A 115,343-nucleotide genomic window follows, 5' to 3' on the forward strand; every position below is an offset into this window, starting at 1 on the left:
CACCGCGCGCGCTGCAAAGCATGTGGGAAACCTGGCAGGAGATGCACGAGCCTGGGACGCGCCGTTCGCTGCGCGAGTGGCTGCATGACAGCCAGATGGATCTGCACGATATTCACGTTGGTTACTCTTCCGGCACCTTTAGCCTGCAAGAGCGCGCGTGGGCAGAGCAGCTCTACCTGAACATGTGCCATGAAGTGCAGAAGCAGCTCGATCCGAGCAACCGCGCGCACCGTCCGATTATCGATGAACTGCAGGAGCGTATGGCGGACAAGATGTACGTCAACTTCTCCCTGTTCCAGTCGATGCCGGATGCGTGGGGTATCGATCAACTCTTCCCGGTGCTGCCGCTGGAAGGGTTGAATCATGCGCCGGAGCGCCGCGCGGTGCTGCTGGATATTACCTGTGATTCCGATGGTGCTATCGATCACTATGTCGATGGCGACGGCATTGCCACAACGATGCCGATGCCGGAGTACGATCCGGAGAACCCGCCGATGCTGGGCTTCTTTATGGTCGGCGCCTATCAGGAGATCCTCGGCAACATGCACAACCTGTTCGGCGATACCGAAGCGGTTGACGTGTTTGTCTTCCCGGATGGCAGCGTGGAAGTGGAGCTTTCTGACGAAGGCGATACCGTGGCCGATATGCTGGAGTACGTGCAGCTCGATCCGGGCAAGCTGTTAACCCAGTTCCGCGATCAGGTTAAAGAGACCGGGCTGGACGATGCGCTGCAGCAGCAGTTCCTCGAAGAGTTCGAAGCGGGTCTTTACGGCTATACCTATCTGGAAGATGAGTAACCTCATCTCACTGCGTAAGCCGCAATGAAATTAATCCCCCTCCCGGCCCTGGCCCGGAGGGGATTTTTTTATCTGCGCTGACGGCGTAATAAAAAGGAGGCGAGCGCCTCCTTTATTCATTACTTGATGCCGTCTGCGGCCATACGGTCGCGAATGTGCTGGGCACGGGCTGCTGAGGCCGGGTGATCGTCAAACATTGAGCTTTGACGGCCCTGGTCCATCTTCGCCAGTTTTTCGAAGCTGGTGGCTAAACCAACCGGGTTGATGCCGCGCTTGCGCAGCAGATCGTAAGAGTAGTCATCCGCTTCCGACTCCTGACGCTGGGAGAACTGTGAATTGACCAGTTTTTCCCCGAGCGCGCCAAGCTGCGACTGGGACAGGCTACCAACCACGCCGCCCGCCGAGGCTGCCGCTGCGCGCACCGCATTGGTACCGAGCGCGACCTGCATCCCTTTCTTCACGTGGCCGAGCGCAACGTGGCCCATTTCGTGGCCAACTACCGCTTCGACTTCATTGTCGGTCATCATATCCATCAGGCCGCTGTAAACGCGGATGCAGCCATTCGCCATCGCAAAGGCGTTAACGTCTTTAGTGACATACACCTTGTAGTTCACCGGCTGGCCGTTGATGTTGTCGCCAAGGGCGGCGGCAATTTTGTTCACACGCTGGCTGTATTCGCTGCTTGCTGGTGCGATGGTCGCTTTACTGTCCATCTGCTTACAGGCGTCGTCACTCAGGGCAATAACCTGCGCATCGCTCAGGGTGTAAGCCTGAAAGGCTTCTGCGCCGGAGCTGAGAAAACCGTTTGAATCCATGTTCTGACAACCGGCAAGCAGGGTGGTCATTCCCAGAGCAAGGAGGGCTGGGCGAATTTTCATTTATTATCTTCCGCAATGATTGAGTCGTTTTTGCTCCGCCGTTCTTCTACACGAGAGGGCGGTGAGCGCCAGTATAAAGAAGAGAGTGTTGGACGGGCGAGGAGATTGCGCAACTTGCGAGCGGCTTCCAGAGATTTCTGAAGCGCAAAAGGATGCTCCATGTACATGATTAACCGCTTGGGTTACATTGTTGGCACTTTTTTCCGGCGTAGCCCAAAACGCGCTGTCGTCAAGTCGTTACGGGATTAGCCCTTAACAGTCCGATCTGGAGTCAAAATGTCCTCACGTAAAGAGCTTGCCAATGCTATTCGTGCGCTGAGCATGGACGCGGTACAGAAAGCCAAATCCGGTCACCCGGGAGCCCCGATGGGCATGGCAGACATCGCCGAAGTGTTATGGCGTGATTTCCTGAACCATAACCCGACGAATCCTGCATGGGCTGACCGCGACCGCTTTGTGCTGTCCAATGGTCACGGCTCGATGCTGATCTACAGCCTGCTGCACCTCACCGGCTACGATCTGCCGATTACCGAACTGCAGAACTTCCGCCAGCTGCACTCCAAAACTCCGGGTCACCCGGAAGTGGGTTACACCGCTGGCGTTGAAACCACCACCGGCCCGCTGGGGCAGGGGATTGCAAACGCAGTCGGTATGGCGATTGCCGAGAAGACGCTGGCCGCGCAGTTCAACCGTCCGGGTCATGACATTGTTGACCACTTCACCTACGCCTTTATGGGCGACGGCTGCATGATGGAAGGCATCTCCCACGAAGCCTGCTCGCTGGCCGGTACGTTGAAGCTGGGTAAACTGGTTGCGTTCTATGACGACAACGGCATCTCTATCGATGGCCACGTTGAAGGCTGGTTCACCGACGATACCGCAAAACGCTTTGAAGCCTACGGCTGGCACGTTGTTCGCGGCGTAGACGGCCACGACGCTGATGCCATCAAACGCGCCGTTGAAGTAGCACGCAGCGTCACCGACAAACCGTCGCTGCTGATGTGCAAAACCATTATCGGTTTCGGCTCGCCGAACAAAGCCGGTACCCACGACTCCCACGGCGCGCCGCTGGGCGACGCGGAAGTGGCGCTGACCCGCGAACAGCTGGGCTGGAAACACGCTCCGTTTGAGATCCCGTCTGAGATTTACGCGCAGTGGGATGCGAAAGAAGTGGGTCAGGCGAAAGAGTCTGCGTGGAACGAGAAGTTCGCCGCTTACGCGAAAGCGTTCCCGGAGCTGGCCGCTGAGTTCACTCGTCGTATGAAAGGCGATATGCCGGAAGATTTCGCGGCGAAAGCCAACGAGTTCATTGCCAAACTGCAAGCGAACCCGGCGAAAATCGCCAGCCGTAAAGCTTCCCAAAACGCTATCGAAGCGTTTGGCCCGCTGCTGCCGGAGTTCCTCGGCGGTTCCGCTGACCTCGCGCCTTCCAACCTGACCCTGTGGTCCGGCTCGAAAGCGATCAATGAAGATGCCGCAGGCAACTACATTCACTACGGCGTGCGCGAGTTCGGTATGACCGCGATTGCCAACGGTATCTCTCTGCACGGCGGTTTCGTGCCGTACACCTCCACCTTCCTGATGTTCGTCGAGTATGCGCGTAACGCGGTACGTATGGCGGCGCTGATGAAGCAGCGTCAGGTGCTGGTTTACACCCACGACTCCATCGGTCTGGGTGAAGATGGCCCGACGCACCAGCCGGTTGAGCAGGTCGCTTCCCTGCGCCTGACGCCGAACGTCAGCACATGGCGTCCGTGTGACCAGGTAGAGTCTGCGGTTGCGTGGAAATATGGCGTTGAGCGTCACGACGGCCCGACGGCGCTGATCCTTTCTCGCCAGAACCTGGCGCAGCAGGAGCGTACCGAGCAGCAGCTGGCTGATATCGCTCGCGGCGGTTACGTGCTGAAAGATTGTGATGGTCAGCCGCAACTGATCTTCATCGCCACCGGTTCTGAAGTGGAACTGGCCGTTGCTGCATGGGAACGTCTGACGGCTGAAGGCGTGAAAGCGCGCGTGGTCTCCATGCCGTCTACCGACACCTTCGACAAGCAGGATGCTGCTTACCGTGAATCGGTGCTGCCGAAAGCGGTCAGCGCGCGCGTGGCGGTGGAAGCCGGTATCGCCGACTTCTGGTGCAAATACACCGGCCTGAACGGCGCGGTTGTTGGCATGACCACCTTCGGTGAGTCTGCGCCGGCAGAGCTGCTGTTCGAAGAGTTTGGCTTCACCGTGGATAACGTGGTCGCCAAAGCGAAAGAGCTGCTGTAATCCTCATTACCCGGTAGCGTTTCGCTTACCGGGCCTGCACTATCCCGTGCCGGAGCAGGCGTCATCGCCCTCCGGCACGTCTACGTTATGCCCCCGCCACGCTCTCCTTTTTTTACTGAACGCTCTTAAAGCACCCATGATCTATGTGTAAAAAATATACTGGATATCTATCCAGTAAGTTGTATACTATTTCCTCACCTTAACTGATGTGAGTTTGAGTAAGGAGTGAACATGCTGATCTCTGGTGAACATCTCAATTCGCAGGCTGCCGCGTCGACCATCAGCAGCCGCGAAATCGCGAAGCTGACGGGCGTAACCCATGCCGAAGTCAAACGGATGGTTAAAAGCCTGGAAACTGCGCAACGTCTTTCCCAGCCGGTAAGTGCCAATGCTTACGAGCGCGAGGGCGAAATGCGGCAGGAGTTTTTGCTCAATAAGCGCGACTCACTGTTGACGGTTTCACGCCTTTCTCCGGCTTTTACCGCCGAAATGCTCGATCGCTGGCAAGAGCGCGAAAAAACCGTCGGCCTGCCGGATTTTACCAATCCTGCCGCAGCGGCACGCGCCTGGGCGGAGCAGTATGAAAAACGCCAGCGTGCGGAAGCGCAGCTTGCCATTACCGCGCCTAAAGCGGAGTTTTTCGACCAGTATGTGCGGGTTGAAGAGTCGCTCGGTTTCCGCCAGCTGTGCAAAATGCTGCGCGTGAAAGAGCCGCAGTTCCGCCGCTTTTTGCTGGAGCGCAATATCATGCAGCGGGTTAACGGCGCGCTGATGCCGCCGCAGTACCATATCGATGCGGGTTACTTCACCGTGCATGGCGGCGTGGGCGAAAACAGCCACAGCTGGTCGCAGGCGCGCTTCACCGCGAAGGGCGTCAAATGGGTGGCCGATCTGTGGGCGAAAGAGCTCTCTTCGCAGCCGGTTGAGATGCCGCGTGCGGATCGCACCGAACCGCAGGTGCCTGAGCGCAGCTGGTTTTAAGCCGCGTTTAGCGCACGGCGTTTTATCGCAGTAGTGGGGGAGTGAAACGGGTTCAGAGTAGCCCTCATCAGCCCGATCGATTTAATGGTTCACAACACACTCTCCCGTCTGATAAACCAGCATGGACGCTTTTCTCTCCCCTTGGTTCGCTTTTCTGGCTCTCAGCTAAACCCTGCCTTTTCCCGTCAATTATTCCAGCAAAAATGTGATGCAAGTCAGATTACTGGCGAATCCGTCTGGACAATCATTCCTTTTATTCCAGCTTTCGCTTATTCTAGCTGAAGCGTTTCAGTCGGCTAAATGTTCGACAAATAAGCAAACAGACGCAGTTCAGGCAGGCGAGGATTCCCCTCTGGTGGCGACTGGATTACTCTGTCATCCACTTCAGGCGGGCTGGCCTTGCAGGAGAGTTATGAGCCTACGCATAGCGATTAACGGTTTCGGTCGCATCGGGCGCAACGTGGTTCGGGCACTATACGAATCAGGGCGTCGCGCCGAGATCACCGTGGTGGCAATCAATGAACTGGCGGACGCCGCGGGGATCGCGCATCTGCTGAAGTACGACACCAGCCACGGGCGTTTTTCCTGGGATGTGCGCCAGGAGCGGGAGCAGCTATTTATTGGCGACGATGCCATTCGCATCCTGCACGAAAGCGAGATTTCAGCGCTGCCGTGGCGCGAGCTGGGCGTTGATATCGTGCTTGATTGCACCGGCGTTTATGGCAGCCGTGAAGATGGCGAAGCCCACCTGGCGGCAGGCGCGAAAAAAGTGCTCTTCTCTCATCCCGGCAGCAGCGATCTCGACGCAACCATCGTCTTTGGCGTGAACCACATGACGCTGCGTCCGGAAGATCACCTTGTCTCCAACGCCTCCTGCACCACGAACTGTATTATTCCGGTGATCAAACTGCTCGACGAGGCTTACGGCATTGAGTGGGGAACGGTAACGACAATCCACTCGGCGATGCACGATCAGCAGGTGATTGACGCCTATCATGCCGATCTGCGCCGTACACGCGCAGCCAGCCAGTCAATCATCCCGGTCGATACCAAACTGGCGGCGGGCATCTCGCGCATTTTCCCGCAGTTTAATGACAAATTCGAAGCGATTGCGGTGCGCGTACCGACCATTAACGTCACCGCGATTGATTTAAGCGTAACGGTGAAAAAGCCGGTAAAAGCGAGTGAAGTCAACCAGTTGCTGCAAAAAGCAGCGCAGGGAACATTTCATGGTATAGTTGACTATACGGAATTACCGTTGGTCTCAATTGATTTTAACCACGATCCGCACAGCGCCATTGTCGATGGCACGCAAACCCGGGTCAGTGGTTCGCACCTGATTAAAACCCTTGTGTGGTGCGACAACGAATGGGGCTTTGCTAACCGTATGCTCGACACAACGTTAGCGATAGCTGCAGTGAGTTTCAGGTAAGGCACGCGAGTGTCTACAAAACTTAAGAATCATCGAGAGGATTCACCATGTCTGTAATTAAGATGACCGATCTGGATCTGGCTGGTAAACGCGTTCTAATCCGTGCGGATTTGAACGTACCGGTTAAAGAAGGGAAAGTGACCAGCGATGCGCGTATCCGTGCTTCTCTGCCGACCATCGAACTGGCGCTGAAACAGGGCGCGAAAGTGATGGTAACGTCTCACCTGGGTCGCCCGACCGAAGGTGAATACAACGAAGAATTCTCTCTGCTTCCGGTAGTTAACTATCTGAAAGACAAACTCTCCAACCCGGTTCGCCTGGCAAAAGATTACCTGGATGGCGTAGAAATCGCTGCCGGTGAGCTGGTCGTGCTGGAAAACGTACGCTTCAACAAAGGCGAGAAGAAAGACGACGAAACGCTGGCGAAGAAATATGCCGCTCTGTGCGACGTCTTTGTGATGGACGCCTTTGGTACTGCGCACCGCGCGCAGGCTTCTACTCACGGTGTCGGTAAATTTGCTGATGTCGCGTGCGCAGGCCCGCTGCTGGCAGAAGAGCTGGACGCGCTGGGTAAAGCGCTGAAAGAGCCGGCTCGCCCGATGGTAGCTATCGTTGGTGGCTCTAAAGTCTCTACCAAACTGACCGTGCTGGACTCCCTGTCCAAAATCGCTGACCAGCTGATCGTTGGCGGCGGTATCGCTAACACCTTCGTTGCGGCCCAGGGCCATAACGTTGGTAAATCCCTGTACGAAGCGGATCTGGTTGATGAAGCCAAACGTCTGCTGAGCACCTGCGATATCCCGGTTCCGACCGATGTGCGCGTGGCAACCGAGTTCTCCGAAACCGCTAACGCGACGCTGAAATCCGTTAATGACATCAAAGATGATGAGCAAATTCTGGATTTGGGCGACGTTTCCGCACAGAAACTGGCTGAAATCCTGAAAAACGCCAAAACTATTCTGTGGAATGGTCCGGTTGGCGTCTTTGAGTTCCCGAACTTCCGTAAGGGTACTGAAATCGTGGCGAACGCCATCGCTGACAGCGACGCGTTCTCCATCGCAGGCGGCGGCGACACGCTGGCTGCTATCGATCTGTTCGGTATCGCTGACAAGATCTCCTACATCTCCACTGGCGGCGGCGCATTCCTCGAATTCGTGGAAGGCAAAGTTCTGCCGGCAGTAGCCATGCTCGAAGAGCGCGCTAAGCAGTAAGATCAGCAGGGCGGGGTAACCCGCCTTAATTTCAGCGCGCTAAAAGGCACGCATTTTTCCAGGCCAAAGATACAGGACTACGTAACATGTCTAAAATTTTTGATTTCGTAAAACCTGGCGTGATCACCGGTGATGACGTTCAGAAAGTGTTCCAGGTAGCTAAAGAAAACAACTTCGCTCTGCCGGCAGTTAACTGCGTGGGCACTGACTCCATCAACGCCGTTCTGGAAGCCGCTGCGAAAGTTCGCGCACCGGTAATCGTTCAGTTCTCCAACGGCGGCGCGGCGTTCATCGCGGGCAAAGGCGTGAAGACTGACGTTCCTCAGGGCGCGGCCATTCTGGGTGCTATTTCTGGCGCGCATCACGTTCACCAGATGGCAGAACACTACGGTGTGCCGGTTATTCTGCACACTGACCACTGCGCGAAAAAACTGCTGCCGTGGATCGACGGCCTGCTGGACGCGGGTGAAAAACACTTCGCTGCTACCGGCAAACCGCTGTTCTCTTCTCACATGATCGACCTGTCTGAAGAGTCTCTGGAAGAGAACATCGAGATCTGCTCTAAGTACCTGGAGCGCATGTCCAAAATGGGCATGACCCTCGAGATCGAACTGGGCTGCACCGGCGGTGAAGAAGATGGCGTCGACAACAGCCATATGGATGCATCTGCTCTCTACACCCAGCCGGAAGACGTGGACTACGCTTACACCAAGCTGAACGCCATCAGCCCGCGTTTCACCATCGCGGCTTCTTTCGGTAACGTTCACGGCGTTTACAAGCCGGGTAACGTTAAACTGACCCCGACTATCCTGCGCGACTCTCAGGAGTATGTTTCTAAGAAACATAACCTGCCGCACAACAGCCTGAACTTCGTGTTCCACGGCGGTTCCGGCTCTTCTGCTCAGGAAATCAAAGACTCCGTAAGCTACGGCGTTATCAAAATGAACATCGATACCGACACCCAATGGGCAACCTGGGAAGGTATTCTGAAGTACTACAAAGATAACGAAGGCTACCTGCAGAGCCAGCTGGGCAACCCGAAAGGCGAAGACCAGCCGAACAAGAAATACTACGATCCGCGCGTATGGCTGCGTGCAGCGCAGACCAGCATGGTGACGCGTCTGGAGCAGGCATTTAAAGAGCTGAACGCAGTAGACGTTCTGTAATTTACGCCGCTCTTTTCCGAAAAGGCCCGCACTTTGCGGGCCTTTTTTATTGCGAATTCAATAAGCTGCTATTCGCCTGCAAATGTTAACTATTTGGCGAAAGCGCCTCTTTTTGTTTACCCTTTAGGGGGCTGTCCTTTTGGCAAGGGGCGTTTTTTCCGTTTTGGAACAATAGAAGGAAGCACAATATGGAAGATCTTCACGTTGTCGATAGCATCAACAACGCGGGCTCCTGGCTGGTAAATAACCAGGCGCTGCTGTTGAGCTATGCCGTAAATATCGTGGCGGCGATCGCCATCATCATCGTCGGTATGATTGTGGCGCGCGTTATTTCGAACGCCATTAACCGGGTGATGCGTGCAAGACACATTGACGCCACCGTTGCGGACTTCCTCTCCGCACTGGTTCGCTACGGTATTATCGCGTTTACCCTGATTGCCGCGCTGGGGCGCGTCGGCGTACAAACGGCGTCAGTGATCGCGGTGCTCGGTGCCGCCGGCCTGGCCATTGGTCTGGCGCTGCAAGGGTCGCTCTCCAACCTCGCGGCGGGCGTGCTGCTGGTGACCTTCCGTCCGTTCCGCTCTGGCGAGTATGTTGATCTGGGCGGCGTTGCCGGCACGGTATTGCAGGTGCAGATTTTCTCGACCACCCTGCGCACGCCGGATGGCCGCATTATCGTCATCCCGAACGGTAAAATCATCGCGGGCAACATCATTAACTTCTCCCGCGAGCCGGTGCGCCGTAACGAGCTAATTATTGGCGTGGCCTATGATTCGGATATCGATCAGGTTAAAAGCCTCATCACCGAGATTATCCAGGCCGATGACCGTATCCTCAAAGACCGTGAGATGACGGTACGCCTCAACGAACTGGGCGCGTCGTCGATCAACTTTGTGGTGCGTATCTGGAGTAAAAGTAGCGATCTGCAAAACGTCTACTGGGATGTACTGGAGACCATCAAGCGCCGTTTCGACGAGGAAGGGATCAGCTTCCCGTTCCCGCAAATGGATGTAAATTTAAAACAGGTTAAAGAACAACCTGTCGAGTAAGCACAAGGCCGACACTGTCGGCCTTTTTTATATCTGCCGTTATTAGCCCGGTTAATGGCAGATTAAAATTATCAATTTTACCTAATAATTCCTGCGCGTTATAGTCAGCTTCCTGCAATAAATCGAATGGATATTTAACGTGTTATCTTATTATTTACAAGGGCTTATGTTGGGTGCTGCGCTGATTTTGCCGCTGGGGCCGCAAAACGCGTTCGTGATGAACCAGGGGATCCGTAGGCAGTATCACATCATGACGGCGCTGCTCTGCACTCTGAGCGATGTTGCGCTGATTTGCGCTGGCGTCTTTGGCGGCAGTGCGTTACTGATGCAGTCGCCGTGGCTGCTGGCGCTGGTTACCTGGGGCGGCGTGTTTTTTCTGCTGTGGTACGGCTTTGGCGCGCTGAAAACCGCTTTTGCTCGTGATATCGAGCTGGAAAATGCGCAGGCGCTTCGCCAGGGGCGTGGGCAGATCATCGCCACCATGCTGGCCGTTACGTGGCTCAACCCCCATGTTTATCTCGATACCTTTGTGGTGCTCGGCAGCCTTGGCGGGCAGTTAGCGGAGATGCCGAAACGTTGGTTTGCCCTCGGCACCATCAGCGCCTCTTTTCTCTGGTTCTTCAGCCTTGCGCTGCTGGCCGCCTGGCTCGCGCCGCGTTTGCGCACCGCCACGGCACAGCGGGTTATCAATAGTCTGGTCGGCCTGGTGATGTGGTTTATCGCGCTGAAACTGGCGGCGGAAGGTGTGAACCATTTGCAAGGATTATTCAGTTAAGGTAAGTCCGATGGACAATCAGGCGTAAGTGGCTAAGCTTGCTGCCAGGCGTCCGTGCACGGGACGTAATTGAGTAACATGGAGGAGTACCTGTGAAACGTAAAGTGATAGCCCTGGCGGCAATGGTAGGTTTCAGCGCAATGGCGGTACAGGCCAGTGAATTGCCGGATGGCCCGCACATTGTCACAACGGGTACGGCAAGCGTGGATGCGACCCCCGATATCGCCACCCTGGCGATTGAAGTGAACGTCGCCGCGAAAGATGCGGCCTCAGCCAAGAAGCAGGCGGACGATCGCGTTGCGCAATACCTGAGCTTCCTTGAGCAAAACGGCATCGCCCGTAAAGATATCAACTCAGCGAACTTACGCACCCAGCCCGATTACGACTACCAGAACGGCAAAAGCATTCTGAAAGGCTATCGCGCTGTGCGCACCGTGGAAGTGACGTTGCGTGAGCTGGATAAGCTTAACTCACTGCTTGATGGCGCGCTGAAAGCGGGTCTGAACGAAATCCGCTCCGTTTCGCTGGGCGTTGCGCAATCTGAATCCTTCAAGGATAAAGCCCGTAAGGCGGCGATTGATGACGCGACCCGTCAGGCGCAGCAGCTGGCTGCCGGTTTCAATGCCAAACTCGGCCCGGTCTACAGCGTTCGTTACCATGTCTCTAACTATCAGCCGAGCCCGATGGTACGCATGATGAAGGCTGATGCACCAGCGGAGTCTGCGGCGCAGGAGACTTACGAACAGCCAACCATCCAGTTTGACGATCAGGTGGATGTGGTCTTCCAGATTGAGCCTAATCAGGCGCAACAGCAGCAGCAACAGCCACAATCAACGCCAGCCGCCAAGTAACGCTGGCCTCCCTCTCCTCGTTCGGGGAGAGGGTCTCTCTTAATCCTGTCGCAGTACCCGATGACCGAACGCCAGCAGCGCGTCGGTGACGTTGCGCATCATCCGGCTTTCCGGCGCAAAGCGGTGCCAGTAGAGCATGCGGCGTTGCAGCAGACCCGGCGTCAGGTCGATAAGCTCACCGCTCGCCAGCTCTTTTTCGATTTGCAGATGTGGGATCATGCAGCAGGTGGTTCCCTGGCGCGCCAGCTGCACAAAGGCTTCCGATGAGTTAACGATGTGGCAGGGGACGCTGCCGGGCGGCAGATCGAAATATTGCTGCAAAAAGGCCTGATGCATATCGTCGAGATGGTCAAACGCCACCGCAGGCGCTTTCAGCAGCGCGGAACGCGTTACGCCGTTGGGGAAGTAGCGTTCGGCAAACTCTTTCGAGCCAACAAACAGGTAATCGAGCGCACCCAGTTTATCCACCAGGCAGCTTGGCAGCGCCTGTGGCTGAATACTCACCGCGCCAACCACTTCACCGCGACGCAGACGCTCCTGGGTGCGGGTTTCATCTTCCACCTGCAAATTGAGGCGAATCGGGGAGTCGACCAGCACCGGCGCCAGCGCGGGCAGCAGCCAGGTTGCCAGGCTGTCGGCGTTAACCGCCAGCGACAGCAGCAGCGGCGTAGAGCCGGTTTGCTCGTCGCCCAGCCACTCCTCTTCCAGCAGCTCAACCTGGCGCAACAGCGCCAGCAGCTTTTGCCCCTGCTCGGTGGGACGCGGCGGTACGGTACGCACCAGCAATGGCTGCCCGAACATGTTCTCCAGTTGCTTGATACGCTGTGACACGGCGGATTGAGTAATACAGAGCTTTTGCGCAGCACGCTCAAACCCACGCTCACGAATGACTGCATCAAGTGCCTGTAGTGTTCTGTAATCCGGACGTTTCATTGCTCGGGCAATCTCCTGAAAAATAGTCTTTCGCACTATGACATAAATTTCCCGTCGTGGCAGACGAAAATGGTTGTCGCGTATTGTGACACAGGTCACAGGGACTTTTCGGCAGAGCCTATTTATAATGCGCCTGAAATTTCACACCACAGGCGAACGACCATGACGCAGGATGAACTCAAAAAAGCAGTGGGCTGGGCAGCACTTCACTATGTTGAACCCGGCACCATTGTCGGCGTAGGCACCGGCTCTACCGCGGCACACTTTATTGACGCGCTGGGTACCATGAAAGGGCAGATTGAGGGTGCGGTTTCCAGCTCGGATGCTTCCACCGAGAAGCTGAAAAGCTTAGGCATCACCGTTTTCGATCTTAACGCGGTCGATCGCCTGGGGATCTACGTCGACGGCGCGGATGAGATCAACGATCAGATGCAAATGATCAAAGGCGGCGGCGCGGCGCTGACCCGTGAGAAGATCATCGCCTCAGTGGCGGATAAGTTTATCTGTATCGCGGATGCCTCCAAGCAGGTGCCGATCCTCGGCAAATTCCCGCTGCCGGTTGAAGTGATCCCGATGGCGCGCAGCGCGGTCGCGCGGACGCTGGTAAAGCTGGGCGGTCGCCCGGAGTATCGCCAGAATGTGGTGACGGATAACGGCAACGTCATCCTCGATGTCTATGGTCTGGAAATTCTCGATCCCATCGCGATGGAGAACACCATCAACAATATTCCCGGTGTGGTCACGGTGGGTTTATTCGCGAATCGTGGGGCTGACGTAGCGCTGATTGGCACCCCGGATGGCGTCAAAACCATCGTGAAATGATCTGACCGGGAGGCAGCGGTCTCCCGGTAAAAATCTGACATCGTTAAATTCGGTGATATCTGTCACGTTTTTCCCCTTCATCTCGCATCCCTGCCGCGAGCCTCTGCTTTTCCAGCATTTTTCTCTGCCATTTCCCGCTGGATGACATTTCTTCAGAGCGGTGACGCAAACGTTCATATTGCCGCGATAGTTTTTTTTGATATGTTGGCTAACGCGGTTTTCCTCCGCACAACATCACAGTCAGACATAAAACAGGGTCGGGTAAATGGCAAAGGTATCACTGGAGAAAGACAAGATTAAATTTCTGCTCGTCGAAGGGGTGCACCAGAAAGCGGTCGAAAGCCTCCGTGCGGCGGGTTATAACAACATCGAATTCCACAAGGGCGCACTGGACAGCGAGCAGCTGAAAGAGTCCATCCGCGACGCCCACTTCATTGGCCTGCGATCCCGTACTCAACTGACTGAAGATGTCATCGCCGCAGCGGAAAAGCTGGTCGCTATCGGCTGTTTCTGCATCGGCACCAACCAGGTGAACCTGGAAGCGGCAGCCAAACGCGGTGTGCCGGTCTTTAACGCCCCCTTCTCCAACACCCGTTCCGTGGCGGAGTTAGTGATCGGCGAACTGCTGCTGCTGATGCGCGGCATTCCGGAAGCGAACGCCAAAGCGCACCGCGGTATCTGGAATAAGCTGGCGGTCGGCTCCTATGAAGCGCGCGGCAAAAAGCTCGGCATCATTGGCTACGGCCACATTGGTACCCAGCTTGGCATTCTTGCTGAATCGCTGGGGATGCACGTCTTCTTCTACGATATTGAGAACAAACTGCCGCTCGGCAACGCCACCCAGGTGCAGCATCTCTCCGATCTGCTGAATATGAGCGACGTGGTCAGCCTGCACGTGCCGGAAAACGCCTCAACGAAGAATATGATTGGCGAAGAGGAGCTGGCGCTGATGAAGCCGGGCGCACTGCTGATCAACGCCGCACGCGGCACGGTGGTTGATATTCCGGCGCTGTGCGATGCCCTGAAGCGTAAGCACCTGGCGGGCGCGGCGATTGACGTCTTCCCGACCGAACCGGCGACCAACAGCGATCCGTTCGACTCACCGCTCTGCGAGTTTGATAACGTTATCCTGACGCCGCACATCGGCGGTTCCACTCAGGAAGCGCAGGAGAACATCGGCCTTGAAGTTGCCGGTAAGCTGATTAAGTACTCTGATAACGGCTCCACGCTCTCGGCAGTAAACTTCCCGGAAGTCTCTCTGCCGCTGCACGGCGGTCGTCGTCTGCTGCATATCCATGAAAACCGCCCTGGCGTACTGACGGCGCTTAACCAGATTTTCGCCAGCCAGAACATCAACATCGCGGCACAGTATCTGCAAACTACGCCACATATGGGCTACGTTGTCGTCGATATCGAAGCGGAAGAAGAGGTTGCGCAGACCGCGCTACAGAGCATGAAAGCGATTCCGGGCACCATTCGTTCCCGTCTGCTGTTCTAAGTTGCGTTACCCGTTCCTCTCCCGTCCGGGAGGGGAACAACCTACCACTCCCACACCGTTGATGGTGTGATCACCGCAGGCAGCGGAATATCCCACTCCTCCACCGGCAACTTCTCTACGCGCTGGCAATCATGGGCATAACCGACCGGCTGCACGCCATACGCGCGCCAGTTTTGCAGCGTTCTGTCGTAGAACCCGCCGCCCATGCCGAGGCGCTGCCCCTGTTCATCAAAGGCGACTAACGGCGTGATCAGCACGTCAAGCTGGCTCAGGGGAAGCACATCACGCACGTCCAGCTTCGGCTCCTGAATTTTCAGACGATTGGTCACCAGTTCGCTGTGCGGATGGTAGTGCAAAAAGAGCAGATTACCGGGACTGAAGGGGTGTAATACGGGAAGGTAAACGCGTTTGCCGCTTCGCCAGAGCTGTTCGATCAGCGGTTGTGTATCGAGTTCGCCGTCAAAGGAGAGAAACAGGGCAACAGTGTGTGCCATGACAACAGGAGGCCAGGCCATCATGCGCAGTGCGGCTTGTTCAGCGAAATGGCGCTGCTGGGAGCTGGTGATTTCTCGTCGGCGTTGACGAATCTCTTTGCGTATTGCTTGTCGTGACGGAAGTGAATCGGGCAGTTGCGTCATGGTCGTTGTTGGTAGAAGAGGGGAATCTCCGAGATGCCGCCGCAGGCTGTAACCCTTGAACCCTTGGTTCAAGGTGAATGTGTCGTCATGATTTTAAGGCTTCTCGGACGGACCGAGCATGCTCACCAACCATGGATCGCCACACTCTGTTGGTATGAAATATCGGCTCAGGGGACTGGCCCGCTTGCAAACATCTCAGAGAATTTTTTAACTTCACTGTCAATCTACCATAGTTGACCTTGAAGTATTATTCAAACTTCGGCCCCGGTCTTTCCGTTATGCGACCCTGATCAAGTAAAGCCTGTTCAATGGTCTGCTGTAACATCTTAATACGCTGCTCCATGCTGGCGGCGTAATCACGGGTTTTTGCCTTTTCCTGAGCAAGCTCGTAGCTGATATTCAGCGCGGCGATAAACACCAACTGCTCAGTATTTGTGACTCTAGTGCGAACCTTCAGATCTTGCAACCGCTGATTCAGATCTTCCGCAGCCTGATTCAGCGCATCTATCTGCTCAGGCGGGCAGTTCACGCGGAGTGAACGGCCAAAAATTTGGATATCGACGGGTTGTGCAGACATGCCACCTTCCTGCTGTTTGACTGCGCTCTGCCTTCGCATTCGAGCCCTGGGCTGCGAAGGGGCGACACTATAAGCGACCCTGGTCAGTACTTTCAACTATTTTACGTCTATACCTTAAGTAATCCGCGTACATGCAATGGCATGTAACGTGAACCATCACGGGTATATCACCAGGGTCCAAAGTGGTAGCATACCATGAATATTTCCCCCAACGACGACGAATGCGCATGTCTATACAGAACGAAATACCTGGTTACAAGGAAGTAGGCCAGTTACTCAACCAACAAGGCGTGGGATTGCATCCTGCTGAAATGCATGGGCTGATCGCGGGGATGCTCTGCGGCGGCAACAAAGACACCTCATGGCAGCCGCTGCTGCATGATTTGACTAACGAAGGGCTGGCCTTCGGCCACGAGCTTGCCCAGGCGCTGCGTGCAATGCATGCCGCCACCAGCGATTCGCTGGAAGATGACGGCTTTCTCTTTCAGCTCTACCTGCCGGAAGGCGACGACGTTAGCGTCTTTGACCGCGCCGATGCGCTGGCAGGCTGGGTCAATCACTTCCTGCTGGGTCTTGGCGTCTCACAGCCGAAGCTCGACAAAGTGACCGGCGAAACCGGCGAAGCGATTGACGACCTGCGCAACATAGCGCAGCTGGGCTACGACGAAGACGAAGATCAGGAAGAGCTGGAGATGTCTCTGGAAGAGATTATCGAGTATGTCCGCGTCGCGGCGCTGCTCTGCCACGATACCTTCACGCGCCAGCAGCCGACCGCACCGGAAGTGCGCAAGCCCACACTACACTAATTAGCTTTTTACATGGAGGAGGTGTCATGACACAGCTTGAGTTTCTCCGTCGTCGCCAGGCTTTACTGGCGCAGATGGTTCCGGGTAGCGCGGCGTTGATCTTTGCCGCGCCGGAAGCGACCCGCAGCGCAGACAGTGAATACCCCTATCGCCAGAGCAGCGATTTCTGGTATTTCACCGGTTTCAACGAGCCGGAAGCGGTGCTGGTGCTGATCAAAAGCGATGACACCCACAACCACAGCGTGCTCTTTAACCGCGTGCGCGACAAAACCGCTGAAATCTGGTTTGGTCGCCGTCTTGGGCAGGAGGCCGCGCCGGAGAAGCTCGGCGTCGATCGCGCGCTGGCGTTCCCGGAGATTGACGAGCATCTCTATCAGCTGCTCAATGGCCTCGATGCGGTCTATCACGCGCAGGGCGAGTACGCTTATGCGGACACCATCCTCTTTGCCGCGCTCGACAAGCTGCGCAAAGGTTCGCGCCAGAATCTGAAAGCGCCCGCCACGCTGACCGACTGGCGGCCCATCGTGCATGAGATGCGCCTGTTTAAATCCGCTGAAGAGATTGAAGTGCTGCGCCGCGCGGGTGAAATTTCCGCGCTGGCCCATACCCGCGCGATGCAGGTGTGCCGCCCGGGCATGTTTGAGTATCAGCTGGAAGGCGAAATTCAGCATGAGTTCAACCGCCACGGCGCGCGCTTTCCCTCCTACAACACCATTGTTGGCGCGGGCGAAAACGGCTGCATCCTGCACTACACCGAGAACGAAAGCGAAATGCGCGCGGGCGATCTGGTGCTGATTGACGCGGGCTGCGAATACCAAGGCTATGCCGGCGATATCACCCGCACCTTCCCGGTCAGCGGCAAATTTACCCCGGCGCAGCGTGAGATTTACGACATTGTGCTCGCCTCGCTGGAACGCGCGCTTGAGCTGTTCCGCCCTGGCACCTCGATTCAGGAAGTGACCGGCGAAGTGGTGCGCATTATGGTGAGCGGTCTGGTCAAGCTCGGCATTTTGCAGGGCGATGTTGACGAGCTGATTGCGCAAAGCGCTCACCGCGCCTTCTTTATGCATGGCTTGAGCCACTGGCTGGGGCTGGATGTGCATGACGTCGGTGTTTATGGCCAGGATCGCTCCCGCGAACTTGCGCCAGGCATGGTGCTTACCGTCGAGCCGGGGCTCTACATCGCACCGGACGCCGATGTACCGGAGCAGTATCGCGGCATCGGCATTCGCATCGAAGATGACATTGTGATCACCGATAGCGGCAATGAGAACCTGACTGCCAGCGTAGTCAAAAAAGCCGATGAGATTGAAGCGCTGATGGCGAAGGCGCGCGCATGAGCGTGATCATCGTTGGCGGCGGCATGGCTGGCGCAACCCTTGCGCTGGCAATTTCACATCTGACACAGGGCAAGCTTGCCGTTCATCTGGTGGAAGCGAACGCGCCCGGCGCGCAGGATCACCCCGGTTTTGACGCGCGTGCTATCGCGCTGGCGGCAGGCACCTGCCAGCAGCTGGCGCATATCGGCGTCTGGCAGGCGCTTGCCTCCTGCGCGACGCCTATCTCAACCGTACACGTCAGCGATCGCGGCCATGCCGGTTTCGTCACGCTGACGGCGGAAGAGTACCGGCTTGATGCATTAGGCCATGTGGTTGAGCTGCATGATGTCGGGCAGCGGCTCTTTAAGCGGCTGCAAAACGCGCCGGGCGTTACGCTTCACTGCCCGGATCGCGTCGATCGCTTTACCCGCAGCCAGGAGCAGGTGACGGTGACGCTGCAAAGCGGCAAGCAACTTACCGGAGAACTGCTGGTGGCGGCAGACGGCTCGCGCTCATCGATTGCCGGGCAGCTCAATATCGACTGGCAGCAGTCGCCTTATGACCAGGCGGCGGTGATTGCCAATGTCACCACCTCCGTTGCCCATCAGGGGCGCGCGTTTGAGCGCTTTACTGAACATGGCCCGCTGGCGATGCTGCCGATGTCGCAGGGGCGCTCTTCGCTGGTGTGGTGTCACCCGCGTGAGAAACAGCAGCAGGTGGCGAGCTGGTCAGACGAACAGTTTTGCGATGAGTTGCAAAAAGCTTTCGGCTGGCGTCTTGGCCGCATCCTGCATGCCGGAAAGCGCAGCGTCTACCCGCTGGCGCTCTCTACTGCCAGCTCATCCGTCTCCCATCGCGCCGTGCTGGTGGGGAATGCCGCGCAGACGCTGCATCCCATTGCCGGGCAAGGCTTTAACCTTGGCATGCGCGATGTAATGACGCTGGCGGAAACCCTTTCGCAGGCCTTTATCGAACAAACTGATGTGGGAAGCTATCCGCTTTTGCTGCGTTATAACCAGCGTCGGCAGGCAGATAAAGCTGCCACCATCGGCGTGACGGATGGGCTGGTGCATCTCTTCGCCAACCGCTGGGCGCCGCTGGTCGTTGGGCGCAACCTCGGGTTGATGGCGATGGAACTATTTACCCCGGCGCGTGATGCGCTGGCGCAACGAACCCTCGGTTGGGTCGCCCGTTAAGGAGCTAAGAGTGCAGAGTGTTGATGTTGCGATTGTTGGCGGCGGCATGGTGGGGCTGGCATTAGCCTGCGGCCTGCAAGGGAGCGGGCTGCGCGTGGCGGTGCTGGAACAAACGGTTCCCGAGCCGCAGGCTGCGGATGCCCCTCCGGCGCTACGCGTCTCGGCGATTAACGCCGCCAGTGAAAAATTGCTGACGCATCTCGGCGTCTGGTCAAACATCGTTGCCGGGCCGGTTGGCTGCTATCACGGCATGGAAGTGTGGGAGAAAGATAGCTTCGGGCGCATCTCCTTTGACGATCTGAGCATGGGCTACAGCCATCTTGGCTACATCATTGAGAACACGCGCATTCACCAGGCGCTGTGGGATCAGGCGCAGCAGTGCAAAGATGTCACGCTGATTGCGCCAGCGGAGTTGCAGCAGGTCGCCTGGGGGGAGAACGAAGCGTTCCTGACCCTGAAAGAGGGCACCATGCTGACAGCGCGTCTGGTGGTGGGGGCTGATGGCGCTAACTCGTGGCTGCGCAACCGCGCGGACATTCCGCTTACCTACTGGGACTATCACCATCACGCGCTGGTGGCGACGATCCGCACCGCCGAGCCGCACCAGGCTGTCGCGCGCCAGGTTTTCCATAATGATGGCATCCTCGCGTTTCTGCCGCTGAACGATCCGCATCTTTGCTCGATCGTCTGGTCGTTGCCGCCGGAGCAGGCGAAGGCGATGCAGGAGAGCAGCGCTGAGGCGTTCAACCAGGCGCTGACCGTGGCTTTCGATAACCGCCTCGGTCTGTGCGAGCTTGAGAGCGAACGCCAGACTTACCCATTAACCGGGCGTTATGCGCGGCAGTTTGCCGGGCATCGTTTAGCGCTGGTTGGCGATGCGGCGCATACCATCCATCCTTTAGCTGGCCAGGGCGTTAACCTCGGCTTTATGGATGTGGCAGAGCTGATTGCTGAGCTGCGTCGTTTGAGCCGCGACGGCAAAGATATTGGTCAACATCTCTACCTGCGCCGCTACGAGCGCAGCCGTAAACATAGCGCCGCGATGATGCTGGCGAGCATGCAGGGTTTTCGCGAACTGTTTGCCGGTTCGAATCCGGCGAAAAAACTGCTGCGTGATATCGGCCTGAAACTGGCTGATACCCTTCCCGGCGTTAAACCGCAGTTATTGCGTCAGGCTTTAGGGCTTAACGATCTGCCGGAGTGGTTACGTTAACTGCGTCACACTTTCCCTTCCCGGCCCCGGGAAGGGAAGCTCTCCTCTCATTTGAAATATTCTAATTTCACCCCCATTCTCAGATTAGTTTTTCTCATGTCGTTAATTTTGGCTCACGCGCTTTTTTGCTTTTAACTGGCAGTAAATGCTAATTACCTGTCCGATAAGCGCGCATAACTAACCTCTTATCCTCGGTTTGTGGGGGCTTTTCACTATATTCCACTGCGGTTATCTCAGGGCTTTTTGGTCATAAGCTAATGTGATGACCGGTTTTTCCTTATGGTTAAGCGCACCTTTCGGTGATAAGTTCAGGCCAAAGAGAACGTTTGCGTCACCGCCTGTAACAGGGCATCAACACGCTTTTTTGCCGCCGGAAACGCGTTGCGAAAAACGTGATAGCTCAGCGTATTCGATGAGGAAAAGATGGCTCAGCAGACCCCTTTATTTGAACAACATACTCAATGCGGCGCCCGCATGGTCGACTTCCACGGCTGGATGATGCCCCTGCATTACGGCTCACAGCTTGATGAGCACCACGCAGTGCGCTCCGACGCCGGCATGTTTGATGTTTCACACATGACCATCGTTGACCTGAAAGGCAGCCGGACCCGCGAATTTCTGCGTTATCTGCTGGCAAACGATGTAGCGAAGTTAACCAAACCCGGCAAAGCGCTCTACAGCGGCATGCTTAATGCTTCGGGCGGCGTGATTGATGATTTGATCGTCTACTACTTTACCGAAGATTTCTTCCGCCTCGTTGTTAACTCCGCCACCCGCGAAAAAGACCTCTCCTGGATTTCCCAACACGCCGAACCTTATGCCATCGACATCACCGTGCGCGACGATCTCTCGCTTATCGCGGTGCAGGGTCCGCATGCGCAGGAGAAAGCCGCCAGCCTGTTTACCGACGCGCAGCGCGAAGCGGTCTCTGGCATGAAACCCTTCTTCGGCGTGGAAGCGGGCGACCTCTTTATCGCTACCACCGGGTATACCGGTGAAGCCGGGTATGAAATTGCCCTGCCGAATGAAAAAGCCGCCGACTTCTGGCAAGGCTTGCTGAATGCGGGTGTAAAACCCTGCGGGCTCGGCGCGCGCGATACGCTGCGCCTGGAAGCGGGCATGAACCTCTACGGTCAGGAGATGGATGAAGGCGTTTCGCCGCTGGCGGCCAATATGGGCTGGACCATCGCCTGGGAGCCGCAGGATCGCGACTTTATCGGACGTGATGCCCTTGAGCAGCAGCGCGAAAAAGGCACCGAGCAGCTGGTTGGCCTGGTGATGACCGAAAAAGGCGTACTGCGTAATGAACTGCCGGTGCACTTTACCGATGCGCAGGGCAATGTGCAGAAAGGGGTGATCACCAGCGGCACCTTCTCGCCGACGCTTGGCTACAGCATTGCGCTGGCCCGCGTTCCGGCAGGGATCGGCGAGACCGCCGTGGTGCAGATCCGCAACCGCGAAATGCCGGTTAAAGTCACCAAACCTGTTTTTGTGCGCGCCGGTAAAGCGGTCGCGTAACGTTATTTTTCTGGAGAGAAAACAATGAGCAATGTACCAGGCGATCTGAAATACAGCAAAGAACACGAGTGGCTGCGTAAAGAAGCGGATGGCAGCTATACCGTTGGTATCACCGAGCATGCGCAAGAGCTGCTGGGCGATATGGTGTTCGTTGACCTGCCGGAAGTCGGCACTACCGTCAGCGCTGGCGACGACTGCGCCGTGGCAGAGTCGGTAAAAGCGGCATCTGATATTTATGCGCCGATTGGCGGTGAAATCGTTGCGGTCAACGACAGCCTGAATGATTCGCCGGAGCTGGTAAACAGCGCGCCGTATGGCGAAGGCTGGATCTTCAAAATCAAGGCCAACGATGAGGCGGAAGTCGAAGCGCTGTTAGACGCAACCGGCTATAGCGCGCTGTTAGAAGACGAATAATGGTGTGCCGGATGGCGCGACGCGTCTCCGGCCAGCATCGACGTCTATCAACAGGCCGGTGAAGCGTCGCGCTTCCCGGCAAGCCAGTCCTTCGTTTTATCTATTACCGCACGTTTCAGGAACCTTCGCTCATGACTCAGACTTTAAGCCAGCTTGAACATCACGCCGCGTTTATCGGCAGGCATATTGGCCCGGACACTACGCAACAGCAGGAGATGCTGAACAGCGTCGGTGCAGAATCGCTCGACGCGCTGATCGGGCAGATCGTGCCGAAAGATATTCAGCTCGCCGCACCGCCGCAGGTGGGGGAGTCCACCACCGAATATGCCGCGCTCGCTGAACTGAAAACCCTGGCCCGCCGTAACAAGCGCTTTAAGTCTTACATTGGCATGGGTTACACCGCCGTGCAGCTACCGCCGGTGATCCTGCGTAATATGCTGGAGAACCCGGGCTGGTACACCGCTTACACCCCTTATCAGCCGGAAGTGTCGCAGGGGCGTCTCGAATCCCTGCTCAATTTCCAGCAGGTAACCCTCGATCTTACCGGCCTCGATATCGCCTCCGCTTCGCTGCTGGATGAAGCGACCGCCGCCGCTGAAGCGATGGCGATGGCAAAACGCGTCAGCAAACTGAAAGGCGCGAACCGCTTCTTCGTCGCAGCCGATGTCCATCCGCAAACGCTGGATGTGGTTCGCACCCGTGCGGAAACCTTCGGCTTTGAGGTGATTGTCGATGAGGCAGAGAAAGCTCTCGATCACCAGGATCTCTTTGGCGTGCTGCTTCAGCAGGTGGGGACCACCGGCGAAGTGCACAACTACAGCGCGCTGATTGCCGAGTTAAAATCGCGCAAAATCGTGGTCGGCGTTGCCGCCGATCTGATGGCGCTGGTGCACCTGACCGCACCGGGCAAACAGGGTGCGGATATTGTTTTCGGCTCCGCGCAGCGCTTCGGCGTGCCGATGGGCTACGGCGGCCCGCATGCCGCCTTCTTTGCCGCGAAAGATGAATTCAAACGCTCCATGCCGGGGCGCATTATCGGCGTCTCCAAAGATGCGGCCGGTAACACGGCGCTGCGCATGGCGATGCAGACCCGCGAGCAGCATATTCGCCGCGAGAAAGCCAACTCCAATATTTGTACTTCGCAGGTGCTGCTGGCCAATATCGCCAGCCTCTATGCGGTGTTCCACGGCCCGCAGGGGCTGAAACGTATTGCCGGGCGCATCCATCGCCTGACCGATATTCTCGCCGCTGGTCTGCAGCGCGGCGGCCTGAAACTGCGTCACGCGCACTACTTTGACACGCTCTGCGTTGAAGTCGCGGATAAAGCTGCGGTGCTGGCGCGTGCCGAAGCCCATGAAATTAACCTGCGCAGCGACATTCTCAACGCCGTCGGCATTACGCTGGATGAAACTACCACCCGCGAGGATGTGCTGGCGCTGTTCAGCGTTCTGCTCGGCGACGCACATGGCCTTGAGATCGACGCGCTGGATAAAGAGGTTGCCCTCGACAGCCGCTCTCTGCCTGCTGAGATGGTGCGTGACGATGCGATCCTTACCCACCCGGTGTTCAATCGCTACCACAGCGAAACCGAGATGATGCGCTATATGCATTCGCTTGAGCGCAAAGATCTGGCGCTCAACCAGGCGATGATCCCGCTCGGCTCCTGCACCATGAAGCTCAACGCCGCGGCAGAGATGATCCCGATCACCTGGCCGGAATTTGCGGAACTGCACCCGTTCTGCCCGCCGGAGCAGGCGGAAGGTTATCATCAGATGATCGCGCAGCTCTCCGACTGGCTGGTGAAACTGACCGGTTACGATGCGCTCTGTATGCAGCCGAACTCCGGCGCGCAGGGTGAATACGCTGGTCTGCTGGCGATCCGCCACTATCACGAAAGCCGCAATGAAGGGCATCGCGATATCTGCCTGATCCCAAGCTCTGCCCACGGCACCAACCCGGCTTCGGCGCAGATGGCGGGTATGCAGGTGGTGGTCGTGGCCTGCGATAAGAATGGCAACATCGATCTGGCCGATCTGCGCGCGAAAGCGGAGCAGGCGGGCGAAAACCTCTCCTGCATTATGGTGACCTACCCGTCAACGCACGGCGTCTATGAAGAGACGATCCGCGAAGTGTGCGAAGTGGTGCATCAGTTTGGTGGCCAGGTTTACCTTGATGGCGCGAACATGAACGCGCAGGTCGGCATCACCTCGCCGGGCTTTATTGGCGCGGATGTGTCGCACCTCAACCTGCATAAAACCTTCTGTATCCCGCACGGCGGCGGCGGCCCGGGCATGGGGCCGATTGGCGTGAAAGCGCATCTGGCACCGTTTGTTCCGGGTCACAGCGTAGTGCAAATTGAAGGCATGCTGACGCGTCAGGGCGCGGTTTCCGCCGCACCGTTTGGCAGTGCGTCGATCCTGCCGATCAGCTGGATGTATATCCGCATGATGGGTGCCGAAGGGCTGAAAAAGGCGAGCCAGGTGGCGATCCTCAACGCCAACTATATCGCCAGCCGCCTGAAAGAGGCCTTCCCCGTGCTCTACACCGGCCGTGATGGACGCGTAGCGCATGAGTGCATTCTCGATATTCGCCCGCTGAAAGAGGAGACCGGCATCAGCGAGCTGGATATCGCCAAGCGCCTGATTGACTACGGATTCCACGCCCCGACCATGTCCTTCCCGGTTGCCGGTACGCTGATGGTTGAACCGACGGAGTCTGAAAGCAAAGTCGAACTGGATCGCTTTATCGACGCGATGCTGGCGATCCGCGCTGAAATCGAACGTGTGAAACAGGGCGAGTGGACGCTGGAAGATAACCCGCTGGTCAACGCGCCACACACCCAGCATGAGCTGGTGAGCGAGTGGAACCACGGCTACAACCGCGAGCTGGCAGTCTTCCCGGCGGGCGCGGTAAACAAATACTGGCCGACCGTGAAACGTCTGGATGATGTTTATGGCGACCGCAATCTCTTCTGCTCCTGCGTGCCAATGAGCGAATATCAATAATCGATTGATTCAACTATCTTTTAAGGGCGCTTCGGCGCCCTTTTTCTTTGGGAGAGCATCATGGCAATAGCATTAGTAACCGGCGCAAGCCGGGGAATTGGTCGAGCCACCGCGCTGTTACTGGCGCAAGAGGGCTATACCGTCGCAGTGAATTACCATCGTCAGCGCGACGCCGCTGATGAGGTGGTAACAGCGATCCAGGCGCTGGGCGGCAACGCATTTGCGGTACAGGCGGATATCAGTGATGAAAGTCAGGTTGAAGCGATGTTTGCGCGCATTGACGAAGAGGGGCTACCGCTGACCGCGCTGGTCAATAACGCCGGCATTCTGTTTCAGCAGAGCCGGGTGGAAGCGTTGAGCGCGGCGCGCATCAACCAGGTGCTGGCGACGAATGTGACGGGCTATTTCCTCTGCTGTCGCGAAGCGGTAAAGCGCATGTCGAAACAGCATGGCGGGCAGGGCGGCGCGATTGTGAATGTCTCGTCAGCCGCGGCAAGGCTTGGCTCGCCAGGGGAGTATGTTGATTATGCGGCGTCAAAAGGGGCGATAGATAGTTTAACCACCGGCCTGTCGCTGGAGGTGGCGGCAAGCGGCATCCGCGTAAACGGCGTGCGTCCGGGATTTATTTATACGGAGATGCATGCCAGCGGCGGCGAGCCGGGACGCGTCGATCGCGTCAGCAGTGCCATTCCGATGCAGCGCGGCGGGCAGCCGGAAGAGGTGGCGCAGGCGATTGCCTGGCTGTTAAGCGATAAAGCCTCCTATGTGACAGGAAGCTTTATCGATCTGGCCGGGGGAAAGTAGCGTTTTTATGCCTGATGGCGCTTCGCTTATCAGGCCTACAAATTGAATGCAGCGCAATGCTCTTGTAGGCCGGATAAGGCGCAGCTGCCGTCCGGCAACGTTCAAACGTGGTGCAAATCTGTCGTAGGCCGGATAAGGCGCAGCCGCCATCCGGCAACGCCTCAATAGATCACAAATTCTCGCCGTTGCTGGCGATCACTTCCTTGTACCAGTTAAAGCTCTTCTTGCGTGAGCGCGACATATCGCCGGTGCCGTCGTCGTGCTTGTTCACGTAGATAAAGCCGTAGCGCTTGCTGTACTGGCCGGTGGTAAAGGAGACGCAGTCAATGCAGCCCCACGGGGTGTAACCCATCAGATCGACGCCATCATAGGTGACGGCTTTGACCATCTCTTTCACATGCGCGCGCAGATAATCGATGCGGTAATCATCGTTAATGCTGCCATCCTCTTCGACTTTGTCGTAAGCGCCGAAGCCGTTTTCAACGATAAACAGCGGTTTCTGGTAGCGCTCATACAGCTCGCAAAGGGCGTAGCGCAGGCCAACCGGGTCAATCTGCCAGCCCCAGTCGGAGGCTTTCACATGCGGGTTCGGCACGCTGCCCTGGAAACCGGAGAGCGCATCGCCCGAGCCGCCTTCGGCTTTCACTGCGTTGGTCATGTAATAGCTGAAGCCCAGATAGTCGCAGCACCCTTCGCGCAGGATCGCTTCATCCCCGGCTTCCATTTTGATGTTAAAGCCGCGACGCTCCCACTCGTTAAGCACATAAGAGGGGTAGTAACCGCGCAGCTGAACATCGGTAAAGACATAACGCTCGCGCATTGATTCCTGCGCGTACATCACATCTTCAGGCTTACAGGAGAAGGGATAGAGCGGTACCATCGCCAGCATGCAGCCGATCTGCATCGACGGGTTGATGCGGTGACCAATCTTCACCGCCATCGCGCTGGCGACAAACTGGTGATGCAGCACCTGGTACATCGTCTCTTCCGGGTTTTCGTGCTCGGTATAGACCACGCCGGAGCAGCAGTAGCCGAACAGCGGCGCGCGCCAGTTGCGCTGGTTGTTGATCTCGTTGAAGGTCATCCAGTATTTGACCTTGTTTTTGTAGCGCTCAAACACCACTTCGGCGAAACGCACAAAGAAATCAACCACTTTACGGTTGGTCCAGCCGCCGTACTCCTGCACCAGGTGCAGCGGCATCTCAAAGTGGGAGAGGGTAATGACCGGCTCGATGTTGTACTTCAGCAGCTCATCGAACACATCGTCGTAGAACTTCAGCCCCTCTTCATTCGGCTGCAACTCATCGCCCTGCGGGAAGATGCGGGTCCAGGCAATTGAAGTTCGGAAACATTTGAAGCCCATTTCGGCAAAGAGTTTGATGTCCTCTTTGTAATGGCCATGAAAATCGACGGCCTCGTGGTTCGGGTAGTATTTTCCCGCTTCCACCTGCTGGGTGATTTCGCGCGGGACGCCGTGTGCGCCGCCGGTCAGCACGTCGCAGATGCTCGGGCCTTTGCCGCCTTTATTCCAGCCGCCTTCTACCTGATGCGCGGCAACGGCGCCGCCCCATAAGAAATCTTTCGGTAAGGTCAATTTTTTCATCGTTGCTCTTCTCGTCATATTGGCTGCCAACGAGTCTAGCAAAGGCGAAATGAATGTCACGATATAACAAATTGCCGCTGCGGTAATTTGTTACATCGGAAAAACACCCTGTTTTTTTATGCTATTTTCTTCGCCAGTTTACGCCCTAGCGACTCGAGAATATAAACCACCGGAATTTGTGTCGTAATATCGTACCCGCCGGAAATACGCATTTGCGGCACGTGCCAGGAGATATTGTAATCCGCGAGTTTCGCCAGGCGTGAATGTTCATGGCTGGTAATCGAGAGGACTTTGCAGTGATGCAGGCTGAACTGACTGGCAAAACGCAGGATCTCCTCGGTTTCTCCAGAGACTGAGAGCACAATTGCCAGCGCATTTTTCGCCATATCATTGGTCACCGGGAAATAGGGGTCATCGATATGGTTACTGAATTTGCCAATATTTGAGAAAAATCGTGCGCCATATTTCGCCAGCGCTCCCGAGGTGCCCGCCCCGACGAAAATAATGCGCTCGGAGGATAATATGATGTCGACGGTGCTATCGAGTAATTTATCGAATTCGTCGTTATTAACGCTTTTAAAAAAGCTGATTACTTCGCTGGCACCGACATTAGCCTGCGGCGGCTCGTTCTGTTCCAGATACAATTTAAAGCGCACGCGAAACTCGGAATACCCCTCGCAGTTAAGCTTGCGGCAAAAGCGCAGCACCGTGGTGGTCGAGACGCCCGCCGCGTCGGCCAATTCGCGGATCGTCATGTACATCACTTTGTCGCGGTTTTTGACCACAAAGTTGTAGACCATCATCTCCAGGGTGTTGAGGCTGGCGATGGCAGAGTGGGTAAACATCGTCACGGCGGTGTCCTTTGCTGCTGATAATGTAGCCAGCCCTTGTCGGGCCTGCCTGCAAATGTGCCTCATGCTGCCACAACAACGGCTCGCGCGCCCCGACTTTTAGCCGATCCTCAGGCAGTGACACATTCATATGCGAAATATTTTAGCGTACAGGTGTGCACTGGAATTATTCTCAGTTACTCTAGTAACGCAACGTTTTTGAGTTCTCCTGGAGTTACCTATGGTCAAAAAACCATTAATCGCACAGGGATATACACTGGCAGAGGAGATTGCCAACAGCATCAGTCACGGTATCGGGCTAGTGTTCGGGATTGTCGGGCTGGTGCTGCTGCTGGGACAGGCAGCCGACACCCATGCCAGTACGCTTGCCATCACCAGCTACGCGCTTTATGGCGGCAGCATGATACTGCTGTTTCTGGCCTCAACGCTCTACCACGCCGTTCCGCATCCCCGCGCCAAAATATGGCTGAAGAAATTTGACCACTGCGCCATCTATCTGCTGATCGCGGGAACCTACACCCCGTTCCTGCTGGTCGGCCTGGATTCACCGCTGGCGCGCGGGCTGATGGTGGTTATCTGGAGCCTCGCGCTGCTGGGCATCCTGTTTAAACTGACGATCGCGCACCGCTTTAAGGTGCTGTCGCTGGTAACCTACCTGGCGATGGGCTGGCTCTCACTGGTGGTGATTTACCAGCTTGCCACGCGTCTTTCTCCGGGCGGCGTCACGCTGCTTGCCGTGGGTGGCCTGATCTACTCGCTTGGCGTCATCTTTTACGTCTGTAAACGCATTCCCTACAACCACGCCATCTGGCACGGTTTTGTTCTTGGCGGCAGCGTCTGCCACTTCCTCGCGATCTACCTTTACGTCGGCCAGATTTAAACCTTGCGTCGTAGCCGGGCGGGCTGATGCCTTGCCCGGCTCAGAACCGCTTACTCTTCGAGCGAGTAGGGCAGCGGCTCAATGCTCAACGTGTTGGCATCCTCGCGCACGCGGAATACGCTGTCCGGCTCCATGTCATTATTCATCACCACCTGAACAATCACGCGGCCATCATCCAGCTGTGCGGCAGCCAGCACGGTGCCGGTACGACGCCAGTTGTCGCCCATTTTACGTTCGAGATCTTCACCCGCTTCAGGAACGCGGCTGGCGGTTCCTGCCAGGTACCACAGCGCGCGTTTATTGGCCCCGCGGAATTTCGCCCGTGCCACCATCTCCTGGCCGGTATAACACCCTTTTTTAAAGCTGATGCCGCCCAGCGCCTGCAGGTTGGTTGCCTGCGGAATAAACTGCGCGACGTTGGCTTCGTCAATGACCGGCAGACCCGCTTCGATATTCAGTGCCAGCCACTGCTGGCTGTTATTGAGCTGGGCTTCGCCGCGCAGCTTCTCGGTGACCATTTCGGCCGTGGCGGCATCGGTCACTAACAGGAAGCGTTCAGCGGGGTGAGCAAACCACAGCAGCGTGGTTTCACCCTCCTGCACGACCTGATTTTCGCTCTCCGGCAGGGTGGAGAAGAGATTCGCCAGCGCGGCCCGCGCCTGGAAACCGGCTACACCAAGCAGAACGCGATCGTCGTCTGCCGCGATAGCCACTTTGGAGAAGACGGCATATTTTTTCAGTTCGCGCAGCTGGGTTTCACGCACGCTGCGGCGCAACAGCCACGCGAACCCCTCTTTATCGTGGAACAACCGCATATTGCTCCACATTTTGCCTTTAGAATCACAGTGCGCCGCCAGCAGATGCTGATTGGCCGCCAGTGTCGAGACATCTGCCGTCACCTGGCCTTGCAGATACTTCTCGCTATCGGCCCCGGTAATGGTTGCCAGCGCCCAGTCATCGAGCGTCATAAGCGTCAGCGGCAGACGTGAAGAGGCGGTCGGCTGGCGCGGAGGAAAAGGAGTAAAAGCCATATTAATGTCCTGATTAGCTTAACGCTGTGTTGGGTGTTAATGGTAAAAGAGCCGGTGTCCATTGCAAGCGATAAAGCATGCGATTTGTGCCATTGTGATGGCATTGCGAGATATTCCGCAGCGGAATGAAATCGTTGCAGAGAAGTGGAATTATTCTGGAAGCCGGCTCGAGCAGCGAAATATTCCGCAAAAGATATATTAAAAACACGTTACAATGTGCCCATCATGCCGAACAGGGAGATACACATGGATATTACTAACAAGGCCCGTATTCACTGGGCTTGCCGTCGCGGAATGCGCGAACTCGATATTTCCATCATGCCTTTTTTCGAACATGAGTACGATTCGCTAAGCGATGATGACAAACGTCTCTTTGTCCGCCTGCTGGAAAATGACGATCCCGATTTATTTAACTGGCTTATGAACCACGGCAAGCCACAGGATGCGGAGTTGCAAAGAATGGTGCAGTTAATCCAGACACGGAATCGGGATCGTGGTCCTGTGGCAATCTGAGTTACGCGTCTCCTGGCGCGCACAGTGGCTCTCCTTACTGCTTCACGGATTCGTAGCCGCGCTCATCTTGCTGATGCCCTGGCCGCTGAGCTACACGCCGGTATGGCTGCTGCTGCTTTCGCTGGTGGTGTTTGACTCCGTACGGAGCCAACGGCGCATCAACGCCTGTCATGGCGAGATTAAACTGCTGATGGATTCGCGCCTGCGCTGGCAGGGTGAGGAGTGGGATATTGTCGGTACGCCCTGGATGCTGCGTAGCGGAATGATGCTGCGATTGCGTCGCGAGGAAGATGGGCGTCGCCAGCATCTCTGGCTGGCGGCAGACAGTATGGATGCGCAGGAGTGGCGCGATCTGCGCCGGATGATTTTACAAAAACCGGCGCAGGGGCTGCACTAAAGGCAACGTCGCAGAGGTCAGGCGAAACGCTCTGCCATCTCCGTCAGGATCTGCTCGCACCATGCTTCGAGGCGCGCGTCGCTCAGGTCATACTGGTTGGTCTCATCCAGCGCCAGGCCGACAAATAGCTGCCCGTCGGCAATAATCGGTTTGTTGCTGGTAAACTCGTAGCCTTCGGTCGGCCAGTAGCCGACGAAGCTAACGCCTTTCGGTGCCAGCTTGTCATGCAGCATGCCCAGTGCGTCGAGGAACCATTCGCCGTAGCCGAGCTGGTCGCCCATGCCGTAGAGCGCCACAATTTTGCCATCAAGGTTGAGCGTGTCGAGCGTCTCCCAGACGGCCTCCCAGTCTTCCTGCAGTTCGCCAAAATCCCAGGTCGGAATGCCGAGGATCAGCGCATCATACTGCTCCATCAGGGTGGGAGCATCGTCTTTCAGATTGTGTAGCGTAACCAGTTCCGGCCCGATAATGTCGCGAATCTTCTCCGCTGCCATTTCGGTGTAGCAGGTGCTGGAACCATAAAACAGACCAATATTCATAACGTAAACATCTCGGTTCTTGATGTGTCTTTGCACGCAGTGTACCAGAATCAGGTCTCAATCAGGCATAATGCAGCGATTGAGAGAAGGAGAGGGCGGATGGAAGAAGATCTCGCATGTATCGAACAATTTCTTGATGCGCTCTGGCTGGAGAACAACCTGGCGGAAAACACTCTCAGCGCCTATCGTCGCGATCTGAAGGGTGTTGTGGAGTGGCTTCATCATCGGGGCAGCAGCCTGGAGCGCGCGCAGAGCGACGAGTTGCAGGCACTGCTCGCCGAACGCGTCGAAGGGGGCTATAAAGCCACGAGTTCGGCGCGTCTGCTGAGCGCCGTGCGGCGTTTTTTCCAGTATCTCTATCGCGAAAAGCTGCGCCAGGATGACCCGAGCGCCCAGCTGGCCTCTCCTAAGCTGCCGCAGCGCCTGCCGAAAGACTTAAGCGAAACGCAGGTTGGCCGGTTGTTACAGGCACCGGTGGTTGACCAACCGCTGGAGTTACGCGATAAAGCCATGCTTGAGGTGTTGTATGCGACCGGCCTTCGCGTAACGGAGCTGGTGGGGCTAACGATGAGTGATATCAGCCTGCGCCAGGGCGTGCTGCGGGTTATCGGTAAAGGCAACAAAGAGCGCCTGGTGCCGCTGGGCGAAGAGGCGATCTACTGGGTTGAGCACTATCTTGAATATGGGCGTCCGTGGCTGCTTAACGGTGCTTCGATTGATGTGCTGTTCCCGAGCCAGCGTGGGCAACAGATGACGCGCCAGACTTTCTGGCATCGCATCAAGCACTATGCGGTGCTTGCAGGGATCGACAGCGAAAAGCTCTCGCCCCACGTTCTGCGCCATGCTTTTGCCACGCATTTGCTCAACCACGGCGCGGATCTGCGCGTGGTGCAGATGCTGCTGGGGCATCAGGATCTCTCGACAACGCAAATTTATACGCATGTCGCCACCGAGCGGCTGCGCAAGCTTCATCAACAGCACCACCCGCGGGCGTGAGTGCTGACAATCTAAGGATCTGTTATGAAAAAAGGTTTAATCATGTTCACCCTGCTGGCTGCGTTCACCGGCGCGGCCCATGCCGATGATGCGGCGATCAAGCAGTCGCTGGCGAAGCTGGGTGTACAGAGTTCCGACATCATGCCCGCTCCCGTTGCCGGAATGAAAGCTGTGATGACCAACAGCGGCGTGCTCTATGTCACCGAAGATGGCAAACATATCATTCAGGGGCCGATGTATGACGTCAGCGGCGCGCAGCCGGTCAACGTCACCAGCAAAATGCTGCTGCCGCATCTTAACGCGCTGGAAAAAGAGATGATTGTCTACAAAGCGCCGCAAGAGAAGCATGTCATTACCGTCTTTACCGATATCACCTGCGGCTACTGCCAGAAGCTGCACAGTGAAATGGCCGACTACAACGCGCTGGGTATTACCGTGCGTTACCTCGCCTTCCCGCGCCAGGGCGTGCCGAGCGATGTAGAAAAAGAGATGAAGGCGATTTGGTGCGCGAAAGATCCGAAGAAAGCCTTTGATGATGCAATGGCAGGCAAAGGCGTTAAGCCTGCCAGCTGCGATATCAGCATCGCTAACCACTACGCGCTGGGCGTGCAGTTTGGCGTAAACGGTACGCCAGCCATTGTGCTGAACGATGGCTACGTTGTGCCGGGCTACCAGGCACCCGCCGAGATGAAAGCCTTCCTCGACCAGCACCAGAAAGCGACGGGCGGTAAGTAATCCCCGTGAAAGCTGAGATACAACTTCGCCGCCGTGAGGTGGATGACGCGGCAGTGCTGGCGGATTCACTCCCGCCGCTGCTGCGTCGCTTATATGCCAGCCGAGGCGTGAAGAGCGACCGCGATCTGGAACGCAGCGTAAAAGGGATGCTTCCCTGGCAACAGCTGACCGGCATCGATGATGCGGTTACGCACCTCTACAACGCCATGCGCGAAGGGCTGCGCATTATCGTGGTCGGGGATTTTGACGCCGACGGCGCAACCAGCACCGCGTTAAGCGTGCTGGCGCTGCGCTCGTTGGGCTGTGATAACGTCAGCTACCTGGTGCCGAACCGCTTTGATGATGGCTACGGCCTCAGCCCGGAAGTGGTCGATCAGGCCCATGCCCGCGGTGCGCAGCTGATCCTGACCGTGGATAACGGCATCTCCTCCCATGCGGGCGTCGCGCGTGCGCATGAATTGGGAATTCCGGTTGTCGTTACCGATCACCATCTGCCCGGCGACACGCTGCCCGAGGCTGAGGCGATTGTTAACCCCAACCTGCGCGACTGCGACTTCCCGTCGAAATCACTGGCAGGCGTCGGCGTTGCCTTCTATCTGATGCTGGCGCTGCGCGCCTTTCTGCGCGACAACGGCTGGTTTGAGGCGCGCGGTATCGCGATGCCAAACCTGGCTGAACTGCTCGATTTGGTGGCACTGGGCACGGTGGCGGACGTCGTGCCGCTGGATGCCAATAACCGTATTTTGACCTGGCAGGGGTTGAGCCGTATTCGCGCCGGCCGCTGTCGACCGGGTATTAAAGCGCTGCTTGAGATTGCCAACCGCGAGGCGCACAAGCTGGCGGCAAGCGATCTCGGTTTCGCGCTCGGCCCGCGTCTCAATGCCGCCGGGCGTCTGGATGATATGTCCGTCGGCGTGGCGCTGCTGCTGTGCGACAACCTCGGTGAAGCGCGCCAACTGGCAAGCGATCTCGACGCGCTTAACCAGACGCGCAAAGAGATTGAGCAGGGCATGCAGGCGGAAGCACTAACCCTGTGCGAGCAGCTTGAGCGCAGCAGTGAGACGCTGCCCGGCGGGCTGGCGATGTACCATCCCGAGTGGCATCAGGGCGTGGTCGGCATTCTGGCGTCGCGCATTAAAGAGCGCTTCCATCGCCCGGTGATCGCCTTTGCGCCCGCCGGTGAAGGCGTGCTGAAAGGCTCCGGGCGCTCCATTCAGGGGCTGCATATGCGCGATGCGCTGGAGCGGCTCGACACGCTCTACCCCGGCATGATGCTGAAGTTCGGCGGCCACGCGATGGCGGCAGGATTGACGCTTGAAGAGGCCAATTTTGACGCCTTCCAGCAGCGCTTTGGCGATCTGGTCACCGAGTGGCTCGACCCGGCGCTATTACAGGGCGAAATTCTCTCCGACGGGCAGCTGACCGCCCACGAGATGACGCTTGAAGTGGCAGAGATGCTGCGCGAGGCGGGCCCGTGGGGGCAGATGTTCCCGGAACCGATGTTTGACGGCGATTTTCGCCTGTTGCAGCAGCGGCTGGTGGGCGAGCGTCATTTAAAAGTGATGCTGGAGCCGGTTGGCGGCGGTCCGCTGCTCGACGGGATCGCCTTTAACGTTGATACCGCCATCTGGCCGGACAACGGCGTACGGCAGGTGAAAATCGCTTATAAACTTGATGTTAACGAGTTTCGCGGCAACCGTAGCGTGCAGCTGATCATCGAAAACCTCTGGCCACTTTAGCGCCACTATTCGCTACAAATAAGGGCATAGATCCGGTAGAATCTCGCCCTTATCACCGCTTTTTGACAAGTCCAATAAAAGAAAACAGACCATGTTTGAAATTAATCCGGTAAAAAATCGCATTCAGGACCTCACGGAGCGCTCCGACGTTCTTAGGGGGTATCTTTGACTATGACGCCAAGAAAGAGCGTCTGGAAGAAGTAAACGCCGAGCTGGAACAGCCGGACGTATGGAATGAGCCAGAGCGCGCACAGGCGCTCGGCAAAGAGCGCTCCTCCCTCGAAGCTATCGTTGAGACGCTGGATCAGATGCGCCAGGGGCTGGAAGATGTCGCGGGCCTGCTGGAGCTGGCCGTTGAAGCCGACGATGAAGAGACCTTCAACGAGGCCGTCGCGGAGCTTGACGGGCTGGAAGAGAAGCTGGCGCAGCTTGAGTTCCGCCGCATGTTCTCCGGCGAGTACGACAGCGCCGACTGCTACCTCGATATTCAGGCTGGCTCCGGCGGTACCGAAGCGCAGGACTGGGCCAGCATGCTGACGCGTATGTATCTGCGCTGGGCAGAAGCGCGCGGCTTCAAAACCGAAATCATCGAAGAGTCCGAAGGTGAAGTGGCGGGGATCAAATCCGTTACCATCAAGATCATCGGTGATTACGCCTACGGCTGGCTGCGTACCGAAACCGGCGTGCACCGTCTGGTGCGTAAAAGCCCGTTCGACTCCGGCGGCCGTCGCCACACCTCGTTCAGTTCCGCGTTTGTCTACCCGGAAGTGGATGACGATATCGATATCGAAATCAACCCGGCTGACCTGCGCATCGACGTTTACCGTGCCTCCGGCGCGGGCGGCCAGCACGTTAACCGTACTGAATCCGCGGTGCGTATTACCCACATTCCGACCGGGTTGGTCACGCAGTGCCAGAATGACCGCTCTCAGCATAAAAACAAAGACCAGGCCATGAAGCAGATGAAAGCGAAGCTTTATGAGCTGGAGATGCAGAAGAAAAATGCCGAGAAGCAGGCGATGGAAGACACCAAGTCCGACATCGGCTGGGGCAGCCAGATCCGTTCTTATGTCCTGGATGACTCCCGCATCAAAGATCTGCGCACCGGGGTTGAAACCCGCAACACGCAGGCGGTGCTGGACGGCAGCCTGGATCAATTTATTGAAGCAAGTTTGAAAGCAGGGCTATGAGGAACCAACATGTCTGAACAACAAGCACAGGGCGCTGACGCGGCAGTCGATCTTAATAATGAACTGAAAACCCGCCGTGAGAAGCTGGCGCTGTTGCGCGAGCAGGGCGTTCCGTTCCCGAACGACTTCCGTCGTGACCAGACCTCTGACAAGCTGCACGCCGAATTCGACGGCAAAGAGAATGAAGAGCTGGAAGCGCTCGGCATCGAAGTCGCCGTTGCGGGTCGTATGATGACGCGCCGCATTATGGGTAAAGCCTCCTTTGTCACGTTGCAGGATGTGGGCGGTCGTATTCAGCTCTATGTTTCCCGCGACGATCTGGCGGAAGGCATCTACAACGAGCAGTTCAAAAAGTGGGATCTCGGCGATATCCTCGGCGCGCGCGGCAAGCTGTTCAAGACCAAGACTGGCGAGCTGTCGATTCACTGCACCGAGCTACGTCTGCTGACCAAAGCCCTGCGCCCTTTGCCGGACAAGTTCCACGGCCTGCAGGATCAGGAAGCGCGCTATCGTCAGCGCTACCTCGACCTGATCGCTAACGAAGAGTCACGCAACACCTTCAAAATTCGCTCCCGCATCATGGCCGGCATCCGCCAGTTCATGGTCAACCGCGACTTTATGGAAGTGGAAACGCCGATGATGCAGGTGATCCCGGGCGGTGCCTCCGCGCGTCCGTTTATCACCCATCACAACGCGCTCGATCTCGACATGTACCTGCGTATCGCGCCGGAGCTCTATCTCAAGCGTCTGGTGGTCGGCGGCTTCGATCGCGTGTTCGAAATCAACCGTAACTTCCGTAACGAAGGCATCTCCGTACGCCATAACCCAGAGTTCACCATGATGGAACTCTATATGGCGTATGCGGATTACAAAGATCTGATCGAGCTGACCGAATCCCTGTTCCGCACGCTGGCGCAGGATATTCTCGGCACCACCGAAGTGCCTTACGGCGAGCAGGTGTTCGACTTCGGCAAGCCGTTTGAGAAGCTGACCATGCGCGAAGCGATCAAGAAGTACCGTCCGGAAACCGAGATGGGCGATCTGGATAACTTCGACAGCGCGAAAGCGATTGCTGAAAGCATCGGTATCAAAGTTGAGAAGAGCTGGGGTCAGGGCCGTATCGTGACCGAGATCTTTGAAGAAGTGGCGGAAGCGCACCTGATTCAGCCGACCTTCATCACCGAATACCCGGCAGAGGTCTCTCCGCTGGCGCGCCGTAACGATGACAACCCGGAAATCACCGACCGCTTCGAGTTCTTTATCGGTGGCCGCGAAATCGGTAACGGCTTTAGCGAGCTGAACGATGCCGAAGATCAGGCCAAGCGTTTCGCCGACCAGGTAGCAGCGAAAGACGCGGGCGATGACGAAGCGATGTTCTATGACGAAGACTATGTCACCGCGCTGGAGCATGGTCTGCCGCCGACGGCGGGTCTGGGCATCGGTATCGACCGTATGGTGATGCTGTTTACCAACAGCCATACCATCCGCGACGTGATCCTCTTCCCGGCGATGCGTCCGGTTAAATAACCGCTAATTGCAGAAGCCCCGACGTTCACGCGCCGGGGCTTTTTTATTGCCCTGTGAAAGGGTTGGCATCCCACGTATGGCTGCTATGATATGTCGCCCGTTAATTTATTCGAGGAATGGTTTTGCGCGCAGGACGCCTGATGAAAAACCCATTTTGCATGGTCATATGCCTGGCATTTTCGCTGCTGCTGGCGGGCTGTGCGGGGAATAATTCGACCGGAAGCTACGCAGGCGCGACCTACACGGTCAAGCGCGGCGATACCCTGTACCGCATTTCGCGCATCACCGGTACCAGCGTAAAAGAGCTGGCGAGCATGAACGGCATTTCGCCGCCCTACACCATCGAAGTGGGGCAGCGTCTGAAGGTGAAAGGGGCGTCGAAAGGCTCATCCTCCTCCGGCAAGCTGGCGAAAGCGCGGCCTTCTTCGTCGGTGCCGCAAGCCTCCTGGCCGCCCGTTGGGCAGCGCTGCTGGCGCTGGCCGACCAGCGGGAAAGTGATCCTTACCTATTCCAACTCTGATGGCGGTAATAAAGGCATTGATATCGCCGGGTCGCGCGGGCAGCCGATCTACGCCGCCGGTGCCGGGAAAGTGGTCTATGTCGGCAGCCAGCTGCGCGGCTATGGCAACCTGATCATGATTAAGCACAGCGAAGATTACATCACCGCCTATGCACACAATGAGACGCTGCTGGTGAATAACGGCCAGAGCGTGAAGTCCGGGCAGAAGATTGCCACCATGGGCAGCAGCGATGCCGACTCCGTGCGTCTGCACTTCCAGCTGCGTTATCGCGCGACGGCCATCGATCCGCTGCGCTATTTACCGCCGCAGGGCAGCGTACCGAAGTGTTAATCTGCGCGCTAACAGGCGAGAAATTAACCTGTTAGCGCATCGGTGGGTTGTCAGACGCGATGTAAGGTCTATAATGCCTGAGCACTTCGAAAGCGGGCGTAGTTCAATGGTAGAACGAGAGCTTCCCAAGCTCTATACGAGGGTTCGATTCCCTTCGCCCGCTCCAGCATTTCCTCTCTCTTAATTTCCCTGCTTTCTGCAACGCATCCTTCACGTTTATACAATGACGCTTATCGCGGTGAGATTTTGTTACCGTTACAGTGGCTTGATTAGGCGGGTAAAGCGCGGCGTCGCGGCATCAGCACCGCCAGGCAGCATATCGCCCGTCAGCGCTGATGCCGGAAAGAGATTAATTATTTATGGTGTCTTCACTGTCGAAGATATTGGCGCGGCTGCTGGAGTGCCTGCCGTCACTGTACTGCGTCTCCTGACCGTCGAAGATATTGGCGCGGCTGCTGGAGGAGCTACCATCGCTGTAGCGCGTATCCTGGCCGTCAAAGATATTGGCGCGGCTGCTGGAAGAGCTGCCGTCACTGTTTTTCGTATCCTGGCCGCCAAAGATATTGGCTCTGCTGCTTGAGGTTCTTCCGTCGCTATATTTCGTGTCCTGCCCACCGAAAATGTTGGAGCGGCTGCTGGATGTCGTGCCATTGTCATAGCGGCAATCCTCCCCGCCGAAAATATTGGCGCGGCAGCTGTCCGCCATCGCGCTATTCAGCGAGCCAGCAAACAGAAAAAAACCTAAAAACAGTGCCCTGGTATTCATAGCGTCTCTCTGAAAAGTGATGTTATCGGCGGATACAGGAAATATAAACCCACACGAATTATGCCTGACACCGCGCGGGTGTCATCCCCAGGCTCTGGTAGTTATCGCAGCCCTTCCACACCTTCGGGCGAGAGTGTCATAACCGTTTTCAGGCTGCTTTCAATGCTGCTCACAATCGCTTCTCGCGGGCCAGCGCGCCACGCATCGCTGGCGTAAAAGGCCTCCAGCACCGTCGCCATACTTTCCGGGCTGGCAAAAGCGCGGATCAGACAGTAGCAATCGGGATCGTGCAATGAGTTGCCAAACCTCACCACATCAATGCCGTGGCGCTGATGCAGGGGAACGCTGATCTCCTGCATGATGGCGTGAAACGCCGCGCCGCTTCACTGGCGCAGAGTGTATTGCAGTATCTCGACGGTTTTCATTTGCTTCATCTCCATTGTGTGCCGCTATGCCTGTATCACTTTCCACGCCAGCACGATGAAATAGATCGCGCAGGCGATCTGCATAAGGCGAAAAACTCTTCTGACGTGGCGCCATTGGTAGCGCTCGCGGGCGTTAGCCTCTGCAATATCAGGGGGAAGGTGCGTTGTTTTTTTCTTTTTGATAAATATTTGCGCCACCGATGTAGCAAGAAGAACGACAGCAATCACTTTGAGAAAGAGTGGGTTATCCATACTTGGCCGCCTCTGTCGACGATACGTCCCAACAGACTAACTGAAAGACGGCACATTCACTATGGATATGTTTCACGGCAACCACAGCAGTGCTGCTTATAAGATCCTGTCTTACATTGCATTCGCATAACTATTCTCTGCAAGGCATAACTATTCATTCAAGGTATGGATTACTGCCTCATCCCGATGTTAACTTATGCTTCTGAATATGGAGGGAGTGATGCTGGATATTACACATTTTGGGCTGTTTGCCCTGTCAGTTTTTCTGTTGTCGGTGACGCCAGGGCCGGACATGGCTTATGTTATCGGGCAAAGCGTGGCTAACGGGCGTCGTGCCGGGGTGATCTCCGCGGCGGGCGTGGCGTTGGGCAGTTGTACGCATGCCGTGGCGAGCGCCATCGGGCTAACGGCGCTGATCACCGCCTCACCGCTGATGTTTACGGTAATTAAATACCTCGGCGCAGCCTACCTGCTCTACCTCGGCAGTAAGATGATCCTCAGCACATTCACCAAAGCGCGCATTGAGGGCGAGGAGAGTGCGCCCATCAAAGCGAAAGTGACCACCCGCACGCTGCTCTCGCGTGGGTTTATCACCACGCTCACCAACCCGAAGGTGCTGCTCTTCTTTATCTCATTCTTCCCGCAGTTCGTGGTGGCGGATGGCGATCAGCATGCTGCCTCATTTCTGATTCTTGGCTTCGCGTACGCGCTGATCGCCTTCCTGACCGATATCACTTTCGCCCTGCTGGCGGGCAGCGCGGCGGGCGCGGTTTCGCAAAATAGAGGGCTGCAAAAGCTGCTCGACCGCATTGTTGGCACCACGTTTATTGCATTGGGTATCCGCCTGGCGCTCACGAAGCGCTAAGCACGCCAATAAAAAGCCCGCCGGTGTTGGCGGGCGAAGTTTATTGCGTCGCTAAGGTTTGCTGAAGTTCCGACAGTTGACCCTGCAATTTTTGCAGCTCCATCTGTTTTTCCATCTCGGAAGCGGAAGGGCGGTTTTGCGCCTCTTTCATCTTCTTCTCAAGCGCGGCGATCTGTTTTTGCACATCGGCCCGGCCTGCGTTTTTCTGCTTTAACTGCGCAATCAGGTTATCCATCGAACGTTGCAGCGCCTGCTGTGATTTACGCTTGCTGGCGACGCTGGCATTGCTCTGCTGCTTCTCCTGCTCAATCGCTGCATAGACCGCGTTAAACTCCTTGTTTAACTGCTGCTCATGTTGCAGGGTCTGCTGCTTCTGCTCGACGCGCTTATCCCAGGTGCCGGAGTAGTTACAGTTAAATTTGGTAATAATGCTGACGTCACCGGCGGTCGGGTCGCAATCACGCGCATTCGTCGCGCAGCCTGCCAGTAGCAGTGCGCTCAACATCATTAAAATCTTCTTATGCATAGCGTGATCCTTAGCTAACTTTCAGTGCGGTACGTTGGGTATAGAGGCTGTCGAGTTCACCCTGCAACGAGCCAATTTGATCGCGCATCTGCGCAATTTCAGAATCGAGTTTTTTGGTATCGCCGCCGGTTCTGTGCATATCCGAGGAGACATCCTGCCACTGCTGCTGATGTTTTTTCATATCAGTCAGCGTGTTACGCAGATAAGCGATGTTGGCATCGACGCCTTTAACCTGCTGTTGCAGCGCATCTTTCTTCACTTTCCTTGCGGCAATATCTTTCTCAAGCTTCGCCAGCGTCAGCTTGTCGCTGGCAATAACCGATTTCGCCACGATGGTCGCATTCTGGATACGGGTGTTTTCCGCCTGGATATCGCGAATGGAGGCGTTCAACTGCTCCTCCTGCGAGGCATATTTTTTACGCTGGTTATCAAGGTAGGCGTTAGCACCAACCCCGACGCCGCAGCCTGCCACCGCAGCGGCAATCATGCACACCGCTTTATTGCTTGAGTTACTTGCTGCACAGGCCAGCGCGCCGAGCAGCGCGCCGCCAGCACAGGCCATGACGCCCGATTTATTAAAAAACTCGACGTCCTGGTTATTGGCTAAACGGGGATCGACGCCCCCGCTACCGCCCATCCCGCCCGAGCTCTGGCAACCCGCCAGCACCACAATCAGCCCAGCGACAACCGCTGTACGTAACCGTTTAAAAGTAACCATCACCACACCCTCCTGAATGTCCTTAATTATTTTTTTTACAAGCGCTCAGCCACGCATCGCGCGCCACTTTGCCATCTTTCCAGTAGCCCTGAAGGTTGCCCCAGTAGGTATTCAGATAACCATTCAGATTGGTTTTACCGCGCGCGGCCATCTGCTGCTGCACGACGGTCATTTGCGGATCGATCAGGCTCTTGTTATAGGTCGTGCCCATATCCACCAGCGTGTCGGCGTAATAGCTGGTGATAAACTCCAGCGCTTTTTTATGCTGATCGAGCTGCTCCTGGCGACGCGAACAGTTGGCGTCCAGTTGGCTCCCGGCGGCACACGTTTTGGCGTAAAGCTGGTTAAGGCGATCGAGAAACTCGCCGTCATCTTTCATCTTGGTGCACAAAAAGGCGCCCAGTTGCAAAGAGGTGCGGATCGCCTGGTCGCGCTGCTCATCGCGCAACTGGCTGTTTGCACGCAGTTCATTGCGCAGCGACTCCAGCTCCTTTTTGACGCCTTCATCCTGCACTTTGGCGGAGATGGCATTCAGGTTCTGTAATGAGTCCGCGCCTTCGCCCGGTTTCTTCGCCGCTTTGCTCTCGGTACCCAGCGCCTGCCACTCTTTTTCAATCTCTTTAATGCGATCCCGCGAGGTGAGGGTGGTTGAGACCAGCACTAAGCGCATGCCAGTCGCCTTGCTGCTGTTCTCACCTTGCGCGGTGTAATAGGGCTCTTCCCCGCGAAGCGAACTGCGAATATCGGCCTGCGGCGTTAAGTAGCTGCCGCCGCGCACGATATAGCCGCCCGCTTTGCCATGCAGGCGGTCAAGTTTATTTAAGCGAAACGGCTCAAACATCATTTCGCTAACATTGCCAAGCATATCGTGCAGACCCAGCGGGTTCGGTTTAAGCAGGCCGGTAAGCTGGAGTTTGTTATTCGCTGACTGCGCGCCCGCAAACCAGACATAGCCATTCAGGCCTTCCGGCATCGGGAAGTGGCGATCGCGAAACTCCGCCGACGAGACAGACAGCCCGCCGCGCGCGGCAAACTCCCATTCGGTTTCCGTCGGCAGACGTAAAAAGCCCGGCTGCTTATCATCCTGCGGCAGTGCGTCCGGCTTCTCTTTTCGCAGCCACAGGTTGTATTTATCGGCAATCGACATGGCGTCCATCCAGCCGATATTGACCTTCGGCAGACGACCTTTGATATCGGGTTTGGCGCAATCACCGGAGAGTGCGCGATACTGCAAATCCGTCAGCTCATATTTGGCCATCAGGTAGTAACGGCCTTTCTCTTTCTTCTCTTGCGGGAAGCTGCCGGCGATATGGTCCGGGCGTGACTGTTCGATATAGCCCCACTCGTTGCCCTCTTCGCCAAGCGTAATGCTGTAATCGGCTAACGGCTTATCCAGAGGAATAGCAACCTTACGAAACGCCATTGCGCCATCGCAGGGCAGCGGCAGGATCACATCATCAGCCAAGGGTTTTGGGTTCCAGAACTTCTCATCCCACGTTGCGTTTGCCGCGCAGGAAAAGCCTAACCCGGCCGCAGCCAGCGTCAGTAGCAGGTTAAATTTCACGTAAACTCTCCGCAGGTTCGATCTTTAACGCCCGCAGCGCGCCAATCGCGGCGACGCCCAGCGCCACGGCCAGCACGCTCAGGAAGGCGGCGGCAAAGTGGCCAGGATCAAGGTGACAAACAAAAGCGCTTTCGGGGAGATTAGCGCCCAGAAGGTGGTTAAACAGCGCGCTACCCGCGCCATAAATCAGCAGGCCAGCGATAAACGCAACGCCCGTCAGGCAGAGCGCCTGGATCATGATGAATAGCGTCACCGCCTGACGGCGAAAACCGAGCAGGCGCAGTAGCGCCATATCTTTGCGTTTACGATCGATATTGGCGATAAACGCGCCGATAAGCGATGCAATGCAGCCCGAGGCCGAGATCCAGGCGATCACCGCGAAAATCACCCCCAGCACGCGATCGATGGCGCGCACCGCTTCAATCTGCGCGGTCTGGGTTATCGCTTCGATATGTTGTGATTCGAGCCATTTCGCCAGGGGAGCAACATCATCCAGCGTGGCGGCATAGAGCCGTGCGCGCGCAAAGTTACGCCGCTCGCGCGCATTTTCACCGTCGGTCACGCCGAGTAGCGGCACCTGGAAACCGTCGCGATAATCTTCCAGCGCCACCAGCAGAGGCAGGTCGACAAACAGCGCCGGGCGGGCAAAGCGCGCCTCGTCGAGAATGGCACCGACGCTGACAGAGAGCGATGTGCGCTGGTTCTGCCCGTCGCGTTTACGGCTGACAAACAGCCGGAACGTATCGCCCGCTTTCACGTCGAGCTTGCGGGCGGCGCTGTTGCTCAGTACCACCGTGCTGTCATGCGGCAGCACACCGCTCTCGCGCAGCAGCGGATCGCCTTTCGTGGAAGGGATCACCTCCGCACCAGCGGCAAAATGTTGCCCGTCGCGCACCAGGTCTGCCTGGGTATTCAGCGATCGCGTAAGCGGTATTGAGAAGCCAACCTCCGGGCGCGCAGCAAGCGCGTTGAGCCACGTAAGATCGTAGTTACCGTTGCCAGTCATCCGCACTTCCCGCGTGCGCGGATCGTCGAGCAGATCGTGGCGCAACTGGCTGACGATACCGTTCTTTAAGCCAAACAGAAGAAGTAGCGGGGCGATCACCGCGATCAGCGAGAAGACAATACAGAGCGCCACTTTCCGATCGTGGATCAGATCGCGCAGCGCCATATTCAGCAGTAGCCCCATCCCGGGGCGTGTTTCAGGCAGGCTGGAAGACACTTTGCCCCTCCTGCATCACGGCGCGATAACAGCGCAGATTGCACTCGCTAACCCGCTGCCAGTCATGGCTGACGATCACCGCCGCCATCTCCATTGCCTGCACCATCTCAATCATTAGCGCAAACAACCGGCTGGCGTTATCAGGATCGAGCGCAGCGGTTGGCTCATCTGCCAGCAGCAGGCGCGGCTGGTGGGCGATAGCACGCACAAACGCCACGCGCTGACGCTCGCCAATCGACAGGCGGGAAGGCAGCTGATGCAACAGCGGCGCAATGCCGAGCCGATCGATAGCGGTCTTAAGCCACGGCGATTGCACCGTTTGCCCGACCAGCCGACGGGTGAGGGTGATGTTCTCCTGCACTGTCAGCCACGGCAGCAGCCCGCCGTGCTGAAGCACAAAGCCGAGATCCCGTGCACGAATACCCGACAGCGCGGCTTCATCATCCGCGAGCAGCGCCGGGGTAAGATCCCGCTCGCCGAGGCGATACTCCGACAGCTCTTCCGGGCGCAGGATCGCGCCCATCATCTCCAGTAGGGTGCTCTTACCGCAGCCGCTGGGGCCGGTAAGCGCCACCACTTCACCGGGTGCCAGCGTCAGCTCCGGTAGCGAGACCCGGTAGCCCTGCGTGCCGCCGCGACGGATCGCCATTGCGCGTATATGTAGCATTACGGCAGGTTTTCCAGCGGCACAGGGTAGACGTTGTCACGCGGATCGCTGTCCGGTGCCAGCGAGATCCAGCGGTCAACATCCTGGTTATAGCGCTGGTAGTAGTTCAGCTTGGTATTGAGACGGCGAATAAATCGCTCCTGCTCAAGGCCATCCCAGCTCTTCCAGGTCTCTTCATCAAGGCTCAGCACTTCACTCAGGTACGGCAGCCCTTCGATGTATTCACCCAGCAGACCCAATTCACCTAAGCGTGTGGCATTTTTGCTTTTCGCCTGGTTCGGATCGTTACCCATTGTTGCGGCCAGCGAACGCAGGCTGGCGAACATATCATCCGGCGAGATCAACCCTTCGTTGGCGGCATTGACGATCTTCTTCATCACATCGCTCAGATCGCTCAGCTCGCTTTTGGTCAGCAGGACTCGCACTTCAGTGGCGGGAATGTTCTGGTTCACCAAATCACGGTCGCTGATCCAGGATTTAAACACCGGCGGTGCCTGGGTTCCCTGTTTCTCGCCGAGATAGGCAAGGCGCATCGCTTTGCTCAGCTTGTCCGCATCGCTCAGCAGCGGGTCGGCTTTCTTACCGGCATACTCTTCGCTGGCACCCAGCGCGCTGCCCGCCGTCTCTTCGCCGCTCCAGGCGGTTTTAATCTGGCCGGTGATGGCATTCGCCAGGCTATCGACCATGGTGCCGAAGTTGTTCACATCGCCGGAGTCGATCGGGTAGTAGAGCGGTTTATGCAGGAATGGGTTGAGCGTCAGATCCTGATACTGTGCCTCGGCGGCGGCATGGTTTTTCTTACCGCTCGGGGTTTTGAGATGCAGGGTATAGAGTGCCACACCACGGTAGGCCGCTTCCTGGCGAACCTGCGCGGCATCAAGATGCGTAGAGGAGAGGTTATCCCCGCCCTCCAGCGCACCGGCGTCGGTAATCAGGATCACGTAACGCGCGCCAAACTGCGTCCAGTCGACCTTATCAAGCGCCGTCATCACGCCGCCGTAAGCATCCTCATCCACTTTGCTGCTGGAGACCGTGGCTTGCTTCAGGTCGTGTACTTTGGCGAGGAAATCTTTGCCATCTTTCACCGTGTTGGGGTCAACGTACATCTTGCTGTCATACTCCAGCCCCGGCACGGCTTTGACATTAGAGCGGAAGGCCACCAGACCAAACTTCACCTGATCCTGGAGATGCTCCTTTTCAATGCGCTGATAGATCTTATCGATCGCCTCTTTGGTGCGGTCGATATAGGGGCCCATCGAAATGGTGGAGTCGATTACAAACACCACCGACGCCGAAAAGCCCTTCATCATGTTCTTCTCGTCAGCCGCTTTTGCCGCTTTCTCCGGCGCTTTTTCACTGACCGAGGCGACATTAAGCACGCGCACCTGGAAACCGCTGTCGGTAAAGACATCGTCAGAGCCTAATACGGGCAGCAGGTAGAAGTTCTTCTGCTGATCGACCATGTAATCCGGCTCTTTCGCCAGCACCTGCGGCACGGGTTTATTGCTCTTCAGGTTGGCCAATAACGGATCGAGCGCGGCGGCCGGTTTTGGGTTATTTAGCAACGATTCGACGTCGCTCTTATCGCGGAAAAAGAGCATCGGGTGGCGACCCGCCGGGTTGGTAAACGCCAGCGTGAGCTGCATCTTCCAGTCGACGGTACAGGCGGCTTTAAGCCAGCCGGAAACATGACCGAAGCTATCCGGCCCGACCTGCAGCCACTCATCCTGGCCCTGCTTGCTGCGCTGATAAACGTAGAAGCGGCTAAACGCCGGCTGCTCTTTACCGGCCTCGCCCGCTTTCGGTGCCAGCTGGCAGCCCGGGTAGGTGAGAACGCGCTGATAAAGGGCATGTTTCCCCTCCTGTAACAGCGGTTTTTGATCGGCGGCGTGCACGCCCATGGTGGTGGCCGTTAAACACAGGAATCCGCCCAGCCAGACTCTCGTTTTCATCTTCTAATCCTATTTTTTCAGCTCGGCAAGACGGGCTTTCGCCCCGCTGTTTTGTGAGTCCTGGTTGACCACAATCTCGTACCAGTAGATGGCGGTTTGCGCATCCGGGCTAAAGCAGCCGCCGCTCTGTGCGGTTTTCGGGTCATACTCTTCGGCATAACGCATCGCCATCTGGGTATCGCCAGACTGCGCTTTATAGGCGTACAAGCGTTGCGCGACATCACACTGCTTCGCCGCTTTTGCTTTCGCGATCACCTCCAGCAGTTGCGCGCTGCTTGGCTGGCTGCGCAGGCACCCTTTCACAAATGCCAGTTCATTGCCTTTGGTCATCAGATCGTCGCCGCACGGGCCGCTGACTTTCGCCGCGGCCGCAGGGGCTGCCGCAGGTGGCGGTGTCTCTTCGGCTGGTGCCTCGGGGCTACGCATAAACCACCATGCCGCAGCGGCGGCGGCGATCAGCAGCAGAAGCACCACCAGCGCAATAATCAGCCCTTTACCTCTCTTCGCTTTCGGCTCCTCGACCGGCTGCGGTGCAGGCGGCTCGGCAACCACCGGTGCGGGTTCCGGTACCGGTTGCGGCGTTGGCTCAACGGCGGGTGGCGTCGGCGGGGTGTCATTCAGGGTACGGGTGTTGACCGGCAGCGGGTTCTCGCCGCCCGCCTGGGAGCTGAGCAAGCCTTCGCTGATCATCAGGATCCCCATATCGCGCGAGGCGTCATCTTTGATGGCGATGCGATAGGCCGCCTGGCGGTTAGCCAGCAGGGGATCAAGCAGCGACGGGCCGATCTGCACGGAGGGCACACCCTCTTCGAGCGTAAGCGTCGGCAGTGCCAGAAAGACTTCCGCGCTGCTCCAGCCGCCGTCGTTGTCGAGATAGAGCGAATCCTGGTTACGCAGCACCGAGATCATCACGCCATCCATGCCCCCTTTCCACGCTTTCAACAGCAGTTGCGCATAGCCCGGGATGACGGGCTGAAGGGCTTTAAGTTCGGGTTTGATCACCTGCTATTACTCCTGTGAAGTCTGAATCTGACGGATGATGGCGCCCAGTTTTTCGTTCTGCGCCACGCTGATCTCCCGTCCGGCCGAATGGCCTGCGTTCTCGGTGATCAGCGACTCCAGCCCCACCAGCCAGTCGATAATGAACATGGCGGTGTAGTTCAGTTGTTGCGGCGTTAAACGCGCCAGCCGCTCGTCGTCTTTCCACACCACGCTGTCGCACTGGGAGGGGCGGGTGAAAATGTGCTGATCCGGCATATTGAGGCGTGTCTGGCGTTTCGCTGCGGGCATCTCGAGGTACCCAAGCCAGGTAATAAAATCGCCCATCACATGCAGGATGCGCGACACCTGGCGGTCTACCATCTGCTCCAGCAGCACGCCGGCCTGCTCGGTATTGGTCATCGCCTCAACGAGCTTCTCTTCGATGCGCAGACGGAGCAGGGCGGTAATCAGTTCATCGGCCAGCGCGTCGATAATCGGGCGCGGTAAATTGATGTAGTTGAGCAGCGCCGGGCTCTCCGACAAGCCGCGCAGATGGTTGATCCAGTGCTGCACGCTCTGGTGTGCGAAGGCAATTTCGTGGCTATAGGTCGTTGCCGCAGGTGCTTCTGCCCCAAAGGCAGCGCCGACACCGATATCGAAAATATCCAGCTCTTCAGGCGTCTCTTCCTGCACCGGCAGTGTAGTTTGTTGCAGATAGAGCGCCTGCAAATCGCGGCGCGTCGGCACCAGGCGCAGCAACAGCTCGCCGTGCATACCGCTGCGTTTTTTCAGCACATCCAGAATGTCGCGGGCAATCTGCGCCTTTTTCGCCGCATCCTCTTCGCCGTCTGGCTGATACCAGTTGCCTAACCCGCCCTCGATCAGCTCATCGCGGATCTCCTGCAACTGTTCAGCGATGCGCTCAAGCTTCACTTCCGGACGCGCAACGGTTGAGAGGTAATCAGCCATGCGGCGCATTCCGCCGTCGTTAAGCTTGAGCATGGCGTCCCAGGCTTCGTCCGGCGAGGCGATATAGCGATTCACTGCTTCATCTTCGAGGAAGGTTTTGCGCATCAGCTGTAACTGCGGCAGGTTCTCTTCGCTAAACGCCGCTTCGTTACCGTCGCTAATACGAATAAACGGCGTCTGCTGGCGCGGCTTGCGCACCAGGAAGGTGTTGTTAAACGCCTGGCCGCGCTGCCACTCCTGCATCCATTTGTACTGACCGAAGCGCTCGGTCATCGCCATTTTGATCATCCCGCCCAGCCCCCAGGACTGTCGCAGGATTGCCTCCTCCTGCGACAGCCCCTGGCTGATGCGCAGATCGAACATGGTGAGTGCCCAAATTAGCCCTGGCAGACGGCGGCCGCGCGCCTCGGCGTCGGCGCCCTGAGTGTAGCGGATCCACTCATCGAGTACGCCGCCCACCTCTTTGACATCCGACTGCTTGGTCGAGGCTGTACAGACCACCAGGACGTTCATCTCCTGGTTTTCGGTATAGCGCTCAAAGAGATAAGCGACTTTGCCACGTAAAATCAGCTGAGCCAGCGGGTTGCTCTCTTCGCTATTAACCGCGCGGCGAATGTCATCCATCGACTCAACGCCGAGGCGTCCGCGATAACCGGGGAAATCGAGCAGATCGACGGTCTCAAACAGCGGCTCGCGGGTCGAGGCGACCAGCGGGATATGCAGCTCAACGGTTAATGCCGTTAATTCTGCCAGCGACAGAGTGACGGGCGCAGCGGCCTGGCCTTCCACCACCGGGCAGACCTCAATGCGGATATCGGTCTCTTTGTTCAGCCGCTCCAGCATGTCGACGTTCATAATGCTGTCGCGCTGCACCAGCAGGCCATTCTCTTCGCTGACCAGCGTGCTTAACGGTGCCCACACTTCCTGCGCGCCGCCCAGCCGATGCAGGGTTTGCGCGAAACGGATATAGGCTTCGGTCAGCTCTGCCACCTCGCCCCATAACACGGAGAAGAGCTGACCGCGATCCTCCGGCGTCAGCCACGGCGCCAGCGTAATCGCCTGCGGCCAGTAGTGCAGCGCTAAGCGGCTCTGACTTTTCTCCGCATGACGGCTCAGGTAATCCCACAGCGAGACGACATCATCTTCACTGATGCCCGCCACGCGGGTTGGGCGACGGCGTTTGGCCAGCGAGTTCAACAGATCGCTGATGCGCCCTTCGTCATACTGCCAGTCAAATTTTTCCTGATTAAAATCATGGATAAAGGCGTTAGCGAGAATTTTGCCCATCTCGATTTCGCTGAACAGTTGCAGCGTCACCGGCCAGCGCTCGTCGCCGCCAACCTGACGGCGGCTAAAGCGCGTCACCAGCCCGGTTGCCTCTTTGCCGCCGCCCGGCGGGTTGATGTGGGTCAGAAAATCGAGCTGCTTACCGCCGAGGCGGGTCTCCAGCTTGCCGTTTTCACCCGCCGCCAGTGCGGAAATCAGGTAGGATTTGCCCGCCTGCGACAGGCCAAAGAAGCCGATGGTCATCGGTTTTGCTGCTGCCAGCGCCAGACGGCGCGCCTTGTTACGGCTGCGGCGGAGGTTAATCGTCAGACGGTCGGCTTCGGTATTAAGACGCGGCGCATCCTGGCGCACCGCGTTGATCCACTCAATCGCTTCACCGGCACCGCGTTCAACGCCCTGCCAGCCCTGGATAATTTGCTTCGAATTGATGCTGTTCATTAGCTCTTAATGCTCCCGCTATCCAGCCAGTACTGGCTTTCGCCCATGCCATTGCCAACCATCGTGTTTAACTGGAAGGTCACGTCCTTGCGGCTGTAGTTTCGTCTGGCGTTCTCCATCTCCAGCGACTCAATACGGAAACGCTCCGGGCTGACCGCCTCTTCGCCGTTTCGCGCGCGGCCCTGTTCCGCCATCAGCTCAATACGCATCACCGCATCGCCGGCGAGTTCGCTGGCAAGGTTCGGATTGTTGATTTTCAGGGTATAGAGCGACGAGGCCGGCCAGCGCTCGTTATCCAGCTGGCGGAAACCGATACGTACTTCGCCGCGCGCCTCAAATGGCTGGCCCTGCGGAAGCTGGAAGTCAGCGGCATCGAGGTCAATATCGCTGTAAAAGACGTTGCTGTCTTTGATGACGTTGTTGCCATCCAGCATGCCGAGATAGCGGATCGTCGAGTAGGCGGTAAAGTTTGCCGCGCGGAAATAGAAGTTGTTGAGACGCGACTTCTCCGCCAGCAGGCAGAGCATCGCGCCGACCACCGCGGTGGATTTCGGATCGTCAATGCACCCTTTTTTGTTGAAGGGATACCAGCCGCCGGTTTCATACCCGTGCAGCGGCAGAACCCGCGTCGGCGGCACCGGCTGGAGCTGGCGAATCAGCGCCTGGATGCCCGGCAGGCGCGACGGACGGCCCGTTAACAGCAGCACATCGCAGTTGTAGTGCCAGAGCACTTCACATAGCGCGCGCAGGCTGTGGCAGATGTTCATCCGGCCGCTGCGCGGATCGATAAACTCATTGTGCAGACGGGCGAGATCGACCTCTAACGGCACATCAAGCAGCGAGAAGGGCGCTTCGCTCGGCAACTGGCCTGTGCGCACCACGTCGTTAACGTAATCCTGCACTTTGGCGGTAGGCGTATTGTCGGCCAGCAGTTCGCGGAAGGTGTAGTTAAGAATTTCGCGGCCATTCTCCGGCTTGTACTCTTCATAGCGATGAAGAATGGCCAGCGCCAGTGGTGAGAAGATTTGCAGCGTCAGCTGCTGGCGCAGCACCTGCTTGCCCGCTTCGATCGCTTCGCTGCCGAACAGCTGCGACATCATTGACTCTGCCGCGATATCGCTGTGGCCGACCTTCATCATCGCCGCTTTTACCGCTGGCTGGAGATAGAGACGGATGACATCCAGCAGAATGTCGTCGCCCGCCACTTTAAAGCCTTCCCGGAAGAGCTGTTTCGGTGTAATACGCACGTTAATGCCTTTACCGTCATCCAGCGTATAGCGAGTGATCACCAGATCGGTAGTGCCGCCGCCAATGTCAATGGAGGCGATCTTCAGGCTGCGCTGCTCCCCTTCTGCCAGCTGATTATCGGGGCGACGGGTGGCGGCGAAAAACTCATCGGTGCGGCCACCGAAATTGGTCTGCGTTTCGTTATAGAGATAGACCAGCTGTCCGCAGGTCGCTTCATCCCACTTTACATGAACGCCGGGGTGCGGATGCTTCGCATTGCCGCTCTCTTCGCCGTCGTAATCCATCTCTTCCCACTCCAGCGATTTCCACACCAGGCGGATGGCATCATGCATGCACGCTTCAAAGATGGCGCGCTCTGGTTTCGGCATCGCCGGCGGCACGGTCAGGATCACGTTGCGTAAACGGCGCGGATCGCTGGCGTGGCTCATCTTCAGGCGCTGCGCTGGGCTGTTGATCTGCATTAACGCCTGGCTCAGCACTTCTGAGAGCATCATGGTCATCAATGAACTGCGGCTGTAAACCGGCGAGAAGACCGGCATCCGCTCATCTTCATTGAGGCGAATCAACAGCTTGCCATGATCGTTGAGCATATAAAGCAGCGGGGCGGCGGTCGCCAGCGGTTCACGATCCGATTTCACAAACGCCTGGCTGAATCGCCAGCCCGGCGAGTAGGGCTGATCGTCCCACAGATAGCGTTTCGGGCTGGAGAGGCCGGTAGAGCCTTCGGTGCCTAAACGCTGCGCCGCCATGCGGAATGCCTCACCGCCGACGCGGCCGATGGTCGGCCAGGTAAAGGCATCGCTGCGTCCGCTCTTCAGCGAGAAGTCCTGTTTGCCGAACTCCGCCTGCGCGAACTCCAGACGGCTCTCAAACGGCTCGTTATAGACAAACTGCGGCTGGCTCAGATCGCGCAGTTGCAGCTGATAGAGCTGCGAGAGGCCTTTGTTATCCGCTGCATGCTCCTCAATCAGCACGCCGCAGCTGCGTGAGTTGCCAATATCCAGCACCAGATCGACGGGGATCGCGGTATCGCGAATTTTCACGTCATTGATCTGTACTTCTGGAATGGTGATGATCTTTTTCAGCACCTCGAGCAGGTTAAGGAAGTGCGCTTGATGCTCTTTCAGCCCCAGTTTCTCGTCGGTGTCTTCAACATGCTGACGCAGCACAGCGTGTGCCTGCCTGGTATAGATATCGTTCAGCCACCCCTCAACCCACGGAAGAGTCAGGAAGTCGCCCATCTGGTGCGGTAAGCAGGCCAGCGCAAAACCGGCCCCGGAACGGACATCATCTTCGCCGGGTGCCAGGTATTGTGTATGTTCGCGGTCGGGAAAGATTTTGGTATCGAAAATCAGCGTTGCACGCCAGGTGTTGCCTTTCTCGTCCGGCTCCGGCAGTTGATGAAACTGCACGCGCGACCAGTTAGTCGGCCCGTGAGAAAAGCCGCCCGGCGGGTTGAAGCGAAAGAAGGGCAGCGGCAACCAGATCCCTGCATAAAGGCTCAGGGAATCTTCAATTGCCAGCGCATACTCCGGTTCGGCGTTGCGCGGCGTTTCGCCGTCTGGCGTCGGGACCTGAAACTTGTCGTCACGCTCGTTGTAGATAAGGCGCAGCACTGCACCTTCGCCCTGCTGGCGCAGAAATTCGCCGTAGGCTTTACGCGCGGGTAGGGAGAAAGCGAAGTCGAGGAACTGAATCCCGCTGTCACGGATAAGTTTGACCTGTTTTTTAAAATCAGTGAGCTCAGCCAGCATTTAGTTACTTGCCTCCTGCTTCATCGAAAGGGGGAAAAGGGTACTGGTGCCGTAGCTGCCTTTACAGTCGGCAACGCTCTTAGCACCGGGCGCACAGACGATCTCCGGCATCTGGTAAACCGAGCCATCGGTACATTGCGCTTCACCCTGGTTATTAATGGCCAGCTTGCCGGCCTGGATGGCGGCATTGACCGCACCGCGGCAGGAGACGCCATCGCCGCGCACCATCTGCACTTCACCTTTGCCATCTTTAATCTGGTAGTTGAGGCTCAGCGGCTTGCCGGTACGCTGATCCTGGATGCCTGCGCCTGCGCGCCATTGGCCATTAAGAAAATCGGTACGCCCCTGCGCCAGCGCTTCCGGCGGCAGGCTTAACGGGTTTTTCACCTCCACCGGCGCGGTAGCGTTGCCCGCAGTAGCGTTGGGTTCCGCCAGCGCCGGGTCGTTCACCTGCACCTCTGGCGTCACGGGCTCAACGCCAGCTTGCGCAGGCTCGCTGCCTGTTTCAGGCGCGACCGGCACGGCAGGATCGTTAAGGGCGGCGGCGTTTTCCGGGGCAGCTGTGGCACGCTCTTCATCACTCAACGGGACGATGCCCGTCGTGCTGCCGCTCACCACTGGCGCAGTAACGCCTTCGGTGGTGCCAACAACACGTTCAGAGGAGGTGACGGGCAGGGTGGCGCCATTCTCCGCAACCGGAAGGTGCGCATCAGGCAGTGCTGATTTCTCAACGCTAAAGCCAGGAATGGTTACGCCGGGTACGCAGCCGCGCAGCAGCCACAGCAGCAGAAGCGCTAACAGCAGCAGCGGTAGCAGCCAGCATAACCACGCGGGCAGGATCCACCATCCGCGACGTTTCGGCGGCGTCACCAGCGGTTCGTTGACCGGCGGCGCGCTGTGCAGCGGGGCTGCGGGCGTAACGGGTTTCGGCGGACGTAAGCAGTCCAGCGGATCGATCCGTGCCTGATGGCGGGCGTTGACGAATCCCCAGAAGCTGATCACCGGCTTGCCGTTGACCAGCCAGACATGCTCGGGATCGGGAAATTGCAGGGTTTTTTCCAGCAGCTTACCAAACAGCTGCTGCTCCGGCTGGTTGCTCTGGGCGAAGTCCTGGCTGAGCTGGCGCAACGTGGCCTGCGTGGTTTCCAGCTGCGCTAAGGCGCTTTGACGTTCGCTCTCCGTGGCCGCTGACCAGGGAATGACGTCGCCGGAAAAAGGGGCATACCAGTCGACCCGTTCGCCGTGTTCACTGATTTGCGGAATGGCGAGCACATCTGCCGCCGCGCTCTGTTTGCGCAGGCGAAGGGTTTCGCGCAACTGCAGCGCAGAAATATGGACAGCCTGCCCGTTTTCGCCCATCGACTGATATTTATTGAGCTTGTCACTGCACAGAAACATCTCTTTCACGTTGGCAGGTCCTGTGTTTTCTAAAAGGTAAAAATGAGCAGAATTAACCCTAAATACGCTGTTTCAGACAGGGTTAAATTGCTCATCTCAGCATGGGAAAATGCGAAAACGGTAAAGCGTTATCGGCGTTAAGCGCATTTTATTTAGCACTAAGGGAAATTTTACGCGGCAATGAATTACGCGAAAAAAAATACCAGCGTGCCTAATAGTTTCTCTCTGTGAATATCATTCGCAGCCCTCAGGAATATATTCTTGCATCGCCTTTTTCATGATCTGCTTAAATTCCCGGGTATTGTTGACGGCAAAAACTTTGCCGCCGGTGCTGCTGGCAATACAATTTCCTGCTCCGGTGCTCATAATATCGACGACATTCACCTGCAGGCGCGGTTTACTCTTTTTCAGCTCGCGGGCAACCTGGCAGGGATCGCCGCCGCAGGTTTCATCTCCGTCGGAAACCAGCAAAATAATCGCATCGCGGTTAACCCCATCCACTTTTTTGCCCGCCAGTGCTAAGGCTTCGGCGAGAGGCGTTTTACCGACCGGTTGAATACCTTCAATCCGCTTTTTCAGCGCCGATCGCTGGGCAAACGGGAAGCTGGGCGACAGGGAGACCTGACGGCAGTTTTCCGCCGCCACCAGGCTGATGTTCATATCGCGCGGGATAGTGTCAATAATGCCTTTGGCCGCGTTTCGCGCCAGCGAGATACGGCGCGGTTCACGTTCGATATTCTCGACATATTTCCCCTGGTTCCAGCTGATCAACTCATCCTGCGTGGCATCCATGGTGATAGCCATCGAACCGGAGGCGTCCATAATTACCACCATTTCAGGGGCTTGCTGTTGGGTTCGCTGCGCCGGGCAGACCGCTTTGGTGGGTTTTACCGGCGCGTGCGGGGCGGGTGTCGTTTCAGGTTTCACCGGCTCGCCGGGCGTTACAGCTGGTGGCACGGGCGTGACGGGTGCTGCTGTTTCGTGCAGTGGCGAACAGCGTGACAGCAGCAACAGAATCAGGGCGATAAGCAGAGCCAGAAGTAAAAGCCACGGCCACCAGCGACGGCTTGAGACGGCAGCGGCAGTGGTGGCGACAGCAGCGGCGCGGGGCGCGCCCTCTGCAGGTGGGACGATGACCGGATGGCCGTCGATCACCCACACCTGCTCAGGTGCAGGAGAGTGGGTGGCCGCCTGTAGCAGGTGCATCACCGCTTCTGGTTCGCTCCCGCTTTGCGCCAGCTTCTGATGCAGTGCCCGAACGCTGTCGAGACGCTGTTCCAGCACGGCGCGGGCGCGGCTCTGCTCGGTTTCACTCAATTCGAGTAAGCGGCGCGGCTGACCATTAATTTCGCTATACCACTCCACGGCACCATCATCGGCGAGAAGCGGGCGGGCATATAAATTTTGGATAGAGGCGGGTAAATAGGTTTCGAGGAGCGTACGAAAAGGCGAAAATGACGCGGCATAATCGGTTAATTCAACTGAAGGTTTAACGATCCTTGTTATTCTTATCATTTATATCATTACGCTATCAGTTATTCATACGTGACTATCCCATTTCACTGAAAGGGTAATGAGTATAATCTTAAATACAACCTACCAGAAATAAGGAGTAAACAATTGCGTCGGGAGAAACGTATGATATTTTACCGCTATTAGATTTTTAATATCCTGATAATCCCGCAGTCAATCTTCATTACTGGCTCAAATCACTTTTCCCACTTCCCGCAGCCAGTCGGGCAAATAACAGCGATACCAGTGCTGAAAACGCGGAAAATCCGCTTTCTGTCGCTGGTGAAGGAGCGTGATTACTTCGCTGACAATCCACGCTTTCGCTAAGGCAATATCGCGTGCGAGATCGTTTTCTGACCGCGGATTAAAGCGGCAGTAACGCGCCGCGAGGCGTTGATACTCTTCAGGCGTGCCCATGCCCTTTATCAGCGGCGCTAAATCAATCGCCGGGTGACCGATGCTGAAGCGCTCCCAGTCAAACAGCACAAACTCACCGTTCTTGCGCTGCCCCCAGTTGCCGGCGTTACTGTCGCCGGAAATCAGGCCCGCTTCGGCAAACAGCCTGTCGCTGTCGCGCTGGCAGCGGCGCAGCGCTCTGGCGGCCTCTTCCGGTAAGGCGAGCAGGTGCAGGCTCAGCTCCAGCTGTTCGTCGGGCCAGCGATGGGTGTGGTAGTGCCAGTTGCTATCCGGCGCAAAGCGGTGTAAGCGCGCCAGCATCGACACGATGGCGTCGTTCGCGACATTTTGCTGGCTAACAGGGTAGGGAATCGCTTCAAGGGTGAGGGCGCGCGTACTGGCATCGGCTGCCAGCAGGGCTGGGGTAAGGATTTTCGCGCGGTTTAGCTCAGGCGCAACCTGGTGGTAGAAGGCGTACTCGACCTCGCTGACCGGTGCTTTCTCAATCACGATTATTCCGGCGGTGTTCACTCGTTTCACCACCCGGGCGGCGCCCATTTGCGCCAGATTCTCTGCTGTCATCGATGCTCCAGGGTAAGGACATTGCGATAACAGGCAGAGTAAAGGTTACAACCGCACCTGTCACGGTGCGGCGTTTTCACCCGCCGTCACCGCTTCCACGCGCGCGTTTTTACCCACTACCTTGCCCTGCTGGTCTTCGATCCAGTAGGCGATCCTGGCTTCACCGGGCGCGGTAGGTGTTACCGAAACCTCTTTCACCATCTGGCCGGAATCTGCTTCAAGGGTCAGCGGCAGCTCACCGCTCTCCAGGCTGCTGTCGTTTTGCGTGATGCGCCACTTCAGCGTGCACTTTTCGCAGGCCGACCAGCTGTCGTTAATTGCCCACAGTCGCAGGATATTCGCTCTGTTAGTCTGCCAGTTTGCCGTGACCGGCTCGATGGAGGGCAGCAGCGGTTGATAGGCGGTTTGCAACGCGTAATAGCCCGCTTTCGGCTGACGCAGATAGTCAACGACGCCCCAGTTGATCGACGGCCAGGTCTCGACAAACATAAAGTGGAACAGGGCGGTAACCGGTTGATAACGCTGGCGGCGATAGCTCTCTGCCGCCATTGCTACCAGCTCCGCCTGGTAACGCTGGGTATTGTCGATGGTCTGCTGAATATTCTCGCCGCGCGGCACTTTGGCAAAGCCAAAGGTCTGGAACGGCTGGAAGTTGTGATATTTCCAGCGATCCCAGCCGGGATCTTTCGCATCGGTACTTTTCGGCCACATCTCGCTGGCGGGAATAATGGTTTTGAGGGTCGAGAGGCGCGGCAGTGCCTGCGCGCCAAACTCGGTGATGATGCCGGTTTTCGCCGGAGCCAGCACATCGCGCAGGGTGCCGAAATACCACCCCTGCCAGTAGTGCTCCTCCACGGCGGAGAAGCGGTGCACAATGCGCGAAGTATCCTCAGCCAGCGCATCCGCCACCTTCTGCGTCAGCTCGCGGTTAAGATCTTTATTCCAGTCCTTGAAACGCTTTTCCATCCACGGCGAGTTCCACGGCGGCTCGTTGTGTCCACCCCAGGCAACAATCGCCGGTGAGTTGCCGAACTGCGCCACCATCTCCCGCGTCTGGCGGGCGGCGTTATCCGCAAACTCGCTGCTGTTGTTATAGCCCCACTGCAACGGCACATCCTGCCAGATCATCAGCCCCATCTCATCGGCGACGTCATACAGCGCGCGCCCGGCGACATGACCATGCACGCGTATCGCATTGGCGTTCATCCCCGTTACCAGCTCGAAATCCTGGCGATACTTGGCGCGCGTCATGGTGCCGAGCCACGGCGAACCGATATAGTTACTGCCCTTCACAAACAGGCGCTTATCGTTGATGCGCCAGCCTTTGTTATCCGGCGCTTCCTCCATTTTGCGCAGGCCGGTGCGCGTGACGGCGGTATCCATCACCCCTTGCCGATCGATCAGCGAGGCACGAACGCGGTAGAGGTTGGGTTTACCGTGACCCACCGGCCACCAGAGCCTGGCGGCTTCCATCGGCAGCGTCACCGTCAGCACCTTGCTGTCGCCTGTCTCTAGCGTGACCGGGAATTCCTGGCGGTAGTCACGACCATAAAAATTATCCGGCTTCGCCGCCAGGCGCAGCGTCACCGGCCCGGCCTGTTTCGCCCGGTAGCGGATCTCGGCGCGCAGCATTGGCTTCGCCAGCCCCTCCTGCCACAGCGGGCGCAGGATAATCTCATCGATTGCCGCCCCGCGGCTAAGGTGCAGCCGGACCGGTGCCCAGATGCCGCCGGAGTTGGCATCCTGCCCCTGCGCCGACCAGGCACCGCCAGGGCGGGTGTCATGCTGATTCAGCACGCCTTTGACCATCGTTTTATGCAGCGGCCAGATAGTTTTTGGATCTTCAAACGGGCTATCGACGCGCACCGCCAGCTGGTTATGGCGGCGTAGCGCCTGGCTGATATCGACCGGGAAGCGCTGATAGTAGCCCTCATGGTGCGCCAGCCGCTGGCCGTTCAGCGTCACGTCGGCAAGGTAGTCGACGCCGTCAAACACCAGCGTTGCCAGCGTATCGGCAGACTGCTCAGGCAGGGTAAAGCTGTGCCGGTACCAGAGCGCGCCCTGGTGATCCAGCCCGTCGCTGTACCAGTTGGCGGGCACACGCAGGGTGCGCCAGTCGGCGCTGGAGGCGCTGACGCCATCGAAAGCGGGATCGTTAGCATCGTGCACGCGCCACTCTCCGGCAAGGGACCAGGTGACGGGCAGCGCGGTGGCAAAAGCCTGGGTTGAGAGTAAGAACGACAGCAGCAGCGCGTTACGCATCATGGTTTGCCTCCCGGCGTTGCAGCCACGCCTCAACGCGCACAAACTCCTCGCGAAGCGTCGTGTGCAGGTTATCCAGTGCCTGCTGATCGAGGCTGATGGCCTGGCTCTCAAGCTGTTGCAGCAGCTGGCTCAGACGGGTGAAATCGAGGGCGATCGCCTCGCCGCGCAGTTTATGCGCCGCGCGCCGCAGGCCGTCGCGATCGTTGGTGTGAATGGCATCGGCAATCCTGGCCTGCATTGTCCCGACGCTTTCGCTAAACAGGGCCAGCAGCTCGTTAACCAGTTCAGCATCGTCGGCACACTGCGTCAGCAGGGCGCGCTGCGTGGGCAACCCTTCATCGTCACGTTGCGTGATGCGGGTCAGCTCATCGTGCAGCGCCTGCTGGCTTACCGGCTTTGCGATATAGCCATCAAACCCCATTGCCAGACAGCGCTCTTTATCGCCCTGCATGGCGTGCGCGGTCATGGCGATCACCGGCTGGTGGCTGAGCGCATGCATCCGTTCCTCTTCCCGCAGCAGGCGGATCGCCGTTTCGCCATCCATGCCGGGCATTTGCAGATCCATCAGGATCAGATCCCAGCCCCCTTCATGCCAGCGATCGAGCGCCGCACGCCCGTCATCCACCACCTCGGCATGATGGCCGAGACGCTCCAGCAGACGCAGCGCCAGTTTCTGGTTCACCAGATTATCTTCCGCCAACAGAATCCGCAGCGCGCTGGCTGCCACTTGCGGCGCGACAGGCTGTTTGACGGCAACCGGATCCGGCAGGCGACCCGGTGCCAGCACGCTGGCGATCGCCTGGTTCAACTCGCCTTGCGCCACCGGTTTATGCAGGTAGTGGGCGATGCCGATGCGTTTAAGCATGCGTGCATCGAAGTGGCGGTTCATCGAGCTGAGCATAATGATGCGGCTCTGGCTCGCCTGCGGCAGCACCGAAAGCTCCAGCGCCAGCGAGATGCCATCCATCTCCGGCATCTGTGCATCAAGCAGGATCAGCGGAAAGGGTTCGCTCTCTGCCGTCAGGCGCAGTGCCTGGTGAGCGTTATCGACGCAGTGCGGCACCAGCCCCATCTGCGTCAGCATCGTCTCCAGCAGGCGCAGGTTGGTGCTGTTATCATCCACCACCAGCACCCGCTCGCCGCTAAAACGCGTCATCTGCATTGCCGCCAGCGCGGCAGGCTGGCTTACCAGCGTTAAGCTGAACGCGAATTCGCTGCCCACGTCAGGTTCACTGGTTACTGCCAGTTCGCCGCCCATCATCTTCACCAGCCGCGCGGAGATGGTCAGCCCCAGCCCGGTGCCGCCATAGCGGCGGGTGGTAGAGCTATCTGCCTGGCTGAAGGCTTCAAAGATCGCCTGCTGCTTTTCGGCGGGAATGCCGATGCCGCTGTCGCGCACCGCAAACCGCCAGCTACCAGACTCCTCGCCCGGCGAGATGGCGAGCACTACTTCACCCTGATGGGTAAATTTCAGCGCGTTGCCGAGCAGATTGGTGAGGATCTGCCGCAGCCGGGGGCCATCGATGGAGACGACCTCCGGCACGGCGGGATCGATATCGACCAACAGTTCAATGCCTTTTTCACTGGCGGCGGGCATATGCGGGCGGATCAGCGCCTGGATAAAGGGGCGGATCTCCAGCGGCTCCTCATCGAGGATAATTTTGCCCGCCTCGATTTTCGAAAAGTCGAGGATGTCATTGATGATATGCAGCAGTGACTGCGCCGAACTCATCACCAGCGAGAGGTACTCGCGCTGCTCGCTGCTGAGCTGCGTGTCGAGACAGAGTTGCGTCATGCCGAGGATACCGTTCATCGGCGTGCGAATTTCATGGCTCATATTCGCCAGAAACGCGCTCTTCGCCTCGTTGGCGTCGCGTGCCACCTTCGCCGCCTCAATCGCCAGTAGCTCCGCCTCTTTACGGCGGGTGATATCCTGCAACGTACCGATCACCCGCTCCGCATCGCCCTGCATGGTCAGCGTTACCACCTGGCCGGAGAGCAGCATCCAGCGCCACTCCTCGCTCTGATGGCGAACGCGGATTTCACACTCAAACACCGGAACGTGGTGGCGAGTTGAGCCCTGCATCGCCTGGCGCAGGCGGGCGCGATCCTCTTCATGTACCAGACTGAGCAGAAAGCGCGCCGGATGGTGCCACTGGCTGCGCGGAAGGCCGATCATCGTCAGCAGCGTATCGTTGACCTGCAAATTGTCGGCCGAGATCTGCCAGTCCCAGATACCAATATGAATAGAGTCGGCGGTGAGCAGGAAATCATCGTGCAACTGCTGGCGCGAGCGCTGGGCTTCATCCAACTGCGTGATGTCGCTGTGCAGGCTGACGATGCTGCCATCCGCCAGGCGCTGGTGCTGAACAAACAGGCGGCGCTGCCCGGCCTGGCGCACTTCGCGGTGGCTATCCTGGCGGCAGTTGCGAATGATCGCCTCGCGCAGCGTCTGGCGGCGGCTCGGGTCGGTGTTATAGGCCGCGTCGATAAATTTCTCTGCCAGGCTTTGCAGCGTCGCGCCAGGTTTTAGCCCGCCGGCCAGCGCCGGGTAAAACGCCTCTACCTGCGCATTCCACGCCAGCAGCCGCTCGTGGCGATCGTAGATCAGCACCGCCGCGGGCAGGGCGTTGAGGTCAAAATGGCAGGCTGTTGTCATGACGCCTCCCCGGCCTGGTAGTGCAGTTCCGCCTGGCGGCGCAGGTACTCCAGCCCCGGCGCAATCGCCATCGCCCACGCGGTCAGCGTCTCTTCATCGCACTGCGGGTCGCGCTGGCGCACGGTGATTAACATCGCTTCACGCCAGAGGGCAAAAAAGCGCGGCGGCAAGCGCAGGCCGTCGGTGTTCTGTTCGCGCGCCAGCCGCTCCAGAAAATCGGGTACAAACAGCGCGCCGTCGACCGCCAGCATGGCAAAGAAGCTCTTATAAACCAGCTGTTGCCCCTCTTCACTCCCGAAGCGGGCGAAGTGCTGCTCCGTCTCCGGCGACATGTGCATAAAGGTGGTGTAGAAGGCGTTAAAGAAGGCGCGCTTCTCATCATCGGGGAAGACGCGGCTCAGACTCGCTTCAAAGAGATCGCGGTAGAATTTCATGGCGCGGCCCTCGGGGTGCGTTCACCCGGCAGGCAGAGGCCGGGTTTGTTAAATTCATCTGTCGTGCGGCGCACGAAATAGCTCTCATCGTCTATTAAACCGTCGCGAAAGAGCGGCCCGCCGTTGGCTTTGTAGAGCAGCGCCTCCAGCACCATCGCATTGGTGGAGAGCGTCACCATTTTGTTGATATCGCCCGTCGCTTCGACGCGCCCTTCAAACCAGCCGCGTTCGGGGTCGTTAAGATGCTCCGTCACTGCCATCAGAGCGTTGGTGTAGGCGGTGTCCCACAACACCCACAGGGCAAACACCGCTTTAGTCGTTACCTGCGACAGCCGCGGGTAATATTTGCCGTCATCGCCGAGGGTGTTCCACGCATAGCCATTTCCCCAGACGCTGTCCTCCACGTGCCACGGTGCCTGCGCGAGGGTGAAGTCGGCGCGGGCGGTGAGGGTCTTCTCTTTTTCCCAGCGCGTTTTCTGCGTCAGCCAGACGCCCTGCGCCCGATCGCGCAGCAGGGTTTGCACCTCGTCGCTCAATCCCGGCGGCTGCCAGCCAAACTCCAGCCCCGGCAGCATCGCGGGTACTGTCGAGAGGATCGACGGCTGCCAGGTGGTGCGCGGATCGCGGGCATCCACCGGCAGGCTGCGCTGGTAGATGATGACGTTTTTCGACGGCGGCGTGAGCGCTTTCCCGGCCGGGAAACCCCACAGGCGGAAGGCGCTGGCGGCATATTCGCTCTCGCCGAGGCGCAGCTCTTCGCGCACCACCGGCTTGCCGTTTTGCAGCGAGGCGGACCACAGCTCGCCTTCGCCATCCATCACCGGGCAGAAGTTCCAGCGCAGGATCACTTTGTCGAGATACTCGCGGTACTGCGGCGCGCGTTCGGCGGTCAGGCGCAGCGCCAGCATCAGCCGCGCCATATCTTTCGCCGACCAGCCGCTTTTCACCGGCTTGCCGCTAAAATCGACGATGGTCGCCGTCTGGCTGGAGTAGAGCCTGCCCGGCGTGCGGGCATCGGTAAGCATCAGCCGGTTAAGGGTGCCGAGCAGGCGGGTAAGGCGCGCGTCAAACTCCTTATCGTCAACCAGATCGAGATCTTTTGCCGCCAGCAGGGCGATAAGCGTGTCGCCCATCTGCCACAGCGTAACGCGCGGCTGCTTGTCGCTGCCGTTGACCAGCCCGGTTTGCGGCTGGGTGTTATTAACGAAGTAGCGCCAGGCGATGGTGGCCCACTCGCGCTCCTGCGGCGTCAGGCTGCTGACGCGCGCGGTGGTGTTCCACGCCCCTTTCGTCAGCCAGCGCCAGCCTGCGCCGCCCTCGCTAAATAGCGCAAAGGCGGCGGCGAGCAGCAGCAGAAGGATCGCCAGCCAGCGAACTACGGTTTTAGACATTGCGCAGTCACCGGCGGCAGCTTCACAGGCTCATCCGCATTACAGGAGGCGCACTGGCACGCCTGGCACGCAGGTTTCGTGCGCTGGGTGGTGCCGGTCTGCTGACACCAGTTTTTCACCGACGGCGTGCTTTCAAGGAACGGTCGGTTACGGCGGGCGTTGTTCTCCTCAAACAGATCGACCAGCTTCTTCTCCCACAGCGACGGGGCGAAGTTGCGGTTTTTCGGGTTATCGGTGTTGAATTGCAGCAGTTTGCCCTCTTTTTTGAACAGCAGCGCCTCGAGCATGATGCCGTTGTTGTTGGCGGTGAACTCTTTGATCGGGCCGTCGCCATTCTCATACAGCCCTTCGTAATACCCTTTGCCCTCTTCGTTGGCGTTCTCAATCGCGCTCATCAGGCGATCGGTGTAGGGGGAATCCCACAGCACCCACATGCCGAGCGCCGCTTTCAGGGAGACGGCGGCGGCGCTGGGCATAAACTGCCCTTTATCGGTGATGGTGTTCCAGTCATAGCCATCGGTGTAGACCGTGTCGTAGACGAAGTAGGGGGCTTTATCGAGCTGGTGCTCGGAGCGTGCGGTGAGCACGCCGGTAATGGTGTAGCGGTTCTCCTGCGCCTGGTAGACGCGGTCGGCAAAGTTTTTCATCCACGGATGGGAGTAGTTGCGCGGGCTGTTGTTGCGATCGTTCGGGTTATCAAAGCCGAACTCAAGGCCGTAGAGCAGATAGGATTCAGTCACCACATAGTTGTGCTGCGAGGTGGCACGCGGATCGCGCGTGTCGTAGGGCACCAGCACGCAGTAAATTTCCGCCAGTTCATAGGGCTGCGGTCGGCTCGCCTGGCAGGTGTTGAAGCCCCAGAGCTGGAAACCGGCGGCGCCATACTCCTCATACCCGAGGCGCCCCTCCTGCACATACTTCGGCTGACCATTTTCGAGGTAAGCACCGTAGAGCGTGCCGCACGGGTCAACAGCATGGCTAAAATCCCAGCCCAGCACGATGTTATCGATACTGTTGCCATACTCCGGGTAGCGCTCTTTGATCACCTTCAGCCAGATCAACATGCGGCCGATATCAAGCGCCGAGAAGCCAATCTCGCCCGGTTTGTTGGTGTAGTTCACCTTCTGTGCGGTGAGGGTGTTATAGGCTTTGTTGGGCAGTTCGTTGCGAAACAGATCCAGCTTGTTGATGGTGGCGAGGATCTTCAGCATCCGCCGGTCAAACTCCGCTTTGTCGATAATCCCCAGTTCGCGCGCCGCCGTTAGCGCAGCGAGATAGGAGGCGCTGTCCCACATGGTGGTGGAGGGGTATTTATTTACCGCGTTAACCAGCCCGGTGGTGGGCTGGTAGTTGGCGACAAAATATTGCCAGGCGTTTCTCGCCATTGTCATCTCTTGCGCCGTCAGCTTGCCGCTGCGCGGCGCGTAGTCCGATGCAGGGAGATCGCCGGCGCGCGCCTGGCTCAGCGTCATCCAGAGCGCCATTAGCCCTGCCAACAGGGGAAAAAAGAGAAGTGCTTTCAGCTTCATGGCGTAGCTCCTGCTGACGAAGGGGAACGGGGCGCGGGATTAAAACAGGCCAGGCACAGCATCTGGCCGTGGGCGATATAGGCCAGGCTCTCCAGCACGATGGCATTGGTGTCGGCATCAATCACACTGTTCACGCTGTTATTAAGGTTATGCCCGCGCTGCCACCCTTTGCCCGGCACTTGCAGCACCTGCGCTTGCTGGCGCAGGGCCTCGCTCCAGCTGTTGCGAAACAGGGCATACCAGGCGAAGGCCGAGCGGGTGGAGGTGATCGCCGTCAGCTCCGGCGGCGCATCGCGCAGCGCCTCGTTGTCGACAGGCTGGCGGTTGGGCAGGTCATTGATAAAGTCCGGCGCGGGTTCGGCATAGTCGGTACTGATGGGTGGTTTACGCACCCGCAGGCTGTGGCGGCGCTGCTGGATCTGCATGATGCGAAAGGCGATTTCGGCGCTCTGCGCATCAAAGCCCAACTCAAGGCCAGTTAACAGATAGGGGAGGCTAATCAGCGAAGGCTGGCGTCCCCACGGCGTGCGCAACCCCTCATCGGGCACCATAATGCCGTCGATATCGATCATCTGCTGCCCTTCCGGCGGGTTGGTGACCGCCAGCCCGGCGGCGCTGTCGATCAGCCGCAGCGTATGGCTGGCATAGAGGCGATAGCCAAAACTGTTGCGCGGCTCATCGGTGGCCAGCGCCCAGTGATGCAGCGGCGCGGCGGCCTGCGTTGCGCCGCTGGTGGCGATAAGCGCACCCACCTGCCAGCGGTTAAAGAGATCGCGCACCGCCCCGGCGTGCTGCGGCGATCGCCAGAGCAGGGTTTGCAGCGCCACCAGCAGGCGACCCATACCGATGGCGGAGCTCTCCGGCTTGCCGAGAATTTTTAGCGTATCGGAGTGATAGTAGGCCGCCGGCACGCCCTGCGGCGTAAGCGGCAGCCCGCCAAGGGTTGCCAGCGCATTGCTGATGCGCGCATCGCTCTCTGCTTCGCTGAGGATGTGCAACTGCTGCGCGGCGATCACCGCCAGCAGATAACTTCCCGCGCTCCATAAGCTGAACCACGCCTGCCCATCCTGCGCATTCGGCAGCCCATTGGGTTGCGTATTGTTGACGTAATATTGCCAGGCCACGCGCGCCCAGATTGCCTCCTCAAAGGTGAGCGCGCGCGAGGTGGGCAGCGGCGGGAAATCTTTGCTCAGCGCCATGCCGCCGCTGCTCTCAACGCGGGTCGGCATCTGTTTTTCCACCCACACCACGATGGCGAAGCCGAGCAGAAAACCGAGCAGGATAGTGATGTAACTGCGTGCGGAAAGCAGTGCGTCGCGCGTTCTCATGTTCGCGCCTCCTCTTCGTCCGGCGTCCAGATGGCGGCGAGGATCAGCGGCAACATCGCGGCGATGTTGACGGCGCCCCAAAAGATATTGATGACGTAGCCGGAAGGGTCATCCACCTGGCCGCGCGCCACCTGAATGCCGCCCCAAATAAGCCCGGTCAGGGTGAGCAACACGATGGCGATTTGCGGCTTCACCAGGTAGAGAAAGCGCCCGGTCTGGCGCTCCTTCGGCGTAACGTGAAACTTGATCTGCTCGCCGCGCAGCACCGTATTCAGCGCCCGCAGGTTCATCGAGAAGAAGGAGAGGTAGGACGCGCGCCCATCCCAGGCGGAAATACCCCATGTGCCAAACATAAATGCCAGCTCCGAGAGGATAAAAAAGGGCAGGAAGTGGAGATAAAAGGGCGTCGACCAGGCCGACACCGGCGGAATGCCGGTGAAGAGGTAGATAATCGGCGAAATCAGGAAAATGGCGTTCCAGACGCAGGCCATATAGGACCAGAAGGTGGTGGCGTACATCAGGGTTTGCGGCAGCGAGAGCTTAAAGCGGCGGCGGCTGAAGATATTGTCGTGGAACAGAATATCGAGCGATCCGGCGGCATACTTAAAGCGCTGGATCATCCACGTCAGCATATCCTGCGGCGATAACATTTTTGATTCGATACGCGGATGCATCACCGAGCGCCAGTTTCGCGCCGCATCGCCATGCAGCAGGATCGAAGTGTAGATATCTTCCGAGACGTGAAATTTATAGGGCGTCAGTTCGGTATCGAAAGCGACATGGGGGCGCATCGCCTCCTGGAGCGCCTCGCGGGTGGCGGGATCGCGGATATCGCGCGTATGGCGGTCAATCTCCTCTTCCACCGTCCAGACATAGCTGCGCAGCGCTGCCTGCATCACCGCTTCGCGCCGGTGCACCGATGCCGCACCGCAGCAGAAGGCGGCGTTGGCCCAGTTACGGCGGCGCAGGATCACATCGTAAAACATGCGCGGATCGTTAAAAAAGGGGTCGCGGCCCATCGTCACCGGGCCGACGATTTTCTGCGCCAGCCAGCCGAAGGCGTAGCCCACTTTGCCGGTTTTTCGCTCCAGCCAGCGCGAGAGGTTCTCCCCGGCGGGCAGGTCGTAAAACCACTGCGGCGTCTGCACCCACGCCACATCCGGATTGCGGAAGTAGCCGAGGGTATGGGCGAGCAGGGTCGGGAAGACGCGGGTGTCGGCATCGCAAATTACCAGAAAATCGCCGTCGGTCTGCTCGAGACCGTTACGCAGGTTACCCGCTTTGTAGCCAATGTTGGTCTGCCGGGTAATGTAATTCACCCCCTCTTCGTCGCAGACGGCTTTCATCTCCGGGCGTCGTCCGTCATCCAGCACATGCACGCGGTAATCGAGGGGAAAGGGGTACGCCATTTTCATCGCATCGCGGATCGAGAGCCTGACCAGCTCAACATCTTCGGAGTAGGTGGCGATAAAGAGATCCACTTTCACCGGGCGCGGTTCGACCGCTTCGTCAGCGCCCAGGCAGTCGTTAATCTCCTGCGGCGGCGGCGCTTGCGGCGGATCCTCCTCTTTCCACAGGTTGATGGTAAATAACACCGTGCCGATCCACGCCAGCGTTTCTGCTAATACCAGCGGAATGGCATACCACAAGGCATCCATATTCAGCGACGCCGTCCAGCGCCAGTAGATATAATTCGCACCCAGAATCAGCGCCGCAACCGCTAATATCTGCCAGGTAATCATCGCCCAGCGCGGCGTTTTCAGCGGCTCGGGCGGTTTGCGATCTTCAAATCGGGAAAAGTAGAAGCCCATAGCGGTTGTTATCTTTATTCCGTGATAATAAGAAATCAGATAATACCCAGGCGAACCTGTTTCGCGGCCTGGCGTAATAACTTCCCGGTAAAACAAAAAGTAATGTAAGTGTAGATGGCTGATTAAAAGTTTCCAGCAAAGCGCAGCGCGGAATAATTCGTTGCAGTTAATTTAATATCAATTTGAATGATTTTACCGGTGCGCTTTTCGCTTCGCTAACATTGCCAGTCTCGTTTATTTAAGCTATCTAAATAATTTCCCTGTTGTTTTATTGCCGCACTTAACAGGTTACTTTTATGAGCCAGATGGCACCCGCGCTAACGCAAAAAGATAACGTAGAATCAACGGCATGGCGCTATTCTGTTGCCGGTAGCCGCGATTTGCGTATCGATTTAATGCGCGGTATTGCGCTGGTGATGATGGTGGTGGCGCATACGGAAGTGATGTCGATATTTAATATATTTTCATGGGAGCGTTTTGGCTTAACGACCGGTGCCGAAGGCTTTGTTATTCTCTCCGGGTTTATGCTGGGGATGCTTAATCGGGCGCGGTTACAAAAGGCAGCGCTATTAACGATTTGTTGGGGGTTATATCTACGCGCGTGGAAAATATATCGCGTTAATATCATCATCATATTGTCGATGCTGCTGCTCGGTTTTTTGCCTTTTATAAATGTGTTCGAAGTGACCCACTTTACCGACAGATTTTCCGGAACATCGTGGTCGCTTTATCCGGTAACGCCGCAAATAAAAGAGACATGGTTTAACATCGTGCTCTATTTGCAAATCGGGCCGCACCAGACGCAGATCCTCGGGCTCTATATTTTCCTGCTGCTATTAAGCCCGCTCTTTTTGGCGCTGCTTAAACAGGGCAGGGTGTGGTGGTTATTAAGCCTTTCGCTACTGGTGTATGGCTGCTGGCAGCGCTGGCCGGTGCGGGTGACGGTGTCCGAGTTTGAGTTCGCCTTTCCGCTGCTCGCCTGGCAATTTATTTTCGTCCTCGGCATGAGCTGCGGCTGGTACAAGGCAGAACTGCTCTCACTGGCGCGCACGCCGCCTGGGAAAGTGGTGATTGTGGCGCTGGTAATCGTTGCATTGATTTTGGGGTTCGTTGCCCAGAACCATACTAACCCCTTTATGCCGCCGGAACTGCTGATGCATGTGATTCCGCCTGCCGATTTCAACGCGTTTTACCACACCTGGGCGGCGAAAAATGGTCTTGGCCCGGTGCGGGTGCTGAATGATATCAGCCTGATGGTGACGGTCTATCTGCTGTTGACCTGGTGCTGGCGGCCCATCTATCGCCTGACCGGCTGGTTTCTTATCCCGCTGGGCCAGCACTCGCTGTATGTCTTTATTCTGCATGTCTATGTGGTGCTGGCGGTGAGCCAGTTCGTCACCTTCGATCTCTGGCGGCAGGCATGGATCGTCAACACACTGGTACATGCGGCAGCGCTCGGCGTGCTGTGGCTGCTGGCGAAATATAATGTCGGCGCGCGCTGGATACCTAACTGAGGAAAGGCGGAATGCGGGAGAGATATTTACTGGCCTGCGCGCTGCTCGCCGCCTTACCGGCAGCGAATGCGGCGCAAAAGAGTGAAGCACAAAAGAGTGAAGCGGAGAGCGAGTCGTTGCGCGACAGCAACGGCGATCCGGTGCAGGTCGGCGTCTTTACCAGCCGCTGGGGGCGTCTTTTTTCTGGTAACAATAAGCCTTTTTCCGGCGCGCTCAGCTTTGGTACTGGCCTGAAAGAGCAGTGGGTAACGATCCCGAACAGTTCCAGCAGCGCCGGGCAGAAAAGAAAGGTGAATCAGACCGTTAACCTGAGCCTGCAATACTCACCCTACAGCTTCTGGTTTGCCAATATCACCACCCGCGTGCCGGTGACCGATACCAGCCGCTACACCACCGATTTTCGCTACAGCTTTGGCTATGACGACTGGCATGCCAACACCGTCAGCCTGGTCTACAGCAACTATGGCGATAACCACTTCTGGACGTCGGGCAGCAAGCGTAAAACCTATTTTGAACAGGGGGCGGTGACGCTGGCCTATAAATTCTCACTGCCGAAACCTGTTGAAAATAAGCTACTGATTAACAAAGGCGATTCACTGATTTGCCAGGTCGGCTACAGCTGGGTGCCGCGTTACTACGATCTGAAGAGTAACGATATTGAGCAGAACAAAAACGTGGTGCTTGGCGGCTGCGGTTACACCTTTAAACAGCACTTCTTTGTGCGCGCTACCGCTTTCTGGTTCCCGGATCGCAGCCAGCAGCAGCCGTGGAACGGCGATTACAGCTACAGCTTTGGTTATGCGGGCTACACGCCGGGTTCCTTCTCGTTGCAGTACGCCAACTTTGCCGGCACGCGCTACCCCGGCCATAAGAGCGGCAATGGCAAATTCCGCGAAGGGACCGTCAGCCTGATCTGGTTTTTACCGTTATAAGGAGCCGTCGTGGCCCAACAGCATGTGCTTGTGGTGGAGGATTCGCCCATTTATCGCCGCCTGCTCTCACGCATGCTGGCGCAGTGGGGCTATGTGGTCAGCGAAGCGGAAAACGGCGTCAGCGCGCTGGAGATGCTGGCTACCTCTCCCGTCAGCATGGTGATAAGCGACTGGGAGATGCCGGAGATGGATGGCTTAACCCTGTGCCGCGAAATCCGCGAGCGGCAGTTTGGTCACTATATCTATTTGATTTTGCTTACCGCGCGGGAAAACCCCGGCGATCTGGCGCAGGGGTTTGACGCAGGCGCAGATGACTTTCTCAGCAAGCCGGTGGAGCAGAGCGAGCTACGCGCGCGGCTGCATGCCGGTTCGCGCATTCTGGCGCTGGAGGCAACGCTCGCGGCGCGCAACGCACGGCTCAGCGAGGCGTTACAGCAGATTGAGCAGGATCTGCAAGCCGCGGCGCGTATTCAGCACTCGATTCTGCCCGCCCATCAGTTGCGCTATCACGACTACTTTTCCGACTGGCTGTTTCTGCCCTCCGCGTGGGTCTCCGGCGATGTGTTTAACCTCTTTCAGCTAGACGACCATCTGGGGTTTTACTGTGTCGATGTCTCGGGCCACGGCGTCGGTGCGGCGATGATGTCCCTCGCGGTAGCACGGCAGTTTTTGCAGGGTCGCGTGGTGGAACGTTTCCTCTTTTCTGCTGATGGCAGCGTCGCTTCGCCCGCAGAAGTAGTGAGCATGCTTAATAGCCGCTTTTGCAGCGAAGAGGCGGAGATCATGAGCTATTTCACGATGATCTACGGCGTTATCCACATACCGAGCGGCAAAGGCAGGCTCTGCCAGGCCGGTCATCCGACGCCGTTTATCGTCTCGACCGTGGGCGAGGTGACGCCGATTGGCAGCGGCGGCGCGCCGGTTGGGCTGATGCCCGATCTCAGCTGGGATGATGTTGAATTTGAACTGCGCCCCGGCGAGCGGCTCTGCCTCTTTAGCGACGGCATTACCGAATGTGAAAACCCCACAGGCGAGCAGTTTGGCCCGCAACGCTTGCAGCAGTGGCTGCAACAGCATGTTAATGAGGCAATCGGCGCGCTTCTGCCACAGTTCGGCCAGCACTTAACCGGCTGGCGCAACGGCGAGCAGATGGCAGATGATGTTTCCCTGTTAATTATTGAGCGAAATGGAGAGAAGTGATGAATATCGATAGCGAACATCAGCCGCAGGTGACGATCCTGACACCGGCGATTCGACGGCTGGATGCCTCCGTTTCAGCGGCTTTTAAAGAGGCGATCGCCCGCGAGATGGGTGATGAGCCGCGCGCGCTGATTGTCGATTTCAGCAAGGTCGACTTTATTGACAGTAGCGGCCTCGGCACGCTGGTTTCATTAATGAAGATGATGAACGGCAAAGGCGAAATGGTGCTCTGCGCCCTCAACCCCGGCATCAAAAATATGTTTACCCTGACGCGCATGGACCGCATTTTTCGCATCAGCGCGGACCGGGCCGCCGCCCTGCAACTGCTTGGGCTGTGAATTATGGCTAGCGAGATAACTTTCCCCGCCTCGCTCACCGCGCTCTCGCCGCTTGCTGAGTGGCTGAACGCGCAGATGGCCGCGTTGCCGGTGGATGAGGGCTGGCGTTTCTCTCTCGATCTGGCGGTGTGCGAAGTGGCGACCAATATTATTCGCCATAGCCTGCATCAGCAGGCCGCAGCCACCTTTAGCATCGCGTTTGCCGCCAGCGCGCAGGAGGTGCAACTGACGTTTCGCGATAATGGCGAGCCGTTTCCCGCTGAACGCTTACTGGCTGCACAGCAGGAAAATGGCCTCGAGATGGCACCGGATCTGGAGAGCGGGCGCGGGCTGAAGCTGATCCTGCTCAGCGTCGACAGCTTTAACGTACAGCGCCAGGCCGACGTTAATATCGCCACGCTGTGCAAAAAATGGGGAGTTGAAGAGGCGAGCGGCTAACTCGTATGCTCGGGGCTCGGGTTAAGCGCTTACGGGAGCCAAGCATGCGCATTGATGAGACAAGCCAAAACGGGCCAACGCTGCATATTCTCTGCGGCAAAATCGCTTCCGGTAAATCGACCCTGGCGGCAACGCTTGCACAAATGCCGGGCAGCGTGGTGCTCAGCGAAGATAGCTGGCTGGCACTGCTGTTTAAAGAGTCGATGCACAGCGTAGAAGATTATGTGCACTACTCCGCGGTGCTTAAGCGGGCGATTAAACCCCATGTCATCGCCCTGTTACAGGCCGGGGTTAATGTGATCCTCGATTTTCCCGCCAATACCGTCGCCAGCCGTCAGTGGATGATGTCGATTATTCAGGAGTCCGGGACGCAGCATGTGCTCCACTATCTCGTCATAAGCGATGAGACGTGCAAGGCGCGCCTGCGCCAGCGCAATGCGGCGGGCAACCACGATTTCGCCGCCACCGACGCGCAGTTTGAGCTGATTACCCGCTACTTTGTGCCGCCCGCCGATGAAGAGGGCTTTAATGTGCGGCGCTATGAGGAAGAGCACCGGTAAACACCGGTGCCGTTGGTCAGGTTAGTGGCGTTTTTCGAGCGCTTCCCATAAGCCGTGCAGATAGGTGACGCCGAGCGCGCGGTCGTAAAGGCCATAGCCCGGACGCCCGGTTTCGCCCCAGATAAAGCGGCCGTGATCCGGTCGGATATAGCCATCAAAGCCGTTGTCATGCAGGGCTTTCATCACCTCATACATATCGAGCGAGCCGTAGCGCGAAAGGTGCGCCGATTCGTAGAAATCCTTATCCTGAATCAGCTTGATATTGCGCACGTGGGCGAAATGGATACGCCTGCGGCGGGTAAACTCGGCGAGAATTTCGTAGACGTTATTATCCGGATCCTCGGCGATGGAGCCGGTGCATAAGGTAATGCCGTTGGCCTCGGAGTTAACGGCATTACAGATCCAGTCGAGATCGTCGCGGTTTTTCACAATGCGCGGCAAGCCGAAGATAGAGTAAGGCGGATCGTCCGGGTGGATGGCCATTTTGATGCCGACCTCTTCGCAGACCGGGATCACGCGCTCAAGAAAATAGACCAGGTTCTGGCGCAGTGTGTTCTCATCGACATCTTTATATTTGGCAAACAGCTCCTGTACTTTCGCCAGCCGTTCTGGCTCCCAGCCCGGTAACGCGAAGCCGTTTGAATTCTCCAGCACCTCTTTCACCACTTCATCCAGCGTCTTATCGATGCCTTTCTTCTCAAACGCCATGGTTATCGAACCGTCCGGCAGGACATAGTTCATCTCGGTCTTCATCCAGTCGAACACCGGCATGAAGTTGTAGCAGATGACTTTGATACCGATCTCCGCTAAATGGCGGATGGTTTGCTGGTAGTTGGCGATAAAGCGATCGCGGCTCGGCAGGCCGATTTTGATGTCATCGTGAATGTTGACGCTCTCAATTACCTCCATTTTTAACCCGGCCTGCTGAACCTGATTGGCCAGCGCGCGCACTTTATCCTGTGGCCAGACCTCGCCGACCGGAACGTCATACAGCGCGCCCACTACGCCTTCAACGCCTGGAACCTGGCGAATATGCGCCAGCGGAATTTTATCTTCGACTGGCCCAAACCAGCGCATTGTCATTTGCATGCTTGTTACCACCTTTATTAGTCCATGGCTTTAACTGCCATACTAGTATTGATAGTAACGCGCAGCTCGCTTTCTTTTTGCGATCCTCTTCACACAACCCATTTTCGCGTTACGCTGCTTATCTAACGTTTACGTAATGCTGACAAAAGTTTCTAAATAAAGCCTTGCGCCCTAAGCCATAACCGTGCGTTAATGACTCGTCGGTTTGATAAATCATTATCTCCAGCCAGTAGTCCACTAAAGTCTCTCTCATCTCTAAGTACCTCGATAGTTACTTCTTTTTGGGTCTCTTTACACGCTGATAAATAATGCCTCAGACCATTGCCGCCTAAAAAGGCCACTAAAACAAAAGGGTAACAAACATGTCTAATAAAATGACTGGTATCGTAAAATGGTTCAACGCTGAGAAAGGCTTTGGCTTCATCACTCCTAAAGATGGCAGCAAAGATGTATTCGTACACTTCTCTGCAATCCAGAGCGATAACTACCGCACTCTTGATGAAAATCAGGAAGTTGAATTCACCATTGAAAATGGTGCGAAAGGCCCAGCCGCTGCTAACGTAGTGCCGCGCTAAGGACGATTTTATTACGAACCATATCCATTTCCGCTGCCCGTGCTGTCACGGGTCGCAATACAGAGTCTCCAATTTTGACGTGACTGAGAAAAACCCGGCCGGTGCCAAATGTATTTTTTGCAAATCAGCAATGATGACATTTGATAATATCGCCGCGATTATGCAGTCAAACCACGTTACGATGGAATTCCGTAAATAATAAAAAGGCCAGTTTACTGGCCTTTTTTTATGCCTCTTTTTTACTCCCCGACTAACATAATCATTTTTACCGAACGATTACTGGTTAATTGCCAGGTCATCTGCCGGTAGTGCAACTCTCCGCGCTGTGCATGCATAAACACCCGCTCGCCGCCTTCGCGCACTACCACCTGCTGGCGCGACCAGAAGGTGCGAAACAGCTCGCTCTCACTACGTAAACTCTCAACAAAACTATTCAGGGCCCGATCGTGCGGATAGTGCATCGCATCGGCGCGCAGCTCCGCCACAATGCGGCTGGCGCGCGGCTCCCAGTCGGCCACCAGCGTGCGCGCCAGCGGATGACGGAACATAAAACTCATCATATTCGGCTGCGGATCGCTGTCCAGCCAGCCGCTAAAAAGCGCTTCGGCTGCCCTATTCCACGCCAGCATTGTCCAGGTTAAATCGAGCAGATAGCAGGGGCACGCCATCTGCTGCACCGAGGCCAGCACCTCTTTTTCCACCGTCACCACATGCTCTTCCTGCGGATCGTTTTGCCGCGCCAGATGGAAGAGGTAATTTCGCTCCGTTGGCTTCATTCTTAATACGTTGGCGATATTCGACAGGGTTTGCGGCGAGACAACGATATCGCGCCCCTGCTCAATCCAGGTATACCAGGTCGTGCTGATGCCGCTCAGCTGTGCCACTTCCTCACGGCGTAACCCGCGCGTGCGCCGCCGCCCCTGCGCGGGCAGGCCAATATCCGCAGGCAGGGTGTTTTCCCGCTGGGATCGTAAGAACTCGCCCAGCGCTTTTGGCCCGGCAAACAGAGTATTTTCCATGGGTGGTACCCGTTAATACCAGTATAAGTAGCCATATTGTACCCCTATAAAAAGGGTCGTACAGTCGCAACTGAGCCGGTTTGTCGTCACCCATCACGAAAAGGAAAAAGAGAATGGCCGTAAATCATCATCAGTTAACGCAGCAGCAGTTTGGCGATCGGGCGCAGGCCTATTTAAGCAGCCAGGTACATTCCCAGGGGGAGGATTTAGTGCGTCTGGCGCAGTGGCTGGGTGAAAACCCGGCGGCGTCGGTGCTGGATTTAGGCTGTGGCGCAGGGCATGCCAGTTTTGTTGCCGCAGGCGTGGTGCGCGATGTCACCGCGTATGACTTATCAGAGAAGATGCTGGCCGTTGTGCGCCAGGCTGCCAGCGATCGTCAGTTGAGCAACCTGCGCACCGTTCACGGCGCGGCAGAAGCGCTGCCCTTTGCTGAAGGCGAATTTGATGTAGTGATAAGCCGCTACTCGGCGCACCACTGGCACGATGTTCCGCAGGCCATACGTGAAGTGAAACGTGTTCTGAAACCCGGTGGCAAATTTATTCTGATGGATATCACCTCGCCGGGCCGTCCGGTGCTCGATATCTGGCTGCAAACCATCGAAGTGCTGCGCGATCCCTCCCACGTGCGCAACTACTCGCCGGGGGAGTGGTTACAGATGACGCAGCAGAGCGGCCTGCTGGTGGAGAAGCTGGTCACCGGCCGGCTGGCGCTGGAGTACACCTCCTGGGTTGAGCGTATGCAAACCCCGGAGGTGCTGCGCGCGGCGATCCGTTATCTGCAACAGACCACCTCGGATGAGGTGAAAAGCCATTTCGCTCTTGACGAGCAGGGCAGTTTCACCTCCGACACGTTAATGTTTCAGGCACAGGCTTAAGCCATATGCGCCCGGCTTTCCGGGCGCTAACTTTCGCCAAGCACTTCACGAATACGCTGTGCAATATAGCCAACGTGCGTTTCCAGTGCAAAGTGGCCGGTATCAAGCAACTCCACCACCGCATTGGGGTTGTCACGTTTATAGGCTTCGGCTCCCGGCGGAATAAAGAAGGGATCGTGTTTGCCCCAGATGATCAACGCCGGCGGCTGCACCGCGCGGAAGAAAGCCTGAAATGCGGGGTAGCGGGTCAGGTTGTTGGCATAGTCGAGAAAGAGATCCAGCTGGATCTCGCTGTTTCCCGGGCGCTCCATTAACAGCGCGTCGAGCTGATATCCCTCTGGCGCGACGCTCGTCGGATCGCTTACGCCGTGCAGATATTGCCACTTTGTCCCCTCCAGGTTGAGGATGGCATCATTCACCGCCTGGCGATTCGCTGCCGACGGCTCCTCCCAGTAAGCCCGCACCGGCGCCCACGCATCGCCCAGCCCTTCAAGATAGGCATTACCGTTTTGTGAGATAAAACCGCTGATGCGCTGCGGATAGTGCACCGCCAGCCGTAAGCCTGTCGGCGCGCCGTAATCGAAGACATAGATCGCAAAGCGTTGCAGATCGAGCGCATCGACAAAATCGATCAGCGTCTTCGCAAGCCCATCAAAGGTGTAGAGATAATGGCGATCCGCAGGGACTTCGGTAAAACCAAAGCCGGGGAGATCCGGGGCGATAAGATGAAACTTATCCGCCAACAGCGGGATCAATTCACGAAACTGGTGGGACGAACTGGGGAAACCATGCAGCAGCAGTAAAGTCGGGTTTACCGGATCACCGGCTTCGCGATAAAAAACCTTCACGCCGTCAGCTTCGACAAACTGATAGCGAACCGGGAAATGGGTATTGCCAGCCATAATCACTCCTTCTTTGAAACCGTTAAAATTATATTTAAAAGGTTACTAAGAAATGGAGTATGGCGTAGCTTTGTAACTGTGTAAAATTAATTTTATCGGTTACAATACGCAGCACGCGAACTTCAGGAGCCACGATGATGACCACTTCAACCGCCACAAGGCCCGACGGCCCGTGGTTTATTGCCGACGAGCGGGCGCTGGATTTTATCAATACGCTGGCGATGGCTGAGCACTCGCCCCATGACTTTTTGCAGTCCGATGAGGATGTGCTTCTGTGGCTAAAGCATGCGGGTTTTGCCGCAGCAGCCGTAGGTGAACCGGGCGAGCTGCTGGCGGCTGCGCGCGCGTTGCGCTCCACGATCCGGGAGTTAGTGACGGCGAAAAAAAGGGGAGAGATGCTGGCGCTGAACGCGCTCAATACCTGGCTTGCGCAGGCGCAGAGTTATTTGCAGATAAGCGATGATGGCGGAGAAACACTGCGTGTTGAGCGCAAATATCAGCTCACTACACCACAACAGATGCTGGCACCCATTGCGGAAAACGCGGCATACCTGCTTGCCGAAGGGGAGTTTGCCTACGTTCGCCAGTGCGAGCACCCTGAGTGCACACTCTGGTTTTATGATAAAACCAAAGCGCACCGCCGCCGCTGGTGCAGCATGGCCTTATGCGGCAACCGGGCGAAAGTGGCCCGGTTTCGCGCAAAAAGCTGACTGCCAATGCGCCCGGCGCGTCGTTTCGCGCCGGGTGTTGATCCTTAACGCGGGATAATCTTTTCCTGCTTCAGGCGGTCAAACAGCGCAAAGAAGGAGTCCGGCGTTGAGCGGTAGCCGGTAAAGCCCGCTTTGCGGCTTTTGCTCATATCCGTGAAGGCTTCCATCGGGCGACCGAGGTCGGCATCCGTGTGCCACCAGGAGGCCAGCTTGTTGATATCCGCCTCGCGAAGCTGATACTTTTCGGCGATCTCCGTCCAGGCTGCCTGCGCCTCCTGCATGCGGTTTTCCAGCGGCATCATGCTTGCCGGATAGGCCGCCGCTTCAAGGCCGAAATAGGCTGCCAGCTTCGGCCACAGCCAGTTCCAGCGGAACACGTCGCCATTCACCGCGTTGAAATCTTCATTCGCCGCCTGCTCGCTCTGTGCCGCCCAGCTCAGCTGCTCGGCCAGCAAACCAGCATCGGTAACATCCGCCAGCCCGTTCCACTGCTCGGGTGAGCCGGGGAAGATAAACGGCCAGCCTTTTTCACGGCACAGCGTGGCGTAGACGGCGAGCGTCTGGCCCATATTCATCGCATTGCCGAGGGCATAGCCAATAATGGTGTGCGGACGATGGACGCTCCAGCGGTAACCATATTTTTCTGCGCCAGCAAAGATTTCATCTTCCTGCGCGTAATAGAAGTTCTCCACCGGCTGGCGACCCTGCTCCTCGCGGAACGGCGTGACCGGCACTGCACCTTTGCCGTAAGCCTCGAAGGGGCCAAGGTAGTGTTTCAGGCCGGTCACCAGCGCCACGTGGCTGCCGTTAAGCCGATCGCCGAGCGCCTCAATCACGTTTTTGACGATGGCACCGTTAACGCGGATGTTGGCCTGCTCATTCTCCTGGCGCGACCAGACGCTGAAGAAAAGCGCATCAACTTGCACCTCTTTTAGCGCCTCGTTGACGGCGGCCGCATCGGTGAGATCGGCAGTCAGGCTTTCGCACCCGTCCGGAATTGCGCCGCGACCACGCGACAGGCCGCTGACCTGCCACCCTTCGCCTTTAAGTTGTTCTGCCAGCGCGCGACCAATCACGCCACTAATACCGACTATCAATGCACGTTTTTGCATAGGGGACTCCTTTTCTTTATTAGCTTTAAAGCCTAATAGAGAATTTAATTCTTATCTCTGCTATTAATTCACATCATTCATAACCTCAATTCAGTAATGCCATGAGCGATCAACGCCTGAAAGATATCGTCCCCTTTGTCGCCAGCGTCGAAGAGGGAAGTTTTGCCGCGGCCGCAGAGCGCCTGCATCTGACCGGCTCGGCGATTAGCAAAAGCATCAGCCGGCTGGAAGCGCGCCTCGGCTCGCGTTTGCTGGAGCGCACCACCCGCCGCCTGACGTTGACCGATGCCGGGCAGGCCTATTTCCAGACCTGCATTCGCATCCTTGAGGAGCTGGCGGAAGCCGAATCGGTGCTGGCGGCGCACCGCTCTATCCCCTCTGGTCGCCTGCGGCTGGCGGTGCCGACCACCTACGGGCGGCTCGGCGTGATGCCCGCGCTGCTCCCCTTTTGCCAGCAGCACCCGGAGATTGATCTCAGCATCACCTTCTCTGACCGCTTTGTGGATCTCTTTGATGAGGGGATTGATGTGGCGGTGCGTATTGGGCTGGGTGGCGACTTACCGGTGTCGATTGGCCACCGGCAGCTTGGACGTGAAAAGATGGTCTTTTGCGCTTCGCCGGACTATCTGCGCCGGGAAGGCACGCCGCAAAACGAGGCGCAGCTGCTCCGCCACCGGGCGATCCTCTATGAGCGTGTCGATGGCAGCAGCAAACCCTGGTTATTGCTGACGGAAGATGGGCACCCGGAGTGGCGCAACGTGCCTTACCGCATGACGCTGGGCGATGTGGATGCGCAGCGCCACGCGCTCTGCGCAGGTCTTGGCGTCGGGCAGATGCCTACCTGGCTGGTGCATCAGCAGTTAGCGCGCGGCGAGCTGGTCATCCTGCTGCCGCACCAGCAGCCGGATGGGTTGCCGTTAAGCCTGGTCTGGCCGCGGCGTAAACAGCTGCTGCCAAAAGTCGATGCTCTGTTAAGCGCGCTTGAACAATTAGTTATCGCGCCGCCGCTTGCTCTTGACCCATGACAAGGCGGAGGAGGGCGCTCTCTTTTTATAATCAGCGCCGTTTCCCTTCTCACTGGTGTGGATCTATGGCTTACCAACTCAACCTCAACTGGCCGGAATTTCTTGAGAAGTACTGGCAGAAGCAACCTGTGGTGCTGAAAGGCGCATTTACCAATTTTGTCGACCCGATTTCGCCCGATGAACTGGCAGGCCTGGCGATGGAGCCGGAGATCGACAGCCGCATTGTCAGCCACGTCAACGGCCAGTGGCAGGCGTGGAATGGCCCCTTCGAGACGTTCGATCATTTAGGCGAGCGCGACTGGTCCCTGCTGGCACAGGCGGTTAACCACTGGCATGCGCCCTCCGCCGAGCTGGTGGAGCCGTTTCGCGTGCTGCCCGCCTGGCGCTTTGATGATCTGATGATCTCCTACTCCGTGCCGGGCGGCGGCGTTGGCCCGCATATCGACCAGTACGACGTCTTTATTATTCAGGGGATGGGCAGCCGCCGCTGGCGCGTGGGCGATAAGCTGCCGATGCGCCAGTTCTGCCCGCATCCGGCGCTGCTGCATGTCGATCCTTTCCAGCCGATCATTGATGAAGATCTTGCTCCGGGCGATATCCTCTACATCCCACCCGGTTTCCCGCACGATGGCTTTACGCATGAGACTGCTTTCAACTACTCGATTGGTTTTCGTGGGCCGAACGGCCGCGATCTGATCAGCAGCTTTGCGGATTACGCGCTGGAAAACGATCTTGGCGGCGAACACTACAGCGATCCGGATCTCACCTGCCGTGAACATACTGGCCGGGTGGAGGAGTACGAGCTGGAGCGCGTGCGCAATATGATGATCTCGATGATCAACGATCCTGAGCACTTCAACCGCTGGTTTGGCAGCTTTATTACCACGCCGCGCCATGAACTGGATGTGGCACCGGAGCCGGATGATTACCCGGTCGATGAGGTGATCGGCGCACTGAAAGAGGGGCAGAGGTTAACGCGTCTCAGCGGGCTGCGCGCCCTGCGCGTCGGCGACCGTTTCTTTATCAATAGCGAATGTCTGGAGACCGCCGAGCCGCAAGCCGCCGATGCATTGTGTCGTTACACCACCATTGGCGTGCAGGAGTTGGGCAGCGCGCTGGATAACCCGGCCTTTGCCGACGAGCTGACCTGGCTGGTCAATCAGGGTTATTGGTATTTCGAGGATTAATCACGCAGTTACGCGTAGGCCGGATAAGCGCAGCGCCATCCGGCAATTGCCGTTGTGCAGTTGCCGGATGGCGGCTTTCAGCCTTATCCGGCCTACATTCCAGGCGGTTACGCGTAGGTCAGATAAGCACATTTCACGCAGTTAGTCGTAGGCCGGATAAGCGCAGCGCCATCCGGCATTTTGCCGTTGTGCAGGTGCCGGATGGCGGCTTACAGCCTTATCCGGCCTACATTCCAGGCTGTTACGCGTAGGTCAGATAAGCACATTTCACGCAGTTACGCCCAGGCCGGATAAGTGCAGCGCCATCCGGCATTTTGCCCGTGTGCAGGTGCCGGATGGCGGCTTTCAGCCTTATCCGCCCTACATTCCAGGCTGTTACGCGTAGGTGAGATAAGCACATTTCACGCAGTTAGGCGTAGGCCGGATAAGCGCAGCGCCATCCGGCATTTTGCCGTTGTGCAGGTGCCGGATGGCGGCTTACAGCCTTATCCGGCCTACGAATTATCCGGCCTACGACTTATCTGGCGACGATAAATCGCTTCTCGTCGTCGATAAACGTCTTCTCCTCTGCGGGCGCGAGGATGGCACCAAAATTCATCTCGGCGCGTAACGTCCAGCTCTCGGGAATATTCCACGTTGCGCGCACATCGGCATCAATCAGCAGGTGATAATGCTGCAAATTCGCGCCAATCTTTTTCTCCGCCAGCGCCAGCCACACCGCGTATTGCGCAATGCCGCTGCTCTGTTCTGACCAAACGGGAAAATGCTCGGCATAGGCAATGTACTGGCGTTGCAGATGGCTTACCTCCTCCTGATCCTCAAAAAAGAGCACCGTGCCGGCAGCTGCGCTGAAGCCATCGAGCTTATCGGCGGTGGCGTGAAAACTCTCCGCCGGGATCACATTACGCATCTGCGCACGCACAAGATCCCAGAAGCGTTCATGCTCATGATCGAGCAGGATCAGCGCGCGTGAAGTTTGCGAATGAAACGCCGAAGGTGCCTGGCGGATCGCCTCCTTGATCGTGGCGATCGCCTCTTCGTGCGATACCGGCAGATCTTTCCCCAGCGCGTAGATCGAGCGGCGCGCCTTCGCCAGCGCGAGGAACATCTCCACGGGCGGAACGAGGGTCTGAACGTTGAATACCGTTTCCAGCAACGCTTGCGGCGCTACGGCGGGCGGAACCACCTCTGTACGGGCGATAGTCGACTTCAATATTTGCTGAAACGGATCCATAAACAGCGCTCCTGTTCTGAGCAGTAACGTTGAAAGTAGCAAAGTTATCTCAACACATGCCGATAAGATTCCATTCAGCAAACAGATGAAAGAAAGCGCGGCATTTTACGCCGCCTGCATGCGCGCTCAGCGAAAAGGTTAACGGAGTCATTTACCGTCGGCTATTATTATCCGTCGCGGCGAACGGAGCCGTTTGCCCGGCAAAAAAGCCCCCTCTGACGCTTTTTTTTTACGCAAATCTGTGGCAAAGCATCTTCTCTTTCATCCTGCATTTGTGCAGTGTAGAGCGATGGCAAGTATTTATGAAGTCAATGATTCACCCCTTCATCACCTTCTCCAGCTGTTATTGAGCGCATAGTGGGTCATGCGGAACCAATGAAATGAATAATGATAAAAAAGAGCACGATCACAGGGATGAAGAGATCAGGCATCTGTTTGAATTATTAAATAATAATTCGGACTGGGTCTGGGAAGTGGATGCACAAGGGCGTTACACCTGGTCGTCAGACGTGGTGACGGATCTCCTGGGGGTTTCCCCGGAAGAGGTGATTGGCAAAACGCCTTTCGATTTTATGCCGCCAGGCGAAGCCGAGCGCGTTGCCGGGGCATTTGGTGCCATCGTGGCGGAAAAGCGCGCCTTTTCCGGGCTGGTCAACCGCAACCAGCGCGCCGATGGCGGCATTGTGGTGCTGGAGACCAGCGGCGTTCCGCTCTTCGATGAGCAGGGCGAGCTGCGCGGTTATCGCGGTATCGACAGAAATATCTCCAATCTCGGCGAACGTGTGCTGCAACTGGAGACCATTTACGACACCACCGCCGTGGCGCTCTGCATGATCGACAGCCGCGGGCATCTGGTGATGTTCAATAAAGCGATGGCGAAACTGCTCGGCGACAGTGCGCCAAAAGATACCCATTGCCATTTTCAGCAGCTGATGCCGGAGTTCTGGCCCTTCTTCGTTGCCGATTTTGCCTTAGCCAAAGCGGGCGGCGTGCCGCCATCGCGTGAGCTGAGCTGGCATGAGCGCAGTTACGATATCCAGGCGGTACCGGTGCGCGACGCGATGGACATTGTGGTCGGATTGTCGGTTACCTGGGTCGATATTACCGAGCGTCGCCTGGCGGAGCAGAAGCTGGCAAACGCCAATAAGGTGTTGCAGCAGTATGCCCAGCACGATCACCTGACCGGGCTGTTTAACCGCCGCTATATGGATGAGCGCCTGTTGCAGGAGATTAACCGCGCGCTGCAGGAGGGGTTCCCGCTCTCGGTCTGCCTGGCGGATATCGACTATTTCAAATACTACAACGACTCGCAGGGTCACCAGGCGGGGGATGACTGCCTGCGGCTGGTTGCCACTACGCTGACCTCGGCGCGGCTGCGCAGCAACAATAATGTCAGCCGCTACGGCGGGGAGGAGTTTTTGATTATCCTGCCCGGCACCAGCCTCGCGCAGGCGATGCGCGTCGCCGAAGGGGTGCGGCATGATATTAGCGCCCTCAGGCGTCCGCACGCCGCTAGCCCGACCGGCTTTTTGACCATCAGCATCGGCGTCGCGACCCTGCAAGGCGATCTCCTGCCTGTTGATGAAAAACCGCTGCATATGATTGCCAGCGGGTTAATTCACCGGGCGGATACCGCGCTCTACGCTGCGAAAAAGCAGGGCCGCAATCAGGTGGTCTCTGCCAGAGATATGCCGACCACTTCTCAGGGCGCTTGACGGCGCTCTGTTACGACAGAGCCTGCTGCCAGTCGGCAATCAGATCCGCTTCATCCTCAATCCCCACCGATAGACGGATCAATTGTGGAGTGATGCCGTTTGCCAGCCGCTGTTCGAGCGGAATGGAGGCGTGAGTCATGCTGAAAGGCTGGCTCACCAGGCTCTCTACGCCGCCGAGGCTCTCTGCCAGCGTAAACAGCTTCAGCTTCTGGATGATCTGCGTCGCGCGCGGGTCGTCCCCTTTCACCACCACCGAGATCATGCCGCCCGGCAGCGCCATCTGCTTGCGCGCCAGCTGATAGTGCGGGTGCGACTCCAGCCATGGGAACCACACCTTTTCAACCTGTGGATGCTGCTCCAGCCAGCGGGCCAGCGCCAGCGCGTTACTGCTGTGGCGCTCAACGCGCAGGGACAAGGTGCGGATACCGCGCAGGGTCAGGAAACTACTAAAGGGATCAAGCACGCCGCCGACCGCGTTTTGCAAATAGCCCAGCTTCTCCGCAAGTGCCGGGTTATCGCCCACTACCGCGAGGCCTGCGACCACATCGGAGTGCCCGTTAAGGTATTTGGTGGCGGAGTGCACCACAATGTCGAACCCCAGTTCCAGCGGGCGATGGATCACCGGCGAGGCAAAGGTGTTATCCGCCACGCTCAGTACGTTATGGCGTCTGGCGATCTCCGCAACCTGTTGCAGATCGACCAGCTTCAGCAGCGGATTGGTCGGCGTTTCGACCCAAATCATCCGCGTTTGTGGGCGGATTGCCGCTTCCAGCCCGGCCAGATCGTCCGGCTTCACCCAGCTCACCTCAAGCCCGGCGCTACGTCGACGCACGTTTTCGATCAGGCGATAAGTGCCGCCGTAAACATCATCAATCGCCACGATATGGCTGCCGCTATCCAGCAGCTCCAGCACCGTGGAGATCGCCGCCAGCCCGGAAGCAAAAGCGTAGCCGCGCGTTCCGCCCTCCAGCTCGGCAATCGCCGTTTCCAGCGTATGGCGGGTGGGGTTACCGCTGCGCGAATACTCATAGCCGGTATGCTGCCCCGGCGCCGGTTGCGCGAAGGTGGAGGTGGCGTAAATCGGCGGCATCACCGCGCCGTGTTGGTCGTGAAAAATGCCGCTGTGGACGCTCTGCGTAGCCAGTAATTTCATCTCGTTTTCCTTATTGTTCCAGTCGATTACGCCAGGTTGTTAAGACATCGCTGCGGGTAATCAGGCCGACAAAGCGGCCGTTATCGGTGATCACCACCACAAGACCGCGATCGAAAATGTCACGCATGGCGCTTTCCGGGGCATGTTTATCCAGCACTTCCAGATTGCGGGTCATCGCCGCCTTCACCGGCAGGGCGAAACGCTCGCTGTCGCCCTGCACATGGCTTATCAAATCCCACTCATCAACCAGCCCGACAAGCTGGCCATTTTCCAACACCGGGAGCTGCGAAATGTCATACAGCCGCATGCGCGCCAGCACCGTTGCAAGGCTGTCGTCGGGCGAGGCGGTCACCGTTGCCCCTTCGTCATGGCGAAGCGCAATAAAGTCCGTCAGATCGCCCTGCGACGGGCGCGTCAGCAAACCCTGCTGGCGCATCCAGTCATCGTTAAACATTTTCGAGAGGTATTTATTGCCGCTGTCGCAGGCAAAGGTGACGACCCGCTTCGGCGAAGTTTGCGCCTGGCAGTAGCGCAGCGCCGCGCTCAGCAGCGTGCCGGTAGAAGAGCCCGCGAGAATGCCTTCCTGTTGCAGCAGCAGGCGCGCGGTGGCAAAGGCCTCTTTATCGCTAATGCGAAACGCCTGACGCACGCCGTCGAGCTGCGCCAGCGGCGGGATAAAGTCTTCGCCGATCCCCTCCACCAGCCACGCGCCGGGTTCGCCGTAGCGCCCCGTTTCCACCTGGTCGGCGAGGATCGAGCCTGCCGGATCGGCGAGCACAAATTCGGTGTCGGGAGAGTGTTCGGCAAACCATGCCTGCAACCCGCCGAGCGTCCCGCCGGAGCCGACACCCACCACAATGGCATCGATTTTCCCCTCCAGTTGCGTGAAGAGTTCCGGCGCGGTAGAGGTGCTATGGGCCAGCGGATTGGCGGCGTTATTAAACTGGTCGATATAGAACGCACCGGGGGTCTCGTCGGCGAGACGGCGCGCATAATCCTGGTAATAAGCCGGATGGCCTTTGTTCACATCGGAGCGGGTGATCACCACCTTCGCCCCCAGCGCGCGCAGGTGGAAAATCTTCTCGCGGCTCATTTTGTCGGGCACCACCAGCACCAGCGAGTAGCCCTTTTGCGCGGCGATCAGCGCCAGCCCCAGGCCAGTATTGCCCGCCGTGGCCTCGATAATGGTTCCGCCCGGTTTCAGCACGCCTTGCCGCTCGGCTTCGTTGATCATCGATAGCGCGACGCGGTCTTTTATCGAGCCGCCGGGGTTCTGGTTTTCCAGTTTTAAGAACAGTTCGCACGGCCCGGTCGGTAATTTGTGCAGTTGCAGCAGCGGTGTATTACCAATTAATTCAGTTACTGAATGAAAAAGTGACATAACCCATTTGCTCGCTAATCAGGGAAGTGAGCGGATGATAGGTCTCTCTTTTTGCGCGTTTAAAGAATCTTTGTTTGGTATTTAGAACGAATAGAAATATAAAGCACTGTTTAGCCATCGGGGCGGCAAGCCGTGCAGTCGTCTGGATGGGTATATCGCTAAAACTGCGCTTTTTAAATGCTTTTTCTCCCTTTTTCTTCACTCTTTCGCCGCTGTTATGCGTTTTTCGGCAATCTTATACTGAATAAATTCTTAGTTTGCGACGCCGCGTTATAACGCTTTTAGCGCTTTCTGCTATATCTAATGTCTATTTGGTTATTTGTATTATAACGCTGGCTGATTATTATCATCTGGACATCCATACTGCTAAACCGCCAAACGGAAAATACCAACGCATGATCGTCCTCAGGAATATCTCCAAGATCTTCGACCAGGGAAAGGCATCGATTACCGCCGTCGACAACGTCAATCTGACGGTTGAGCAGGGGCAAATTTATGGAATTATCGGTTACAGCGGTGCGGGCAAAAGTACGCTGATCCGCTTACTCAACGGGCTGGAAAAGCCGACCAACGGCAGCGTGGTGATTAACGGCCAGGATATTGCCGCCGCGCGTGGTGAAGCTCTGCGCCAGGCGCGTCTGAAGATCAGCATGGTCTTTCAGCACTTCAACCTTTTATGGTCGCGCACGGTGAGCGAGAACATCGCCTTTTCCATGCAGATCGCCGGTGCACCGAAGAAAGCGATCAACGCGCGCGTTGCCGAGTTGATTGAGCTGGTGGGGCTGAAAGGGCGCGAAAACGCCTATCCGTCGCAACTGAGCGGCGGGCAGAAGCAGCGTGTCGGCATTGCCCGCGCGCTGGCTAACAATCCCGATGTGTTGCTCTGCGATGAGGCCACCTCGGCGCTCGACCCGCAAACCACCGATCAGATCCTCGACCTGCTGCTTGATATCAATCGCCGCTTCAAGCTGACGATTGTGCTTATCACCCATGAAATGCACGTGGTGCGCAAGATTTGCGACCGCGTCGCGGTGATGGAAGAGGGCAGAGTGGTGGAAGAGGGCGATGTGCTGCAGGTCTTTACCCATCCGCAGCAGCCGATCACTAAGCAGTTTGTGCGCCAGGTGAGCCAGTATAAAGAAGAGGAAACCTTCAACCCGGATCTGAACAGCGATCTCGACGGCACGGTGATTAAGCTCACCTTTACCGGCCACAGCACCCATCAGCCGATTGTCGGCGAACTGACGCTGCGCTACGGCCTGCCGTTTAACATTCTGCACGGCAAGATGTCGCAAACCGCGCATGGTGTATTTGGGCAATTATGGGTGCACGTGGTGGCAACTCCGGAACAACTGAACAACATTCTTACCGATCTCGGCAAGAGCAACATTGAGAGCGAGGTCGTGACCCATGGCTGAATCACTTTTTCCGCACCTGAAATGGGAGCAACTCTGGGCGGCAACGCAGGAGACGCTCTATATGACGGCGCTCTCGGGCGCGGCAACCTTCGTGCTGGGCATTCTGCTTGGGCTGGCGCTGTTTCTCACCGCGCGCGGCGGGCTGTTCCAGAACCGCGCGCTCTATAGCGTCATTTCGATTCTGGTGAACGTCTTCCGCTCGATTCCGTTCATCATTTTGATTGTGCTGTTAATCCCCTTTACCAAGGCGATTGTCGGCTCGATTCTCGGTGCTAACGCGGCGCTACCGGCGCTGATTGTCGGCGCGGCACCGTTCTATGCGCGGCTGGTGGAGATTGCGCTGCGCGAAGTGGATAAAGGGGTCATTGAGGCGACGCGCTCAATGGGCGCGCGTCTCAGCACCTTAGTCTTTCGGGTGCTGCTTCCCGAATCATCGCCTGCGCTGGTCTCCGGTATTACCGTGACGCTGATTGCGCTGGTGAGCTACAGCGCCATGGCCGGGGTGATCGGCGCAGGTGGCCTGGGCAATCTTGCTTATCTGGAAGGATTCCAGCGGAACCATAACGACGTCACGCTGGTGGCGACGGTGACCATTCTTATCATCGTCTTCATCATCCAGTTCTGCGGCGACGTGATTACCTCTCTGTTAGATAAACGATAACTATTGGAAACCAACAACATGAAAAAGACACTGACACTGATTGCCGCAGCCACCCTCAGCGTGCTGAGTTTCTCCTCCTGGGCCGATACGCTGACCGTTGGTGCGTCTAACGTACCGCACGCGGAAATCCTTGAGCAGGCGAAGCCGATTCTGGCGAAGCAGGGCATCGATCTGGAGATCAAACCGTTCCAGGATTACATCCTGCCGAACACCGCGCTGGCGGGCCGTGAAATCGATGCCAACTACTTCCAGCACATTCCGTACCTGAATAGCGTGCTGAAAGATCACGCGGGCGACAAAACCTATGATTTCGTCAGCGCCGGTGCGATCCATATTGAGCCGATTGGTATCTACTCCAAAAAATACAAATCGCTGAAAGATCTGCCGCAAGGCGGCAAAATCATCATGCGTGACGCGGTCTCTGAAGAGGGACGTATCCTCTCTATCTTTGAAAAAGAGGGCGTCATCAAGCTGAAGCCGGGCATCGATAAAGTGACCGCGCGCATCGACGATATCGTTGAGAACCCGAAAAAACTGAAGTTCCTGCCGAACGTTGAAGCAGCGCTGCTGCCGCAGATGTACAACAATGATGAAGGCGACGCGGTGGTGATCAACGCCAACTACGCGATTGATGCCGGTCTCGACCCGGTTCACGATCCGATTGCCGTCGAGAGCGGTGAGAATAACCCGTATGCCAACATCATTACCGTGCATCGCGGCGACGAGAAGAAGAAAGATATCGTGGCGCTGGTGAACGTGCTGCACTCAAAAGAGATTCAGGATTGGATCCGCACCAAATACAAAGGCGCGGTTATTCCGGTAAACAACTAATCTCCCTGATGCGCGGTCGCCCTGGCCGCGCATCTCTTCTTCCTCGATCGCCCCGTACAATTCCCTGTGATTAATCTCACCAATTTTAAACATCCCTGATAAACCTTTTTAACAATGCTCTACTATTGCCCGGTTCAGCCATCGTGGGGGTAGAGATGAAAGATGTGGTGATTGTCGGCGCTGTGCGCACGCCAATCGGCTGTTTTCAGGGGGCGCTGTCGCGTCACTCTGCCGTTGAGCTGGGCAGCGCGGTGGTGCAGGCGTTACTGACGCGCAGCGGCGTGCAGCCGCAGGATATCGATGAAGTGATTCTGGGCCAGGTGCTGACCGCCGGGGCCGGGCAGAACCCGGCGCGCCAGTCGGCGATCAAAGGCGGGCTGCCGAATACCGTTTCTGCGATCACCATCAACGACGTGTGCGGCTCCGGGCTGAAAGCACTGCATCTCGCCTCGCAGGCGATCCAGTGCGGCGAAGCCGACGTGGTGATTGCCGGTGGCCAGGAGAACATGAGCCGCGCGCCGCATGTGTTAACCGATAGCCGCACCGGCGCGCAGCTTGGCAACAGCCAGCTTATCGACAGCCTGGTGCATGATGGGCTATGGGATGCATTCAATGATTACCATATGGGCGTCACGGCGGAGAACCTGGCGCGGGAATATGGCATCAGCCGCGAGCGCCAGGATGAGTGGGCGCTCAGTTCGCAACATAAAGCGCGGATGGCTATCGACTCTGGCCGTTTTCGCGACGAGATCGTCCCCGTGCAGACTCAGAGCGCCGACGGCAAGCGCGTGCTGGTCGATACCGATGAGCAGCCGCGCACCGATGCCAGTGCTGAAGCGCTGGCGCAGCTCAGCCCGGCTTTTGAAACCAGCGGCTCGGTGACGGCCGGTAACGCATCGCCGATTAACGATGGCGCAGCGGCGGTGCTGATGATGAGCGCGGAACGCGCAGAGGCGCTCAACTTACCGGTGCTGGCGCGCATTCGCGCCTTTGCAAGCGTGGGCGTTGACCCGGCGCTGATGGGCATTGCGCCGGTTTACGCCATGCGCCGTTGCCTTGAGCGCGCGGGCTGGCAGCTGGATGATGTCGACCTGATTGAAGCCAACGAGGCTTATGCCGCGCAGGCGCTGTCGGTGGGCAAAATCCTTGAGTGGGATGAGAAGCGCGTTAACGTCAACGGCGGCGCGATTGCGCTCGGTCATCCGATTGGGGCTTCCGGCTGCCGCATTTTGGTGTCGCTGGTGCATGAGATGCAAAAGCGCAAGGCGCGCAAAGGGCTGGCAACACTCTGTATTGGCGGTGGCCAGGGCGTCGCGCTGGCGATCGAGCGTGACTAATCCTGGTTGCTGATAATAACGTCCTCGTCCTGAGGACGTTATTATTTGTGATCCCTCTCGCAGCTTACGTTTCAATAAAAATAAAACCTTCTCTTTCCTGCCTTAAGAATAAAAGTAATCGCTAAAAATAGCATTATCCCCTGCGTGACCATTTTATTTTCAACTGATAAGCCTGCTTATTAATTTTATGTGCATTTTCTCGCCGCCCTCTGCGCGCTATTTAATTGGCTTTATGTAAAGCTCGATAATAATCCTGTGGTGTGATCTTAAACGCTTTTTTTAACCCTAAAGAGCAACTTTTATTGATGCTCGTCACGCGCTTTTACTTCGCTATTTTCTAGAGAAATATTTACGATCCAGATCACTAAAATAAAGTTACTATAAAAATAAAATGCAATTCCATAAAAATGAAACGTAATTTTAATTGTTGAGGTTGCTCATGTTTAAGAAAACTCTGGCCCTTGCTACTCTCCTTGGCGCATCCTTCGCTTCGTACGCTGTTACCGTCGATCTGCGTCATGAATACATTGACAGCGGCTCCAACGCCGATCGCGTAGCCGTGTCGCATCGCTTTGATAATGGACTGGGTTTTGGCGTTGAAGCGAAATGGAAATCAGGTGGTGATGATGCTGATAAACCGTTAACGGAGATTGTCGGCAACGGTCATGAAGAGTCGATCAACTGGCGCTGGGCTGCCACCAAGAATATTGCGTTAACACCAGGCTTTAATATTGAAAGCAAAGATACCTTCTCGATCTATAAACCCTATATTCATGCGCAATACAGCTTTGATAACGGCGTCTATATTGCGGGCCGTTACCGTTATGAATATACCCGCAACCCGGATTCCAACGTGGTCGATAACAAAGTCAATAAATTCGATGCGTGGGTGGGCTGGGCAATGGGCGACTTCCGCACCGAGCTGAACTACGTATATGCCAAAAGCACAGAAGATGTGGTGCGCGAAAATAATAAAAACTACTCCAACGAATATAATGCCAAGCTGGCGTACAAACTTGATAAAAACTGGTCACCGTATGTCGAAATCGGTAACGTGGGCGTGAAGAATACCGACGAGCGTCAGACCCGTTTCCGTTTGGGTGTCGCTTACTCTTTCTGAATCTCTGAATATTTTCAAACACCCGGTGCCTGGCACCGGGTTTTTTATGCCCATCATTCTTCGCGCCGCCCGTGACTTACGCGTTACGGGATCAGTGCCGGAGAATGGAATCATGTAGGCCGGATAAGGCATCGCCGCCATCCGGCATGATTACCGCAGAGTTTATTGCCGGATGGCGCTTACGCTTATACGGCCTACGGGTTCGATGCCGGAAAATAGCACGCAAAAAAAGGCCCTCCATAGGAGGGCAAGGCCAGTTACAGAAACACTCACTCAAATTCAGGGTTGCAGCAGGGTGCGCTGCTCGGGCAGTTTGGCGATATAGAGCGCCGGTTTGCCGTCTTTATCGGAACTGAACAGCACTGCGCTGTCATCCGGGGTAAAAGAGGGATGCGGATGCGTGACCTGGCGGCTGTTGGCAAAGGTCGCCCATGAGGTGTCATGACGCGCGACGCGGTAATACCCTTTCTGCGCCACATCGAACACATAGAGATAGGGGTCGTTATCAATGGTGTAGCCGCCGGTATCTTTCACATCGACCGGCGTGCCGGAGCCGTCACCAACAAGCAGCGTGCCGTCAAAGTTACTCATCAAATGTGAGCAGGCTGGCATCGGCATAATCTCCTCATTCACGCCGCTCTCTGGATAAAAGCGAGAGATAGAGCGCCCCTGTTCGCCTTTCAGATAGGAGACATAGACCAGCGCCGAACCGTTCGGCACCCAGAACTCATGGGTACAGCTCTCACCTTCAGCATGATCCTTCACCTTGCGCACGTTGCTGCCATCTTCATTCACCAGCCACATCCGCGCATCGACCAAATCGTGCGGGCCTTCATGGCAAAACGCCACGGTATTGTCATCAAACGGGCGGTAAATCGGGTGGCCGAGCCAGATCTTCTCTTCATGGATCACCTTGCTTTCGCCAGTCTGTAAATCAACGCGTAGCAGGCGGCAATGTGGTCCTTTATGGAAGAAGTCGTGGAACAGCTGCCAGTCGTTGAGCGGCGTCCAGTCACTGGTGGCAATCTCAATTCCCACCAGCTTGGTGCAGTCGCTGTTAGCGACCCAGGTACCGTAACCTACCCACTCTTCGGGGACGCGGTAGATCTCGCGTTCAGCCAGCGTGTGCAGGTTAACTTCGCGCAGGGTGCGATCGTTTTTCACGTAGTAGAGCGCGCTGTCGTCCGGTGAGAGAAAGCCGCCAAAGGTGTTATCGCCCGCGCCTTCGGTTAACTGCACCGCTTCGGCATTCTCAATGTCCAGCAGATAGTAGTTCCAGTTGCCGTCAAACTCGCCGGCAAACAGCAGGTGGCTGCCATCGTTAAAGAAGCACTTTTGATAGAAGTAGTTGCGGTGACACGTCACCTCCGGAGGGGTTAAGCGGGTCACTTCCGCGCCGGTATCCGGATCGCGGCTCACTGCATAGTTGAGTTTTACCCGCATGCCTTTCGCCATTTTTCTCTCCTGTAGAGGGGCCGGCCGCCATGTTGCGTCCCCGCATGACCCCATATCTGCTTAAGTTTAAAAATAGGATTTCAATTTATCAAAACGACGTTTCAATATGTGTGATTGCGGGCGCAATTTATAAGAAAATTATTACGAAAGGGCATAAAAGCGATTGTGATATCACAGCCGTGAATAATGGGCTTTGATTTTAAACGAGAAAGTTTGCTGCGGCTGTCAAATCTCAAAGCTGGATTTAACTAATTGATTATTAGCAACTAATTATCATAGACCGGAATGCTTCTAAGCCCCGTAGCCCTTGTCAACGCTCAACAATCGTGATCCTACTTCCAGAACGGAAAATAACTAACATAAAAATTGAAACGTTGTTTTATATAAGATTGAAAACGTGTTTTAGCCGGGATAAGATGCAGCAAAAGTTGAAACGGAACGCTGTTTCTCTGTTTCGTCTCAGGCCATTTTGCTGAACATTGATGTCGGAGGTAAGTGTGGAAGTCAGACAAAGCATCCACAGCGCGCATGCTAAAACGCTGGATACCCAGGGGCTGCGCAACGAGTTTTTAATCGAAAAAGTGTTCGTCGATGATGAATACACCATGGTTTACAGCCATATCGATCGCATCATCGTCGGCGGTATCAAGCCGGTGGCGAAAAGCGTGTCGGTTGGCGGTGAAGTGGGTAAACAGCTGGGTGTCACCTATTTCCTTGAGCGCCGCGAGCTGGGCGTAATCAATATTGGCGGCGCGGGCACCATTACTGTTGATGGCGAGATCTATGAAATCGGCCATCGTGATGCGCTCTATGTCGGCAAAGGCGCGAAAGAGGTGGTGTTCGCCAGCGTTGATGCGGCGAAACCGGCGAAGTTTTACTACAACTGCGCCCCGGCTCATACCACCTATCCAACCAAAAAAGTGACGCCTGCGGAGGTTTCTCCGGTCACCCTCGGCGATCCGTTAACCAGCAACCGCCGCACCATCAATAAGTACTTTGTGCCGGACGTGCTGGAGACCTGCCAGTTAAGCATGGGGCTGACCGAGCTTGCGCCGGGCAACCTGTGGAACACCATGCCATGCCACACCCACGAACGCCGCATGGAAGTCTATTTCTACTTCAATATGGAAGAGGACGCCTGCGTATTCCATATGATGGGCCAGCCGCAGGAGACGCGTCATATCGTGATGCAGAACGAACAAGCGGTGATTTCACCAAGCTGGTCAATCCATTCAGGTGTCGGTACGCGCGCGTACACCTTCATCTGGGGGATGGTGGGCGAAAACCAGGTCTTTGATGATATGGACCACGTCGCCGTAAAAGATCTGCGCTAATTGCGGGCAGCAAACACTCTGCCTGTCCGTGACAGGCGCTGATAGATTAAGGAACTGACATGATTCTGGATGCATTTTCTCTTCAAGGTAAAGTTGCAGTAGTGAGCGGTTGCGATACCGGTCTGGGGCAGGGGATGGCGCTGGGCCTCGCGGAAGCGGGCTGTGACATCGTCGGCATCAACATTGTTGAACCGACTGAAACCATTGAGCGCGTCACCGCGCTGGGACGCCGTTTTCTGAGCCTGACCGCCGATCTGCGTAAGATCGACGGCATTCCGACACTGCTGGAGCGCGCGGTCGCCGAGTTTGGCAAAATCGATATCCTGGTGAATAACGCCGGTCTGATCCGCCGCGAAGATGCGATCAACTTCAGCGAGCAGGACTGGGATGACGTGATGAACCTGAACATCAAGAGCGTCTTCTTCATGTCCCAGGCGGCGGCGAAACACTTTATCGCCCAGGGCAACGGCGGCAAGATCATCAACATCGCCTCGATGCTCTCCTTCCAGGGCGGCATTCGGGTACCGTCTTACACCGCCTCTAAGAGCGGCGTGATGGGCGTGACTCGTCTGCTGGCGAACGAGTGGGCGAAGCACAACATCAACGTTAACGCGATTGCGCCAGGTTATATGGCGACCAACAACACCCAGCAGCTGCGTGCCGACGAACAGCGCAGCGCTGAGATCCTCGATCGCATCCCGGCTGGCCGCTGGGGTCTGCCGAGCGATCTGATGGGGCCGGTGGTGTTCCTCTCCTCTAAAGCCTCTGATTACATCAATGGCTACACCATCGCCGTTGATGGCGGCTGGCTGGCGCGTTAATCCCTGCGCGATAAATAAAAGAACCTGCTGCGGCAGGTTTTTTTATATCTGCATATTGTTTGTCCATACGCAACAAATTGAAATATCCATATCATTTACTCTTAATTATTTCACTAGCGCTAAAATATGCTTAAAAATAAGATAATTAAAAATAGTTTAGCGCTTAAACACTATTTTCAAAATTGTAAACTCCATCACAAAACAGTAGCTGACAGCTATTTTATCCATGTCTTCGCGTTTTCCTCACTGACGCTTTTCCCGTCGCTGCCTTACTTTCATATAACGTCTTATTCTGTGCAGGCAGGAAATAATAATGGCTTTTCTCAGTAATGATTCTGTCGCTTTACCCCGTGCGCTGCGTGATACCCGACGCATGAATATGTTTGTCTCTGTTTCCGCCGCGGTCGCCGGGCTGCTGTTTGGCCTTGATATCGGCGTGATTGCCGGCGCGCTGCCGTTTATTACCGATCACTTCACCTTAAGCAACCGGCTGCAGGAGTGGGTGGTGAGCAGCATGATGCTCGGCGCGGCGATTGGCGCGCTGTTCAACGGCTGGCTCTCGTTCCGCCTCGGGCGCAAATACAGCCTGATGGTCGGGGCCATTCTCTTTGTGGCCGGTTCGCTCGGCTCGGCGTTTGCCACCAGCGTCGAAGTGCTGCTCATCTCGCGCGTGCTGCTTGGCGTGGCGGTCGGGATTGCTTCCTACACCGCGCCGCTCTATCTCTCCGAGATGGCGAGCGAAAACGTGCGCGGCAAGATGATCAGCATGTATCAGCTGATGGTAACGCTGGGGATTGTGCTGGCGTTTCTCTCCGATACCGCCTTCAGCTACAGCGGCAACTGGCGGGCGATGCTCGGCGTGCTGGCGCTACCGGCGGTGCTGTTGATTATCCTGGTGATCTTTTTACCCAACAGCCCGCGCTGGCTGGCGCAGAAAGGGCGTCATATTGAAGCGGAAGAGGTGTTGCGCATGCTGCGCGATACGTCGGAAAAAGCGCGTGAAGAGCTGAATGAAATCCGCGAAAGCCTGAAGTTGAAGCAGGGCGGCTTTCAGCTGTTCAAGAACAACCGCAACGTGCGCCGCGCGGTCTTTCTCGGCATGCTGCTGCAGGCGATGCAGCAGTTCACCGGCATGAACATCATCATGTATTACGCGCCGCGCATCTTTAAGATGGCCGGTTTTACCACCACGGAAGAGCAGATGATCGCCACGCTGGTGGTCGGCCTGACCTTTATGTTCGCCACCTTTATCGCCGTCTTTACGGTGGACAAAGCCGGGCGCAAACCGGCGCTGAAAATCGGCTTTAGCGTGATGGCGATTGGTACGCTGATCCTCGGTTACTGCCTGATGCAGTTTGATAACGGCACGGCGTCCAGCGGTCTTTCGTGGGTGTCGGTCGGGATGACAATGCTCTGTATCGCCGGATATGCAATGAGCGCCGCGCCGGTGGTGTGGATTTTGTGCTCTGAGATCCAGCCGCTGAAATGCCGTGATTTTGGTATCACCTGTTCGACAACCACCAACTGGGTGTCGAACATGATTATCGGCGCGACCTTCCTGACGCTGCTGGATGCGATTGGCGCGGCGGGCACCTTCTGGCTCTATACCGCCCTCAACCTGGCGTTTGTAGGCGTCACCTTCTGGCTGGTGCCAGAGACGAAAAACGTTACGCTGGAGCATATCGAGCGTCGTTTGATGTCCGGGGAGAAGTTGCGCAATATCGGCGTGTGAGGAATTGCCGGATGGCGCGCAAAGCGCTTATCCGGCCTACAAAACCTTGTCACAGCATCAATGAAACCGCATTCGTAGGCCCGGTAAGCGTAGCGCCACCGGGCATATTGTTGCCACAGCATCAATGAAACTGCATTCCTAGGCCCGGCAAGTGCAGCGCCACCGGGCATTTTTTTGCCGGATGGCGCGTAAACGCTTATCCGGCCTACAAATCCTTGTTACAGCTTCGATTTTTAATCTGGTTAGCGCATGGCGCGCTTGAGGATACGTTCGGCCTGGCGCTGGAAGTCCGTCGCGGTCTCTTCAACGGTTTTCTGGCCATAATCGATGTACTGAATCGCGGTACCGAACTGCGCCACAATTTGCGGATCGTCAAAATACGGCGACACCGAGAGTTTCGCCGGTAGCGACTGCGCCAGACGCAGGCCCGCGACCGCCGGATCCTCCTCTTTGATAACCCCGCTGGCGGTCAGCGTCTCAACCGCCACTTTGCTCAGCGGCACACCGCGCTCAAGGCCCAGCGTCTGCACACCCTCTTTGCTGTTCAGCAGGAAGTTGATCACCTGCGCTGCCTCTTTCGGATGTTTGGTCGATTTACCAATCGACAGCATCTGCGCCGGTTTAAAGAACAGCCCCGCATCGGTCGCGCCCGGCAGCATCGGGTAGTCGCCCAATACCAGCTTGGCCGGTGGCTTCAGGTTGTCGGAGTATTTGGTGATGGTGGAGTTCCACATATAGGTGCCGCCCCATTCACCCTCGATCCACGGCTTCATCTCATACATGTTGCTCTTACCGAACGAGGCGTAGTATTTCGAATCCGGCATCACGTGGCTATCGACCAGCTTTTTGTACATCTGGAAGAACTCAACCCACTGCTCTTTGCTGTAGCTGAATTTTTTCGTCTTTTCGTCAACGGCCGGAATGTTGTACTTCTGCACCATATAAGAGTTGAGCAGCGCCAGCGTATCCTGATGCTCCAGCACTACCGGGTAGTACTGTTTGCCCAGCTTGCTCTCAAAGGTTTTGCCCGCCGCCATCAGCTCATCCCAGGTTTTCGGGAAGCTGACGCCCGCTTTTTTCCACTGCTCGTCATTGAAGTAGAAGACGCGCGCGGTGACCGAGATAGGAATGCCGTTTAACTTGCCGTTAATGGTGGTGGTTTGCAGCTCTTTAGCGTCGAACTGGCTGAGATCGATAATATCTTTCACCTGGTTCAGGTCGTAAAAACCTTCGCCGTTTTTCGAGAAGATCGGCAGCCAGTTCCAGTTGGTCTGCATTACGTCCGGCTCGGTGCCGCCAGCGATCTGCGTGGTCAGACGGGAGAGGTGCCCGTCCCAGCCGGTATATTCGGACTTCACGGTAATATCGGGATGCTGTTTATGGAACTCTTCCAGCGCTTTTAAGGTGACCTGGTGACGACCGTTGCCGCCCCACCAGGACATACGCAAATCAACATTGTCAGCGGCGGTGGCGGGTACAGCGCACATGCCCAGGGTTGCGGAGATAGCTGCGCCGATTAGCACTTTTTTCATTTTTATACTCCAGTTTATGTAGGTCACGCTGAGGCCGCCGGACGCGGCCCGCATGTTTTTAGCTATAGAGAGATGTTCTGTTCCGTTTTCGCGTCAAAGATATGGCACTTATTCATGTCGAACTTAAAGTACACCTTCCGGTGAAGCCCCTTAGCAATCAACGGCCTGGCTTCATCAGAGGGAATGCGGGCGGTTAGCTCATAGTCGGCGACTTTCAGGTAGACGAAGAACTCGTGGCCCATGTTTTCGACGCGCACCAGATCGCCCGCGCCGCAGTCGTCGCTGAAGGGCTCATCGGCGACGGAGACAAACTCCGGACGCACGCCAAAGAAGACCTCTTTGTCGGCATAAGCCGCGACTCTCTCCTGCTGATGAGCGTTAAGCGCCAGCGTCTCCTGGCCGACGGTAATGTGCAGGGAACCCTCTTTCTGCACAATTTTCGCCGGTTTGATGTTCATCTCCGGCGCGCCAATAAAGCCCGCAACGAACATGTTTTTCGGGAAGTGATAGAGGTTATCCGGCGTATCGACCTGCATGATATGGCCGAGCTTCATCACGCAGATGCGGTCGCCCATGGTCATCGCTTCGGTCTGATCGTGGGTCACATACACGGTGGTCGCCGGTTTACCGGAGCTTTTTAACTGTTTATGCAGATCCGAAATGCGGATGCGCATCGAGGCGCGCAGCTTGGCATCAAGGTTGGAGAGCGGTTCGTCAAACAGGAAGACATCTGGTTTTTTCACAATCGCACGGCCAACGGCCACGCGCTGCGCCTGGCCGCCGGAGAGCTGGCGCGGCAGACGATCCATTAACTCCTCCAGTTCGAGAATTTTCGCTGCTTCATCTACCTGGCGTGCGATCTCATCCTTCGGCATTTTGCTCAGCTTCAGGCCGAAGGCGAGGTTTTCGCGCACGGTCATATGCGGGTAGAGCGCGTAGTTCTGAAACACCATGGCGATGCCGCGCGACTTCGGCGCGAGGTTGTTGACAATCTTCTCGCCGATGCGCACTTCGCCGCCGCTGATGGTCTCAAGCCCTGCCAGCATGCGCAGGGTGGTCGATTTGGCGCAGCCGGAGGGGCCAACAATCACCATAAACTCACCGTCGGCGATTTTCAGGTCGATACCATGTACCGCTTTGAAGCCGTTGGAGTAGACCTTTTCCAGTTTGTTGAAAATTACTTCAGCCATGATACTTCCCTCTTAACCTTTGATTCCGCTGCTGGTGACGCCCTGTACGAAGTAGCGCTGTGCCAGGAAGAAGACAATGATGGACGGCAGAATGGAGATACTCGCCATTGCCAGAATTTCGTTCCACGGTGCGCCTTCGGTCACGTCGATAGACATTTTCAGCGCCAGCGCGATGGGGTATTTATCCACGCTGTAGACGTAGATCAGCGGCCCGATAAAGTCGTTCATCGACCACATAAACTGGAACAGCGCCACGGAGATAATCGCCGGTTTCAGGATCGGCACCACCACATACCAGAGCACCTGCCACGAATTACAGCCATCAATCTGCGCCGCTTCTTCCATATCGCGCGGCACGCCGCGTAAGAACTGAATCAACATAAAGACAAAGAAGCCCTGGGTGGCGAAAGCCAGCGGCAGGTAGAGCGGCATATAGCTGTTGAGCATGCCCATTTCACGGAACATCAGGTATTGCGGGATCAGCAGCACGGTGCTCGGCAGCAGCATGGTGGCGATCAGCGTGCCGAACCAGAAGTTCTTCCATGGGATCTCAAAGCGCGCAAAACCGTACGCCACCACCGTTGACGAGATGATCGTCAGGATCACTTTCGGGATCACATACTTAAAGGTGTTGAGCATGTAATGGCCGAAGGTGTATTCGGTGCCGGTTTTCCAGCCGTTGATAAAACCGTCCCAGGTGGCGTGGTTCGGCCACAGCCCGAGGGTGGTGAAGATCTCATGGTTCGGTTTGAACGACGCCGAGAACATCCACGCCAGCGGGTAGAGCATCAGCAGGCCGACCAGCAGCAGGATCGTGTAGCGGATCCAGGCGCTGATTTTCTCGCGGCGCAGGGTGCGCGCCACTTCACGTTCAGCCTCTTTCATGCCCGGCGTAAGGTGTTGAACATCAGCCATTTTTGCCTCCCTTATCGGCAGAGTAGAAGACCCAATACTTCGAGGACTTAAAGGCGACAGAGGCAAAGACCGCCACCACCAGGAAGAGCACCCAGGCCAGCGCTGCGCCGTAACCCATATCGAAATATTTGAACGCGGTGTCGTAGATGTAGAGCGAGAAGAGATAGGTGTAGTAGGTCGGGCCGCCGCCGGTAATCACGTACGGGCCGGTAAACTCCTGGAACGCCTGCGTGGTCTGCATGATGAAGTTGAAGAAGATCACCGGCGTAATCAGCGGCACAGTCACCTTCATAAACATCTGCCATTTGCTGGCGCCGTCGATCATCGCCGCTTCATACTGCGACTGCGGAACGTTTTGCAGCGCCGCCAGGAAGATCACCATCGCCGAACCGAACTGCCAGACGCGCAGCAGCGTCACCGACATCAGCGCCAGCGACGGCTCGCCGAGCCAGTTAACAGGATCAAGGCCAAAGACGCCGATAAAGCTGTTTAACAAGCCATCGATGGCGAACAGCGCGCGCCACAACACCGCGATAGCAACCGAGCTGCCGAGGATCGACGGAATGTAGTAAGCGGTGCGGAAAAAGCCGATGCCGCGCAATTTAAAATTGAGCACAAAGGCGATGCCCAGCGCAAAGGCCAGCTTCAGCGGAATGGTTAAAAAGACATAAGCAAACGTCACGCCCATCGATTTCCAGAAGAGGGTATCTTCAGTAAACATGTAGCGGTAGTTTTCGATGCCATTAAATACCGGCGGGCTCATCAGATCATACTCAGTAAAACTGAGAAAGAAGGATGAGATGAATGGGAAAGCGGTAAAGACAATCAACCCTATTATGTAAGGTGATATCCAGGCCAATCCCAGTAGTCTGTTTTCATTCATAGATACCTACCTGGCGAGCAATGTGTAATTCGGATTCGGAGAGCCGCCGCCCTTTCACGCAACAAAGGGTGCGTTAGATCACAACATTTAATGAAATCAAAGCGTTTAAAATCTGTAACTGCCGGAAATTATTGGCATTATTCCGGGTTTTAAAATCCTCTGAACTTGCGTTCTTGAATTGTAAAACATCGTTTTAAAATATTTTATTGTGTTTAAATGTGCCGTCATTCGTTAAATTGCTGAAATGTGATCGAAGTCGAAACGATGTTTCAATAAAGTGATTTGGCAGTCATTTTCAGGTAAAAAGCGCGGGCTTTTCAGTAAATAAAAAGCGGGTATTTCGACAAGCGAAGGGGCATAGAAAAATATCGCGCGGTGAAATCATTCAATATTTAAACCATTATCTGGCGAAAGATTATTTATGGCGCAGAAATAAAAACGCCTCCACGGCGGGAGGCGCTTTTCACGGCTCAAAAACTCAGGATTGCAGAAAATCTTCGCGAATCGGCGTGAAAGTATCGAGCAGGGTGCCCGGCTTCAGACAGACGCAGCCGTGCATAATGTGCGGTTGCTTGTAAAGTGTATCGCCTGCGGTGACGATATGTTTCTCATCACCGATGGTAAATTCGAACTCCCCGGATAAAACATAGGTGAGCTGCTCATGAGGGTGGTTATGCATCGGGCCGACAGCGCCCTGTTCGAACATAACTTCAACCGCCATCATTTTGCCGCCATGGGCGAGAATACGGCGCGTAACGCCGTTGCCCAGGTCGTCAAGTTGCGTGTCTTTATGAAAGATAAACATCGGGCTGTCCTGTAGTCGGTAAGAGATAGTGAAACAATGTTTTAAATAATTTATCTCACGGTGGCGGAAAAATAAACGCCGGGCCGGAGAAGTTGAAAGTCGATCACAACTTTGCATGATTGCGCGAGAACGAGACGGAGAAAGGCGATGAAAACAATTGGACTGCTGGGCGGCATGAGCTGGGAATCGACCATTCCCTACTATCGGCTGATTAACGAGGGCGTTAAAGCACGTCTGGGTGGCTTGCACTCCGCAAGCTTGCTGCTGCATAGCCTCGATTTTCACGAGATTGAGACCTGCCAGGCCACCGCGCAGTGGCATAAAGCCGGAGATATCCTCGGCCAGGCGGCGGCGGGTCTTGAGCAGGCGGGGGCGCAGGCGATTGTGCTCTGTACCAACACCATGCACAAAGTAGCGGGGCAAATTGAAGAGCGCTGCCAGATCCCTTTCCTGCACATTGCTGATGCCACCGGCCACGCCATTGAGAATGCCGGGCTGCGCAATGTTGCGCTGCTGGGCACGCGCTACACCATGGAGCAGGATTTCTATCGCGGTCGGCTGGAGAAGCAGTTCGCCATCAGAACCACGGTGCCCGGCCCAGAAGATCGCCAGCGCATCAATGAGATCATCTTTGATGAGCTCTGCCTTGGCACCTTCAGCGATGAATCGCGCTACTACTTTATGAATGTGATCAAACAGCTGGCGAGCGAAGGGGCGGAAGGGGTGATTTTCGGCTGTACCGAAATCGGCCTGCTGCTGCCTGAAACCCACAGCCCGATTAAGGTGTTCGACACGGCTGCGCTGCATGCCGCCGCCGCGGTCGATTTTATGCTCTCTTAATCCTCGCCGAGCATGGCGGCCAGCGGTGCGGTAATACGCGGCATGGCCGCCTGTAGATGTTCGGCAAAGGTATCGACCAGCGCCGAAGCCGGGCGGTGCAGCGGGCGCACCAGACTGATGGTAAAGGGCACGTCGATGCTGAAACGCCGCACCGCCACGCCGCTGGCGGCATAGTCGAGGGCGGTCAGCGGGTTCACCACGGAAATGCCGACCCCGGCGCGCACCATCGCGCAAACCGACGCCGCGCTGTGGGTTTCCAGCACCATGCGGCGCTTCACCTGATGCTCATTGAACAGGGCATCAAGCAGCTGACGATAGCTGTCCGTACGCGACAAACTGATGTAATTCTCCCCCTGAAAATCCGCCGGTGTCAGCACCCTTTTCTGCGCCAGCGGATGATCCTCTGGCATCACGCACACTTCATTACAGGTCAGCAGCGGCGTGCGCTCGGTGCCCGCGGGCGTCGTGAGCGTTTCGGTCAGGCCCAAATCGTGGCGCTGCGCCGAGAGCCACTCCTCCAGTAGCGGCGACTCCTGCGGCACAATATTGAGGCTGACCTCCGGGTAGCGGGCGAGGAAGGGCTGCAACAGCAGCGGTAAGAAGGATTGCGAAAAGACCGGCAGGCAGGCAATCGACAGCTCGCCCTGGCGAAACTCGCGCAGGCTCTCCGCCGCGCTGACGATCCTGTCCAGCCCGTACCAGGATCGCTGCACCTCTTCAAACAGCCGCAGCCCCTGCACCGTGGCGTGCAGCCGCCCGCGCGAGCGCTCAAACAGCGTCAGACCGAGCACCTTTTCAAAGCGCGCCAGCTCCCGGCTGACGGTCGGCTGCGAGGTGTGCAGCATGGCTGCGGCCTCGGTCAGGTTGCCGGTGGTCATTACGGCATGAAAAATTTCGATATGGCGCAGGTTAACAGCGGGCATTAGATGATCCGGTTGCAGAACGTTATCCATATCATTTTTGCATAGCCTCGCGATAAAACGATATTTTTTATTCGCTCTGACCTGTGGCGTAATCATAAAAAAGATTGCTGACGGAGTTGTTATGCCACGCTCGCTACACCAGACAGAAACCGACCTCAACGCCGCCAACCTGCTGCAACTGCCGGCGGAATTTGGCTGCCCGGTATGGGTTTACGATGCGCAAATCATTCGCGAGCAGATCGCCAAATTGAGTGACTTTGACGTCATCCGTTTTGCCCAGAAGGCCTGCTCTAACATCCATATTCTGCGCCTGATGCGCGAGCAGGGCGTGAAGGTGGATTCGGTATCGCTGGGCGAAATCGAGCGTGCGCTGGCGGCGGGTTACGATCCGAAAACGCACCCGGACGATATCGTCTTTACCGCCGATGTGCTGGATGAGGCGACTATCGCCCGCGTCAGCGAACTGGGCATCGCGGTGAACGCCGGTTCAGTAGATATGCTGGAGCAGCTCGGTGCCGTTTCGCCAGGCCACCGCGTCTGGCTGCGCGTTAACCCCGGTTTTGGTCACGGCCACAGCCAGAAAACCAACACCGGCGGCGAGAACAGCAAACATGGTATCTGGTATAGCGACATGGGTGCGGCGCTGGAGGTGATGCAGCGTTACGGCCTGCAACTGGCGGGCATCCACATGCACATCGGCTCCGGCGTTGATTATGGTCACCTTGAGCAGGTGTGCGGCGCGATGGTGCAGCAGGTGATCGACTTTGGTCAGGATCTGCCGGCTATCTCCGCCGGTGGTGGCTTGTCGATTCCCTATCACGAAGGCGAAGAGCCGGTTGATACCGCGCACTACTACGGCCTGTGGAACGCCGCGCGGGAGAAAATCGCGCAGCATCTCGGCCATGCGGTGAAGCTGGAGATCGAACCGGGGCGCTTCCTGGTGGCGGAGTCGGGCGTGCTGATCTCTCAGGTGCGCAGCGTAAAAAGCATGGGCAGCCGCCACTTTGTGCTGATCGACGCCGGGTTTAACGATCTGATGCGCCCGGCGATGTACGGCAGCTATCACCACATTACGGCGCTGGCCGCTGACGGGCGCGATCTGCGCAACGCGGTGCGTATCGACACCGTGGTTGCCGGTCCGCTGTGCGAATCGGGCGATGTTTTTACCCAGCAAGAGGGCGGCAAAGTGGAAACGCGCCCGCTGCCGGAAGTGAAAGCGGGGGACTATTTAGTCCTCCATGATACCGGCGCATATGGCGCGTCGATGTCCTCAAACTACAACAGCCGCCCGCTGCTGCCGGAAGTGCTGTTTGATAACGGCGTGGCGCGCCTGATCCGCCGTCGTCAGACCATTGAAGAGCTGATCGGCCTAGAGCAGTTCTGAACCTGAACCACGATCCCGCTGACACATAGCGGGATCACTCCCTCCTTTTGCCCGTAAATCCCTGTAATCCGTAAGGTGGTATGCCAAATGCGCGCTGTGCCGCATTTTTGGAATACCAGATAGGGAGGTGCGAGGCGCATCACAGAACTTTTCGCCGGGCGTGACTATTTTTGGTATGCCAAATGGGACGACAGCGGTATCCCTGCATCGATAAAAAAGCTCCTTTACTGAGGTGTTAACTCATGGCCCTACAAGAAAAGCTCATCGATTCGCTGGGGAGTTTCGCGACGAAATTCAACAGCTATCGCTACATCATGGCCATCAAGGCCTCGTTTATTACCCTGATGCCGGTGATCATTGTCGGCGCCTTCTCTGTGCTGATCTCCAACATGGTGCTGGACCCGAAAAACGGGCTCGCCAGCTTCCAGTCGCTCTCGTTTCTGGCGGCGCTAAAGCCGATTACCAGCGCCATCAACTATGCCACCCTTAACTTCCTCAATATCGGCGCGGTGTTCTTAATCGGTATCGAGCTGGGACGTATCAACGGTATCCGCACGCTGTTTCCAGGCCTTTTGGCGGTGATCTGCTTTATCTGTGTGACGCCAACCACTGTTGAAATGCTGGTCGATGGCCAGATGCACGTGGTGAAAGATGTGCTGCTGCGCCAGTTCTCCGATACCCGCAGCCTGTTCCTCGGCATGTTTATCGCTATTTTGTCGGTGGAGATCTACTGCTGGCTGGAGACGCGCGAAGGGCTGAAGATCAAGATGCCGGACACCGTGCCGCCCAACGTCTCCGCCTCATTCTCCGCGCTGATCCCGGCGATCATTACCACTACCGCGATCGCCACCTTCGGCTTTATTTTCCACCAGTTGACCGGCATGTATCTCTATGACGCGGTTTACCAGGTGGTGCAGCAGCCGCTGGAGCGGGTGGTGCAGAGCCTGCCGGGGATCTTGCTGCTGATGTTTGTCGCGCAACTCTTCTGGGTGATTGGTATTCACGGTAACCAGATGATCAAACCGATCCGCGAACCGCTGCTGCTGGGAGCGATCACCGTCAATATGAGCGCCTTTGAGCAGGGCAAAGAGGTGCCGAACATCATCACCATGCCGTTCTGGGATGTCTATATGAGCATCGGCGGATCGGGGCTGACCATCGGCCTGCTGGTGGCGGTGATGATCGCCACTAAACGCAAAGAGATGAAGGAGATTGCCAAGCTGTCGATAGGCCCTGGGATCTTCAACATTAACGAGCCGGTGATTTTCGGTATGCCGATCATGCTCAACCCGATCCTCGCCATCCCCTTTATCATTACGCCGCTGGTAACCGGCTCGATTGGCTACTTCGCTACCGCCAGCGGTTTTGCCGGTAAGGCAGTGGTGATGGTGCCGTGGACCACGCCGCCGCTGATCAACGCCTGGCTCTCCACCGCCGGATCGATGGGGGCGGTGATCACGCAGCTTATCTGCATCCTGACCGCCATCATCATCTATCTGCCGTTTGTGAAGATCGCTTCACGCCGCGCTGAGCAGGCGCAGCTGCAAGCGGAAGCCACCTCTTCAACGCCAAAAGTATGAGGACGCTATGAGCACGAAAACCGTCACCATCCCGCCTGACTTTATCCTCGGTGCCGCCGCGTCGGCCTGGCAAACGGAGGGGTGGAAAGACAAACGCGAGGGCCAGGATTCGTGGCCCGATCTCTGGTACAAAAACGATCGTCACGTCTGGCACCAGGGCTACGGCCCGGCGGTGGCGACCAACTTCTACCAGCGCTTTCGCGAAGATGTGCAGCTGATGAAGCAGGCGGGCTTAACCCACTACCGCACCTCCATCAACTGGTCGCGTTTTCTCACCGATTATGAAAATGGCGTGGTGGATGAGCGCTACGCCGCTTACTACGACGAGCTGTTTGCTGAGATGGCGCGCCACGGCATCGAGCCGATGATCTGCCTTGAACACTATGAACTGCCCGGTTATCTGCTGGAAACCTACGGCGGCTGGGCGTCGAAAAAAGTGGTCGAACTCTACCTGCTGTATGTCGAAAAGGTGTTTGCGCGCTATCACCAGAAGGTGACGCGCTGGTTCACCTTTAATGAGCCGATTGTGGTGCAGACCCGCGTCTACCTTGATGCGCTGCGCTGGCCTTATGAGCAGAACACCTCGACCTGGATGCAGTGGAACCACCATAAAAACCTCGCCACCGCGAAAGTGGTGAAGCTGTTTCGCGAGAAGGGGTACAAGGGCAGCGTCGGCTGCATTCTTAACCCGGAAGTGACCTACCCGCGTTCGCGCGCGCCGCACGATCGGCTGGCGGCGGAGCGTTACGATCTCTTCTACAACCGGGTATTTCTCGATCCAATGGTCAAAGGGCACTACCCGGCGGAGCTGCTGGCGCTGCTGGAGAAACATGGGGTGAAGTGGGAGTACAGCGACGAGGAACTGGCGATTATTCGCGATAACACCGTCGATGAGCTGGGGATTAACCTCTACTATCCGCACCGCGTCAAAGCCCCGTCCCGCGCCTGGCACCCGGAAACCCCTTTCCATCCGGCCTACTATTACGAGCCGTTTGAGCTGCCGGGGCGCAAGATGAACACCTCGCGCGGCTGGGAGATCCTGCCGGAGATCGTTTTTGATATGGCGATGCGCCTTAAAAACGACTACGGCAATATTCCGTGGTTCGTGGCGGAAAGCGGCATGGGCATTGAGAATGAAGGACGGTTTCGCAACGCGCAGGGCACCATTGAGGATGATTACCGCATCGACTTTATCGCCGCGCATCTCTACCAGGCGCTGCGCGCGAAGGAGGCGGGGTCAAACTGCCAGGGCTATATGCTGTGGGCGTTTACCGATAACGTGTCACCGATGAATGCCTTCAAAAACCGCTATGGGCTGGTGGAGATTGACCTGCAACACAACCGCGACCGCAGGCCGAAAAAGTCTCTTGGCTGGTTTCGCAAGCTCAGGGATGAGCGTCAGTTGACCCTGACCCTTGATGATGAAGTAAGATAGCGCAACGACTGATAAGTGCAGGTGATATCGTGGAGAAGGCCGTCGTCCCGCCGGAGAAAAAACAGTACCAGGAGATTGGCGACGATCTGCGTGAGCAGATCATCGAGGGTCACTATCCCGTTGGCTCGCGCTTGCCGCCGGAGCGCAATATTGCCGAGAAGTATGGCGTCAGCCGTACCATCGTGCGCGAAGCCTTACTGATGCTGGAGTTGCAGGGCACGGTGGATATCCGCCAGGGCTCCGGCGTCTATGTAATGCGCATTCCTCAGGCTCATGAAAACGAAGAGGAGCGCTTTTTAAGCAGCGATGTCGGCCCGTTTGAGATCCTCCAGGCGCGCCAGCTGCTGGAGAGCAATATCGCCGCCTTTGCCGCCAAAATGGCGACGCGGGCGGATATCGATAATCTTCGGCGCATCCTCGAGCAGGAGCAGCGCGCCATCGCCCTCAACGACACTTCGCAGGACAATAGCAAGATGTTCCACCTGGTGCTGGCGGGGGCGTCGCAAAACCAGATGCTGCTGGCAACGGTCGAGAGCATCTGGCACCACATGGACAGCAGCCCGCTGTGGCAGCAGTTCAACGTGCATATCGCCAGCCGCGCCTACCGCCTGAAGTGGCTTGGCGATCGGCAAACCCTGCTGGCCGCGCTGCGCCGCCGTGATGTGATGGGGGCCTGGCAGGCGATGTGGCAGCATCTCGAAAACGTTAAAAAGAGCCTGCTGGAGCTGTCGGACGAAGACGCACCGGACTTTGACGGCTATCTGTTTGAGTCGGTACCTATTTTTCAGGGGAAGTTGATGTGACTATTCTGCCGCTTTATGAGGCACCGCAGCATGCGGAGCAGGTGACCGACTGGCTGTGGCAGGAGTTTGGCGACTCGCTGTCGCGGGAGTTTTTCGCCAGCATCATTGAGCACAGCCAGACGCCGGGGCAGCTGCCGCTGACTTATGTGCTGGTCGAGGGCGAGGAACTGCTGGGCACCGTCGGGCTGTGGCGCTGCGATTTGATCAGCCGCCAGGATCTTTACCCATGGCTTGCTGCGCTCTACGTAAAAGAGAGTGCGCGCGGCAAGGGGCTGGCCGGGCAGTTACAGCGCCATGTTATGGATCAGGCGAAAGGGATGGGCTTTGACCAGCTGCATCTCTACGCCGCTTTCCGCGACTATTATGAGCGTTTCGGCTGGGCGTATATCGGGGATGGCCTCGATTATCCCAATACCAGCGTGCACCTGTATCGCATTGCGCTTTGAGTTTTTAGTCGCTGAAACGGCGTAGGCCGGATAAGCGTTAGCGCCATCCGGCATTATTTCGGCATGTGGCTTCGGTGGAAGGGTTCCGTTCACCATACGTGGTGGGGTTTCATTAACCTCTTATGCGGTGAACGGGACAAGGGAAGCGGCCGCGCTCCCCTTGTCAATCCCCGCGGCCCCGCGAGGAAATCGGTGCTGCGCACTGCGCTCACCTCCCGCGTGCCTGACTGCGGCCGGCTCGACTCGACATCCTGTCTCGGTTCGCCTCTGTCCGCCATCCATGGCGTCCAGACCTTGTCATTCACGCTTCGGTTCGCCGATTTCGGCGGGGACACAACCCCTCGCTGTCATATTGCAGATATAAAACCGCACCGGTTTCGCTGAAAGCGCGTTTTGGTAGGCCGGATAAGGCGCAGCCGCCATCCGGCAATGGTGCCGCGGTGATAATGCCGGATGGCGCTACGCTTATCCGGCCTACGAGGTTCCGGCGGTTTCAGCAGCTCCGCTGCGATCAACTCTCCGGCGGCGCAATCACTGAATGACGGCGTACCAGCGTCGGGTTAAAGAGATGGGTGATCTCCGGCAGAGGGCGGTTTTCCGCCAGCGCCAGCGCCAGCTCGGCGGCCTGGGTCGCCATCGTCACAATCGGATAACGCACGGTGGTCAGCCGTGGGCGCACATAGCGCGACACCAGCACATCATCAAAGCCAATCAGCGAAATCTCGCGCGGCACATCAATCCCGTTATCATTCAGCACGCCCATGGCACCTGCGGCCATCGAGTCGTTGTAACAGGCCACGGCGGTAAAGTTGCGTCCACGCCCGAGCAGCTCGGTCATCGCCTGCTCGCCGCCGCTCTCGTCCGGCTCGGCAAAGGTTACCAGCCTGTCGTTGCACGGCAGACCATTCTCTTTCAGCGCATCGTAATAGCCCTGTAAGCGGTCGTCGGCGTCGGAGATCTCATGGTTGGAGCAGAGATAGCCAATGCGCGTATGGCCCTGCTGGATCAGATGGCGCGTCGCCAGCCAGGCGCCGTAGCGGTCGTCGAGCGCCACACAGCGCTGCTCGAAGCCGGGCAGAATGCGGTTAATCAGCACCATACCGGGGATCTGCTTCATCAGCGATGCCAGCTCTTCGTCCGGCACCACCTTCGCGTGCACCACCAGCGCAGCGCAGCGGTGGCGAATCAGTTGCTCAATCGCTTTACGCTCTTTCTCTTCTACGTGATAGCCGTTGCCAATCAGCAGAAAGTTGCCGGTGGCGGAGGCGACCTGCTCAACGGCTTTCACCATCGCGCCGAAAAAGGGATCCGATACATCGCTCACCACCAGCCCCACCGACTCGGTCGATTGCTGCGCCAGCGCGCGGGCGTTGGCGTTCGGGTGGTAATTAAGCGAATCCATCGCGCTCTGTACCGCCTGGCGCGAGTTTTCACTGGCTTTCGGTGAACTGTTGATCACGCGCGACACCGTCGCAACCGAGACCCCGGCCAGCCGTGCAACGTCTTTAATCGTCGCCATTCTCTACCTTCCTGGGTAAGCGTTTACACTGCAGTTAGTGTTACGGAAAAGGGGCGTCTGTTCAAGGCGGCGCGTATACCAGTCTTTGCAAACGTGAGCCAGCGCGGCGCGCATCGTGAAAACGTTACATGCGCGGCGTTGCAAATTCATACACTGAGAACCTTTACTTACACTTTGCGAAAGCCTGTTTCGATTGACCGCTGGTTGTCGGCGGCCCGACCGTGCGAATCTGTTCATCCCAGAGGTATTGATAGGTGAGCGCAACGCTACGTTGCACACTCGACTTACACCGACCTGCGCAGATGCGCAGGTTTTTTTTATCCTGCCGTGTAACAGTAATCGCTAATCGACACACCTCGTTTCACTTCGGCTCATTCTCTTGCTTTTTCCCGCTGGTAGCGCACCCTGGCGCAGGTGACAATCGACGTCCCAGAGGTATTGATTGGTGATTTATTCAGTACGCTTTTCGTACTTATTGATTGCACCAACCTGCGCGGACGCGCAGGTTTTTTTTTGCCTGCGTTTTATCCCTCCGCACTTCTCATGTAATCTGCCAGACTCTGAATCACATGCCTCAATGACTGGCAAAAGGAGTTGAAATGCTACTGGGCTTTTTCCGCGGCCTGTTTCGCGTCTTGTTCCGTGTACAGCTGACCGGTGATACCGCGCCTTTAAATGGCGACCGGGTATTAATCACCCCCAATCATGTCTCATTTATTGATGGCATTTTACTGGCGCTGTTCCTTCCCGGGCGTCCGGTCTTTGCGGTCTACACTTCGATTAGCGAGCAGTGGTATATGCGCTGGGTCAGCAAAATCATCGATTTTGTCCCGCTGGACCCGACCAAGCCCATGTCAGTTAAACATCTGGTTCGCTTGATTGGCGAAGGCCGCCCGGTGGTGATCTTCCCGGAAGGGCGCATCTCCGTTTCCGGTTCGTTGATGAAGATTTATGAAGGGGCCGGTTTTGTCGCCGCGAAATCCGGCGCGACGGTGATCCCGCTGCGCATTGACGGCGCGGAGCTGACCTTCTTCAGCCGCCTGAAAGGGCTGGTTAAACAGCGCCTCTTCCCGCGCATTACCCTGCATATTCTGCCGCCGACGCAGCTGCCGATGCCGGATGCGCCGCGCGCGCGTGACCGCCGCAAGATTGCCGGCGAAATGCTGCACCAGATTATGATGGAAGCCCGCATGGCGGTGCGCCCGCGCGAAACGCTGTTCGAAGCGTTGCTCAGCGCCCAGTACCGTTACGGTGCCAGCAAGCCCTGCGTGGAAGATATCAACTTTACGCCGGACAGCTACCGCAAGCTGCTGACCAAAACCCTCTTTGTGGCACGCATCCTCGATAAATACAGCGCGCAGGGCGAGAAAATCGGCCTGATGCTGCCGAACGCCGGCATCAGCGCGGCGGTGATCTTTGGTGCCATTGCGCGCGGGCGCATTCCGGCGATGATGAACTACACCGCTGGGGTGAAAGGG

Annotated in this window: 102 protein-coding genes, 1 tRNA gene and 1 other RNA gene (2 of these 104 only partly in view); 58 read left to right on the forward strand and 46 right to left on the reverse strand. The window is 57.1% G+C overall.

All coding sequences use genetic code 11. The features are described from left to right. On the forward strand, positions 1-797 hold the end of the coding sequence (gene speA, locus ACWPW2_RS18170) for a biosynthetic arginine decarboxylase (RefSeq protein WP_071789546.1). The gene continues 1,180 nt to the left of window position 1, outside the view; the window shows 797 of its 1,977 coding nt (coding positions 1,181-1,977); its start codon lies off the left edge, out of view; it ends in the stop codon at positions 795-797. A 119-nt stretch (positions 798-916) separates the two neighbouring features. Here speA and loiP read toward each other — a convergent pair whose 3' ends face one another. After that, positions 917-1,675 (reverse strand): metalloprotease LoiP, encoded by a 759-nt coding sequence (gene loiP, locus ACWPW2_RS18175; protein WP_279794201.1) that lies wholly within the window; start codon positions 1,673-1,675, stop codon positions 917-919. Between the two features lie 276 nt (positions 1,676-1,951). Here loiP and tkt point away from each other — a divergent pair, with 276 nt between their 5' ends. The 8 genes from tkt (at position 1,952) to ACWPW2_RS18215 (ending at position 11,408) form a co-directional block, all read left to right on the forward strand. Continuing rightward, on the forward strand, positions 1,952-3,943 hold the full coding sequence (gene tkt / locus ACWPW2_RS18180) for a transketolase (RefSeq protein WP_454124538.1): 1,992 nt from the start codon (positions 1,952-1,954) through the stop codon (positions 3,941-3,943). A 231-nt stretch (positions 3,944-4,174) separates the two neighbouring features. Next, positions 4,175-4,924, forward strand: a complete 750-nt coding sequence (locus tag ACWPW2_RS18185) for a phage antirepressor KilAC domain-containing protein (protein ID WP_023480846.1) — start codon at positions 4,175-4,177, stop codon at positions 4,922-4,924. 412 nt (positions 4,925-5,336) lie between these two features. Continuing rightward, positions 5,337-6,356, forward strand: coding sequence for an erythrose-4-phosphate dehydrogenase (gene epd / locus ACWPW2_RS18190; RefSeq protein WP_454124540.1), 1,020 nt, complete (start codon positions 5,337-5,339; stop codon positions 6,354-6,356). Positions 6,357-6,403: 47 nt separating this feature from the next. Further along, positions 6,404-7,567: a phosphoglycerate kinase gene (gene pgk, locus ACWPW2_RS18195; RefSeq protein WP_023481068.1), complete on the forward strand. Its 1,164-nt coding sequence runs from the start codon at positions 6,404-6,406 to the stop codon at positions 7,565-7,567. An 86-nt stretch (positions 7,568-7,653) separates the two neighbouring features. After that, a complete protein-coding gene (fbaA, locus tag ACWPW2_RS18200) occupies positions 7,654-8,733 on the forward strand; it encodes a class II fructose-bisphosphate aldolase (RefSeq protein WP_023480871.1) in 1,080 nt (359 codons plus the stop codon). A 188-nt stretch (positions 8,734-8,921) separates the two neighbouring features. Then, complete coding sequence (gene mscS, locus ACWPW2_RS18205) at positions 8,922-9,782, forward strand: small-conductance mechanosensitive channel MscS (RefSeq protein ID WP_454124542.1); 861 nt, start codon at positions 8,922-8,924, stop codon at positions 9,780-9,782. 139 nt (positions 9,783-9,921) lie between these two features. Further along, a complete protein-coding gene (gene argO, locus ACWPW2_RS18210; RefSeq protein ID WP_454124544.1) occupies positions 9,922-10,557 on the forward strand; it encodes an arginine exporter ArgO in 636 nt (211 codons plus the stop codon). A gap of 92 nt (positions 10,558-10,649) precedes the next feature. Next, a complete protein-coding gene (locus ACWPW2_RS18215) occupies positions 10,650-11,408 on the forward strand; it encodes an oxidative stress defense protein (protein ID WP_023480810.1) in 759 nt (252 codons plus the stop codon). A gap of 39 nt (positions 11,409-11,447) precedes the next feature. Here the strand turns inward: ACWPW2_RS18215 and argP are convergent, their stop codons facing one another. Beyond that, on the reverse strand, positions 11,448-12,341 hold the full coding sequence (argP, locus tag ACWPW2_RS18220; protein ID WP_023480875.1) for a DNA-binding transcriptional regulator ArgP: 894 nt from the start codon (positions 12,339-12,341) through the stop codon (positions 11,448-11,450). 162 nt (positions 12,342-12,503) lie between these two features. Between argP and rpiA the strand changes: the two genes are divergently transcribed. After that, entirely contained in the window at positions 12,504-13,163 is a 660-nt protein-coding gene (gene rpiA / locus ACWPW2_RS18225) for a ribose-5-phosphate isomerase RpiA (protein ID WP_023480899.1), read from the forward strand. 265 nt (positions 13,164-13,428) lie between these two features. Beyond that, complete coding sequence (gene serA / locus ACWPW2_RS18230) at positions 13,429-14,661, forward strand: phosphoglycerate dehydrogenase (RefSeq protein WP_023480742.1); 1,233 nt, start codon at positions 13,429-13,431, stop codon at positions 14,659-14,661. Positions 14,662-14,702: 41 nt separating this feature from the next. On the opposite strand, the gene ACWPW2_RS18235 is transcribed toward serA, so the two are convergent. The 3 genes from ACWPW2_RS18235 to zapA form a co-directional block, all read right to left on the reverse strand. Then, a complete protein-coding gene (locus ACWPW2_RS18235) occupies positions 14,703-15,299 on the reverse strand; it encodes a 5-formyltetrahydrofolate cyclo-ligase (RefSeq protein ID WP_454124547.1) in 597 nt (198 codons plus the stop codon). 21 nt (positions 15,300-15,320) lie between these two features. Beyond that, positions 15,321-15,504: non-coding RNA, 6S RNA (ssrS, locus tag ACWPW2_RS18240), on the reverse strand. A gap of 42 nt (positions 15,505-15,546) precedes the next feature. Further along, a complete protein-coding gene (gene zapA / locus ACWPW2_RS18245) occupies positions 15,547-15,876 on the reverse strand; it encodes a cell division protein ZapA (protein WP_023480874.1) in 330 nt (109 codons plus the stop codon). A 227-nt stretch (positions 15,877-16,103) separates the two neighbouring features. Between zapA and ACWPW2_RS18250 the strand changes: the two genes are divergently transcribed. From ACWPW2_RS18250 to ACWPW2_RS18285, 8 genes are all read left to right on the forward strand, one after another. Beyond that, positions 16,104-16,682 carry a YecA/YgfB family protein gene (locus tag ACWPW2_RS18250; RefSeq protein ID WP_023480800.1) on the forward strand — a complete coding sequence of 193 codons (579 nt, stop codon included), beginning with the start codon at positions 16,104-16,106 and terminating at the stop codon, positions 16,680-16,682. 26 nt (positions 16,683-16,708) lie between these two features. Continuing rightward, positions 16,709-18,022, forward strand: a complete 1,314-nt coding sequence (gene pepP / locus ACWPW2_RS18255) for a Xaa-Pro aminopeptidase (RefSeq protein ID WP_454124550.1) — start codon at positions 16,709-16,711, stop codon at positions 18,020-18,022. Beyond that, positions 18,019-19,197: a 2-octaprenyl-6-methoxyphenyl hydroxylase gene (gene ubiH / locus ACWPW2_RS18260; protein ID WP_454124552.1), complete on the forward strand. Its 1,179-nt coding sequence runs from the start codon at positions 18,019-18,021 to the stop codon at positions 19,195-19,197. Before pepP ends, ubiH begins: the two co-directional genes overlap by 4 nt. 10 nt (positions 19,198-19,207) lie before the next feature. Then, positions 19,208-20,410 carry an FAD-dependent 2-octaprenylphenol hydroxylase gene (ubiI, locus tag ACWPW2_RS18265; protein ID WP_454124554.1) on the forward strand — a complete coding sequence of 401 codons (1,203 nt, stop codon included), beginning with the start codon at positions 19,208-19,210 and terminating at the stop codon, positions 20,408-20,410. 423 nt (positions 20,411-20,833) lie between these two features. Next, positions 20,834-21,928: a glycine cleavage system aminomethyltransferase GcvT gene (gcvT, locus tag ACWPW2_RS18270; protein ID WP_454124556.1), complete on the forward strand. Its 1,095-nt coding sequence runs from the start codon at positions 20,834-20,836 to the stop codon at positions 21,926-21,928. A gap of 24 nt (positions 21,929-21,952) precedes the next feature. Further along, positions 21,953-22,342 (forward strand): glycine cleavage system protein GcvH, encoded by a 390-nt coding sequence (gene gcvH, locus ACWPW2_RS18275; RefSeq protein WP_454124558.1) that lies wholly within the window; start codon positions 21,953-21,955, stop codon positions 22,340-22,342. A gap of 131 nt (positions 22,343-22,473) precedes the next feature. Then, a complete protein-coding gene (gene gcvP, locus ACWPW2_RS18280; RefSeq protein ID WP_454124560.1) occupies positions 22,474-25,347 on the forward strand; it encodes an aminomethyl-transferring glycine dehydrogenase in 2,874 nt (957 codons plus the stop codon). Positions 25,348-25,407: 60 nt separating this feature from the next. Continuing rightward, a complete protein-coding gene (locus ACWPW2_RS18285) occupies positions 25,408-26,151 on the forward strand; it encodes an SDR family oxidoreductase (protein ID WP_454124562.1) in 744 nt (247 codons plus the stop codon). Positions 26,152-26,320: 169 nt separating this feature from the next. Here the strand turns inward: ACWPW2_RS18285 and ACWPW2_RS18290 are convergent, their stop codons facing one another. Together ACWPW2_RS18290 and ACWPW2_RS18295 are read right to left on the reverse strand one after the other, a co-directional pair. Beyond that, positions 26,321-27,754 carry a 6-phospho-beta-glucosidase gene (locus ACWPW2_RS18290; protein ID WP_454124564.1) on the reverse strand — a complete coding sequence of 478 codons (1,434 nt, stop codon included), beginning with the start codon at positions 27,752-27,754 and terminating at the stop codon, positions 26,321-26,323. A 116-nt stretch (positions 27,755-27,870) separates the two neighbouring features. Continuing rightward, positions 27,871-28,599: a MurR/RpiR family transcriptional regulator gene (locus ACWPW2_RS18295; protein ID WP_312119148.1), complete on the reverse strand. Its 729-nt coding sequence runs from the start codon at positions 28,597-28,599 to the stop codon at positions 27,871-27,873. Between the two features lie 226 nt (positions 28,600-28,825). Here ACWPW2_RS18295 and trhA point away from each other — a divergent pair, with 226 nt between their 5' ends. After that, entirely contained in the window at positions 28,826-29,485 is a 660-nt protein-coding gene (gene trhA, locus ACWPW2_RS18300) for a PAQR family membrane homeostasis protein TrhA (RefSeq protein ID WP_023480965.1), read from the forward strand. Between the two features lie 50 nt (positions 29,486-29,535). Here trhA and ygfZ read toward each other — a convergent pair whose 3' ends face one another. Continuing rightward, the gene (gene ygfZ / locus ACWPW2_RS18305; RefSeq protein WP_454124566.1) at positions 29,536-30,516 is read right to left on the reverse strand and encodes a tRNA-modifying protein YgfZ; all 981 of its coding nucleotides are present in this window, start codon (positions 30,514-30,516) and stop codon (positions 29,536-29,538) included. Between the two features lie 246 nt (positions 30,517-30,762). Here ygfZ and sdhE point away from each other — a divergent pair, with 246 nt between their 5' ends. Together sdhE and ACWPW2_RS18315 are read left to right on the forward strand one after the other, a co-directional pair. Further along, complete coding sequence (gene sdhE / locus ACWPW2_RS18310) at positions 30,763-31,029, forward strand: FAD assembly factor SdhE (RefSeq protein WP_023480982.1); 267 nt, start codon at positions 30,763-30,765, stop codon at positions 31,027-31,029. After that, positions 31,010-31,426 (forward strand): protein YgfX, encoded by a 417-nt coding sequence (locus ACWPW2_RS18315; protein ID WP_023480882.1) that lies wholly within the window; start codon positions 31,010-31,012, stop codon positions 31,424-31,426. Before sdhE ends, ACWPW2_RS18315 begins: the two co-directional genes overlap by 20 nt. Positions 31,427-31,443: 17 nt before the next feature. Here the strand turns inward: ACWPW2_RS18315 and fldB are convergent, their stop codons facing one another. After that, complete coding sequence (fldB, locus tag ACWPW2_RS18320; protein ID WP_279794244.1) at positions 31,444-31,965, reverse strand: flavodoxin FldB; 522 nt, start codon at positions 31,963-31,965, stop codon at positions 31,444-31,446. A 99-nt stretch (positions 31,966-32,064) separates the two neighbouring features. On the opposite strand from fldB, the gene xerD reads away from it, so the two are divergent. The 7 genes from xerD to ACWPW2_RS18355 all read left to right on the forward strand — a co-directional run bounded on the left by xerD (position 32,065) and on the right by ACWPW2_RS18355 (position 39,169). Then, the gene (xerD, locus tag ACWPW2_RS18325) at positions 32,065-32,961 is read left to right on the forward strand and encodes a site-specific tyrosine recombinase XerD (RefSeq protein ID WP_454124569.1); all 897 of its coding nucleotides are present in this window, start codon (positions 32,065-32,067) and stop codon (positions 32,959-32,961) included. Between the two features lie 24 nt (positions 32,962-32,985). Further along, positions 32,986-33,696: a bifunctional protein-disulfide isomerase/oxidoreductase DsbC gene (gene dsbC / locus ACWPW2_RS18330; RefSeq protein WP_023480958.1), complete on the forward strand. Its 711-nt coding sequence runs from the start codon at positions 32,986-32,988 to the stop codon at positions 33,694-33,696. A gap of 5 nt (positions 33,697-33,701) precedes the next feature. Continuing rightward, on the forward strand, positions 33,702-35,435 hold the full coding sequence (gene recJ, locus ACWPW2_RS18335) for a single-stranded-DNA-specific exonuclease RecJ (protein ID WP_454124571.1): 1,734 nt from the start codon (positions 33,702-33,704) through the stop codon (positions 35,433-35,435). Between the two features lie 91 nt (positions 35,436-35,526). Further along, positions 35,527-36,625, forward strand: a protein-coding gene (gene prfB / locus ACWPW2_RS18340) for a peptide chain release factor 2 (RefSeq protein ID WP_124967331.1) whose coding sequence is annotated in 2 segments (ribosomal slippage) — positions 35,527-35,601 and positions 35,603-36,625 — 1,098 coding nt in all. Because the reading frame shifts where the segments join, the coding sequence is not laid out codon by codon here. Between the two features lie 9 nt (positions 36,626-36,634). Beyond that, entirely contained in the window at positions 36,635-38,152 is a 1,518-nt protein-coding gene (gene lysS / locus ACWPW2_RS18345) for a lysine--tRNA ligase (RefSeq protein ID WP_454124574.1), read from the forward strand. A 116-nt stretch (positions 38,153-38,268) separates the two neighbouring features. Continuing rightward, a complete protein-coding gene (gene actS, locus ACWPW2_RS18350; RefSeq protein WP_312277508.1) occupies positions 38,269-39,003 on the forward strand; it encodes an amidase activator ActS in 735 nt (244 codons plus the stop codon). Positions 39,004-39,095: 92 nt separating this feature from the next. Beyond that, positions 39,096-39,169: transfer RNA gene (locus tag ACWPW2_RS18355), tRNA-Gly, on the forward strand. Positions 39,170-39,352: 183 nt separating this feature from the next. On the opposite strand, the gene ACWPW2_RS18360 is transcribed toward ACWPW2_RS18355, so the two are convergent. From ACWPW2_RS18360 to ACWPW2_RS18370, 3 genes are all read right to left on the reverse strand, one after another. Next, positions 39,353-39,769 (reverse strand): hypothetical protein, encoded by a 417-nt coding sequence (locus ACWPW2_RS18360; RefSeq protein WP_023480935.1) that lies wholly within the window; start codon positions 39,767-39,769, stop codon positions 39,353-39,355. Between the two features lie 101 nt (positions 39,770-39,870). Continuing rightward, positions 39,871-40,128: an NIPSNAP family protein gene (locus tag ACWPW2_RS18365; protein ID WP_454124577.1), complete on the reverse strand. Its 258-nt coding sequence runs from the start codon at positions 40,126-40,128 to the stop codon at positions 39,871-39,873. A 90-nt stretch (positions 40,129-40,218) separates the two neighbouring features. Beyond that, positions 40,219-40,446, reverse strand: coding sequence for a hypothetical protein (locus tag ACWPW2_RS18370; protein ID WP_023480697.1), 228 nt, complete (start codon positions 40,444-40,446; stop codon positions 40,219-40,221). A 220-nt stretch (positions 40,447-40,666) separates the two neighbouring features. Here ACWPW2_RS18370 and ACWPW2_RS18375 point away from each other — a divergent pair, with 220 nt between their 5' ends. Next, the gene (locus ACWPW2_RS18375; RefSeq protein ID WP_454124579.1) at positions 40,667-41,311 is read left to right on the forward strand and encodes a LysE family translocator; all 645 of its coding nucleotides are present in this window, start codon (positions 40,667-40,669) and stop codon (positions 41,309-41,311) included. 40 nt (positions 41,312-41,351) lie between these two features. Here the strand turns inward: ACWPW2_RS18375 and ACWPW2_RS18380 are convergent, their stop codons facing one another. The 19 genes from ACWPW2_RS18380 to ACWPW2_RS18470 form a co-directional block, all read right to left on the reverse strand. Next, positions 41,352-41,837: a hypothetical protein gene (locus ACWPW2_RS18380; RefSeq protein WP_454124582.1), complete on the reverse strand. Its 486-nt coding sequence runs from the start codon at positions 41,835-41,837 to the stop codon at positions 41,352-41,354. 10 nt (positions 41,838-41,847) lie between these two features. After that, positions 41,848-42,555 carry a hypothetical protein gene (locus tag ACWPW2_RS18385; protein ID WP_454125270.1) on the reverse strand — a complete coding sequence of 236 codons (708 nt, stop codon included), beginning with the start codon at positions 42,553-42,555 and terminating at the stop codon, positions 41,848-41,850. 22 nt (positions 42,556-42,577) lie between these two features. Continuing rightward, positions 42,578-44,119, reverse strand: a complete 1,542-nt coding sequence (locus ACWPW2_RS18390) for an SUMF1/EgtB/PvdO family nonheme iron enzyme (protein WP_454124584.1) — start codon at positions 44,117-44,119, stop codon at positions 42,578-42,580. After that, positions 44,109-45,341, reverse strand: coding sequence for an ABC transporter permease (locus ACWPW2_RS18395; protein WP_454124586.1), 1,233 nt, complete (start codon positions 45,339-45,341; stop codon positions 44,109-44,111). Before ACWPW2_RS18395 ends, ACWPW2_RS18390 begins: the two co-directional genes overlap by 11 nt. Beyond that, positions 45,322-46,008: an ABC transporter ATP-binding protein gene (locus ACWPW2_RS18400; protein WP_454124588.1), complete on the reverse strand. Its 687-nt coding sequence runs from the start codon at positions 46,006-46,008 to the stop codon at positions 45,322-45,324. Before ACWPW2_RS18400 ends, ACWPW2_RS18395 begins: the two co-directional genes overlap by 20 nt. Continuing rightward, positions 46,008-47,909 carry a vWA domain-containing protein gene (locus ACWPW2_RS18405; protein ID WP_454125272.1) on the reverse strand — a complete coding sequence of 634 codons (1,902 nt, stop codon included), beginning with the start codon at positions 47,907-47,909 and terminating at the stop codon, positions 46,008-46,010. The genes ACWPW2_RS18400 and ACWPW2_RS18405 overlap by 1 nt, the downstream gene beginning before the upstream one ends. A 60-nt stretch (positions 47,910-47,969) precedes the next feature. Beyond that, entirely contained in the window at positions 47,970-48,962 is a 993-nt protein-coding gene (locus ACWPW2_RS18410) for a hypothetical protein (RefSeq protein ID WP_454124590.1), read from the reverse strand. A 6-nt stretch (positions 48,963-48,968) separates the two neighbouring features. After that, positions 48,969-51,635 carry a putative virulence factor gene (locus ACWPW2_RS18415; protein ID WP_454124592.1) on the reverse strand — a complete coding sequence of 889 codons (2,667 nt, stop codon included), beginning with the start codon at positions 51,633-51,635 and terminating at the stop codon, positions 48,969-48,971. Next, positions 51,635-54,637 carry a virulence factor SrfB gene (locus tag ACWPW2_RS18420; protein WP_454124594.1) on the reverse strand — a complete coding sequence of 1,001 codons (3,003 nt, stop codon included), beginning with the start codon at positions 54,635-54,637 and terminating at the stop codon, positions 51,635-51,637. Before ACWPW2_RS18420 ends, ACWPW2_RS18415 begins: the two co-directional genes overlap by 1 nt. After that, positions 54,638-56,035: an SrfA family protein gene (locus tag ACWPW2_RS18425; RefSeq protein ID WP_454125274.1), complete on the reverse strand. Its 1,398-nt coding sequence runs from the start codon at positions 56,033-56,035 to the stop codon at positions 54,638-54,640. A gap of 234 nt (positions 56,036-56,269) precedes the next feature. Then, the gene (locus ACWPW2_RS18430) at positions 56,270-57,400 is read right to left on the reverse strand and encodes a VWA domain-containing protein (RefSeq protein ID WP_454124596.1); all 1,131 of its coding nucleotides are present in this window, start codon (positions 57,398-57,400) and stop codon (positions 56,270-56,272) included. A gap of 339 nt (positions 57,401-57,739) precedes the next feature. Continuing rightward, complete coding sequence (locus tag ACWPW2_RS18435) at positions 57,740-58,525, reverse strand: phosphotransferase family protein (protein WP_454124598.1); 786 nt, start codon at positions 58,523-58,525, stop codon at positions 57,740-57,742. 60 nt (positions 58,526-58,585) lie between these two features. After that, positions 58,586-60,790, reverse strand: a complete 2,205-nt coding sequence (locus ACWPW2_RS18440) for a glycosyl hydrolase 2 galactose-binding domain-containing protein (RefSeq protein ID WP_454124600.1) — start codon at positions 60,788-60,790, stop codon at positions 58,586-58,588. Further along, entirely contained in the window at positions 60,780-63,449 is a 2,670-nt protein-coding gene (locus ACWPW2_RS18445) for a response regulator (RefSeq protein ID WP_454124602.1), read from the reverse strand. Before ACWPW2_RS18445 ends, ACWPW2_RS18440 begins: the two co-directional genes overlap by 11 nt. Beyond that, a complete protein-coding gene (locus ACWPW2_RS18450; RefSeq protein WP_124967340.1) occupies positions 63,446-63,883 on the reverse strand; it encodes a globin family protein in 438 nt (145 codons plus the stop codon). The genes ACWPW2_RS18445 and ACWPW2_RS18450 overlap by 4 nt, the downstream gene beginning before the upstream one ends. Further along, entirely contained in the window at positions 63,880-65,274 is a 1,395-nt protein-coding gene (locus ACWPW2_RS18455; RefSeq protein ID WP_454124604.1) for a DUF3131 domain-containing protein, read from the reverse strand. The genes ACWPW2_RS18450 and ACWPW2_RS18455 overlap by 4 nt, the downstream gene beginning before the upstream one ends. Then, a complete protein-coding gene (locus tag ACWPW2_RS18460) occupies positions 65,259-66,803 on the reverse strand; it encodes a DUF3131 domain-containing protein (RefSeq protein ID WP_124967342.1) in 1,545 nt (514 codons plus the stop codon). Before ACWPW2_RS18460 ends, ACWPW2_RS18455 begins: the two co-directional genes overlap by 16 nt. After that, a complete protein-coding gene (locus tag ACWPW2_RS18465; protein ID WP_454124606.1) occupies positions 66,800-68,131 on the reverse strand; it encodes a DUF3131 domain-containing protein in 1,332 nt (443 codons plus the stop codon). Before ACWPW2_RS18465 ends, ACWPW2_RS18460 begins: the two co-directional genes overlap by 4 nt. Continuing rightward, complete coding sequence (locus ACWPW2_RS18470; RefSeq protein ID WP_076769162.1) at positions 68,128-69,942, reverse strand: glycosyltransferase family 2 protein; 1,815 nt, start codon at positions 69,940-69,942, stop codon at positions 68,128-68,130. Before ACWPW2_RS18470 ends, ACWPW2_RS18465 begins: the two co-directional genes overlap by 4 nt. A 296-nt stretch (positions 69,943-70,238) precedes the next feature. Between ACWPW2_RS18470 and opgC the strand changes: the two genes are divergently transcribed. The 6 genes from opgC to ACWPW2_RS18500 are packed head-to-tail and all read left to right on the forward strand — an operon-like array spanning position 70,239 to position 74,924. Next, the gene (opgC, locus tag ACWPW2_RS18475) at positions 70,239-71,456 is read left to right on the forward strand and encodes an OpgC domain-containing protein (RefSeq protein ID WP_023480754.1); all 1,218 of its coding nucleotides are present in this window, start codon (positions 70,239-70,241) and stop codon (positions 71,454-71,456) included. Between the two features lie 11 nt (positions 71,457-71,467). Next, complete coding sequence (locus ACWPW2_RS18480; RefSeq protein WP_279794269.1) at positions 71,468-72,388, forward strand: hypothetical protein; 921 nt, start codon at positions 71,468-71,470, stop codon at positions 72,386-72,388. Positions 72,389-72,397: 9 nt separating this feature from the next. Continuing rightward, complete coding sequence (locus ACWPW2_RS18485; RefSeq protein WP_454124609.1) at positions 72,398-73,588, forward strand: PP2C family protein-serine/threonine phosphatase; 1,191 nt, start codon at positions 72,398-72,400, stop codon at positions 73,586-73,588. Beyond that, positions 73,588-73,926, forward strand: coding sequence for an STAS domain-containing protein (locus tag ACWPW2_RS18490; RefSeq protein WP_023480937.1), 339 nt, complete (start codon positions 73,588-73,590; stop codon positions 73,924-73,926). Before ACWPW2_RS18485 ends, ACWPW2_RS18490 begins: the two co-directional genes overlap by 1 nt. A 3-nt stretch (positions 73,927-73,929) precedes the next feature. After that, on the forward strand, positions 73,930-74,364 hold the full coding sequence (locus ACWPW2_RS18495; protein ID WP_454124611.1) for an ATP-binding protein: 435 nt from the start codon (positions 73,930-73,932) through the stop codon (positions 74,362-74,364). A gap of 44 nt (positions 74,365-74,408) precedes the next feature. Then, positions 74,409-74,924, forward strand: a complete 516-nt coding sequence (locus ACWPW2_RS18500) for an AAA family ATPase (RefSeq protein ID WP_454124613.1) — start codon at positions 74,409-74,411, stop codon at positions 74,922-74,924. Positions 74,925-74,945: 21 nt separating this feature from the next. Here the strand turns inward: ACWPW2_RS18500 and uxuA are convergent, their stop codons facing one another. Continuing rightward, a complete protein-coding gene (gene uxuA, locus ACWPW2_RS18505; RefSeq protein WP_454124615.1) occupies positions 74,946-76,013 on the reverse strand; it encodes a mannonate dehydratase in 1,068 nt (355 codons plus the stop codon). Positions 76,014-76,375: 362 nt separating this feature from the next. Here uxuA and cspE point away from each other — a divergent pair, with 362 nt between their 5' ends. Then, on the forward strand, positions 76,376-76,588 hold the full coding sequence (cspE, locus tag ACWPW2_RS18510; protein WP_023480861.1) for a transcription antiterminator/RNA stability regulator CspE: 213 nt from the start codon (positions 76,376-76,378) through the stop codon (positions 76,586-76,588). Positions 76,589-76,598: 10 nt separating this feature from the next. Continuing rightward, the gene (gene ymcF / locus ACWPW2_RS18515) at positions 76,599-76,787 is read left to right on the forward strand and encodes a cold shock small protein YmcF (protein ID WP_076769157.1); all 189 of its coding nucleotides are present in this window, start codon (positions 76,599-76,601) and stop codon (positions 76,785-76,787) included. Positions 76,788-76,827: 40 nt separating this feature from the next. On the opposite strand, the gene ACWPW2_RS18520 is transcribed toward ymcF, so the two are convergent. Then, on the reverse strand, positions 76,828-77,607 hold the full coding sequence (locus ACWPW2_RS18520; protein WP_054803561.1) for a helix-turn-helix transcriptional regulator: 780 nt from the start codon (positions 77,605-77,607) through the stop codon (positions 76,828-76,830). Between the two features lie 113 nt (positions 77,608-77,720). Between ACWPW2_RS18520 and ACWPW2_RS18525 the strand changes: the two genes are divergently transcribed. Further along, positions 77,721-78,482 (forward strand): class I SAM-dependent methyltransferase, encoded by a 762-nt coding sequence (locus ACWPW2_RS18525; RefSeq protein WP_454124618.1) that lies wholly within the window; start codon positions 77,721-77,723, stop codon positions 78,480-78,482. A gap of 26 nt (positions 78,483-78,508) precedes the next feature. On the opposite strand, the gene ACWPW2_RS18530 is transcribed toward ACWPW2_RS18525, so the two are convergent. After that, positions 78,509-79,384: an alpha/beta fold hydrolase gene (locus tag ACWPW2_RS18530; RefSeq protein WP_454124620.1), complete on the reverse strand. Its 876-nt coding sequence runs from the start codon at positions 79,382-79,384 to the stop codon at positions 78,509-78,511. 134 nt (positions 79,385-79,518) lie between these two features. On the opposite strand from ACWPW2_RS18530, the gene ACWPW2_RS18535 reads away from it, so the two are divergent. Then, a complete protein-coding gene (locus ACWPW2_RS18535; RefSeq protein WP_454124622.1) occupies positions 79,519-80,094 on the forward strand; it encodes a CGNR zinc finger domain-containing protein in 576 nt (191 codons plus the stop codon). A 44-nt stretch (positions 80,095-80,138) separates the two neighbouring features. Here the strand turns inward: ACWPW2_RS18535 and ACWPW2_RS18540 are convergent, their stop codons facing one another. Further along, entirely contained in the window at positions 80,139-81,206 is a 1,068-nt protein-coding gene (locus tag ACWPW2_RS18540) for an SDR family oxidoreductase (protein ID WP_454124624.1), read from the reverse strand. Positions 81,207-81,307: 101 nt separating this feature from the next. Here ACWPW2_RS18540 and ACWPW2_RS18545 point away from each other — a divergent pair, with 101 nt between their 5' ends. Then, entirely contained in the window at positions 81,308-82,231 is a 924-nt protein-coding gene (locus ACWPW2_RS18545; RefSeq protein ID WP_454124626.1) for a LysR family transcriptional regulator, read from the forward strand. Between the two features lie 65 nt (positions 82,232-82,296). Continuing rightward, entirely contained in the window at positions 82,297-83,418 is a 1,122-nt protein-coding gene (locus tag ACWPW2_RS18550) for a ribosomal protein uL16 3-hydroxylase (protein WP_454124628.1), read from the forward strand. Positions 83,419-83,935: 517 nt separating this feature from the next. Here the strand turns inward: ACWPW2_RS18550 and ACWPW2_RS18555 are convergent. Continuing rightward, positions 83,936-84,526 carry a nitroreductase family protein gene (locus ACWPW2_RS18555; RefSeq protein WP_454125276.1) on the reverse strand — a complete coding sequence of 197 codons (591 nt, stop codon included), beginning with the start codon at positions 84,524-84,526 and terminating at the stop codon, positions 83,936-83,938. A gap of 506 nt (positions 84,527-85,032) precedes the next feature. On the opposite strand from ACWPW2_RS18555, the gene ACWPW2_RS18560 reads away from it, so the two are divergent. Continuing rightward, the gene (locus ACWPW2_RS18560; RefSeq protein ID WP_023480907.1) at positions 85,033-86,367 is read left to right on the forward strand and encodes a sensor domain-containing diguanylate cyclase; all 1,335 of its coding nucleotides are present in this window, start codon (positions 85,033-85,035) and stop codon (positions 86,365-86,367) included. 10 nt (positions 86,368-86,377) lie between these two features. Here ACWPW2_RS18560 and ACWPW2_RS18565 read toward each other — a convergent pair whose 3' ends face one another. Both ACWPW2_RS18565 and ACWPW2_RS18570 read right to left on the reverse strand, forming a co-directional pair. Further along, on the reverse strand, positions 86,378-87,520 hold the full coding sequence (locus ACWPW2_RS18565; protein WP_419979681.1) for a trans-sulfuration enzyme family protein: 1,143 nt from the start codon (positions 87,518-87,520) through the stop codon (positions 86,378-86,380). 10 nt (positions 87,521-87,530) lie between these two features. Beyond that, positions 87,531-88,901, reverse strand: a complete 1,371-nt coding sequence (locus ACWPW2_RS18570; protein ID WP_312119138.1) for a cystathionine beta-synthase — start codon at positions 88,899-88,901, stop codon at positions 87,531-87,533. A gap of 395 nt (positions 88,902-89,296) precedes the next feature. On the opposite strand from ACWPW2_RS18570, the gene ACWPW2_RS18575 reads away from it, so the two are divergent. The 5 genes from ACWPW2_RS18575 to ACWPW2_RS18595 all read left to right on the forward strand — a co-directional run bounded on the left by ACWPW2_RS18575 (position 89,297) and on the right by ACWPW2_RS18595 (position 94,268). Continuing rightward, positions 89,297-90,319 carry a methionine ABC transporter ATP-binding protein gene (locus tag ACWPW2_RS18575; protein WP_094421954.1) on the forward strand — a complete coding sequence of 341 codons (1,023 nt, stop codon included), beginning with the start codon at positions 89,297-89,299 and terminating at the stop codon, positions 90,317-90,319. Continuing rightward, complete coding sequence (locus ACWPW2_RS18580) at positions 90,312-90,980, forward strand: methionine ABC transporter permease (RefSeq protein WP_023480933.1); 669 nt, start codon at positions 90,312-90,314, stop codon at positions 90,978-90,980. Before ACWPW2_RS18575 ends, ACWPW2_RS18580 begins: the two co-directional genes overlap by 8 nt. A gap of 18 nt (positions 90,981-90,998) precedes the next feature. After that, the gene (locus ACWPW2_RS18585; protein WP_454124632.1) at positions 90,999-91,811 is read left to right on the forward strand and encodes a MetQ/NlpA family ABC transporter substrate-binding protein; all 813 of its coding nucleotides are present in this window, start codon (positions 90,999-91,001) and stop codon (positions 91,809-91,811) included. A 155-nt stretch (positions 91,812-91,966) separates the two neighbouring features. Continuing rightward, the gene (locus ACWPW2_RS18590; RefSeq protein WP_023480881.1) at positions 91,967-93,148 is read left to right on the forward strand and encodes an acetyl-CoA C-acetyltransferase; all 1,182 of its coding nucleotides are present in this window, start codon (positions 91,967-91,969) and stop codon (positions 93,146-93,148) included. A 439-nt stretch (positions 93,149-93,587) separates the two neighbouring features. Beyond that, the gene (locus tag ACWPW2_RS18595) at positions 93,588-94,268 is read left to right on the forward strand and encodes an oligogalacturonate-specific porin KdgM family protein (protein ID WP_023480788.1); all 681 of its coding nucleotides are present in this window, start codon (positions 93,588-93,590) and stop codon (positions 94,266-94,268) included. A 279-nt stretch (positions 94,269-94,547) separates the two neighbouring features. On the opposite strand, the gene ACWPW2_RS18600 is transcribed toward ACWPW2_RS18595, so the two are convergent. After that, positions 94,548-95,723 carry an oligogalacturonate lyase family protein gene (locus ACWPW2_RS18600; protein ID WP_454124635.1) on the reverse strand — a complete coding sequence of 392 codons (1,176 nt, stop codon included), beginning with the start codon at positions 95,721-95,723 and terminating at the stop codon, positions 94,548-94,550. 497 nt (positions 95,724-96,220) lie between these two features. Between ACWPW2_RS18600 and kduI the strand changes: the two genes are divergently transcribed. The 3 genes from kduI (at position 96,221) to araE (ending at position 99,610) form a co-directional block, all read left to right on the forward strand. After that, positions 96,221-97,057 (forward strand): 5-dehydro-4-deoxy-D-glucuronate isomerase, encoded by an 837-nt coding sequence (kduI, locus tag ACWPW2_RS18605; RefSeq protein WP_094422984.1) that lies wholly within the window; start codon positions 96,221-96,223, stop codon positions 97,055-97,057. Between the two features lie 59 nt (positions 97,058-97,116). Further along, positions 97,117-97,878, forward strand: a complete 762-nt coding sequence (kduD, locus tag ACWPW2_RS18610) for a 2-dehydro-3-deoxy-D-gluconate 5-dehydrogenase KduD (protein ID WP_454124637.1) — start codon at positions 97,117-97,119, stop codon at positions 97,876-97,878. Between the two features lie 313 nt (positions 97,879-98,191). Beyond that, the gene (gene araE, locus ACWPW2_RS18615) at positions 98,192-99,610 is read left to right on the forward strand and encodes an arabinose-proton symporter AraE (protein ID WP_023480813.1); all 1,419 of its coding nucleotides are present in this window, start codon (positions 98,192-98,194) and stop codon (positions 99,608-99,610) included. 242 nt (positions 99,611-99,852) lie between these two features. Here the strand turns inward: araE and ACWPW2_RS18620 are convergent, their stop codons facing one another. The 5 genes from ACWPW2_RS18620 to ACWPW2_RS18640 form a co-directional block, all read right to left on the reverse strand. Then, complete coding sequence (locus tag ACWPW2_RS18620) at positions 99,853-101,142, reverse strand: ABC transporter substrate-binding protein (protein WP_023481034.1); 1,290 nt, start codon at positions 101,140-101,142, stop codon at positions 99,853-99,855. Positions 101,143-101,204: 62 nt separating this feature from the next. Continuing rightward, a complete protein-coding gene (locus ACWPW2_RS18625) occupies positions 101,205-102,332 on the reverse strand; it encodes an ABC transporter ATP-binding protein (protein ID WP_054804551.1) in 1,128 nt (375 codons plus the stop codon). A gap of 12 nt (positions 102,333-102,344) precedes the next feature. After that, positions 102,345-103,247 (reverse strand): carbohydrate ABC transporter permease, encoded by a 903-nt coding sequence (locus ACWPW2_RS18630; protein WP_023480718.1) that lies wholly within the window; start codon positions 103,245-103,247, stop codon positions 102,345-102,347. After that, a complete protein-coding gene (locus ACWPW2_RS18635) occupies positions 103,240-104,130 on the reverse strand; it encodes a carbohydrate ABC transporter permease (protein ID WP_076769150.1) in 891 nt (296 codons plus the stop codon). Before ACWPW2_RS18635 ends, ACWPW2_RS18630 begins: the two co-directional genes overlap by 8 nt. Before the next feature lie 478 nt (positions 104,131-104,608). After that, the gene (locus ACWPW2_RS18640) at positions 104,609-104,935 is read right to left on the reverse strand and encodes a cupin domain-containing protein (protein WP_023480914.1); all 327 of its coding nucleotides are present in this window, start codon (positions 104,933-104,935) and stop codon (positions 104,609-104,611) included. Positions 104,936-105,082: 147 nt separating this feature from the next. Here ACWPW2_RS18640 and ACWPW2_RS18645 point away from each other — a divergent pair, with 147 nt between their 5' ends. Further along, positions 105,083-105,775 carry an aspartate/glutamate racemase gene (locus ACWPW2_RS18645; protein ID WP_023480863.1) on the forward strand — a complete coding sequence of 231 codons (693 nt, stop codon included), beginning with the start codon at positions 105,083-105,085 and terminating at the stop codon, positions 105,773-105,775. On the opposite strand, the gene ACWPW2_RS18650 is transcribed toward ACWPW2_RS18645, so the two are convergent. Further along, on the reverse strand, positions 105,772-106,698 hold the full coding sequence (locus tag ACWPW2_RS18650; RefSeq protein ID WP_454124642.1) for a LysR family transcriptional regulator: 927 nt from the start codon (positions 106,696-106,698) through the stop codon (positions 105,772-105,774). The genes ACWPW2_RS18645 and ACWPW2_RS18650 overlap by 4 nt on opposite strands. Before the next feature lie 121 nt (positions 106,699-106,819). On the opposite strand from ACWPW2_RS18650, the gene lysA reads away from it, so the two are divergent. From lysA to ACWPW2_RS18675, 5 genes are all read left to right on the forward strand, one after another. Next, positions 106,820-108,082, forward strand: coding sequence for a diaminopimelate decarboxylase (gene lysA / locus ACWPW2_RS18655; protein ID WP_454124644.1), 1,263 nt, complete (start codon positions 106,820-106,822; stop codon positions 108,080-108,082). 242 nt (positions 108,083-108,324) lie between these two features. Continuing rightward, a complete protein-coding gene (locus tag ACWPW2_RS18660; protein WP_076769149.1) occupies positions 108,325-109,662 on the forward strand; it encodes a PTS sugar transporter subunit IIC in 1,338 nt (445 codons plus the stop codon). A gap of 7 nt (positions 109,663-109,669) precedes the next feature. Further along, a complete protein-coding gene (locus ACWPW2_RS18665; protein ID WP_454124646.1) occupies positions 109,670-111,097 on the forward strand; it encodes a glycoside hydrolase family 1 protein in 1,428 nt (475 codons plus the stop codon). A gap of 29 nt (positions 111,098-111,126) precedes the next feature. Next, positions 111,127-111,900 (forward strand): GntR family transcriptional regulator, encoded by a 774-nt coding sequence (locus tag ACWPW2_RS18670; RefSeq protein ID WP_023481037.1) that lies wholly within the window; start codon positions 111,127-111,129, stop codon positions 111,898-111,900. Beyond that, a complete protein-coding gene (locus ACWPW2_RS18675; protein ID WP_454124649.1) occupies positions 111,897-112,346 on the forward strand; it encodes a GNAT family N-acetyltransferase in 450 nt (149 codons plus the stop codon). Before ACWPW2_RS18670 ends, ACWPW2_RS18675 begins: the two co-directional genes overlap by 4 nt. 511 nt (positions 112,347-112,857) lie before the next feature. Here the strand turns inward: ACWPW2_RS18675 and galR are convergent. Further along, the gene (galR, locus tag ACWPW2_RS18680; RefSeq protein ID WP_094421936.1) at positions 112,858-113,865 is read right to left on the reverse strand and encodes an HTH-type transcriptional regulator GalR; all 1,008 of its coding nucleotides are present in this window, start codon (positions 113,863-113,865) and stop codon (positions 112,858-112,860) included. Between the two features lie 599 nt (positions 113,866-114,464). Between galR and aas the strand changes: the two genes are divergently transcribed. Next, a protein-coding gene (aas, locus tag ACWPW2_RS18685; protein ID WP_054803759.1) for a bifunctional acyl-ACP--phospholipid O-acyltransferase/long-chain-fatty-acid--ACP ligase crosses the window boundary here: on the forward strand, positions 114,465-115,343 show its beginning. 1,281 nt of this gene lie beyond the right edge of the window; the window shows 879 of its 2,160 coding nt (coding positions 1-879); its start codon is at positions 114,465-114,467; its stop codon lies beyond the right edge, outside the window.

The sequence above is a fragment of the Kosakonia sp. Marseille-Q7440 genome (assembly GCF_965119485.1).

Excerpts from the sequence above, each read along its gene's own strand:
- loiP (WP_279794201.1), bottom strand. The coding sequence starts at position 1,675 with ATGAAAATTCGCCCAGCCCTCCTTGCTCTGGGAATGACCACCCTGCTT.
- tkt (WP_454124538.1), top strand. The coding sequence starts at position 1,952 with ATGTCCTCACGTAAAGAGCTTGCCAATGCTATTCGTGCGCTGAGCATG.
- ACWPW2_RS18185 (WP_023480846.1), top strand. The coding sequence starts at position 4,175 with ATGCTGATCTCTGGTGAACATCTCAATTCGCAGGCTGCCGCGTCGACC.
- epd (WP_454124540.1), top strand. The coding sequence starts at position 5,337 with ATGAGCCTACGCATAGCGATTAACGGTTTCGGTCGCATCGGGCGCAAC.
- pgk (WP_023481068.1), top strand. The coding sequence starts at position 6,404 with ATGTCTGTAATTAAGATGACCGATCTGGATCTGGCTGGTAAACGCGTT.
- fbaA (WP_023480871.1), top strand. The coding sequence starts at position 7,654 with ATGTCTAAAATTTTTGATTTCGTAAAACCTGGCGTGATCACCGGTGAT.
- mscS (WP_454124542.1), top strand. The coding sequence starts at position 8,922 with ATGGAAGATCTTCACGTTGTCGATAGCATCAACAACGCGGGCTCCTGG.
- argP (WP_023480875.1), bottom strand. The coding sequence starts at position 12,341 with ATGAAACGTCCGGATTACAGAACACTACAGGCACTTGATGCAGTCATT.
- rpiA (WP_023480899.1), top strand. The coding sequence starts at position 12,504 with ATGACGCAGGATGAACTCAAAAAAGCAGTGGGCTGGGCAGCACTTCAC.
- serA (WP_023480742.1), top strand. The coding sequence starts at position 13,429 with ATGGCAAAGGTATCACTGGAGAAAGACAAGATTAAATTTCTGCTCGTC.
- ACWPW2_RS18235 (WP_454124547.1), bottom strand. The coding sequence starts at position 15,299 with ATGACGCAACTGCCCGATTCACTTCCGTCACGACAAGCAATACGCAAA.
- zapA (WP_023480874.1), bottom strand. The coding sequence starts at position 15,876 with ATGTCTGCACAACCCGTCGATATCCAAATTTTTGGCCGTTCACTCCGC.
- ACWPW2_RS18250 (WP_023480800.1), top strand. The coding sequence starts at position 16,104 with ATGTCTATACAGAACGAAATACCTGGTTACAAGGAAGTAGGCCAGTTA.
- pepP (WP_454124550.1), top strand. The coding sequence starts at position 16,709 with ATGACACAGCTTGAGTTTCTCCGTCGTCGCCAGGCTTTACTGGCGCAG.
- ubiH (WP_454124552.1), top strand. The coding sequence starts at position 18,019 with ATGAGCGTGATCATCGTTGGCGGCGGCATGGCTGGCGCAACCCTTGCG.
- gcvT (WP_454124556.1), top strand. The coding sequence starts at position 20,834 with ATGGCTCAGCAGACCCCTTTATTTGAACAACATACTCAATGCGGCGCC.
- gcvH (WP_454124558.1), top strand. The coding sequence starts at position 21,953 with ATGAGCAATGTACCAGGCGATCTGAAATACAGCAAAGAACACGAGTGG.
- gcvP (WP_454124560.1), top strand. The coding sequence starts at position 22,474 with ATGACTCAGACTTTAAGCCAGCTTGAACATCACGCCGCGTTTATCGGC.
- ACWPW2_RS18285 (WP_454124562.1), top strand. The coding sequence starts at position 25,408 with ATGGCAATAGCATTAGTAACCGGCGCAAGCCGGGGAATTGGTCGAGCC.
- ACWPW2_RS18290 (WP_454124564.1), bottom strand. The coding sequence starts at position 27,754 with ATGAAAAAATTGACCTTACCGAAAGATTTCTTATGGGGCGGCGCCGTT.
- ACWPW2_RS18295 (WP_312119148.1), bottom strand. The coding sequence starts at position 28,599 with ATGTTTACCCACTCTGCCATCGCCAGCCTCAACACCCTGGAGATGATG.
- trhA (WP_023480965.1), top strand. The coding sequence starts at position 28,826 with ATGGTCAAAAAACCATTAATCGCACAGGGATATACACTGGCAGAGGAG.
- ygfZ (WP_454124566.1), bottom strand. The coding sequence starts at position 30,516 with ATGGCTTTTACTCCTTTTCCTCCGCGCCAGCCGACCGCCTCTTCACGT.
- sdhE (WP_023480982.1), top strand. The coding sequence starts at position 30,763 with ATGGATATTACTAACAAGGCCCGTATTCACTGGGCTTGCCGTCGCGGA.
- fldB (WP_279794244.1), bottom strand. The coding sequence starts at position 31,965 with ATGAATATTGGTCTGTTTTATGGTTCCAGCACCTGCTACACCGAAATG.
- xerD (WP_454124569.1), top strand. The coding sequence starts at position 32,065 with ATGGAAGAAGATCTCGCATGTATCGAACAATTTCTTGATGCGCTCTGG.
- dsbC (WP_023480958.1), top strand. The coding sequence starts at position 32,986 with ATGAAAAAAGGTTTAATCATGTTCACCCTGCTGGCTGCGTTCACCGGC.
- lysS (WP_454124574.1), top strand. The coding sequence starts at position 36,635 with ATGTCTGAACAACAAGCACAGGGCGCTGACGCGGCAGTCGATCTTAAT.
- actS (WP_312277508.1), top strand. The coding sequence starts at position 38,269 with ATGGTTTTGCGCGCAGGACGCCTGATGAAAAACCCATTTTGCATGGTC.
- ACWPW2_RS18360 (WP_023480935.1), bottom strand. The coding sequence starts at position 39,769 with ATGAATACCAGGGCACTGTTTTTAGGTTTTTTTCTGTTTGCTGGCTCG.
- ACWPW2_RS18365 (WP_454124577.1), bottom strand. The coding sequence starts at position 40,128 with ATGCAGGAGATCAGCGTTCCCCTGCATCAGCGCCACGGCATTGATGTG.
- ACWPW2_RS18370 (WP_023480697.1), bottom strand. The coding sequence starts at position 40,446 with ATGGATAACCCACTCTTTCTCAAAGTGATTGCTGTCGTTCTTCTTGCT.
- ACWPW2_RS18375 (WP_454124579.1), top strand. The coding sequence starts at position 40,667 with ATGCTGGATATTACACATTTTGGGCTGTTTGCCCTGTCAGTTTTTCTG.
- ACWPW2_RS18380 (WP_454124582.1), bottom strand. The coding sequence starts at position 41,837 with ATGCATAAGAAGATTTTAATGATGTTGAGCGCACTGCTACTGGCAGGC.
- ACWPW2_RS18385 (WP_454125270.1), bottom strand. The coding sequence starts at position 42,555 with ATGGTTACTTTTAAACGGTTACGTACAGCGGTTGTCGCTGGGCTGATT.
- ACWPW2_RS18400 (WP_454124588.1), bottom strand. The coding sequence starts at position 46,008 with ATGCTACATATACGCGCAATGGCGATCCGTCGCGGCGGCACGCAGGGC.
- ACWPW2_RS18405 (WP_454125272.1), bottom strand. The coding sequence starts at position 47,909 with ATGGGCGTGCACGCCGCCGATCAAAAACCGCTGTTACAGGAGGGGAAA.
- ACWPW2_RS18415 (WP_454124592.1), bottom strand. The coding sequence starts at position 51,635 with ATGAACAGCATCAATTCGAAGCAAATTATCCAGGGCTGGCAGGGCGTT.
- ACWPW2_RS18420 (WP_454124594.1), bottom strand. The coding sequence starts at position 54,637 with ATGCTGGCTGAGCTCACTGATTTTAAAAAACAGGTCAAACTTATCCGT.
- ACWPW2_RS18425 (WP_454125274.1), bottom strand. The coding sequence starts at position 56,035 with ATGTTTCTGTGCAGTGACAAGCTCAATAAATATCAGTCGATGGGCGAA.
- ACWPW2_RS18435 (WP_454124598.1), bottom strand. The coding sequence starts at position 58,525 with ATGACAGCAGAGAATCTGGCGCAAATGGGCGCCGCCCGGGTGGTGAAA.
- ACWPW2_RS18440 (WP_454124600.1), bottom strand. The coding sequence starts at position 60,790 with ATGATGCGTAACGCGCTGCTGCTGTCGTTCTTACTCTCAACCCAGGCT.
- ACWPW2_RS18445 (WP_454124602.1), bottom strand. The coding sequence starts at position 63,449 with ATGACAACAGCCTGCCATTTTGACCTCAACGCCCTGCCCGCGGCGGTG.
- ACWPW2_RS18450 (WP_124967340.1), bottom strand. The coding sequence starts at position 63,883 with ATGAAATTCTACCGCGATCTCTTTGAAGCGAGTCTGAGCCGCGTCTTC.
- ACWPW2_RS18455 (WP_454124604.1), bottom strand. The coding sequence starts at position 65,274 with ATGTCTAAAACCGTAGTTCGCTGGCTGGCGATCCTTCTGCTGCTGCTC.
- ACWPW2_RS18460 (WP_124967342.1), bottom strand. The coding sequence starts at position 66,803 with ATGAAGCTGAAAGCACTTCTCTTTTTTCCCCTGTTGGCAGGGCTAATG.
- ACWPW2_RS18465 (WP_454124606.1), bottom strand. The coding sequence starts at position 68,131 with ATGAGAACGCGCGACGCACTGCTTTCCGCACGCAGTTACATCACTATC.
- ACWPW2_RS18470 (WP_076769162.1), bottom strand. The coding sequence starts at position 69,942 with ATGGGCTTCTACTTTTCCCGATTTGAAGATCGCAAACCGCCCGAGCCG.
- opgC (WP_023480754.1), top strand. The coding sequence starts at position 70,239 with ATGAGCCAGATGGCACCCGCGCTAACGCAAAAAGATAACGTAGAATCA.
- ACWPW2_RS18480 (WP_279794269.1), top strand. The coding sequence starts at position 71,468 with ATGCGGGAGAGATATTTACTGGCCTGCGCGCTGCTCGCCGCCTTACCG.
- ACWPW2_RS18490 (WP_023480937.1), top strand. The coding sequence starts at position 73,588 with ATGAATATCGATAGCGAACATCAGCCGCAGGTGACGATCCTGACACCG.
- ACWPW2_RS18495 (WP_454124611.1), top strand. The coding sequence starts at position 73,930 with ATGGCTAGCGAGATAACTTTCCCCGCCTCGCTCACCGCGCTCTCGCCG.
- ACWPW2_RS18500 (WP_454124613.1), top strand. The coding sequence starts at position 74,409 with ATGCGCATTGATGAGACAAGCCAAAACGGGCCAACGCTGCATATTCTC.
- uxuA (WP_454124615.1), bottom strand. The coding sequence starts at position 76,013 with ATGCAAATGACAATGCGCTGGTTTGGGCCAGTCGAAGATAAAATTCCG.
- cspE (WP_023480861.1), top strand. The coding sequence starts at position 76,376 with ATGTCTAATAAAATGACTGGTATCGTAAAATGGTTCAACGCTGAGAAA.
- ACWPW2_RS18520 (WP_054803561.1), bottom strand. The coding sequence starts at position 77,607 with ATGGAAAATACTCTGTTTGCCGGGCCAAAAGCGCTGGGCGAGTTCTTA.
- ACWPW2_RS18525 (WP_454124618.1), top strand. The coding sequence starts at position 77,721 with ATGGCCGTAAATCATCATCAGTTAACGCAGCAGCAGTTTGGCGATCGG.
- ACWPW2_RS18530 (WP_454124620.1), bottom strand. The coding sequence starts at position 79,384 with ATGGCTGGCAATACCCATTTCCCGGTTCGCTATCAGTTTGTCGAAGCT.
- ACWPW2_RS18535 (WP_454124622.1), top strand. The coding sequence starts at position 79,519 with ATGATGACCACTTCAACCGCCACAAGGCCCGACGGCCCGTGGTTTATT.
- ACWPW2_RS18540 (WP_454124624.1), bottom strand. The coding sequence starts at position 81,206 with ATGCAAAAACGTGCATTGATAGTCGGTATTAGTGGCGTGATTGGTCGC.
- ACWPW2_RS18545 (WP_454124626.1), top strand. The coding sequence starts at position 81,308 with ATGAGCGATCAACGCCTGAAAGATATCGTCCCCTTTGTCGCCAGCGTC.
- ACWPW2_RS18550 (WP_454124628.1), top strand. The coding sequence starts at position 82,297 with ATGGCTTACCAACTCAACCTCAACTGGCCGGAATTTCTTGAGAAGTAC.
- ACWPW2_RS18555 (WP_454125276.1), bottom strand. The coding sequence starts at position 84,526 with ATGTTCCTCGCGCTGGCGAAGGCGCGCCGCTCGATCTACGCGCTGGGG.
- ACWPW2_RS18560 (WP_023480907.1), top strand. The coding sequence starts at position 85,033 with ATGAATAATGATAAAAAAGAGCACGATCACAGGGATGAAGAGATCAGG.
- ACWPW2_RS18565 (WP_419979681.1), bottom strand. The coding sequence starts at position 87,520 with ATGAAATTACTGGCTACGCAGAGCGTCCACAGCGGCATTTTTCACGAC.
- ACWPW2_RS18570 (WP_312119138.1), bottom strand. The coding sequence starts at position 88,901 with ATGTCACTTTTTCATTCAGTAACTGAATTAATTGGTAATACACCGCTG.
- ACWPW2_RS18575 (WP_094421954.1), top strand. The coding sequence starts at position 89,297 with ATGATCGTCCTCAGGAATATCTCCAAGATCTTCGACCAGGGAAAGGCA.
- ACWPW2_RS18580 (WP_023480933.1), top strand. The coding sequence starts at position 90,312 with ATGGCTGAATCACTTTTTCCGCACCTGAAATGGGAGCAACTCTGGGCG.
- ACWPW2_RS18585 (WP_454124632.1), top strand. The coding sequence starts at position 90,999 with ATGAAAAAGACACTGACACTGATTGCCGCAGCCACCCTCAGCGTGCTG.
- ACWPW2_RS18590 (WP_023480881.1), top strand. The coding sequence starts at position 91,967 with ATGAAAGATGTGGTGATTGTCGGCGCTGTGCGCACGCCAATCGGCTGT.
- ACWPW2_RS18595 (WP_023480788.1), top strand. The coding sequence starts at position 93,588 with ATGTTTAAGAAAACTCTGGCCCTTGCTACTCTCCTTGGCGCATCCTTC.
- ACWPW2_RS18600 (WP_454124635.1), bottom strand. The coding sequence starts at position 95,723 with ATGGCGAAAGGCATGCGGGTAAAACTCAACTATGCAGTGAGCCGCGAT.
- kduD (WP_454124637.1), top strand. The coding sequence starts at position 97,117 with ATGATTCTGGATGCATTTTCTCTTCAAGGTAAAGTTGCAGTAGTGAGC.
- araE (WP_023480813.1), top strand. The coding sequence starts at position 98,192 with ATGGCTTTTCTCAGTAATGATTCTGTCGCTTTACCCCGTGCGCTGCGT.
- ACWPW2_RS18620 (WP_023481034.1), bottom strand. The coding sequence starts at position 101,142 with ATGAAAAAAGTGCTAATCGGCGCAGCTATCTCCGCAACCCTGGGCATG.
- ACWPW2_RS18625 (WP_054804551.1), bottom strand. The coding sequence starts at position 102,332 with ATGGCTGAAGTAATTTTCAACAAACTGGAAAAGGTCTACTCCAACGGC.
- ACWPW2_RS18630 (WP_023480718.1), bottom strand. The coding sequence starts at position 103,247 with ATGGCTGATGTTCAACACCTTACGCCGGGCATGAAAGAGGCTGAACGT.
- ACWPW2_RS18635 (WP_076769150.1), bottom strand. The coding sequence starts at position 104,130 with ATGAATGAAAACAGACTACTGGGATTGGCCTGGATATCACCTTACATA.
- ACWPW2_RS18640 (WP_023480914.1), bottom strand. The coding sequence starts at position 104,935 with ATGTTTATCTTTCATAAAGACACGCAACTTGACGACCTGGGCAACGGC.
- ACWPW2_RS18645 (WP_023480863.1), top strand. The coding sequence starts at position 105,083 with ATGAAAACAATTGGACTGCTGGGCGGCATGAGCTGGGAATCGACCATT.
- ACWPW2_RS18650 (WP_454124642.1), bottom strand. The coding sequence starts at position 106,698 with ATGCCCGCTGTTAACCTGCGCCATATCGAAATTTTTCATGCCGTAATG.
- lysA (WP_454124644.1), top strand. The coding sequence starts at position 106,820 with ATGCCACGCTCGCTACACCAGACAGAAACCGACCTCAACGCCGCCAAC.
- ACWPW2_RS18660 (WP_076769149.1), top strand. The coding sequence starts at position 108,325 with ATGGCCCTACAAGAAAAGCTCATCGATTCGCTGGGGAGTTTCGCGACG.
- ACWPW2_RS18665 (WP_454124646.1), top strand. The coding sequence starts at position 109,670 with ATGAGCACGAAAACCGTCACCATCCCGCCTGACTTTATCCTCGGTGCC.
- galR (WP_094421936.1), bottom strand. The coding sequence starts at position 113,865 with ATGGCGACGATTAAAGACGTTGCACGGCTGGCCGGGGTCTCGGTTGCG.